The sequence below is a fragment of the Micromonospora sp. NPDC050784 genome (assembly GCF_044456765.1).
In the GTDB taxonomy this organism is placed as follows: Bacteria; Actinomycetota; Actinomycetes; order Mycobacteriales; family Micromonosporaceae; genus Micromonospora; species Micromonospora foliorum.
In genome coordinates, this window is the sequence record NZ_JBITGG010000021.1 from 1 (window position 1) to 115,343 (window position 115,343).

Below are 115,343 nucleotides of genomic sequence, written 5' to 3' on the forward strand. Positions count from 1 at the left end.
CCCCGGTTCTCTCTTTGTTTGGCTCCACCCCCCCCCGGCATGCTCCCCCACCCCCCCCCCCACCCCCCCCCGCGCGGGGGGGGGGGGGGCGCCCCCGGCCCCCCCCCCCCGGCCGTTGGGGCTCTAGCTGGCTGAGCAGGTGGGGCTGAGGCTGCCGGCGGTGCCGTTGGCCTGGAAGCCGTACTCGGTGGATTGTCCGGCGCCGACCTGGCCGTTGTACGCGACGTTCGTCCAGTTCGTCGTGCCGGTGCTACCGCTGCGGTTGACGTTCCACGCGTTGGTGACCGTCGCGCCGGACGGCAGACCGATGGTGACCGTCCAGCCGTTGATGGCCGACGAACCGGCCGTCACCTTCACCGTGGCCACGAAGCCACCCGTCCACTGGTTCACCGACACCGTCGCCGTGCAGCCACCCTGCCCCGGGGGCGGAGTCGTGGGTGGGTCGGTCGGCGGGTCCGTCGGCGGGTCGGTGGGCGGGTCGGTGGGGGTGGTGCCGTTGTTCAACGCGGTGAGCACCGCGTCGTACGCGGGCTTCTTCTGACCACTGCTGTTGAACAGCAACGGGGTCTGCGACGCCCGCCACGAGTCACTGTCGCGGATGCCCCACACCGTGATGCCGTTGCAGCGGGCCACGGCCAGGCAGTCCTCCACCACACTGCGGTACGTGTTGGCCGGTGCGCCCTGGATGTCCAACTCGGTGATCTGCACATCCACACCCAGTGCCGCGAAGCTCGACAGCGTGGTGCGGTAGTTGCTCACGTACGGGGAGTCGTTGTTGAAGTGCGACTGGAACCCGACGCAGTCGATCGGCACGCCACGGGCCTTGAAGTCGCGCACCATGGTGTACACGGCCTGGGTCTTCGCGTGCGTCCAGTTGTCGGTGTTGTAGTCGTTGTAACACAGCTTCGCGTTCGGATCCGCCGCGTCCGCCGCCCGGAACGCCGCCTCGATCCAGTCATTGCCCGTGCGCTGCAAGTTCGAATCCCGACGCGCACCCGAACTACCGTCGGCGAACGCCTCGTTCACCACGTCCCACGCCACGACCTGACCACGGAAGTGCGTGGCCACCTGCGTCACGTGGTTGAGCATCGCCTGCCGCAGCGCACTACCACTCAAGCTCTGCATCCAGCCCGGCTGCTGCGAATGCCACGCCAGGGTGTGACCCCGCACGTTCATCCCACGGCTACGCGCGTGATTGACGATCTGCTCGGCCGCTCCGTAACTGAACCGACCCTGCTGCGGCTCCGTCGCGTCGATCTTCATCTCGTTCTCAGGCGTCACCGAGTTGAACTCACGATTCAGAATCGTGGTGTACGCACTATCGGACAACCTGCCCGCCGCCACCGCCGTACCGAAATAGCGACCCTTCTCGGCGGCGGACGCGCCGAGGGTCGTCCCGGCGGCGGCCGGCGCTGTCAGGAACAGCGCCATACCGGCGGCGAGGGCGCCCGCGCCGGTCAGCGCGATGGCGGCTCTCGATGCCGCCTTCCATCTCGTACTTCTCATCGTGTGACTCCTCTGGAGGTGGTGGGGTGGGAAGGGGAATCAGGACACCGAACAGGCGGCGCCGTTGAGGGCGAACGACGTGGGCTTGCCCGTGCCGCCCTCGTGCGTGGCCTGGAAGCCGATCTCGACCGACGCGTTCGGGGCGATGGTGCTGTTGTAGGAGACGTTGCGGGCGGTCACCGCACCGCTCGCCGGGGCGTACTGGGCGTTCCAGCCGCTGGTGATGCGCTGCCCGGTGGGCAGCGTGAAGGTCAGGGCCCAGCCGTTCACGGCGGTGGTACCGGTGTTGGTGATGGCCACGCTCGCGGTGAGACCGCTGTTCCAGGCGTTGACCGTGTAGCCGACCCGGCAGGGACCCCCGGTCGGCGGCGGAGTCGTCGGGGGCGGCGTGGTCGGGGGTGGAGTCGTCGGCGGCGGCGTGGTCGGGGGTGGGGTCGTCGGCGGCGCGGTGCCGTCCAACCCGAAGAAGCGGATCACCTGCGCGGCGTCGACCGGCAGGTTGTGCGTGACACCCTGCATGCTGATCGCCTCGACCGGCGCCATCGGGCCGCTGCTGCCGTACCGGGTGCGGGTGTAGCCGGACTGCGGGGAGTCGGTGTACGTCGGGGTCTGACTCAGCCCGTGCACGTTGGTCCACTGCTTGACCTGCTCACCGAAGTTCGGGTAGCGCAGCGTCTCATCGTTGGTGCCGTGCCAGATCTGCATCCGGGGCCGCTGGCCGGTGTAGCCCGGGTACGCCTCCCGGACCAGGTCACCCCACTGCTGCGCGGTCCGGATGAGTTGCCCGTTGGCGCACTCGCTGTTCCACTCCGAGGTGCCGCCGGTGGCGAAACAGGCGAACGGCACCCCGGCGAACGAGGCGCCCGCCGCGAACACGTCCGGGTAGACGCCCAGCATGACGTTGGTCATCATCGCGCCGGAGGAGGTGCCGGTGGCGAAGATCCGCGCGGGGTCGGCCGAGTAGCGCTGCCGCACGTAGTCGACCATCGACATGAGCCCGACCGGGTCGCTGCCGCCGCCACGGCGTAACGCCTGCGGCGAGTAGACGTCCCAGCACTTGCTACTACGGGTGGCCGACGGGTAGATCACGATGAACCCGTACCGGTCCGCGAGGGAGGCGTACTGGGTGCCCGAGTGGAACGCGGGACCCGTCCCGGTGCAGTAGTGCATGGCCAGGAGGATCGCCGGTCGGGTCGCTACCCGGTCCGGGACGTACAGGTGCATTTGCAGGTTGGTGGGGTTGGTGCCGAAGTTGGTCACCTGCGTGAGCGTCGCCGCCGACGCGGGGGTGGCGAACGTCAACGCGGCGGCGGCCAGTGTCACGGCCGCCATGACGGCGCCAAGCATTCTCGTCTTCAGTGTCATCGTCGCGATCCCTTGCGAAAAAGGCGCGTGGAAGGGGACTTAAGTCGAGGACTGCCCTTCGCCCGACCTTGACCGCGGCTCGCGTGACCATGTCAGCTTCAATCGAGCACACTCGATTGTCAAGACTTCCGGAAACCTTTCGCCGCAACGGTTCCGGCGGCCACCTGCGCAGCAATGGGCATCGACGGGCATGGTCAGCGACGATGGGTCGCGATAAATTACCGGGACGTTTTCGGAACCTGCCAGGCCGCTGGGGCACGGCACGACTGCGGCCCGACCGGATGGCCGGACCGCGCCGCACCGCCACTCAGTAGATGTCCCGCCCTCGCTCGTCCGGCACCCCGGACTTGCGGAAGAAGTACGTGTTGATCTGGTCGCGCCACTCGGTGGCACAGCGCACCTGCTCCTCGAGGCGTTCGGCGACCCGCTCGTACACGCTCGGGTCGATCATGCCGGTCAACGCCTGCCACCTCCGCCGCATCGCCGTCACCTCCTCGACCCCCGCGAAGTGGGTGTCGTAGATGTGCTGGATGACTGTCGAGCCGCTGCGCAGCACATGCCCGTACGGCACGTGGTGGAAGAAGAGCAGCAACTCGTCGGGGCAGCTCCCGGGTGACTCGTACACCTCGGCCCAGTACGGCGGGTACTGGCCGGTGAAGCCGGTGCCCGACGCGCGGCTGCGGTCCACGCCGACGCCGTCACGGTCGGCGAAGTGGTAGGTGCCCCACCGCGTGTACTCGTACCCGTCCACGCCGGGGCCGTAGTGGTCGCCGGGGTTGACCATGAAGCCGACGCCCAGCGGGGCGGTGTAACGCTCATAGGTGCGCCAGGAGTCGTCCATGATCTCGTGCAGTGTCCGCCGCACCAACTCGGCGTCGGCGGTCGCCGACGGTGGAAAGGTCAGCGTGATCCACTCGTCGAGGATCGCCGTCGGGTCCCGCCGAGGGTCCCAGGCCAACCGGCCGAACGTGTACAGGTTGGCCTGCGCCAACGGGTGCCCGGTCCAGAACGGGTCGTCACCGACGTTGGCGACCGCGATCATCCCACCGCCCGCCGCCGACTCTCCGGTGACCACGTCGGCGATCGTCCGTCCGCCCGGCCCCCAGGGGGCGAAGCGCAGCACCTCACTCCACCACGGGCCGAGGTGGCAGACGTGCCGCTGTTGGCCCGTGTACTCCTGCGTGACCTGCAACTCCACCGCCAGTCGGGTCGCCGGCATCGCGGCGAGCACCGGTGAGACCGGCTCGCGCGTCTGGAAGTCCACCGGGCCGAACTTCACCTGGACGACCACGTTGGTGCGGAACCGCCCGTCGAGCGGGGCGAAGTGGTCGTACGCGGCCCGAGCCCGGTCGGTGGACCGGTCCCGCCAGTCCTGGTGGTGGTTGTAGACGAACGCCCGCCAGTGCACCACTCCCCCGTGCGGGGCGAGCGCCTCGGCCAGCAGGTTCGCCCCGTCGGCGTGGTCCCGGCCGTACGTGAACGGGCCGGGTTGCCCCTCCGAGTCGGCCTTCACCAGATAGCCGCCGAAGTCCGGGATGCGGTCGTACACCCGCCGGGTGGTCGCGGCCCACCAGGCCCGCACGGTCTCGTCCAGGGGGTCGGCGGTCGGCAGCCCACCGAGGACCACCGGTGCGGCGAAGCTGACCGACAGGTGCACCCGGATGCCGTACGGGCGCAGCACGTCCGCGATCTCGGCCACGTCACCGAGCCGTTCGGTGAGCAGCAGCGCTTCCGTGCGGGCCACGTTGACGTTGTTCACCGAGATCGCGTTGACCCCACAGGACGCCAGCAGCCGCCCGTACTCCCGCACCCGGGCCAGGTCGCCGCGCGGACGGCCGTCCCGCCAGAAGATCGAGCCGCCCGCGTACCCCCGTTCGACCTGGCCCATCACCGGGTGCACGGCCACGTTGTCCCAGTGGTTCAGCATTCGTCGGCGCAGCGCCGGCCGGTGCCGCTCCGGTGGCCGGGCCAGGTCGAAGGCCGCCGCGCAGAGCCGGACCACGTGGAAGAGCCCGTACAGCAGGCCGGCCGGCGCGTCGGCCAGCACCGCGGTCACATCACCGGCCCGCGCCAACACGAAACCCTCGTCGCCGAGCGTCCCGCCGTCGCCCAGTTCGATCAGCGCCGCCTCGCCGGCGGCGCGCGCCGCCTCCACCGCCGGGTTGGGCAGCTCACCGGCGTCGCGCAGGGCGAACACCAGGTCGACGTCGACGTCCCAGGACGGGGAGTGCCACACCCGCCCGCCATAACGCGCGCAGGCGCGCGAGACCTCGTTGAGGACGGTGTCGACGAGCAACCCCTCGCCGTGCAGGAGGACGCGGCGCGCGCCGAGGGACCGGAACGCCTCCGGGGGCAACCAGGCCGGATGGACGCGTGGCTCGTCACCATCCATCGGCTCCTCGACGAACATCAGCTGCTCCAACTCCACCGACTCCTCGGCGTTCACCGGTCCTCCTCCAACACGACAACCCCGTACGCCGGCAGCCGCAGGGCGGCGCCGGCCGCCGTACGGTCGCCGGTGAGCAGGTCGACGCCGCCGGTCCGGGCGGTCACCTCGACCGGCTCGGCGCGGTGGTTGAGCAGAAACAGCAGCCGCGACCCGTCCGCCGCGACTCGGACGGCGGACTCCAGGTTCGGTATGTCCGGGTAGGGCCCGAGCAGGTCGTGCCGGTCGAGCACCTGCCGCACCACCCAGGACACCCCGGCCTGGTCCAGACCGGCGGCCACGTACCAGCCGTCGCCGGCGCCGAAGGAGTTGCGGGTCACCGCCGGGGTGCTCGCGTAGAAGTCGGCCTGGTAGGTGCCGATGACCTGGGCGCCCTGCGGGATCACCAGCTCGAACAGCAGCCGCGCGTCGACGTCGACCTGATCCGCGCCGTCGCCGAGGCGGACCGGGTTGACCACCTCCGGGCCGCGGGCGTCCCACTCGTCGACCCGGACACCCATGAGCTGCCCGAGCGGGCCCGGCACGTCCATCAGGAACGCCTGGTCGTTCTCGTCCACCCGGCCGGACAGGTAGGTGGTCAGCACCGACCCGCCGCGCGTCGCCACCGCCTCCAGCCGCTGCGGCAGGTCACCCTTGAGCAGGTGCAGGGCCGGGGCCACGACCACGTCGTAACGGGACAGGTCGGCGGTCACCGCGACGACGTCCAGGTCCACACCGGCGTCCCAGAGTGCCCGGTGGTAGGCGAGCACGACCTGCTGGTAGCGGACCAGCCGGGACGGGCCGTCGGACAGCTCCAACGCCCACCAGCTGTCCCAGTCGAACAGCAGCGCCACCCGGGCCGGGGTCCGCGCGCCCAGTGACACCGGGCCGAGCCGTTCCAGTTCGGCGCCCAGCTCGGCGACCTCCCGGAACACCCGGGTGTCGGAGCGACCGGCGTGCCCGATGACCGCTCCGTGGTACTTCTCGCTGGCCCCGCGGGAGGCGCGCAGCTGAAAGAAGAGCACCGCGTCGGCACCGTGTGCCACGGCCTGCCAACTCCACAGCCGCATCAGACCGGGGCGCTTCAACGGGTTGACGTCGCGGCACGCGGTGCAGCTCGGGGTCTGTTCCATCAGCCAGAACGGCTGGCCGTCCTTGAGCCCGCGCATCAGGTCGTGGGTCAGTGCCATCCGGGCCGCCGACTCATCGTCGGGCGGGTAGTTGTCCCAGGAGACGAAGTCCAGATGAGGGGCCCAGCGGTGGTAGTCGATCGGCCGGTACATGCCCATGAAGTTCGTGGTCACCGGCAGCGTCGGGCTGGACTCCCGGATGGCGGCCTTCTCGTCGCGGAAGTTGGTCAGCATCGCGTCGGAGGTGAACCGCAGGTAGTCCAGGGTGATTCCCGGGAACGCGGTGTGGTCCGGGCCGCGCCAGTGCTCGGTCAGCGCCGACGGCGGCTCGATCTCGTCCCAGTCGCTGAAGGTGTGCGACCAGACGGTGGTGTACCAGGCCTCGTTCAGCTCGTCGAGGGTGCCGTAGCGGTGGCGCAGCCAGTTCCTGAACCCGGCCGCGCACAGCGCGCAGTAGCAGGCGCCGCCGTACTCGTTGCCGACGTGCCAGGCGAGCACCGCCGGCGTGTCGGCGTAGCGGCGGGCGACCCGGCGGGCCAACTCGGTCGACAGCCGGCGGAAGACCGGCGAACTGGGGCAGGAGTTGTGCCGCTGACCGAGCCGGTGCTTGCGGCCCTCGAAGTCGGTCCGGGTCACCTCGGGGTACGCCTTCGCCAACCACGGCGGGTGGGCTCCGGTGCCGGTGGCCAGGCAGATCCCGCGTCCCTCGGCACTGGCCCGCTCGACGATCCTGTCCAGCAGCGCGAAGTCGTAGGTGTCCTCGGCGGGTTGGGTGAGCGCCCAGTCGAACACCCCGAGGGTGACCAGGTCGATCCGTGCACTGTCGAAGAGACGGTAGTCCTGCTTCCACACGTCCTCGGGCCACTGTTCCGGGTTGTAGTCGCCCCCGAAGGGCACCTTGGCGCTGAGGGGCAGGCTCATGCGACGAACTCCTTCCGGATCAGGTGGATCATCGGGTCGCTGACGCGCAGGTACGCCAGCACCGCGATCGACGCGAGCAGCATCAGCACCGCCTCGGAGAAGACCGCGGTGATCCCGGCCGCCGCGGCCAGCAGCAGCGCGTTGCCGACGGAAACGCCGGGGGTACGCAACAGGAAGTGCACGGCAAGCCGGAGCACGTCCCTCGTGCGGAAGTCGAACAGCGAGGTGATCACCAGGGCGTTGGCCATGCAGAGTGTCACCGCCACTGCGATCAGCACCAGCGGCACCGCCCACCAGCCCGGAAGGCCAACCGCGCCGCGGTAGGCGAGGTTCACGGCGAGCACTGTCAACCACAGCAGCGTCGGCACCCAGATCCGCAGTACCCCGAACGCGTTGGCCCGGTAGCCACGCCAGAACAGCGCTGCCGGGTGCAGGTCGGTCAGGTCGGTTCGCTGGTGGCGCAGGGCGTACAGGGCGGCGGAGATCGCCGGGCCGACCGGTACCAGGAGGAGCGCGGCCAGCGGCAGGTTGCTGGGGTGGCGGTCCAGCACCAGCAGCGGGAGCAGGGCGGGCAGGGTGGTGAGCAGCAGGAGCAGCTCGACCACGAGCAGGATGTAGACGCGCGAGGTGATCCGCGACAGTGGCCCGTCGCCGAACTGTCGCCAGGTCTGGGCGGCGCCACTCACGATCGCTCCCTTTGCTCGGGGACGGTGTTGCGCACTGCGGTCCCGCTGGTCGTCCGGTCGGGTGGCGGGGCGGACCGCACGCACCGGGACCGGCCGGGGGTCCGGTCGGGCCGCGACAGGCCGCCCGACCGGACCCCGCTGATCAGCCGTTGTTCTTCTGGAACCGCTCGTACGCCTTGTTGACCAGGTCGATGTACTGGTCGGAGTTCTTGGCCTTCAGCTCGGCCACGTACGCGTCCCACTCGCTGAGCGGACGCTGACCCAGCGCGAACTTCAGGGTGTTCTGGGTGACGAAGTCCTTCAGCGGGGTCTCCCAGAGCGACACCTGCTCGCGTTCCTCGTCGGTCAACGGGGCGGGCGGGGGAACCTCCCGCGGCTTGCGGGCGTCCATCACCTTCTGGAACTCCAGCTCCTCCGGTGAGAAGAACCCGCGGACCAGATCGGGGCTGCCGCCGTAGGCGAAGACGCCGTTCTGGAAGCCGAAGTCCTTCTGCAGGTGCTTGGGGGCCTTCGGGTTGAGGCCGAGGAAGTCGACGCCGGGGTTGAGCGAGCGCTTGCCGGACGCGTCCTTGGTGAAGGTGGTGCCCTCGACGCCCCAGCGGGCGAACTCCAAGCCGGCGTCGGAATACCAGAGCCAGTCGATGAACTGCATCATGGCCACGAAGTTCTTGCTCTCCCGAGCCTTCGAGGAGATCATGATGCCGTTCTCCAGCCGGGGAAAGGGATTGATCTCGCCGGCCGGGCCGATGGGCAGCGGGATCTTGGCCATCTTCGCGTTCGGCAGGGTCTTGGCCAGGTCGGGCCGGTGGTTGTTGACCAGGGTCTGCGCGTTGCCGGTGACCACGAAGGACTTGCCGTTGGCGAGCTTCTGGCGGGCCTGGTCGTCGGTCTGGGTGAAGCTCTCCGGGTCGAGCAGGCCCTCGGCGACGAGCTTGTGCAGGTAGGTGACCATCTGCTTGTACTGCTCGGAGGCGCCGGTGTAGTTGAACTTCTTCGCCGCCGGGTCCCAGGTGGCGTGCTGGTAGTCCCAGCCCGCCTGGGTGCCGTGGGCCGAGCCGAGGATGTTCAGCAGGGCGCCGGTCGGGTTGGGCTTGCTGAACAGGTCGGAGTACGGGTAGACGTTCGGGTACTTCGCCTTCATCGCCTTGAGCACCGTGTACAGCTCGTCCCAGGTCTTCGGGACCGCCAGGTTGAGCTCCTGCATGATGTCGGTGCGCACCAGCACCGTGTAGTCCTGCGTGGGCTTCTCGTGGACGCCGGGCAGCAGGTAGAACTTACCGTCGGACTGCCGCAGGTTGTCGATCTCCGGCTTGAGGTTCCACTTGGTGATCTTGTCCTTGAGGTTGGGCATCAGGTCCAGGTAGTCGCTCACCGGGAGGATCGCCCCGGAGGACACGAAGGCGTTCTCCTGCGGGTGGTACGTCTTCGGGATGATCAGCGGAGCGTCTCCCGCGCCGATCAGCAGGCTGCGCTTCTGCTCGTAGTCGCTCAGCGGCACGGCCACTGGTTCGATCTTGACGTTGGTCCGCTTGGTGAGTTCCGACCAGAACAGCCAGTCTTCCTTGAGCGGGTAGAACGTGTGGTTGTTGTAGAGAGTGGAGAACGAGAGCGCCTCGGTGGCCTTGAACTGGTCACCGACGCCGTAGTTGGCCATCGCGCCGACCCTGTTCTCGGAGAGATCGGTCGACTCACCGGGGTCCTCGGAACAGGCGGTGGCAAGGGAGAGCGCAAGCAGACCCGCGGTGGCAAATGCCACGCGGCGCCACGTCTTGTGGAGCATGGCTCGTCCTTTCGGTGGTGGTGGGGATTCGAAGGGAAAGCGGTGCGGCGGCGGCGTCACCCCTTGACCGCGCCGAGCATCACGCCGCGGACGAAGTACCGCTGAACGAAGGGGTAGACCGCCAGGATCGGCAGGGTGGTGAGCACGATCGTCACGGCCTGGAGGGTGGCCGCGGCCTGGACCTTGTCGGCGTCGGCCGCGGCCGACTCGGCGCTGGTGGCGCCCACGATGAGGTTTCGGAGGTACACGGTGACCGGCAGCAGATCCTGCTGGTCGATGTAGAGGAACGCGGTGAACCACGAGTTCCAGAAGGAGACCGCGTAGAAGAGCACCATCGTCGCGATGATCGCCTTCGACAGCGGCAGCACGATCCGCAGCAGCGTGCCGTACGTGTTCAGCCCGTCGACCGCCGCGGCCTCCTCCAACTCGCTCGGCAGACTCTCGAAGAACGCCTTCATGACCAGCAGGTTGAACACGCTGATCGCATTGGGGATCACCACGGCCCAGATGGTGTTCTTCATGCCCAGGCTGGTGACCAGCACGTAGTTGGGGATCAGGCCACCGGAGAAGAACATGGTGAACAGCGCGACACCGATGAGAAAGGGGCGCCCCTTGAGCTGCGGCTTCGACAGCACGTACGCGTAACACGTGGTCAGCACGATCGAGATGAGCGTGGCGACCACCGTGTATACCACCGTGTTGCGGTAGTTCGTCCAGAACATCGCGTCCGACATCAGCAGCTTGTAGGCGGTCAGGTCGAACCCACGCGGGACGATCGTCACCTTGCCCGCGATGATGTACGCCTCTTCGCTGAGCGAGCGGGCCACGATGTTGAGGAACGGGTACAGCGTGACGACCACGACGCCGAGCAGGACGACGGTGTTGACCACCCGGAAGATCCGGTAACCCCGGCTGTCCACCGGCCCGCGCGTCTTCGGGGCATCGATCTTCGTACCGAGGGTCACCACAGGCTCGTCCCCACCGTGCGACGGGAGATGACGTTCGCCGACAGGACGAGGATCAGCCCGATCACCGCCTCGAAGAGGCCGATGGCGGCCGCGTAGCTGAAGTTGCTCGACTGGAAGCCCATCCGGAACAGATAGGTGGAGACCACGTCGGCGGTCGGGTACGTCAACGGGTTGTACAGCAGCAGGATCTTCTCGAACCCGACCGCCAGGAAGCTGCCGATGTTGAGGATCAGCAAGGTCACCATCGTCGGACGGATACCGGGCAACGTGACGTGCCAGGTCTGCCGCAGCCGGCCGGCGCCGTCGATCCGGGCGGCCTCGTACAGGTCCTCGTCGACGGTGGTGAGGGCGGCGAGGTAGAGGATCGTGCCCCACCCGACCGTCTGCCAGACCTCGGACGAGACGTAGATGGTGCGGAACCACTCCGGTTTCTGCAGGAACGCCACCGGGTCGCCACCGAACAGGTTGACGAGTTGGTTGGCGGTGCCGTCGATCGAGGTCAACTGCATGACCATCGCCGCCACGATCACGATCGACAGGAAGTGCGGCAGGTAGGACACGGACTGGACGAACCGCTTGAAGCGGCGGGCCCGGACCTCGTTGAGCAGCAGCGCCAACACGATCGGCAGCGGGAAACAGAACAGCAGGGTCAGCGTCCCGAGCACCAGGGTGTTGGTGAACACCTCCCAGAACGTCGGGTCGGTGAGGAACATCCGGAAGTAGCGCAGCCCGACCCAGTACTCACCGAAGATGCTGCCGCCCGGCTTGAACCGGCGGAACGCGATGATGTTGCCGATCATCGGCAGGTACCGGAAGACCAGGAAGAACAGCAGCGGCAGGATGGCGAGGGAGTAGAGCTGCCAGTCCCGGCGCAACGCCTGCCGCCAACTGCGACGGCGTCGTGGCGAGCGGGGGGCGGGGCTCTGCGCCTGCTGCGCAGAATTCGGCGGCGCCGGCGGCGGTGGCCGCAGGGTGGATGTCATCCGTGGCCTCCTATGCCGACTGTGGAACAGCCACGAGGGGCTCGATCCGCACCGAGGTGAGCAGTTCCCGCTCGTAACCGACCTGGCGTTCGGTGCCGACCAGTCGCAGCGGCAGGGCCGCCGCCACGTCACCGCTTGATCGGCCGAACCGCAGCTCGACGTCGCCGGGCTCGACGATCCGCTGGCCGGTCAGCCCGGTGAACGACGCCACGTCGGCCGGTACGCCGAACGTCACGTGCGCCACCTCGCCGGGTGCCAACGGCAGTCGGGTGTAGCCGATCAGCCGAACCACCGGGCGGGTGGTCTGCGCGACCGGGTCGTGCAGGTAGAGCTGCACGACCTCGGTGCCGGCCCGCTCACCGGTGTTGGCGACGGTGATCCGCACCCGTGCCTCGCCGTCGACCGGCCAGGCAGCCGGATCGTCGCGCGGCTCGACCACCGTCGCGTCGGACCATTCGAAGGTGGTGTAGCTCAGCCCGTGGCCGAACGGGTACGCCGGGGTCGGGTCGACCGAGGAGACCTTGTTGCGCCGGCCCAGCGGTGGGGCCAGGTAGGTACTCGGCAGTCCGCCGGCGTCCCGGGGAACGCTGACCGGCAACCGCCCGGAGGGGTTGACCGCGCCGGTGAGCACCTCGGCGAGCGCCTGCCCACCGCGCTGACCGAGGAAGAACGCCTGCACCACGGCCGCCGCGGCGTCGAACTCCGGGCCGAGCGCGTAGGGGCGGCCGGTCATCAACACCAGGACCACCGGGGTTCCGGTGGCCAGGACGGCGCGGACGAGGTCGGCCTGCACGCCGGGTAGTCGCAGGTCGACGGCGTCGCAGCCCTCACCGGAGGTGCCCCGGCCGAACATTCCCGCCCGGTCGCCGACGGCGAGCACGCACACGTCGGCGGCGGCGACCGCGGCGACCGCGGCCGGGATGCCCGAGGTGTCCTCGCCGGTGATGGCGCAGCCCGGCTCATGGGTGAGCACCGGGACGCGTCGGGCCAACTCGTCGCGCAGTGTGGGGATGTCCACGCCGAGCCCGAAGTCGCTGTGGTTGATGCCCACGTGGTTGGGGAACGAATAGCAGCCGAGCATGGCCATCGGGTCGTCGGCGACCGGACCGACCAGGGCGACCCGGGTCGCCACGGGCAGCGGGAGGACGCCGGTGTTGCGCAGCAGGACGACGGACTCCCGGGCCAGGCGTACGGCGATGTCCTGGCTGGCCTCGTCGTCGAAGCGCAGGGACGCCACGTCGGCGGGTAGCTCCTGCCAGCCCTCGTCGAGCAGACCGAGTTCGATCTTCTGGATCAACACCCGGCGCAGCGCGCAATCGATGAGCGCCTCGTCGACCTCGCCGCGGCGCACCGCCTCCACGAGCGGTTCGCCGAAGGCGTCCACGGTGGGCAGCTCGACGTCGATCCCGGCCCGCAGGGCGAGCCGGGCCGCGTCGGCGGCGTCCCCGGCGACTCGGTGCAGGGTCTGCAGGAACCGTACGGCGAAGTAGTCGGCCACCACGGTGCCCGTGAAGCCCCACTCGTCGCGCAACAGCCCGGTCAGCAGCCCACGGTCGGCCGCGACGGGCAGGCCGTCGATCTCGGCGTAGGAGTTCATCACCGAGCGGGCGCCGCCGAGGCGCAGCGCCATCTCGAACGGCGGCAGGATGACGTCGGCCAGTTCGCGGCGGCCCATCGGCACCGGCGCGAGATTACGTCCACCACGGGAGGCGGAGTAGCCGGCGAAGTGCTTCAGTGTGGCCACCACGCCGGCCCGCTCCAGGCCCCGCACGTACGCGGCGCCGGTCGTCCCGACCAGGTAGGGGTCCTCGCCGATCGTCTCCTCGGTACGGCCCCAGCGGTAGTCCCGGGTGACATCCAGGACCGGGGCGAGACCCTGGTGCACGCCGGCGGCGCGCATCGACCGTCCGATCCGGTCGGCCATCGCCTCGACCAGTTCCGGGTCGAAGGACGCACCCCAGCTGAGCGGAGTCGGGTAGACGGTGGCCCGCCAGGCCGCGAACCCGGTGAGGCACTCCTCGTGCACCTGTGCGGGAATGCCGAACCGACTGGCGGCCACGATCTGCGCCTGCGAGGCCGCCAGCGACCGGGCGCCGAGCACCGGGTCGACCGGGGCGGTGCCGAACGGGCGGGTGAGCTGGCCCAACCCGTGCCGGATGACCGTGCTCCACGGCGGCAAGTCGCTGATCATGTCCGATTGGTGCGGTGCGACGCCCTCGCCGCTGGCCTCGGCGCCGACCCAGACCCCGACGAGCTGGGCGATCTTCTCTTCGAGGGACATCTTCGGCAGGAGCGCCTCGGCCCGCTCGGTCGGCGACAGCCGCTGATCACGCCACGGCGCGGCGCCGCCGTCCCCGAGCGACTGACTTCTCATGCCATGACCCCTTAGCTCCGGCCGCATCCCCGTGCCCTCGTGAAACCGGCTCCGTGGCGGACGTTTCTCACGATCCGAAACTTTCCGGAAACCTGCGTAACCTTTTCGGCAACCTAAGTGCCCCATCGATGCCTGTCAAGAGTCCCAATCGGACTACCAGGAGGTGTTTCCTGCACACGGTGATCCCGCAATCGGCGCTCAGTCGCCGATGAGCCGCGCGATGACCCACGAATGGGAAGCCCGACCACGACACCGACTGGCGTGAATGTCTGATCGTGTTAAGGTCGCCCGAAACTTTCGGATGTTGTATGAGGCCGCGATGACAGAGCACCGCCCGCTCGACCCACCCGCCTCCACCACCATCGCGACGATCGCCAACGATGTCGGCGTCTCGGTCGCGACCGTGTCCAAGGTCCTCAACGGACGCGGCGATGTCGCCCCCGGCACCAGGGCCCGGGTGGAGGCGAGTCTCGACCGCCACCAGTACCAACGCCGTGCCCGGCGACACGCGACAAGCGGCGGCCGGGTGGACCTCGTGTTCCACGAGTTCGACACGGGTTGGGCGATGGAGATCCTGCGGGGTGTCGAGGCGGTGACCTCCGCGGCCGGCATCGGGTTGTCGGTCGCCCAGCTCGACGGCGCGCACCGCCCGCCGGCGCGATGGCTGGAGGCGTTACTCGCCGACCGCCCGCTGGGCGTGGTGTTCGTCCTCTCCCACCTGGCCGAGGCGCAACAGCAGCACCTGCGCCGGCAGGGCATACCGTTCGTCGTCGTCGACACCGACAGCGCGACCTCGGCCTCCGTTCCCACAGTCGGGTCGAACAACTGGAACGGTGGCCTGCTCGCCGCCCGGCACCTGTTGGAGCTGGGGCACCGACGGATCGCCGTCATCTCCGGGCCACCCGACGTGCTGTGCAGCCGCGCCCGCGCCGCCGGCTTCCAGTCGGCCCACGACGAAGCCGGAATCGTGGTCGACCGCGAGCTGATCCGCTACGGCAGCTTCTCCGCCGGAGCCGGGCACGCCCACGGGCTGCAACTGCTCCAGCGGCCGGACCGGCCCACGGCCATCTTCGCCGGGTCGGACATCCAGGCCATGGGGGTGCTCCGGGCCGCCCGTCAGTGCGGCCTGCGAGTGCCCGAGGACCTCTCGGTGATCGGGTACGACAATCTGCCGGTCTCCGCCTGGACCGACCCGGCCCTCACCACGATCAACCAGCCGTTGCGCGACATGGCCGGTATCGCCACCCAGATGTTGCTCGACCTGACCAGGGGCAACGAGCCGGCGACCAGCCGGATCGACCTTGTGACCGAGTTGGTCGTCCGGGAGAGCACCGCGCCCCCCGCCGACCCGCACTGACCCCGGCCCTGCGAGGACCCGTGCCCCACTCCGCCTTCACCTTCGACGAACTCCAGCGGTACGCGCCCGAGGTCGCCGAGCCCGACGACTTCGACGAGTTCTGGCGGGACACGCTCGCCGAGGCGGCCGCCGTGCCGGTGCTCGTCGACGTCCGTCCCGAGCCCACCGACCTGCGGCTGCTCGACTCCTGGGACGTCACGTTCGCCGGCTTCGGCGGTGACCCGGTCCGCGCCTGGTACACCCGCCCGGCCGGCGTTCGAGAGCCGCTGCCGGCCGTGGTCGAGTACGCCGGCTACGGTCGCGGCCGGGGCCTGCCCCACGAACGGCTGACCTGGCCGGTGGCCGGGTACGCGCACCTTCTGATGGACAACCGGGGCCAGGCGGGGCAGTACGGCGCCGGGGACACCCCCGATCCGCACGGCGCGCCCGGCGGTCCCTGGCCGGTCACCTGGGGGATCCTCGATCCGCGGGACTACCACTACCGCCGCCTGATCACGGACGCGGTCCGGGCGATCGAGGCGGTCCGTGCGCTGCCGGGCGTCGAGGGTGACCGGGTCAGCGTGGTCGGCAACAGCCAGGGCGGCGGCATCGCCCTGGCGGTGGCCGGTCTCGTCGACGATCTCAGCGCGGTGTTGACCACCGCCCCGTTCCTCTGCGACATGCGCAGGGCGGTCGCGCTCACCGACCTCGCGCCGTACGGCGAGATCGCGCGGTACCTGGCCGTGCACCGGGAGGCCGAGGAAGCGGTGTGGCGGACTTTGTCCTACGTGGATGCCGTGAGCTTCGCGCGACGGGCCACGGCGCCTGCTCATTTCGGAGTCGGCCGGCGCGACGCCGTCTGCCCACCGCGAACCACCTTCGCCGCCTACAACCACTACGGTGCCGCGAACGGTCGCCCGGTCCCACCCGAGCGGGAGATGCACGTCTACCCGTTCAACGGCCACGAGGGTGGCGAGGCCGTGCACGTCAAGCGTCAGTTGCGCTGGCTCGGCTCGGTGCTCCAGCCGGCGCGGGCCTGAACGGCCCACACCCTCCCCGGTCACGGCTCCAGGAGGCTCTGCACCGGAGCGCACGCGCGGCAGGGCCAGACGCGTACGGTGCCGTCGTCATGTGTCGAGACGAGCCGCTCGCCGTCCGGGCTGAAGTCGACGGTCTCCACGGAGGCACCGAATCCGCCGAAGGTCACGGACTGCGCGACCTCCGAAGCGCGCCACAGCCGAGCCGTGCCGTCCTTTCCAGAACTGAGCACCCATTGTCCGTCCGGGCTGAACGACACGTGCCAGACGGGACCCTCGTGTCCTCGCAATACCATCGGCGCGATGCCGCCCGTGACGGAATGGATCTGCACGGTGCCGTCGAAGCCGGCACTGGCGACCCGTTGTCCGTCCGGGCTGAAGGCCACGGCCCAGACCAATCCCTCGTGACCGGGAAGGAGCAGTGGCTCGGCCGTGCCGAGGGCGTCCCAGATTCGTAGGGTGCCCTCCGCGCCAGCCGTGGCGACCTTCTTGCCATCCGGACTGAAGGCGGCGTACCGGATCTCTTCGGCGGCTCGATGGACCACCGGGGCGCTCCGGCCGGTGAGGTCCCAGATGCGCAGGCTCCCGTCGTTGCTGACGCTGGCCAGGCGACGGCCGTCAGGGCTGAAGTCGGCGATCCACGCCTGCTTCTCGTGCCCGCGAAGGACCACCGGATCGTGTCTGCCGGCGAGGTCCCAGACTCGCACGCTGCCGTCGCGGCCGCCGGTGGCCACACTCGTCCCGTCCGCACTCACGGTGAGCCCGTAGACGTCGCCGTCGTGGCGGCCCAGCACCCGAGGCTCGGCCGGTGTGGCCAGGTTCCAGACCTGTACCGTGCCGTCCTCGCCGCCGCTGACCACCCGCTGCCCATCAGGAGTGAACGCGGCGGACCAGGTGGCTTTCGCGTGGCCCCGCAGAATCAGATGATCGCTGCCGGGGTCCCAGATCCGTAGCGTGCCATCATCGGCCGCGCTCACCAGCCGGGATCCATCCGGACTGAACGCCAACGCCCAGACCCGGTTGGTGTGGCCGCGCAGCACCAACGGGTCACCAGTGCCGTTGGCGTTCCAGATCCGTACGGTCAGATCGTCACTGGTGGTCGCGATCCAATGCTCGTCCGGGCTCAGCGCAAGCCCTTCCACCGTGCCCTCATGCCCACGCAGCACCACCGGGGCCGCCGGACCGGTCAGCGGCCACACCCACGCCGTACCGTCGGCGCTGGAGCAGGCCAGGCGGTTGCCGTCCTGACTGAACACCAAGGTCCTGGTGCCCTCGCGCGGCCCGGTGAGAATCGTTCGGGTGGATCGCGCGGCCAGATCCCAGAGTCGCACCGTCGCGTCGTGGCCGCTACTGGCCAACTGGCGCCCGTCGGGACTGAAGGCCACACCGACCGCGACCTTCCTGTGCCCACGCAGCACCACCGGTCGGTCGCCGCCGCGGGCATCCCAGACCCGAACGGTGGTGTCCTCGCCAGCACTGGCGACCAACCGTCCGTCGGGGCTGAAGGCCACTCCCCAGACCGGGCCCTCGTGCCCGCGTAGGACGACGGGCCCAGCGGTGCCATCGACCTGCCAGATCCGGACGGTGCCGTCTGAGCCGGCGGTGACCAGTCGCTTCCCGTCCGGGCTGAACATCGGGCTCCAGACCTGTCCCTCGGACGCACCGGTGAGAGCCAGACCCGGCCCGGAAACACCGTGCCCGGCCCAGGTCCAGACCCGCACCTCCCCATCCGTCCCGGTGGCCGCCACCCGCTGTCCGTCCGGACTGAACGCCACGCCCAGGGCCTTCTTGCTGCTCATCGGCACAACCGCCTGCAGCCGGTCATCGACGACGGCCTGGCGGAGCACCATCTCCGCACCGACAGTCGGGCGCGTGGTCAGAGCGCGTCTGGCGAGGCGCTGCGCCTGCTGCGGATCGATCTGCAGTTGGTTGTTGGCCTCGACCGTCAGCTGCCGGGAAACAGCGAGGTCTCGTTCGGCGGCCGCCCGGTTCGCTTGCACCAGCGCCACTGCCGCGAGGACGCTCACCACGACAACGGTTGCCGCGAGTCCGGTCAACGCCACGCTGGTCCGCCGCCGTCGGGCTGCCCGGCGCCGGCTCTCTCGTGCACGGCTGGTCTCCAGAAAGTCCCGTTCCAGGTCACTGAGGTCCATCACCTGGTGCGTTCCCCAGAGCGCCAACTGGACCCCCCGATACAGGAATCCGTCCACGCGGTCGTGCCGATCCCACTCGGCGGCAGCCTCCGTCAGCCTGCGGTGGGAGCGCAACAGCTCCCGATCTTCGGTCAGCCAGCGACGCAGGCGGGGCCACTCCTGGATCAGAGCCTCGTGGGCCACCATGACGCCCTTCTCGTCCGCCGTGACCAGCCGCGCGGCCGTCAACCTGCCCAACACCCCAGCCGCGGCCAATGGGTCTACCCCGCCCACCAACTCGGCGAGGGGTGCCCGGCGTCGGGTGTCCTCGGTGCCGTCACCGAGGGCGGTCAGGCGCAGGAAGATGTCCCGTGCCAGCCTCCGCTGCCCCTCATCGAACTGCGCGTACACCCCTTCGGCGGTACGCGTGATGGCGCCATTCACGCCGCCCGACTCGCGGTAGTGGGCCAGTGTCATCCGCCTGCCCTGCCGCAGACGCGACGTCTCCAACAGTGCGTGGGACAGCAGCGGCAGCGCACTCGTCTGACCGCCAACGTCCGCCACGGCCATCTCCACCAACGCCGGATCCACCAGCAACCCGGCGCGCTCGGCGGGGCCGGTGATCGTTCGACGCAGATCCTCTTCATCCATCGGGCCGATCAGCAGCTGGTGCTCATGGAGAGCGGCCACCAAGGCCGGATAGGCGGCACACCGACCATAGAAGTCGGCTCGCACTCCCAGCACCACGCGGACCCTGGGGACCTCCGTCGCGGCGAGCAGCGCGGCAATGAACCCCGACCGCTCCTCCTCGTCGCGGCAGAGCGTGAAGAGCTCCTCGAACTGGTCCACCACGATGAGCAGGTTCGCCACCGATGGACGGGCATCAAGAATGTGCTCGATCGTCCCGCGGATGGTCGTCGGGTCATCGGCCAGTTGGCGCTGGACCGCGTCACGAGCCAGGTCCAGTTCACTGACGAGCTGGAACGCGAGTTCTTCGACTGGATGTTCACCGGGCGTCATCAGCACCGTGGCCCAGGCCGGCTGTCCCTTGACCGGATTCTCGGCCACGGCCGCTATCAGGCCCGCTCGTAGCAGGGATGACTTGCCCGCACCGGACGGGGCGAAAACCGCGACGAACCGGAGGCGGGTGAGCATTTCACAGAGCTGGGCCACCATGCGCTCGCGTCCGAAGAACCATTCCGAGTCCGCCGGCTGGAACGCCGCCATTCCCCAGTACGGCCCGCGGCTGGCCTCCGTCGTCTCGGCGGAGGTCATGCCTGCGACCAGGCTGTGCCACCGTTCGGTCCATTCGGCCAGATCGCCGTCACAGGCGGCGACGTACGCCAGTGTCACCTGAAGGCTTGGCACGGTCTCGCCGCTGGCCGCCTTCGCCAGGGTGGTCACCGAGAAGTGCGCGCGCCGGGCCAGCTGACGGTACGTCGGCGCCCCCGCCTTTGTCCGCAGCTGACGCAGGTCGAGCGCGAACCTCTCCAGCTCCCCTGCCTCCGGGTCGAGCGGCCGCTCAGGTCTTCCCACGTTGTCCCCCGTCGCAGAGTTGTTTGTCAGCCTCACGACATGATTGGCAAACAATCCATAGGCGACTATATCTAGTTCCGTGAACGCCGATCGGCGAGTGTCGGATAGCAGCCACAGCGCAACCAGGCGTGCGGCCACGTTCGATGACCCAACGCGATCGACGACACAAAGGAAGGACGGAAGGGACGTGTGACGCGCGCCAGAAACGGTATCGGCGTTGCTACCCGCAGCACTGATGACCGTTCTGGAATCGGGGGGCGTCACGCGATCCTGAATCGACGAGGGGGTATTCGATTACGAGCATGTTATCGAGGCAACGCCCATCGCTGAAGCGTCAATAGCCCAGGAAAGGTAGACATGAAAATCACCCCTAGCGCGGTTGAATACCGCCCGTCGGGACCCCGGCTCTCGATGCGGCATCGATTCGCGGCCGTCGCGATCGCCGTCGGTCTACTCGTGCCGCTGGTGGGCTCTCCGGCGTCCGCCGCACCCGCCGACGCCCGGTCGCACACCGCGACGAGCAGCGGTCTGACCGAGGTCGGATTCGGAACCCAGGCCTGGAGTGACTGCCCGGCCGGCTACGCCTGCCTGTGGACCGGCCTCAATGCGACGGGAACCATGTACGTCCCGGCCTCCTGTGGGACCTTCCTGAATCTGCCGTCTGGTGTGAACAACAACATCGAGTCGGCGAAGAACCGGGGCGGCGGGACCGTCAGGCTCTTCGACAACGGCAGTGGAACGGGGACACCGCTGCAATCGATTTGGAACAACAGCGCGAACGTCAATCTGGCGACCAGCGCACGTAACAAGGCCAGCTCACTGCGCATCGACTGCTAGGACCGCGTAGACGATGGGGCGGCGACGAAATCCGTCGCCGCCCCGTCGGCGTGCGGTGGTGCTCAGGTGGCGGGGTCTGCGACGCCCGCCACGAGTCACTGTCATTTGCAGCGGGCCACGGCCAGACAGTCGTCGCGGCACCTCGGCCAGCTCCCGACGAACCGGGTGGGTCACTGCTCCACGGCGTGGTAGAGCCGGCTCACGGTCTCGGCCACGCAGACGGGCTTGCCGCCGCTGTCGCTCTCCACGGTGACCGTCACGACCAGCTGCACACCGCCGCTGACCGGCGACACATCGGCGATGGTGGCGGTGGCGCGTACGGCGGCGCCGACCCGGAGCGGCGCGGGGAAGCGCACCCGGTTCAGCCCGTAGTTGACCCCCATCGCCACCCCCTCGACCCGGTAGAGCCCGCTCGCCAACGCCGGCAACAGCGACAGGGTGAGGTACCCGTGCGCGATCGTGCCCCCGAATGGCCCCGCCGCGGCTCGGACCGGGTCGAGATGGATCCACTGGTGATCGTCCGTGGCGTCGGCGAAGAGGTCGACGCGGCTCTGCTCGATGCGCTGCCACGGACCGGGCCCGAGGCTCTCACCGGTCGCGGCGGCCAACTCCTCGAACGAGGTGAACACTCTCATGGCAGGTCTCCCCTACAGCTGCTAGAAGGCGTTGACGCCGGTGAGCGCGCGTCCGATGAGAAGTTGCTGGATCTGACTGGTGCCCTCGTAGAGCGTGGCCACCCGGGCGTCGCGCAGGTACTTGCCGACCGGATACTCGTCGATGTAGCCGTACCCACCGAACACCTGGACCGCGTTGTTGGCCGCGCGGACGGCGGCCTCGCTGGCGAAGAGCTTGGCCGTCGACGCCTCGGTGGCGAACGGCTGGTCGCGGTCGATCAGGTCGGCCACCTGCCACACCAGCAGCCGGGCGGCGGCGGTGTCCACCGCGATGGCGGCGAGCAGTTGTTGGACGAGCTGGTGCCCGGCGATCGGCTTGCCGAACTGGGTCCGCTGTCCGGCGTAACCGACCGCCGCGTCGAGGCAGCCCTGGGCGATGCCGACACACCCGGCGGCCACCGACATCCGACCCTTGGCGAGGGTGGCCAGGGCCAACCGGAACCCGGTGCCCTCGGCGCCGAGGCGGGCCGTGTCGGGCACGCGTACCTCGTCGAAGCCCAGCTCGCCGGTGGCCTGACCACGTAGGCCGAGCTTGCCGTGGATCTCCCGCCGGGTCAGCCCCGGGCTGTCGGTGGGCACCAGGAACGCGGTGATTCCTCGGTGCCCGGGGCCGCCGGTGCGGGCGAAGACCAGCGCGACGTCGGCGGTGGTGCCGTTGGTGATGAACGTCTTCGTGCCGGTGAGCAGCCAGTCGGTGCCGTCGCGGACCGCACGGGTGCGCAGGGCGGCCGCGTCCGAGCCGCTGTCCGGCTCGGTGAGCGCGAAGCAGCCGAGTGCGCTGCCGGCGCAGAGCCTCGGCAGCCACTCGGCCCGCTGTTCGGCACTGCCGTGCGCGGCGATCGACTTCGCGACCAGGCCGAGGGAGACCGAGACGATGCCCCGCACCGCCGAGTCTCCCCGGCCCAGCTCCTCCAGGACCAGGCAGTACGCGAGGTGGTCGCCACCGGAACCGCCGTCGGCCTCGGCGATGGTCAGCCCCAGGAAGCCCAGGTCACCGAGCATGCCGACGATGGCGGGGTCGACCGATTCGCGGCGATCCCAGGCGGCCGCGTGCGGCAGTAGCTCGCGGTCGGCGAACTCGGCGGCCAGCTGGCGGACCGCCGCCTGCTCGGCGGAGAGGGTGAGGTCCATGACGCTCAAACTAGCGGTGATAGTTAAACGCGTCCAGACCGGACGGTCACCGGTCGGAGGCCAGACCGACGTGCCGTTCGGCGGTGAACGCGCGGGCCAGCTCGGTCCGCGAACGGATGCCCAGCCGGTGGAACACGTTGCGCAGGTGATGGTCGACCGTACGGGTGGAGAGGAACATCCGGGCGGCGATCTCCCGGTTGGTGGCGCCCTCGGCGACCAACTCGGCGATCCGCAGTTGCTGGCCGGTCAGCAACCGCGCCGCGGGCAGGTCCGGCGGACCGATCGACTCCCCGGCCGCCCGCAGCTCCGTGGTGGCCTGCTCGGCCCAGCACTCCACCCCGAGCAGGCTGAACATCTCGCGGGCCTGGTGCAGGTGCGTCCGCGCGTCGCGAGGGCGTCGACTGCGGCGCAACTCCTGGCCGAAGAGCAGTTCGGTCCGGGCCCGCTCGAACGTGCCGGCCTCCGTCGGGTGCAGGCGCAGCGCCGCCTGGAAGTCCCGTTCCGCCTCTGCCCCGCCCCGGGGGGCGAGCAGCGCGTGGCACCGCGCGGAGAGTGCCCGGCGCAGCGGGCTCGCGGTGCTGCTGGCCCACCTGTCGAACGCGGCGAGCGCGGCCGTCGCCGCCGGTCGGTGCGCCAGGTGCGCCGCCGCCTCCACCAGGTACGGGGTGGCCATCACCTGCACGAGGACCTGACCTCTACCCGTGCCGATCCGGGCCAGCGACGCCAGCCGGTCGGCGGCCTCGGCGTGCCGGCCGTCGACCAGATCGAGCACCGCCAGGGCCCACGCGGCGAACGCGTGCGGACGGCTGCCCGGCGTCGGCGACTCGCCGATCTCGCGGATCCGCCGCAGGCTGGTGTCGCGGTCGCCCCGGATCGCGGCGAGAACGGCGAGCATGCCCAGATGGACGTTGGCGCAGTTGACCTGGCCGGTGGCACGGGCGACGCGCAGCCCGTCGCGGGAGGTCTCCGCCGCCGCCTCGTGTCGACCCAGCCAGTACTCGGCGACCGCCCGGAGCTCCAACGCCCGCGACAGCATGGACAGCTCGCCGCGTTCCCGGGCCAGCTCGACGGCACGCTCGGCGAGCCGGTGGGCCGCGCCGTCCACGGCCACCAGCAGTCCGGCCGCCGCGGCACAGCTGAGCGCGGTCGGGGTCAACGCCCAACCGGTCAGCCGGCCGCCCAGCACCACGGCGCGGCGCAGCGCGGGCCCGGCTCGTTCGTGGTCACCCCGCAGGGTCGCCGCCACCCCGGCGATCAGACAGCCCATGACCTCCAGGGCAGGTGGGTCGTCCGGGCGCCGTAAGGCCGACGCCCGGCGGCCGACCTCGGCGTAGCGGTGCTGGTCGCCGGTGAAGCAGACCACCTCGCCGGCCCGCACTAGCCCGGCCAACGCCAGGGCGCGGTCGGTGCTGGCCACCGCCGCAGCGGAGGCCAGCAGCATGACCGACGCACTCGACGCGGTACCGCAGCGCAGCTCCAGCTCACCGCGGAGCAGGTCGGCGCGTCCTCGGACGACCGGGTCGGCAGTGACGGCGCGGAGGCGGTCGAGCAGCAGCCGGGCCTCGTCGGGTTGTCCGCCGGCCCAGGCGTACCGGGCGGCGGTCAGCAGGCGAGCGGCGGCCAGCGTCGGATGGTCGCTCAGCTCGGCGGACCACCGTAGGGCCACCGAGGCGGCGGCCCAGCCGTCGGGTCCACCGACCGCCGCCTGCTCCAGCTCGGCGGCGAGGACCGGATCGGCTCCCGCCGTGGCGGCGGCGAGGTGCATCGCCCGGCGCAGCCGCTGCCCGTCCGCGACCAGCACCTCGGCGAGCAGTCGGTGCGCCGCGCGGCGCACCGCGAGCGGCGCGCTGGCCGCGATCATCGCGCGTACCAGCGGCTGCGGGAAGGTGACGCCGCGTTGCTCGACGCGGACCAGGCCGGCGACCTCCGCCGGGGCGAGGGCCTCGACCTCGGCGCCGGCGGCCGCCGCGGCGCGGATCAGGGTGCCCGGCTCGCCGTCCTCGTCGAGCGCGGCGAGCAGCAGCACCCGTCGGGTCTCCGGTGGCAGCCGGTCCAGCCGGGCGCGGTACGCGCGACCCAGCGCGCCGTCCGCCGGCGGCGCCACGGGCAACGACTCCTCCCCCCGCCACTGCCCCGCGGTGAGCATGTCGGCGAGGTCCACCAGGGCCTGCGGGTTGCCGCCGCCGATCGTGGCCAACGCGGTCAGGGCCGACGCGGCGGGTCGGTCGGGGAGCCGCTCGACGCCCTCGCGTTCGATCAGTCGGTCGAGCCGGTCGGTGAGGACGGCGGTGCTCTCGGGCTCGGTCAGCGGACGCAGTCGGTGTGCCGGTATCCCGTCGAGGTTGGCGGTGACGTCCGCGGTGAGCAGGACGGCGAGCGGCAGGTGCCGCAGTCGGCGGGCCACGAACGCCAGCACCTGCGCGGTCTGCGGGTCACCTCGGTCGATGTCGTCCATGGTGGCGAGCAACGGCCGGTCCCGGGCGGCGGCGGCGAGCAGCCCGAGCACCGCCATCGACAGGGTCAGTTGCCGGTCGGCCGGGCAGCCCTCCCCGGCCAGCGCGCGGCGCAGCAACTGGCGCTGATCGGTGGGCAGGGCGGCGGCCCGGTCGAGCACCGGGTCGACCAGTCGTTGCAGGCCGGCGTACGGCAGGGCGGCCTCCTCGGCGAGCCCGCTGCCGACGAGCACGGCGCAGCCCTCGGCGTGCCGGTGGGCGTAGCCGACCAGCGCCGTCCGGCCCGATCCGGGCTCTCCGCGCACCAGCAGGGCACCGCCGGCGTTGGTCATGCCGTCGAGCAGGCTCCGGACAGCCCGGCACTCGTCGTCCCGGCCACGCAGCACGGTTAGTTGCACTCTTGATGCAGTAACCATGCCTGCCAGTGTTACCCATCGGAAACCGAATGGAAAGAGTCGGCGATATCGGGCCGGGCCGGAATCAGTCGGGCGCGACCTCGGCCAGCAGGGCGCCCACGGTGCGGGACATCACCGCGCGGGCCTGGTCCACGCCCAACCCGAGCCCGTAGCGCAGCATCGACCAGGCCTGCCACATGCTCGCCGCCACCAGGGCGTTGAGCAACTGCTCCCGTCCCGACCCGGCTGCGGCCAGCTCGACGGCGAAGAGCTCCTCGACCTCGTCGCGGACCCGTTCGATGTGCTTGAGACGGTTGCGGTGCAGCTGCTCGGAGACCGGCTCCCGCATCTGGGCGGCCCGCGCGGAGGGCGCGATGAGCTGCAGCAGCCGAGCCCGCTGCCGGCAGTACGCGTCGACCCGCTTCGCCAACGGCAGCCCGGCTGAGATCGGCCGGTAGGCGGCGTCCTGCTGGCGGAGTACCTCCGCGCCGCTGGCCTCGAAGAGCGTCTCCATGTCCTTGAAGTTGGTCCAGAGGGTGCGCAGCGAAATGCCGGCCCGTTCGGCGATGCGTTCCCCGGTCGGGCGCAGGTCGCCCTCGGAGATGAGCGCGAGGTGCGCCTCGACGATGGCCGCGCGGGTCCGCTCGGCGCGGGCGGTGCGCCCGTCGACCCGGCCCGCCACATCGACCCCGTCCATCCGCCCCCGCCCCCTCACCGCCATGGCGTCCGCCGACGCACCGCCGAGTCTAGACAGGCGTTGATCAGCGGCATCGGACGCTCCGCCGACGTCGTCATCCGGCTCGGCCGGTCAGCGAGACGCCGCCGTCACAGACGATGGTCTGCCCGGTGATCCAGCCGGCGTCGTCGGAGGCCAGGAAGGCGACCGCGCCCGCCACGTCCGACGGCAGGCCGAGGCGCCCGAGCGGGTACCGCGCGGCGACCTCGGCCTCCCGCCCCTCGTAGAGGGCGGCGGCGAAGCGGGTCTTCACCACGCCGGGGGCGACCGCGTTGACCCGCACCGTGGGCCCCAGCTCCACGGCGAGGCTGGCGGTGAGGTGGTTGAGCGCGGCCTTGCTGACCCCGTAGCAGGCGATGCCGGGTGACGGGCCAAGCCCGGCGATCGACGACACGTTGACGACGCTGCCGCCGCGCTCGGTCATGCCGGCGGCGCAGACCTCCTGCACCCAGCCGAGCGCGGCGACCACGTTCACGTCGAGGACCTTGCGGGCGGCGGTCAGGTCCAGCTCGACCAGAGGGCCGTGCACCGGGTTGATGCCGGTGTTGTTGACCAGCAGGTCCACCGGCCCGAACGTCGCGCCCACCTGGCGCACCGCGGCGGCCCGGTGCGCGGGATCGTCGGCCCGGCCCGCCACCGCCAGGGCGTGTGCCGGCCCGCCGAGGGTGGCGACCGCCTCGGCCAGCCCCTCGGGGCGGCGGGCGGTCAGACCCACTCGCGCGCCCTCGGCGACGAGGCGTTGGGCGATGGCGAGACCGATGCCCCGACTGGCGCCGGTGACGATGGCGACCCGGTCCGCGAGTCGGCCCGAATATGCATTCACGGTGCAGATAGTAGGAGCGTCGATCGGTATCGGTCAACGCCTCCGACGATCGGCCGGCAGGCCGCGCCAGCAGCCCGCGCGCACTCGTCCGACCGGGCGTGGTCACGCGGAACCACGCCCGGTCGGACGTCGGGGCTACGGGGCCTCAGGAGACGGTCGGCACCCCGTTCGCCGGCGGCGCGGCCGGGGTGGCTGTGTACTCGTTGACCGGCCCGTCCGCCTCGTCCGTCTCGTACGCCGGCCCGAAGTAGCTCTGCACTCCCCCGCTCACCCGGCTCAGCCGCTGGCCGCCGTACCCGGAGTGGTCCTTGGCGGAGAAGCGCAGCGGCACCAGTCCCGGGCCCTGGAAGCCGCCCTTCTGTACGGCGTCCAGCACCTTCTCCCGGGTGAGGTCCTTGCCGGCCGCGAGCAGCGTCTGCACGAAGAGGTAGCCGACCGACATGCCGTAGACGGTGTTGCCGTCGAAGGGCGCGTCGCCGTTGTGCTCCTTGTTGACCTTCGTGAAGAGCTGGACCCACGGGTTCGCGGTATCGTTCTGCATCGGCAGGTAATTGGTACCGACCATGCCCTCCAGCAGCGGTGCGGCGGCGCCGAGCTGCTTGGCCAGGGTCGGGTGGTCGGCACCGACGTTGGAGACCAGCCACTGCGGCTTGAAGCCCAACCGTGCCGCGGTGCCGATGGAGAGCGCGGTGAAGCCGGGCACGGTGGCCAGCACGACGACCTGGCAACCGGCCGCCTTGAACGCCCCGATCTGCGGCGCCACATTGGTGTTGCTGGTGACGTACGTCTGCTTGACGGCCACGGCACCGGCCCCGAGCACCTTCTCCACGCCGGCCAGGCTGTCCCGGCCGAAGTCGTCGTCCTGACCGAGGAAGCAGACCTTCTGCCCGGCCAGGTCCCGCTTCGCGTAGTTGGCGAGGATCTTGCCCTCGACCGTGTAGTCCGGGTTGAACCCGAACGTGCCCGGATACTTGTCCGGCTGGTCCCAGCTGCGGCTGCCGGAGGCGACGAAGAGGTCGGGCACCCGGTTGCTCTTGAGGAAGTCGAGCACACCGGTGTGCGTCGGCGTGCCCAGACCATTGAGGATGGCGAAGACCTTGTCCTGCAGGACGAGCTGACGGACCACCTGCTGGGTGTTCGCCGGGTTGTAGCCGTCGTCCATGATCTTGTAGGTGATCTTGCGGCCGTGCACTCCGCCGTTGGCGTTGACGTAGTCGAAGTACGCCTTCGTCGCCGGGGCGATTTTCGAGTAGCCGGCCGAGGCCGGCCCGGTCAGCGGCATGTGGGTGCCGACGACGATCTCGGTGTCGGTGACGCCCGGCACCGACGCCCCGCCGGAGCCGGGGCCGTCGTCGCCGCTACAGCCGGCTGCGGTGATGAGCAGGGCAAGGGTGCTGGCGATCGCGAGGCCGCGATGCGCTTTACGGTGCATGGGAAACACCGACCTTTCTCGGTCCGGTTGTCTGTGGGAACGGTGTGGTGGTGGGGCGCCCGGCCGAGGCCGGACCGAGGACAGCTCAGGAACGCCGGGTCGGCCGCCTGGCCAGCAACGCCCGGCCGAGACGCGACAGCAGACCCTGGACACCGCCGGGGGCGGCGATCATGACGACGATCAGGGTGAGTCCGAAGATCGCCAGGGGGAGGTTGCCCTCCAGCCGCTGCGCCAGCGCGGGCGAGAGCGTGAGCATCTCGGTCACCGAGTGGGTCAGATCGGGCAGGGCGACCAGCAGGACGGCCCCCCACAGCGCGCCGGTCAGTCGACCCAGGCCACCGATCACCACGGCCATCAGCAGGAACAGCGACAGGGTCAGCGAGAACGCCCCCGGTGAGACGCTCTGCGCGAGCACCGCCAGCAGCGCGCCGCCGAGCCCGGCGGTGGCGGCGCTGACCACGAACGCGAGGACCTGGGTGCGGGCCACGTGGATGCCGGCGAGGCGGGCGGCCACCTCGTCGTCGCGGACCGCCCGGAAGGTACGCCCGTACCGGCTGCGGATCAGGTTCGCCAGCAGCAGCAGGGCGAGCAGGGTGGCCGCGCCGGTGACCCAGAGCTGCCACCGCTCGTAGGGAAAGTACGGGCCGAGCGACAGCGGCGGCGGCTCCACCGGCACCGACAGCCCCTGCTCGCCGTTGAAGACGCCGTCGAAGGTGACGGCCAACGCCGGCACCACCACGGCCACCGCGAGGGTGACCCCGGCCAGGTAGGGGCCGCGCAGCCGGGCCGCGGCCACACCGACCACCGCGCCGACCGCGACGGTGCTGAGGATCGCCGCACCGAGCGAGAGCGGCAGCAACCAGCCACCGGTCATGCCCCGGTCGGCGAACGCGGTCTGGCACAACGCCACGGTGTACGCCCCGGTGGCCATCAGCGCGCCGTGCCCGAGCGACAGTTGCCCGTTGAGCCCGGTGAGGACGGTCAGGCCGGCGGTCGCGCAGAGGTAGGCGGCCACGGTGGCGAGCTGGAAGTTGCGGAACGGCTCGACGGCGTAGCTGAGCATCACCAGCAGCAATCCGGCGGCCAGCACAACCGCGAGGTGACGCAGCAGGGTGGAGCCGCGTCGCCGGTCGACCGGTCGGCCGCCCGGGTCGTCGAGCTGGTGTGTCGGCGGCAGGGCCGCCCTCGTGGCGCTCACACCCGCCTCGCCGCGACCGGGGCGAACAGCCCACCGGGCCGGACCAGCAGCACCGCCAGCAACAGGACCAGCACCGCGAGCGGGGTGAGGTCACTGCCGGCGTAGCCGCTCACGTAGGAGAGCAGCAAACCCACCACCAGACCACCGACCACCGCCCCCGGTGGACTGTCCAGCCCGCCGACCACCGCCGCGGTGAACGCCGAGACGAACACCAGGTCCATCGCGTGCGGGTGCAGGCCCAACTCGGTCGGCAGGACCAGCATGGCGGCCAGCGCGCCCACCCCGGAGGCGAGCGCCCAGCCGAGGGTCAGCATGCCACCGACGTTGACCCCGAGCAGCCGGGAGACCTCCGGAGCGAAGGCCGCCGCGCGCATCCGCAACCCCACCGGGGTACGCGCGAACAGCCAGGCCAGGCCACTCACCACCACGCCGATCGTGGCGAAGACGAACAGGTCGTACGGGGACAGCACGGCGACCCCGCCCACGGTGAGGGCGGACCGGCTGAAGGGGGCCTCGGCGGGGCGGAACTCGCTGCCGTACACCATGCCCAGCACAGCCTGGATCAGCAGCACCAGCCCGAGCGCGACGATCACCGGGTTGAGCGGTGAGGCGTGATCGACGTGCCGCATCACCACGCGGTCCACCAGCGCACCGAGCAGCAGGCCGGCGACGATCGCGACCACGAAGCCCAGCCAGTAGGAGCCCGTCGCGGCGCTGACGGTGTAGGCGACGTACGCGGCGGCGACGGCCATCGCCCCCTGGGCGAAGTTGACGACCCGCGCCGCCCGCCAGATGAGCACCAGGGCCAGTGCGAACGCGGCGTACACCGCGCCCCGGGACAGGCCGTCGACGGTGAGGAAGACGAAGCGGTCCAACAGTTCTCCCTCCGGGGGACGAGGTGGTGGTCAGAAACCGAGGTATGCGTGGCGCAGGTCGACGTCGTCGCGAAGCTGCACCGCCGGGGCGGCGATCACCACCCGACCCAGGGACATCACGACGCCCTGGTCGGCGACGGCGAGCGCGCTGCGCACGTTCTGCTCGACCAGCAGGACGGTCAGGCCGGTGCGGTCGCGCAGTTGCCGCAGCAGGGCCATGGTCCGGGCGACCACCCGTGGCGCCAGGCCGAGCGACGGCTCGTCCAGCAGCAGCAGACGGGGTCGGCCGACCAGGGCCCGACCGAGCGCGAGCATCTGCCGCTCACCACCGGAGAGCTGGTGACCGAGGTGCCGGCGGCGTCGGGCCAGCGGCTCGAAGAGCTGGTAGACCTCGTCGAGGGCCCGCCCCGCGTCGGCCCGGTCGCGCCGCCACAACCCGCCCAGCCGCAGGTTCTCGTCGACGGTCAGCTCGCTGATCACGCCCCGGCCCTCCGGGACGTGCGCCATGCCGCGTTGGACGAGCTGCTCCACCGGCGTACCGCGAAGGTCCTCCCCGGCCAGCAGGACCTGTCCGGCGGCCGGGCGGATCATGCCGGAGAGCGCGCGCAGGAGGGTGGTCTTGCCGGCGCCGTTGGCGCCGACCACCGCGGCGATCGTGCCAGCAGGGACGGTGAGGTCGATGGCCCGCAGCACGGGCGCGGCACCGTAACCGGCGACCAACCCCCGCACCACGAGCAGGTCGGTGCTGGTCATGGGGAGACCTCTTCCTCGACGGTGGCACCGAGGTACGCGTCGGTGACCGCGGGGTCGTCGCGGATCTCGTCCGGGGTGCCGGCGGCGATGACCCGGCCGAAGTCGAGCACCACGAGCTCGTCGCAGACGGCCATCACCAGGTCCATGTGGTGCTCGACCAGGAGCACGGCACAGGGGTCGGTGTCCCGCCGGGGCAGTTGCCGGACCAGCTCCGCCAGCTCGGCGATGTCGTCGGCGCCGAGGCCACCGGCGGGCTCGTCGAGCAGGAGGAGTCGGGGCCGGGCGGCGAGCGCACGGGCCAGGGCGACCCGCTGACGTACGGCGAAGGGCAGGGTGGTCGGCGCGGCCTCGGCGTGCCCGGCGATGCCCAGCTCGTCGAGGACGGCCAGGGCGTCCCCGCGGAGCCGGCGCTCGTCGCGGTCGCTGGCCGGCAGCCCGAGCAACGCAGGGACGAAGCCGGCACGGGCGGTGTGCGACGCCCCGGTCATCACGTTCTCCAGCACGCTCAGCCCGGCGAAGAGCCCGGTGCCCTGCAGGGTCCGGGCGATGCCGAGCCGGGTCAGCCGGTGCGGCCGTGGTCGCAGCGGCCGGCCGTCGAGGGTGAGTGAACCCGTCTCCGGTGCGACGAAGCCGCAGATCACGTTGAAGAGCGTGGTCTTGCCGGCGCCGTTGGGCCCGATGACGCCCACCACCTGGTTGGGTGGCACCCGCAGGGAGACGTCGTCGAGGGCGGTGAGGCCGCCGAAACGGACGCCGATGTGGTGCAGTTCGAGGCCGCGCTCCATCACCCATCCCTCTGTCGTGGCGGGTGTTTATTTACACTCGCAGTGTACGTTTCTCGGGTTTGGCGTCAAGACCTTCAATGCCGCAGCGCGCACGTGGACGGGGCGGCCGCCAGCGGCGACCGCCCCGTAACCGCCGTCAGGCGCTGGGACAGGTGTTGCGGTACTCCTCGATCTGCGATCCGCTCGGGCCGGGGCAGAGGAACTGCTCGTAGCGGGTGTCGTCGTCGACGAACCGCTTCAGCCAGGCCACCATCTGCCGCGCGGTCGGCGTGTTGGTGGTCTGCGGGAAGAAGTGGCTCGCCCCGTTCAGCTCCAGGTACGCCTTCTCGGCGGAGGCCGGGATGCTGTTGTAGAAGGGCACGGAGTGCGTTGCGACCGGCGCGACGGTGTCGCTCTCGCCGCCGATGATCAGCGTGGGCACCCGCAGTTCGGACCAGCTCTTGTCGGTGTTCCACGGCGCCAGCGGCACCGCGGCCTGCAACGAGGGTCGCGACGAGGCCGCCTCCAGGGTGCCACCGCCACCCATCGAGTGGCCGGCCACCGCGAGCCGGCTGCTGTCGATCCGGGTACGCACCGAACTGCGCTGGGTGAGGTAGTCCAGCGCGGCGAGAAGCTGCCGGCCCCGGCTGTCCGGCTGGTCCAGCCGGGTGTTGGTCTCGATGCCGATCACCACGAAGCCGTGCGAGGCGATGCGCGGTCCGAGCCAGCTGATGCTGGACCAGGCGGCGGTGTAACCGGGCGAGATGGCGATGGCGCCGAAGGTGCCCTCGCTGGTGCTGGTCGGGTAGTAGATGACGCCGCCGCCGAAGCCGGTGACGCTCAGCGAGGACACGCTCTGCGAGGACGTGGCGAACGGGCCGCGGCTGGCCTCCAGGATCGCGGTGGTCGGGTCGGGACCCCGCTCGTACGGGCTCGCGGCCTGGGCGGCGCCGGACGATCCGGCCAGGACGCCGCCGGCGGCCAGGACGGCGGCCAGCGCGAACCGGGTGGCACGGGCTGCGACGGAACGGGGACGGGTGGTGGTTGGTGAGGACACGTCGGGCACTCCCTAAAGTCGAGGGATATCGACGTGTGTCAGTTTTGGCTGCTCCGCCGATCCCGGCATCGGCGAAATCACCAGTCCCGAGGCAGGATGCCGAGACGAGTTGTGTTTCGACCCTCTGACCAGGGGTAGCAGGGCAGGCGCCGGCCCGCACACGCGCCATGGAGAGGTTCATTCAGTGGATTCCAGCAAGCCCGCCGAGGCAGTCAAGAACGCCGTGAAGACCGCCTCAGGAAAGATCGCCGACGCCCTGAGCCCGGATGTCCCCGGTGCGCCGGGGAGCGCGCCACCGCCCCTCGAGGAGCCGACGACGCCGCATGACCCGCTGCCGCCGAAGCCGGAACAGGGTGCGCCGCAGACGCGCACGCCGACCGGCGCGGAGACCGGCGCGCCGACGATCGCGAACGGTCAGCAGGGTGCCTACCTCACGACCGCGAACGGGGCGCGGCTGCGCGACACCGACCACTCGCTCAAGGCCGGCCCGCGTGGCCCGGTGCTCCTGCAGGACCACCACCTACGCGAGAAGATCACGCACTTCGACCACGAACGCATTCCGGAGCGCGTGGTGCACGCCCGGGGCGCCGGCGCGCACGGTGTGTTCACCGCGTACGGCACCGCCGAGGCGGTCACCCGGGCCGGCTTCCTCAAGAAGGGGCGTGAGACCGACGTCTTCGTGCGGTTCTCCACCGTGCTCGGTTCGCGGGGTTCGGCCGACACGGTCCGCGACACCCGTGGCTTCGCCACCAAGTTCTACACCGACGAGGGCACCTTCGACCTGGTCGGCAACAACATCCCGGTCTTCTTCATCCAGGACGCGATCAAGTTCCCGGACATCATCCACGCCGGCAAGCCGCACCCCGACCGGGAGATCCCGCAGGCGCAGAGCGCCCACGACACGTTCTGGGACTTCGTGTCGCTGCACACCGAGGCGCAGCACCACACCATCTGGAACATGTCCGACCGAGGCATTCCGCGTTCGTACCGGACGATGGAGGGCTTCGGCGTGCACACCTTCCGCCTCGTCAACGAGGCCGGGGAGACGGTGCTGGCCAAGTTCCACTGGAAGCCGAAGCTGGGCGTCCACTCGCTGACCTGGGAGGAGGCGCAGCTGATCGGCGGCATCGACCCGGACTTCCACCGTCGCGACCTCTACGACGCCATCGAGGCCGGCGCGTACCCCGAGTGGGAGCTGGGCATCCAGGTCTTTCCGGACACTCCCGAGGAGACCTTCGCCGGCATCGACCTGCTGGACCCGACAAAGATCGTGCCGGAGGAGCTGGCCGAGGTGCAGCCGGTCGGGCGGCTCGTGCTCAACCGGACGCCGACGAACTTCTTCGCCGAGACCGAACAGGTCGCCTTCCACCTCGGTCACCTGCCCCCGGGCATCGACGTCACGAACGACCCGCTGTTGCAGGGCCGACTCTTCTCGTACGTCGACACGCAGCTCACCCGGCTGGGCGGGCCGAACTTCACGCAGATCCCGATCAACCGCCCGCACGCCGCCGTGAACGACATGCTGCGCGACGGCTTCCACCAGCACGCCGTGCACGCGGGTGTCGCGCCGTACCGACCGAACTCGCTCGACGGCGGCAACCCGTTCCCGGCCGGTGACGCCGAGCACGCCTTCGTCGACGTGCCGGTCACTGTCGCGCAGGCACCGAAGGTACGCGCGAACCCGGCCTCGTTCGACGACCACTACAGCCAGGTCCGCCTGTTCTGGCTGAGCATGTCGCCGGTCGAGAAGGAACACATCATCCGGGCGTACACCTTCGAGCTGGGCAAGTGCTACCACCAGGCGATCAAGGAGCGTCAGCTGCAGAGCCTCGCCAACATCGACCCGGTGCTCTGCGAGCAGGTCGCCACCGGCCTGGGCCTGCCCGCGCCGCAGCCGACCGTGCCGCTCCCCGACGTCACGCCCAGCCCGGCGCTGTCGCAGGTCGGTCGGGAGTGGCCGAGCGACGGCCGCACCGTCGGGATCGTCGTCGACCCCGACGGCGACCTGGACGGCGTCGACGAGGTCCGCCAGGCCGTGTTCGACGCCGGCATGGTGCCGCTGCTGATCGCCCCGCACGGCGGCATGGTGGGCGACCTGCCGGTGCAACGCACCTTCGCCACCGGCCGGTCGGTCGAGTTCGACGCGGTCCTGCTGGCCGGAGCGCCGGCACCCGCGCCGGATGCCCTGCCCGCCCGCGACGCCAAGGCAGGCAGTCCGGCCCCGGCCACCGTGGATCCCCGCGTGCTGCTGCTCGTCGAGGAGTGCTGGCGGCACGCCAAGGCGATCGGCGCCTGGGGCGCCGGCGCCACCGTGCTGGAGCAGGCCGGCGTCGCCGGCACCCCGGGCGTCGTGGCGGCGGGCTCGGGCGCCGAGGCGCTGACCTCGGTGCAGCAGTTGATGGCCGCGCACCGGGTGTGGGAACGGTTCCCCGCCTCGGTCGCCTGACCGTAGTCGATCAGTGACGAGGGCTGCCCTCCGCTTCGCCGGGAGGGCAGCCCTCGTCGTCGCCAGCACCGGCCGACCCGGGAGGCGGCATTGCCTTAGGCTGAAGCCTGTGTTGTCCCCTTTGAACAGTCGCGACCCGCAGGAGATCGGCGGGTATCGCCTGCGCGCCCGGCTCGGTGCCGGGGGCATGGGCGAGGTCTACCTCAGCTTCGCGCCGGGAGGACGCCCGCTGGCCATCAAGGTGATACGCCCGGAGTACGCCGATGATCCGGCCTTCCGAGCCAGGTTCGCGCAAGAGGTACGGGCGGCCCAGGAAGTGTCGGGCCGGTACACGGCGCCGCTGCTGGAAGCTGGCCCGGACGCACCCGTGCCCTGGCTGGCGACGGCATACGTGATCGGGCCGACGCTGCTGGACGCCGTTCGCGCGCATGGCCCCCTGCCGCTGCCAACCACGCAGACGCTGATCGCCACGGTCGCCTCCGCGCTGCAGAACATCCACTCCTGCGATGTCATTCACCGGGACCTCTCGCCGGGCAATGTCATCCTCGCCGCCAACGGCCCGACGGTCATCGACTTCGGCGTCGCCCGGGCGACAGACATCGCCAAGAGCCTCATGACGCGCACACCCGTCGGTACGCCCGGCTTCATGGCTCCGGAGGTCGCGCTCGGTCGGGAGGCCGTACCAGCCTCCGACGTCTTCGCCCTCGGCGCGATCGCGTACTTCGCCTCGACCGGCCGGTCGGCCTACGGTGACGGGACACTTACCAGCCAACTCCTGCGGATCACCAACGGCGAGGCGGACTTGACCGGCTGCCCGCAGGAGCTGCGAGGCCTGATCGAGCGGTGCCTGTCGGTCGACCCCACCGCTCGGCCGACCACCGCAGAGGTGATCGCCGAATGCGCCGGCACGCCCAGGCCGGCCGAGGGCTGGTTGCCTCCGGCGTTGACGGCCGACATCGCCGCACGTACGGCGGAGCTGGCTCGCCTCGCGGCCCAACCCGCACCGCTGGCCGAAGTCCAGCCCCGCCGGGCCAGCGTCCGGCGGTGGCTGATCGCCGCCGGAACCACAGCCGTGGTGTTGACGGCGGCGATCCTGGTCACGGTCAAACTGCTCCCCGACCCAACCGACCCTGGAAGGGACCCCGGAGGGCTGGCCGGCTCGTCATCGACGCCGGCTGCTCAGGTCAGCAGCACAGCGGCGGCGTCCAGCCCGCCATCTCCGTCCCCGTCTACGTCTACGTCTGCGTCCCCGTCTGCGACAGCGGACGAGGTCCGGTGGACGGGCGTCATTCGGATCAACGGCGATGGCATCGACATGGACCGGCTTCCTCCCACCGTGGGGGGCACGAACACCGGCGTGATCGATCTGAAACTCGGCCTCACCAACGACGAGGAGTCCACGATCCTCGGGAGCCGCGGCGGATACGAGACCAGCGTCGCGAACCTGCTCAAGGGCACCCAGCCGTCGCCCCGGACCTGCCATGACCAAATCGCGACGGTCGGGACCACCCGTGTCGTGGTCCAGAAGAACTCGATTTTCTGTTTCCAGACCGAAAAGGGCCTGGTGGGCTACGCCACCGTCAAGAACATTAGTGGCGGCTTCACCGCGGGCGACACCGCGACGGCGACGCTGTGGGCCACTACGGAGTTCGCCTGAGTTCGGCATACGCCCTGATCCGACGCACCAGCGAATGGTCGGGCCCCAGCTCCGCCGCAGCCCGGGCCAGCAGCCGGACCAGCGCGAAGGCCGCGAGAGCCTCGCGTCCCTGACCGAACTTGACCTGGATCTCCGTGAACTGGCCGGCCAGCCGGGAGGCGACGGCCTCCGCCGCGACCCGCGCCCCGCCGACACCGGCCAGGGCGTCGCGGACCTCCGCCGCGCCGGGTCGCAGGGCCGGGTCAGCGGCGAGCATGCGATCGACGAGGTCCGCCAGGCCGGGCGGCAGCGCCGGCCGCAGCTGCGCGAGCGATCGGGCGCCCCGTCCGGAGGTCGGGTCCGCCGCGACCGGCATCGACCCGCTGAGCAGCACGTGCAGGATGACGCCGAGCGCGTAGACATCGGAGGGCGGACCGCTGGGGAGTCCGTTGCGCCGCTCCGGCGCCATGTAACCGGGCGTGCCGACCACCGCACCGATCTGGGTCACCCGGGTCATGTTCGGGGCCGCGGCGAGCCCGAAGTCAACGAGCTTGACCTGCTGACGGCCGCGCTCACCGTCCAGCATGATGTTTTCCAGCTTGAGGTCGCGATGCACGATCGGGTCCGCCCGGTCGTGCAGAACCGTCAAAGCGCCGGCCAGCGCGACCCCGTAGCTGGCCGCCTCGTCCACCGGAAGCGGCAGCCGCGGCCTCACGAACGTCAGCAGATCCGGACCGGTGAGCCGTTCCATGACGATGTAATCGTCACCGACGTCGAGAATGTAGACGATGTTGGGGTGCCGGATTCCGGCGAGCACCTTCGCCTCGCGCAGCAACCGGGCAAGGTGAGCAGGCTCTCCCTCATCCCTGACCACCTTGATCGCGACATCCCGATCCATTTTCGTGTCCCGGGCCAGGAACACCTGCCCGAAGCCGCCGGCGCCGATGCGCTCACCAAGGGTGTAGCGATCATCCAGCCGCCGACCGGTCACCGGCGGTCCCGGTGCTGGCGAGTCTGCGCGTCGAACGCCACAGCGGGCGGCTCCGCAGGCGATGGCGGCTCGACGTCAAAGACGTAGTGTCGGCCGCTGACCACCAGCTTGACCCGGTCATGCAGGGCGACCGCATCGCGGAAGTTCCACCGCTCCGGCCGGCCGGGCGTGAGCCTGCGGCCCTTGACGCGCACACCGTGGCTGCTGCGCAGATCGGCGATCGTCAGCGCCTGGCCGTCCCAGCGGATCTCGGCGTGCCGTCGGCTGATCCACTCCAGGAGCGCCGCCGGCACGCGCTGGAGCAACTCCCGGCCGACGATCACCGGCTCTCCCGGCGGCACCTGAAAACGATCGACCACTTTACGGTCCACCGATACCTTGATCTGCAACGGGCGTACGAGCGGGCCGAGGTCGGCCATCGCCTGCCGGTGCGTTGGGCAGCACACCCGACCGTTGCGGTACGCCGGAAGCGGTTGACCATCGGCACGCTCGGCGCCGAAAAGCGGGCACTCCGGCTCGGGGCACAACCAGGCACGCGACAGCGGCGCGCGCCGCAGTTGGCGCTCCCGGTCGTACAGCCCTGCCTCCATCAACAGCTCGTGCTCCTCGGCGCTGGACAGCACACGCTCAGGGTAGATCGGGATCTCCCGCGCGACGACCCGGATGCCGTCGCCATCGGGCTCCATCCCGAGGAAACGGTCGGAGCTGCCCGGGATCCAGGGAAAAGCTCGATGCCTGCCCTTGAAGGTGTCGTGGCTGACGATCCTGGCGCCGGTGACATCAGCGATCTCAACGACGCGATCGTCCGCGTGCTCGCGGGCCTCGACCCAGCCGAGATCAATCCAGCGCTTCAGGGTGCGCCTGTCGGCCGGCGGCAGCAGGTGCTTCGAGCGCCAGAGCGACCAGTCGGTCACGGCGTACACCCGAACGGTCTCGTCCTGCAGGTAGACCTTGAGACCCTTGATCAACGCCGGCAGGCGGCGCAGGTCGGCCTCCCGTTCACTGCAGAGCCCACGCTCGCGCACAACATTGGATAGATCAAGTACGACATCAGTCACGTCCGGGACCGTGGTTAGATGCTCTTCAATCCACACCGCCCACACTGTACGTCTCGCGGCCGCCCGAAACCGGCCCACCGATAGTCCTGCTCAGAGCTGGCGCCGGCAGCGTCGTAGCGGAATCAGCCGATGTCGGCCAACCGGGGCAGCACCTCGTCGCCGAGCCGCTGGGCGAACTCGACCGGGTGCCGATCCGGCGTCACCTGCACCTCGCTCACCCCGAGCGCGGCGTACTCGGACACCTCGGCGAGGAACGCGTCGGTGTCGTCCAGCGGCGCCTGGGAGGCGACCACCGTCTTCTCGATGGTGTCGTAGTCGCGGCCCTCCGCGGCGCAGTGCCCCCGCAGCACATCCAGCTTGCGCGCGACGTCGTCGATGCCGCCGCGGCCGAACAGGTTGCAGGCGTCGGCGTACCGGGCCACCAGCAGCAGGGTCTTCTTCTCACCCCCACCGCCGATCATGATGGGCGGGTGCGGGCGGCTCAACGGCTGCGGCGAGTTGATGGTCTCGGCGAGCTGGTAGTGCTTGCCGTTGAACGGGCCGTCGTCGGCACTCCACATCTGACGGCAGATGCGCAGCGTCTCCTCCAACCGCTCGAACCGCTCGGCCACCGAGACGACCGGCACACCCAGCCCGAGCTGCTCCCGCTCGTACCAGGAGGCGCCGATGCCGAGGCGGGCCCGGCCTCCGGAGAGCACGTCGAGGGTCGTCACGGTCTTGGCGAGCAACCCCGGATAGCGGTACATCACGCCGGTGACCAGCACGCCCAGCGTCATCCGCTGGGTCTTCGCCGCGACGTAGCCCAGCGTGGTGTACGCCTCCAGCATCGGCTCCTCGGCCGCGAACACCGCGTCCATCTGGAAGAAGTGGTCCATCACCGTGAACGACGCGACGCCGGCCTGCTCGGCGGTTGTCGCCGCCTGCGCCAGGGTCGGTGCGATCGCGGCCGGATCGGCCGGGGTCGAGTAGTTCCAGTAGTGCAGCCCGAGCTTCATGTTCGGCACCTCCGCGACGAGCCTAGTGCCGCCGGGGCGGCTCGGCACCGCCTACGAATCAAGCTGAATGTGGCGGACTGGGGTCGTAACCCGGAGGCGCCGAAGTTCGGCCGGTACGGGATGCTGCACGTGCGCCATGGCAGGCGTCGGAACAGCTCCTGATTCGGAGAATCGATGCCCTACCAACGCACTGGCCCTGATCGACAGGATCATGCCGACGCCCCGGCCGGGATTCGGCTGGTCGCCTTCGACCTTGACGGCACCCTCATCCGGGGGCAGACCTGCATGGAGGCCATCGCTGACGCATTCGGGTTCGCCGCTCAGATGTCCGTCTGGGAACAGTCGCGCACTGAACAGGACCTCATCGCGGCGCGCCTCGGCATGTGGGAGTACCTCCAGCACCTGAGCATCGACGACATGGACGCGGTACTCGCCGACATCCCGCTGGCGCCCGGCGCGATCGAGGGCATCACCGCGCTGCACACGGCCGGCATCGCCACGATCATCGCGTCCCTCACCCACGCCCCCAACGTCGCCTATTTCGCCGGCCGCCTCGGCGTCAACGCACACTTCGGCACCGCACCCGACGGAAACGGCGGATACCGCCACGTCTTCCCGGCAACCAAGCCCATCCTGCTCGCCGAATACGCCAACGCCCTCGGCGTTCCCCCCGAGCAAATCGCGGCCGTGGGTGACACCCCAAATGACGTGCCGATGCTTCGCGCAGCCCGAATCTCGATCTACGTCGGCACCACGCTGCCCGACGACTTCACACCAACCTGGCATCTCCCCGCAGCTCCCATCGACGAGATCGCCCGCATCATCCTCAAACACGACGAGGGAGACGCGCCGCCCTCGACCCGATAGGCAGGGGTATTCGCTGCCTCCCCCACGGCCAAGCCGGGGGCTTCTCGGTACCGGATCATGACAATTCGTGGATAGCGTGCGGATATCCGGCTGGCAGCTTCTGGTGAGTGATCCAACTGCTGTCTCGCACCGAGTCCCGGCCCGTCGACGTGGAGTCCGACGCGACGCGCGTCCGATTCCGTCACCGGGCCGGAACCACCCCCGCCGTGGGACGACCCCAGCGGGCCGAGTGGGCCGACGCCGCGAAAGGCGTCTGCATCATCCTCGTCGTCCTGTGGCACGTCGTCGTGAAGGACTACCTCCAGATCGACTGGCACGTCGGCGTACCGGTGCCGGGCTTCTGGGGAACGCTGGGTGAGCAGTTCCTTCCGCTGCGGATGCCGTTGTTCTTCACCATCTCGGGCGTCTTCGCGGCGAACGCCGCCCAGCGGCCATGGCGAGTGGTCGCCCGCAGCCGGATCGCCGGGTTCCTCTACCTGTACGCCGTCTGGCTGCTGATCCACACCGCGGTTCTCGCCGCCGCGCCGGAACTGCCGACCGACCGTGCCACCTCGCCTCTCGGCCTGCTGGAGCAGCTCACCATCACGCCGTCCAACCTCTGGTACCTGTACGCCCTGGCGCTGTACTTCACGATCGCCAAGGCGACCCGTCGGGTGCCCCGGGCGCTGGTCCTGGTCCCCGCCGCCGCGTTGTCCGCCGTCGCCGCCGCCGGCCTGCTCGACACCCCGGGCAACCGCGCCGGTCTTTACCAGAATCTGCTCTTCTTCCTCGCCGGCCTGTACCTGCGTCCGCAGATCCAACAGTGGGCTGGCACCGCCAGCCGCCGCCGGCTGGTGCTGACCTCGGGCACCTATGTCCTGGCGCTCGCCGCGATGGCGGTGACCGGCGCCCAGCAGTGGTTCGGGGTATGGACGGCGGTCTCCGTGGTGGCAGTGATCTTCGGCATAACCGCCGCTGCCCGGGTGGCCCGGTGGTCGGCGCTCAGCAAACCGCTGGCTAGGCTCGGCCGCATCACCCTGCCGATCTACGTCATCCACATGCCGGTCCTGGCCCTGCTGCACCGGCTGTTACTCGTACCGGTTTCCGGCCTGGGTCGGTCCGCTCAGGACCTGATTGTGCTCGGTTATCCGATTCTGCTGACCGGCCTCGTGATCGGCCTGAGCCTGGCCATCCACCGCGGGCTGCTGGCGGTTCGCGCCGGCTGGCTGTTCGCGCTCCCCGGCACGCGTCGGACGGCGGCGGCCGGATGAGCGCCCTCGCCGAGGCCCTGGTCGACCTGGACGCGATCGCCGCGAACGTGCGGACGATCGCGTCGGTCACCGGCACCGGACTGATGGCCGTGGTGAAGGCCGACGGGTTCGGCCACGGCGCAGTCCAGGTGGCCCGGGCCGCGCTCCGCGCCGGCGCCGCCTGGTTGGGGGTGACCTCGACAACCGAGGCGCTGACCCTCCGCGAAGCGGGTGTGACCGCGCCCACGTTGAGCTGGCTGCACGGCCCGGATGACGACTTCGGTATGTTGATCAAGGGTGGCGTCGACGTCGGCGTGTCCACGACGACGCACCTGCACGCCGTCGCCGACGCGGCCCGTCTGCTCGGCGTACCGGCGATGGTGCAGCTCAAGGCGGACACCGGGCTGTCCCGCAACGGGGCCGCCGGGGACGACTGGCCCGAGTTGGTCGGTTGGGCCCGCAAGTACGAACGGGAGGGCGGGATCCGGGTGCGTGGGGTGTGGTCCCACCTCACCGACGCCGACCTGCCGGGCGCCCCGGCGCTCAGCCGGCAGGTGGCGATCTTCGAGGAGGCGTTGCGGACCGCGCGGTCGGCTGGTCTGGATCCCGACCTCGTCCACCTGGCCAACTCGGCGGCCGCGCTCTCCGCACCACGGACCCGCTTCGACCTCTGCCGGATCGGGATCGCCCTCTACGGCGTGGACCCGTTCGGCGCGAGCGGTCCGGGCGAGTTCGGGCTGCACGCCGCGATGACCCTGCGAACGAGAGTGGTCAACGTCAAGCGGGTGCCGGCCGGCACAGGCGTCTCCTACGGCCCGGAGCATGTGACCGGCGCACCGACCACGCTGGCGCTACTGCCGCTGGGCTACGCCGACGGGCTGCCCCGGGCCGCGGGTGGTCGCGCCTCGGTGTGGGTCGCCGGTCGGCGGTGCCCGATCGTCGGGCGCATCGCCATGGACCAGTGCGTGGTCGACGTCGGGGATCTTCCCGTGGCGATCGGCGACCCGGTCGTGGTGTTCGGCCCCGGCGAGGGTGACCAGCGCCCTCCGACGGTCGTCGAGTGGGCCCGTTGGGCCGACACCAACCCACACGAGATCTTGACCGGCATCGGGGCCCGGGTGGCCCGCGAGCACCTCCACGGAAGGGCACGGAATTCATGACAACCCGACTGGCAGTGCTGTACGGCGGGCAGAGCGGCGAACACGAGGTGTCCTGCCGCTCGGCGGCGAGCATCCTCGCCCACCTGGACCGTGAGCGGTACCAGGTCACCGAGGTACTCATCGACCGCGACGGCGGGTGGCACGTCGACGGCCGACCCACACCCCTCCCCGCGGCGTTGCGCGTCCTGCGCGCCCAGGACGTGGTGTTTCCGGCCCTGCACGGCCCGTACGGCGAGGACGGCACCGTGTCGTCGCTGCTGGAATGGCTCGGCGTGCCGTACGTCGGCAACGGCGTCTTCGCCAGCGCCGCCGGCATGGACAAGGGGGTCACCAAGCGGCTCCTGGCGGCGGAGGGCCTGCGGGTCAGCCCGGGCGTGACCCTGCGTCCCGGGGAGGACCTGTCGCCCGAGGACCAGCGTCGACTGGAGCTGCCGGTCTTCGTCAAGCCGGCCCGGGCCGGGTCGAGCCTGGGCGTCGTCAAGGTGAACGAGTGGGCCGGGGTTCCCGCCGCCCTGGAGCAGGCCCGCCAGGTCGACCCGAAGGTGCTCGTCGAGCAGGGGGCGCGGGGGCGCGAGATCGACGTGGCCGTCCTGCAACACCCGGACGGCCGGGTGCAGGCCGGCCCGCCGCTGGAGATCCGGGTGACCGGTGCCGGCTTCTTCGACTACGACGCGAAGTACGACGGCGGGGCGATCTTCCAGATACCCGCCCCGCTCGACGCGGAGACCACGGAGGTGCTGCAGGACCGGGCGATCCGCGCCTTCGAGGCCCTCGACTGCCGCGGGCTGCTGCGGGTCGACTTCTTCCTGCCCACCGAGGGGTCGACAGAGCCCATCGTGAACGAGGTCAACACGTTCCCCGGTTTCACCGCCGCGTCACAGTTCCCGCAGATCTGGCAGCAGGCCGGCATCGAGTTCGCCGCACTGATCGACATCCTGATCGCCGGCGCGTTGGCGGACCAGGACCGGGTTCGCCACAGCGGGTTGCCCCGGGCGGATCGAGCGGTCGACCAGCTGGTGTGAGTCGGCGCCCGGTCACCTGATCGGGCAGGGCCGAGGCCCACGGGAGCCATCCGGCCCGACGATGGTGACGGTGGTGGCGGTGTTCGCCGCGTTGACCTGTGCCGCGGCGGCGACCGTCGTGCAGATGATCTGGTCGGCCCCGTGCGCTGACAACGTCTGCGCGGCGGCGTTCGTCCGCACCGTGAGGTCACCGGACTGACTTCCCTCGGTCACCGTCACCGGGCCGAGCCCGGCCGGAACGTCGCTGGTGAAACCCTGGCCGCGTTCGTTCTCCTGCGGACCGGCCGCGAGCAGCGCGAGCGCGTCGGCGGGCGACGGGTCCATCGCGGCCGGGCGCAGGACCAGCACCAGTTCGCCCTGCGCGAGTAGGTAGAGCCAGGTGCCCTGGGCGGGGCCGCTGATCGGCGGGCGACCGATGATGACGGCGCTGGGTCGTACCCCACAGCCCGCCGCGAGCAGCGTCAGAAGCAGCACGCCGGCGAGCAACGCGCGGCCGGTCCGCCGGCCGATCACTGGGCACCGCCGGTGTCCGCCGTGTCGCGGGGCAGGCGGAGGGTGAACACCGCGCCGCCGTGGGTGCCGTTGCCCGCGACGAGACTTCCCCGTCGCTCGCCGTGGCGGTGCAGGCGCGCGTTCTCCCAGGAGATGGCGAGGCCGAGGCCGCTGCCCTCGGAGCGGGTCCGCGCGGTGTCGGCCTTGTAGAGGCGGTCGAAGACGTGTGGCAACACCTCCGGGTCCAACCCCGGCCCCCGGTCGGCCACCTCGATGGTGACCCAGTCCGGTTCCGCGCTCAGGCGCACCGACACCGGCTCGGCACCGTGCCGGAAGGCGTTGCCGACCAGGTTGGCAACGATGACGTCCAGCCGGCGGGGGTCGAGTCGGGCCACGACGCCGGGTGGCAACTCCGTTCGTACCCGGTCCAGCCACCCGCGGATCCGCAGGGTCGCGGTCACCGCCGCGGCCACGTCCACGTCGTCCAGGGCGAGCCGGGCGGTGCCGGAGTCGAACCTGCTGATCTCGATGAGGTCGTTGACCAGTTGGGTCAGGTTCTGCGTCTCCTGGCTGACCAGCCGGGCGGCCCGGCCCGCATCCCCCGGCAGGTTTTCCGCCTCCTCGTCGAGTACGTCGGTGACCGCCGTCATCGCGGCCAACGGCGTACGGAGTTCGTGCGAGACGTCGGCCACGAAGCGGCGGGCGTCGGATTCCAACCGGCGCAGCTCGCCGACCTGTCGCTCCAGCGTGCCCGCGGTGTCGTTGAAGGTCCGCGCGACATCGGCCAGCTCGTCGGCGCCCCGGACCGTCAGCCGGGTCGTCAGGTCCCCCTCGCCGAGGCGACGTGCCGCCCGGCCCAGGTCGCGAACGGGTCGTAGGACTCCGCGGGCGGACAGCAGGGCCAGCAGGACGGCGAGGACCAGGGACAGGCCGCCGGTCAGCCACGCCCTGGTGGCGAGCCGGTCGATGCTCTGCTGCTCGGGCACGAGATTGCGCACCGAGTAGACCTCCACCCCGGACGGGCGGGACGTGCCGTCCGGGCGGTCGAGCGCCAACTGGGTGCCGATGAGCAGCGCGGGCTCTCCGGCGAGTGACACACGTTGCCAGGCGATGCGACCGTCCCGGACCTTCTGCCGCAGCTCGGGGGTGAGCGGGTCGGCGACTTCGGAGCCGCCCTGTGCCCGCAGGTCCCGGTAGACGACCACCGCGAAGCTCTCCCGGTCGCTGAGGCGCTGAGCCAACAGTTCAAGGTCGTCCTGCGTCGGCGGAAGCTGGGCGATCGGGTAGACCTTCGTGAGCTGCTCGGTCAGCGACATCACCGCCGCGTCCTGCGCCTGCTGCAGGATGACTGTCCGAGCCTGGAAGTAGCTGCCACTGGCCACGGCAACCGTCGTGGTCACGCCCAGCAGCGCGAACGCCAGCACGAGCCGGACCCGCAGACCCGAGACCCGCGCGCCGATCCGGCGCCACAGTGTCACAGCGGCCCGAACCGGTATCCGAAACCACGCACGGTCTGGATGAAGACAGGTGCCGACGAGTCGGCCTCGATCTTGGCGCGTACCCGCTGGACGCACGCGTCCACGAGTCGCGAGTCGCCGAGGTACCCGTGCTCCCACACAGCCTCCAGCAGCTGCTGGCGGCTGAGCACCTGGCCGGGCGTGTGCGAGAGTTCGAGCAACAGCCGCAGCTCCGTCGGGGCGAGGCTGACCGGCGTCCCGTCCTTGCTGACCACCAGTGCGGCCCGGTCGATGGTCAACGCGCCGTGCTGTTCCGGCCCGGCCCGGTCGCCGCCGCGCCGGGTTTCGGCACCGGTCCGTCGCAGCACCGCGCGGATGCGCGCCTCGAGGACCCGGGCCTGCACGGGCTTGACCACGTAGTCGTCGGCGCCGGCCTCCAGGCCCGCCACCACGTCCATGTCGTCGTTGCGCGCCGTGAGCATGATGATCGGCAGGTCCCCGAGCTGCCGGATCCGGCGGCAGACCTCGAACCCGTCCATCCCGGGCAGCATGAGATCGAGGACCACGACGTCGGACGGGGTGCTGCGCAGCCGCTCCAACCCCTGCTCACCGGTCCCCACGGCGTGCACCGTGTGGCCCTGTCGGGTGAGCGCCAACTGCAGTCCGTCGCGCACCGTCTGGTGGTCTTCGATCAACAGCACCTGGGACATGTCGTTAAGTATCCCATCATGAGATGTTTCGGATTTCGGTCGACGGCTGCGGCCGCTCGGGGCTCCGCGCGGAGGACGGCACCGCGAAATCCGTCGAACGCACCAGGAACACCACCGCGCCCACCAGGAACATCGTCGCCGCGGCCGCGGTCACGATGGCGACCAGCAAGCCGCGCTGCACCGACGCGGCCAGGCCGGGCACGACCACCACCAGTGCCCAGACCAGCACGACCAGCCCGACTCCCGTCTCGGCCAGCCTGCGCCAGAAGCCGCCGCCGTCCGACCCGCCGGCCGCGTCGCGGTCGCCGGGCCAGACCGCCAACGCGGCCGCGGCCAGGCAGAACAGGGTCACCCCCAGCAGTACGCCACCGAGCACGTCACTGAACCGGTGCCAGCCCGCGATCATCGTGGCGGAGGCGATCACCGAGACAGCCGCCGCGCCCGGCACCGCCAGCCACCGTCGGGCCCACCCGGGCAGGACCAGCATGAACGCCAGCAGCAGCGCGGTCGCCGCCGCGACATGGCCGCTGGGAAAGCTGTTGTGGGTGGTGGAACTCTCGATCTGCAGCTCCGGGCGGGGCAGCGCCGACTTCACCGCGCCGGCCACCAGCACCGCGCAGACGACCATGCCCACGCCGACGACCCCGGCCACCAGCCGTCGGCGGAGCACACCCACCAGCAGCACCACCCCGAGCAGGGCCGCGATGACGGTCGGGCTGCCGAAGGTGGCCAGCACGCTCCGGGCCGGGCCCACCAGCACGGTCTGCTGCTCGTACCCCCCGCCCCGCTCGGCGCGCGGCAGGAGCACCCCGTCCAGCCACTGCCCGAAGTCCGTCCGCACGAAGACGGCGGCGGTGAGCACCAGGGCGAACAGACCGCACAGCGCCGCCGCGAGCAGCCGAAGCCCCAACGGCACCGCCGCGCGGGCGTGGGGCAGCGGTCGCGCCGGACCGGGCGTCGACCGCCCGACGGAGTACGACGATCCGATGGACATGGCGACATGCTCGCCCCGGCAGGTCCGTACGCCGTCCTCGAATTGTCTTGGTTCTGTCACAACCACCCCCACCGCTCCCGGAAAAGCGGATCGTCGGCGGTGGGACCGGGTGGTCTGGACGGCACAGCGGGATTCACATGCTTACATGCAACGATGTTTAACCCAGCCGAGATGAGCCACCACTAGGGTCAGGACGCCGATCGATGTTTCGGTCGGCGGTGCGAAAAATCCATCCGGAGTGAGTTGGGGAACCGGAAGGTGTTGGTAAATGCAGGGAGTTCCAGTCGCCAGCCTGGTCATCGGCATCGCATCCTCGCCGGCCGAGCGGCGACATCTGGCCCGGCTGCTCGGCGGCAGTGACGCCTTCCTGATCGTCTCGACCGTCGACCAGGCACGAGAGTTCCTCGGGGTGGTCGAGGCCCCGCCCGCCCCGACTCCCCCGACCAGGGCGGCGCTCGCCGAGGTGGCGCCGAGCCCACAGCCGCCGCCACCGGATCTGGCCGTCGACTCCGACCGTCGGGTGCTGCGGTGGCGCGACCAGGAGATCGACCTGACCCGGTTGGAGCACGATGTCCTGCTCTGCCTGGTGCACGCGCCCGGGCAGGTCTGGACCTACGAGCGGCTGCACCTCGAGGTCTGGGGCAACCGGCACCTCGGCCGGGGCTCCGACATGCACTCGGTGATCCGCCGGGTGCGCGCCAAGCTCGCCCGGCTCGACGCCACGGCGACCATCCACTCGGTGCGCGGCGTCGGCTTCCGGCTCGCTCCCGTCTGACCACCCGGACGCGGTCCGGCCCGCCTGGTCGCAGACCAGGCGGGCCGGACTTCTTCGGCTAGCGTTCGGGCGTCAGCACCGGATGGGCGCCAACCCGAAGTTCTCCACCGTCGGAGTGGCGGTATCGATCCTCGTCTGACGGGTCTGCGGCTTCCAGCCGTCCTTCGCCACGATCATCGTGAGCGGGTTGTTGCGGCGGTCCACCCAGTAGGCGTACTTGCCCTCGGCATCGGTGGCGAAGGTGTACGACGCCGCCCACGAGTCAACCTGCACGACCGCGCCGGTGAGCGGCGAGGTCGCACCCTGGCAGCTGGTGCCGGTGACCGTACCCATGAGCTTGCCCCAGGTCTTCGGGGGGTTCGCGGTCATGGTCACCGCGACCGGCGCCACCGAGTACGGGGTGTTCTCGGAGATCGCGACCGCGCCGGAGTAGGTGCCCGGCTGGTCCACGTTCGCCGTCAGCCCGACGGTGACCGTGACCTTCGCACCCGGTGCGAGGGTGACCGCCGACTTGTCGATGGTCATCCAGCTGACGTCGGCCGCCGACTCGGAGCATCCCTCGAAGCCCGGGAGCACCTCACTCTCCGCGGCCGCGTTGAAGCTGCCGGACGAGCCACCGATCTTGTAGAAGCCGCACGCCGCGCCGCCGCGGTAGCGCGCGGTGTTGGCGTTGGGCAGGTTGGACCACGAACCGGCGGCCGGGTCGAAGGCGAAGCCGGCGTTGCTGATGGCCCCACCCTGCGAACCACCGACGACGAGGAGCTTGCCGCTGGCGACGGCGTACGAGCTGGCCCAGTTGTCGGCCGGCGCGTCGGCGATGGCGGTCCACGTGTTGGCACCCGGGTCGAAGGCGTAGCTGGACTTCTGGGCGGCGGATCCGTCGTTGCCGCCGGTGCAGTAGAGGACGCCGTCGATCCCGCCGCAGGAGGCGAAGGCCACCGACTTCGGGTAGTTGGCCATCGTCTCCCAGGTGTCACTGGTCGGGTCGTACCGGACGACGCTGTTCGACATCGGCAGGCAGGCCGCCGTCGTGCAGCCACCGACCGCGTACAGCTTGCCGTCGACGACGGCCTGACCGGCCGCGGCCCGCGGCGCCGGGTTGTCGGCCAGTTCCGTCCAGGTGTTGGCCCCCGGGTCGTACGACCAGGTGGCGGAGTCCGGGCCGGCGTCGGCCCAGCCACCGGTGACAATGATCTTGCCGTTCAGCACGCCCGCGGTCAGGGCGTTGCGCGCGCCGGGAAGGTCGGCGATCGCCGTCCAGGTCTGCGCGGCCGGGTCGTAGGCGTAGTTCTTGGTGGTGGAGGCCTCACCGTTGCCGCCACCGAGCGAATACACCTTGCCGTCCAGGTTCACCACCCGGTTGTCCATGATCGTGGCCGGGTAGTTGGCGATGTCGGTCCACGGCGCCGCCTGCGGGCCGGCCGCCGCGGCAGCGGCCTTGGCCTCCTTGCCGGACGCCTTGGCGGCGAACGACGTCGGTACGGTGAGCCGCTGCTCCGGCGCGCCGCTGGAGCCGAGCACCTGCTGCCGGGTGACCGTGGAGCCGTCCGCCCGCAGGAGTTCGAAACCGTTGTCCCGCTCACCGAACTTGACCTCGACCGGCGCGCCGCCGGTGTTGGTCACCGTGAACGTCTTGCTGGTCTTGCCGTTGGGCATCTGGAGCGTCGCGCTCAGCTGCGTCGGGGTCACCGACAGTCGACCGGCCGCGAGCTGGAAGTTCGCGGTGGTCGCCCAGTCGGCCTCGACGTCGACAGACTTGGTCTGGCTGACGTAGTTGCCGGCGGTCGCCGTGAACGGGTGCTCGCCGGTCAGCGACGAGTAGATCCAGTAGAAGCCGTCGGCCAGCCCCGGGTCGTCCGGGGTCGCCACGGTGACGGCCTTCTCGGCGGGCCGGTCCTTGCTGGTGACGGTCGCGCCGTTGACGTAGCTGTCGTCGTTCTTGTCGCGGACGTTGCCGACGACCAGACCGCCGTCGACCGGCACGCAGGTGACCTGGCTGCCGATCAGGACGTTGTCGACCTCCCACCACCACTCGTACGAGGCGTCGTAGTAGTGGAACCGAACCTGCACCTGCGCCTTACCGGCCGCCTGCGGGATCGGGATCTCGGTCAGCTTCGGTCCCCGGACGTCGGTCTCCTGCCGGAGCACGTTGGTCCAGGTGGCACCGCCGTCGATGCTGAGGTCGACGTCGGCGGTGTCGTCGTTGAGCTGGTTGAAGTCCTGGTTGAAGCGGATGACCGGGGCCGTGACGCTGGTCAGGTCGACCACCGGGCTGACCAGGGAGGTGTCCTGGCTGGTGCCCGCTCCGTAGTTGTCGCTGTCGATCATCGCGAAGTTGCCGGTGCCGCCGGTCAGGTTGCCCCGGTCGCCGTCGTCGGTGAACTTCCAGACCTGACCGCTGCCCGCGTTGTCCACGACGGTCCAGCCGGCCGGCGTGGTCGTGGCGTCGAAGGTCTCGTACTCACCGTCGGAGCCGGTCGTGTATCCGGGCGCGGTGGTGCAGACGCTGGTGTCCACCGGCACGGCGACGTTGGCGGTGGCGTTGCCCGAGCCGACCACGACCTCCTTGGTGACGGTCTGGTAGCCCGGGTACTGCGGCTCGTACTTCAGGGTGTACGTCTGCCCGGCCGGCAGCTTGATGCTGTAGCGGCCGTTCGACGGGGTGGTGTAGTCGTAGACGCCGGACACACCCGTCACGGTCACCTTCGCGTACAACGGCCAGCCGTGGCCGGAGCCGTCGGTGACCGCTCCGGTGACGTTGACACTCGGCACCGCCGTGAGGGCGACGGCGAGCGTCGTGGTCGCGCCCTTGGTGACCGTTGCCGTCCTGGTGGTGCTGGCGTACCCGAACGCCGCGACGGCGACCTGGTAGTCGCCGGTGGGGAGTTGGGTCGAGAACTTGCCGTCGGCACCGGTGGTCAGCTCACGCTCGGACGGGCCGGTGAGCGTCAGGGTCGCGCCGGCGATCGGGGCGCCGGAGGTGGCGTCGGTGACCGTGCCGGTCAGCGTGCCGATGTCGCCGGTCGGGGCGGCGTTGAGCAACGCGAGGGCGTCCAGTCGGCCTTCGCCGTAGACGTTGTTGTCGGCCGCGGTGCCACCACACTGGTCGTCGGCCTTGTCGATCGCGGCGCCGTTGAGCAGCGCACGGGTCGCGTTGATGTCACCGACCAGCGACGGTGCCGCCGAGTACAGCAGCGCGATCGCGCCCGCGAGGTGCGGTGCCGCCATCGAGGTGCCGCTGATGCTGCCGTAGGCGTTGCCAGGGATGCTCGACCGGACGTTCACGCCCGGTGCCGAGATGTTGGGCTTGATCTCGCCGTTCTGACCGGCGCCGCGGGAGGAGAAGCCGGCGATGTTGTTGTTGACGTCGTACGCGCCGGTCGAGTAGTTGCTGACGAGGCTGCCCGGCGAGCCACTGGTCTGGCAGGCCGGCCCGCTGTTGCCGTTGGACCAGGTGCCGAAGATCCCGGACGCGGCCCAGGCGTTCGTCACGTCCTCCATGAACGGCTCGTTGGACGGGTCGCGGGTGCCCCACGAGTTGTTGATGATGTTCGGTCGCTTGCTCGCGTCCGCGTTCTGACCGTTGAGGTCCAGCGGCTCGAGCATCCACTGACCGGATTCGACCAGAGCGGCGTCACTGGGGCAGCAACCGTTCGCCGCGATCCACTTGACTCCGGGGGCGACACCGATCTGGTTCGCGCCGTCGGAGCCGGCCATGGTGCCCATCGTGTGCGTACCGTGGCCGTCGCCGTCGCACGGGGCGGTCGCGCAGGCGCCGGTGGCGGCGGCGGCGTTGAACCAGTTGTAGTTGTGGTCGAACGTCCCGTCGCCGTTGTTGCCCCGGTAGGAGTTCACCAGCGCCGGGTGGTTGAACTGCACCCCGGTGTCGATGTTCGCGATGGTGATGCCCTCGCCCTTGACGCCGTACTGCGACCAGACGTCGTCGGCGTTGATGTTGGCGATGCCCCACTCCAGGGCGTTCACGGTCTTCTCGTCGGTGCCCTTGGTCGTCTCCGGCACCTTGTACGCGACCGGCGCGTAGAGGCCCTCGACCTCCGAGTGCCCGGCGAACTTCTGCGCCATCGCCAGCGAACCGCTGTTCACCTTGATGGCGTTGGTGGCCCAGAAGGTCTGGTACTTGGTGCCCGAGCTGTCGAGGTCGGCCCGGATCTTGCCCTGGCTCGCGGCGGCGGTCTTGCGCAGCGCGTCCGCCACCGCCGTGCCACGCTTCGACCAGTCCTTGATGGCGCTGGCCTTGCTCAGGTCCGCCCGGTCCTTGAACCGGATCCAGAAGTCCCCTTCACTCTTGGCCTGGAGCTGCTTGGTGAGCTCCGGTCGGATCTTGTCCCCGGTCGGGGCGCCCGCCCCCATCGCACCACCCGGCGCGGCCTGCGCGCCCGAGCTGATGGTTGCCAAGCATGTCGCGGCGAGGATCGTCGCCGCGCCGGCGCTCACCAGTGATCTGGCTGCGCGCCGCCATTGTGGACGTCTGAACATCGGTGCTGCCTCCCTCAGAACGACCCAGGGTGTAATGGGCCATGGTGGACCTCCCCATGCACCGCGCGGGTCACGCCGGTTGCCCGAGTGGACACTATGATCGAGAAGAACGGACGATCAAGAACTTGCCGTGAGCAACTTGTCGCTAAGAGTTGCCCTGGCTGGCGGCGCGCTTGCCAATCATTGTCAGGACCGTGACGAGAGCTGGGCAGGGATGCCCATCGATCCCGGGTGGTGCGGTGGCCGAGGACGAGGCAACGGTGAACAGGGGTGATCCGGCCGACGAGCCGTTCCCACTGCTGATCGCGGTGACCCCGTCGCCCGCCGAGCGCATCCGGCTCGCGGAACTTCTCGACGGCATCGCGCCGCTGCTGCTGGTCTCCGACCTCGACGAGTTGCGCCGGCTGATCTCCGCTCCGCAGCAGGTCGCCGCCCCGTCCGAACCGGCGCCGGTCGCCGCCCTGGTGATCGACTCGGCCCGCTCCAGTGCCCGCTGCGGGAAACGTGAAGTCGACCTCACCCGCCTCGAACACGACCTGCTGACCTGCCTGATCACCGAGCCGGCCCGGGTCTGGAGCTACGCCGAGTTGCATCGGTCGGTCTGGGGTGACGAGGGGCGCGAACGCAAGGCGGACGTGCAGTCGCTGGTGAAGCGGCTGCGCCGCAAGCTACACGACCTGGGCACCGGGGCGACCATCGATGTCGTCCGCGGGGTGGGGCTGCGGCTGACCGATCACCAGCAGGCGCGGGTCGAACGGGCCTGACCACGATGGCCCGCCCCATGCCGCTCCGCTGAGGGACGACGGGTCAGATCAGCCCGGCCCGGGCCCACAGCAGACGTCCCGGCCCGGCCACCAGGCCAACGCCCGCCAGGTTGGCGTGCACCCGCGCCGCCGACCAGCGAAGGGTGGCACGCCAGTGCGGGTTGGCGCGGGCAGCCGCGCGGCCGACCGCCGGCGGAATGCCCACCGACGCGTACGCGTCGGGATGGACCAGGCGGTTGGCGATCGTGTAGGCGGCGCGACCGACCAGCAGTCGGGCGTACGCCATGCCCGCCGGGCCGGTGGCCGCGACGGCGGCGGCCAGTTCCTCGCGGGCGAACCGGACGTGTCGCGCCTCCTCCACCACGTGGATGCGGGAGACCATCCGGATGAGCGGCTGGAGCGACTCGTCCGCCATGATCTCGCGCTGGAACGCGTCGAGGATCTCCTCCGCGATGAGGATCGCGGCGTACATCCGGGGACCGCTGGCGGTGGCCTTGAGGAAGCGCCCGAGGTGGTGGTCGACGGTGTTCGCGCGGTAGACCGGACAACCCATGGCCTCGATCAGCCGGCCGAACATGATGGAGTGCCGGCACTCGTCGGCGACCTCGGTCAACGCGTACTGGGCCTCCCGGCTGGTCGGGTCGGCGCGGTAGTACCCCCGGATCAACATCTGCATGAGGATCGTCTCGAACCACAGCCCGGCGCTGGCCGCGCTGGCCACCTCGTGCTTGGTGAGCTCGACGCGCTGCTCCTCGCTGAGCTGCTCCCACAGCGGCGTGCCGTAGAGGCTGCTGCGCTGTGGCGGGAGCCAGTAGGCGCCGGGGGTGTGTGGTGCCTCCCAGTCGATCTCGACGGTGGGGTCGTAGCTCGTCCGCAGCGAGGACGTGAGTAGTCGCTCGGCGACCGCCGCACGCCCGGTTTCCGTCGCCTCCATGGCTCCTCCATATTGACGTGACGGCCAGTAACTGTTACGAGTAGTAGCATGCAATTGCCGCTCACCGATGTCAATGCGTCCGACCCGTCGGCCACGCCCCCCGACGGCAGTCCGAAAGCGAAGGGCAACGGCCGCCGAGACCGCTGGGCAGACCATCGTGAGCAACGACGGCAGGAGTTGGTCGGGGCCGCCGTGCAGGCGCTGCTGCGGCACGGGCCGGAGGTCGACATGGAACAGGTGGCTGCCGCCGCCGGCGTCAGCAAGCCCGTTCTGTACCGCTACTTCGCCGACAAGTCGCAGCTCTGGGTCGCGGTCAGCGAGGTGGTGGCGGCCCGGATGGTCGACACCATCGCGCCCGCCATCGAACAGGTCCGCGAGGAACGTGGCCTGGTCGAGGCGACGATCGACGCCTACCTGGGCGTGATCGAGTCGGAGCCGAAGCTCTACCGGTTCCTCATGCACCAGTCCGGCGACCCCGGCATCCACCAGGTGATCGCCGGTACCAGCCGGCAGGTGGCCGCCGGGCTCGCCCGGGTGATCGGCGACCGGCTCCGCACACTGGGCCTGGACGCCGGTCCCGCCGAGCCCTGGGCGTACGGCCTGGTGGGTTTCGTGCAGGCGGTCGGCGACTGGTGGACCACGCACGGCCAGCCAATCAGCCGGGCCGCCCTCACCGACTACCTGACCGCTCTGCTGTGGAGCGGCATCGAGGGGGTGCGGGCCAGCGCCGACCTGCCGCACGAGCTGACCCGCGCCCACGAACGGATCGTGCCGTGAGCTACCACGGCCCGGCGGGTGTCGAGGGCACCTCGGTCCGGGTGCACCTCAGCGGCCGGTGGGAGCCGGTCGACGGCCGCTTCCACTGGGGCGGACGGATCGAGCCCGAGCCACGGGTGGCCCACCTGCTGCGCTCCGGCCGGCGCGACGTCGAGTTGCGCATCGCCGACCGCGTCCGGGCGGCCCGACTGGCCGAGGTCGATCCGTGGGGCGGCGTACGGGTCACCGGCGTGGGCGATCCGCCCTGGCCGCCCGTGGCCGACCCGACTTGCGCGCCCGAGCCCACGGAGGAGTGAATGGAGACAGACGTTGCCATCATCGGCGCCGGCTTCGGTGGCCTGGGCGCCGCCATCCGCCTACAGCGGGCCGGCTTCACCGACTTTCTCGTCTTCGACCGGGGTGCGGACGTCGGCGGCACCTGGCGTGACAACAGCTACCCGGGCTGCGCCTGCGATGTCCCGTCGCACCTCTACTCGTTCTCCTTCGCCCCCAACCCCCGCTGGTCGAACACGTTCTCCAGTCAGCCGGAGATCTGGGACTACCTGCGCGGCTGCGTCGACCGCTTCGGGATCCGGCCGAAGTTGCGGTTGCGCCACGAGGTGCGGGAGGCGCGGTGGGACGAGCAGCGCCAACGCTGGCTGTTGCGCACCTCCGGCGGTGACCACAGCGCCCGGGTCCTGATCTGTGCCGCCGGCCCGCTCAGCGACCCGGCCATCCCCGACCTGCCCGGGATCGACGAGTTCGCGGGCACGGTGTTCCACTCGGCCCGTTGGCGGCACGACCACGACCTGACCGGCCGGCGAGTCGCGGTGATCGGCACCGGCGCCTCGGCCGTCCAGTTCGTGCCACAGATCCAGCCGGCGGTCGAGAAGCTGACGCTCTTCCAGCGCACCCCCGCCTGGATCATGCCGAGGTTGTCACGCCCGATCAGCGGGGTCGAGCAGGCCGCGTTCCGCACCGTGCCCGGCGCGCAGCGGGCCGCCCGGGCAGGGCTCTATTTGGTACGCGAGAGCATGGGCCTGGGCTTCCTGCACCCGGCGGTCAACCGCCTCGCCTCGCGCCTGTCCCTGCGGACGCTGCGGCGGCAGGTTCCCGACCCGCACCTGCGGGACAAGCTCACCCCCCGGTACGCGATGGGCTGCAAGCGGGTGCTGATCTCCAACGACTACTGGCCGTCGCTGACCCGACCGAACGTCGACGTGGTCACCGCCGGCATCGCCCGGATCGTGCCGGACGGCCTCGTCACCGACGACGACGTCCACCGGCGGGCGGACACGATCATCCTCGGGACCGGCTTCCACGTCACCGACTCCCCCGTCGTACGGCGTATCCACGGTCGGGACGGGCGCAGCCTGGGCGACGCGTGGACCCCCAGCATGCACGCGTACCAGGGCACGACCATCGCCGGCTTCCCCAACCTGTTCTTCCTACTCGGCCCGAACACCGGGCTCGGACACACCTCCGTGGTGCTGATGATCGAGGCGCAGCTGCAGCTGGTGCTCGCGGCCCTGCGGCACATGCGGGCCAAGGGCATCCAAGCCATCGAACCCACCGCCGAGGCGCAACGACGCTGGACCGAGCGGATCGACCAGAAGATGGCCGGCACCGTCTGGCAGACCGGCTGTTCGAGCTGGTACCTCGACGCCACCGGCCGGAACACCACCATCTGGCCGGGCTTCGCCACCAGCTTCCGAATGCGGCTGCGTCGGTTCCGCCCGACCGACTACCAGATCGCCCCGACCGACAGCACCCCCAACGAAGCGGAGTGGGAGCACGCCGATGCGGTATGACCTGGCGGGCAAGACCCTGCTCATCACCGGCGCGGCGCGCGGCATCGGGGCGCGGCTGGCCCGTGAGGCCGTCGTCCGCGGGGCCCGGGTCGCCCTGGTCGGTCTGGAAGGCGAGCTGCTCAGGCAGCTCAGCGCCGACCTCGACGCGCACTGGTACGAGTGTGACGTCACCGACCAGGCGGCGTTGGACGCCGCGGTGGCCTCCACGGTGGACCGCTTCGGTGGCATCGACGTCGTCGTGGCCAACGCGGGCATCGCGAACCTCGGCACCGTCGCCGTGGGACCGGTCGACGCGCTGGTCCGTACCGTCGAGGTGAACCTCTGCGGCGCGATCCGCACGGTCAGCGCGGCGCTGCCCCACGTCACCGCCGCCCGTGGCCACGTCCTGGTCGTCTCGTCCGCTGCCGCCTTCACGGCGATGCCCGGCATGGCCGCCTACTGCGCGTCCAAGGCGGGTGTGGAGCAGTTCGCCAACGTGCTGCGCCTGGAGACCCGCCCACGCGGCGTCACCGTCGGCACGGCGCATCCGATCTGGATCGACACCGACCTGGTCCGCGACATCCGTGACGACCTGGCATCGTTCCGCACCGCGCTGCGCCGGTTGCCGTGGCCGCTGTCCACCGTCGTACCCGTCGAGCAGTGCGTCGAAGCCCTGCTCCGCGGCATCGAGCGCCGCAAGCGCAAGGTGTACGTGCCCCGGTCGCTTGCCATAGTGCAGGCGCTACGGCCGGTGGTGCTGAGCGGCCTCTCCGACGCGTTGATCACCCGGTTCGGTGGCCAGCGCATGGTCGGCCAGATGGAAGACGAGGTACGCCAGCTCGGGCGTTCCTTCGGCAGGACGTCGGTGGGAGGGCAGTCATGAGCATTCACTACCGGCGTGCGGGCAGCGGCGAGCCGCTCGTGCTCATCCACGGCATCGGTCACCGTCATCAGGCGTGGGAGCCGGTGTTCGACCGCCTCACCGCCCACCACGAGGTGATCGCGCTCGACCTGCCGGGCTTCGGGAACTCTCCGGTGCCCGGCACCGGCATGCCCGCCGACATGGCCGCCACCGTGGCCGGGGTCCTGCCGGCCCTGACCGAGTGGGGGCTGGAGCGTCCGCACGTCGCCGGCTACAGCCTCGGCGGGGCGATCGCGCTGGAGCTTGCCGCCACCGGGGCGGTCGCCTCGGCCACCGCCTTCTCCCCCGCCGGGTTCTTCACCCCGGCGGAGCGCCGACGGGCGTTGGCCATCCTCCGGACGCTGCGGGCCAACTCGTACCTGCCCACCACGATCATGCGGGTCGCGCTGCGCTCGGCGTACCTTCGGGCGTTGTGCTTCGCGCCGCTGATGGCCCGCCCGACGCTGCTGGACGTCGAGCGCGCGCTGGGCGACGCGCTCGCCCTGCGACGCGGGCTCGGCTTCAACGCCGTGGCCCGAGCCGCCCGCGACTACCGCTTCGACTGCCTTCGGCTGTCCGACGCGACGGTGCCGGTGACCATCGGCTGGGGAGACTGTGACCGGATCTTCGGCGTCCACCAGGCCGAGCGCGCCCGGGCGGGCCTGCCGGCGGCACGGGTGGTGACGCTGCCCCGCTGCGGGCACGTGCCGATGAGCGACGACCCGGATCTTGTCGCCGCGCTCATCCTGGAGACCACCGGCGCCGTGCCCCGCGCCGGACGACCGGATCCGTCGGTCTCCGTCTAGGGTCGCGGGTCAGGTCGCCCACGTGACGTCTCCGTGCCCGCGTTTTTTGGTAACAGCATGGTGTGAACCGGCCGCCACGTAACGTGAGGTGAAGCCGGTAATCGGCTGACGCCAGACGTGCGCCGAGCCGCCACCGCGGCGGCGCCGCTCGGCCACCTGCCGGGTCGGACAGCTCGGCAACGTCGCGGCTACTCAGCCGCAGGAGGTGTGGACGATGCCCATGCTGTCGGTCTTCGATCCCCGGCACACGGTCGCTCCCCCGGGATACAGCCGCTGGCTCATCCCGACGGCGGCACTGGCCGTGCACGTCTGCATCGGCCAGGTCTACGCGACGAGCGTCTACAAGAACTCCCTCATCGCGCACTTCGACGTCAGCCAGACGGCGATCGGGGCGATCTTCAGTATCGCCATCGTCATGCTGGGTTCGTCCGCGGCGGTGGGTGGCCGTTGGGTGGAGCGCAACGGACCGCGCCGGGCGATGTTCGTCTCCGCCTGCTTCTGGGCCGTCGGGTTCCTGGTCGGCGCGCTCGGCATCGCGACCCAACAACTCTGGCTCCTCTATCTCGGATACGGCGTCATCGGCGGCATCGGGCTCGGCATCGGCTACATCTCACCCGTCTCCACACTGATCAAGTGGTTCCCGGACCGCCCCGGCCTCGCCACCGGGTTGGCCATCATGGGGTTCGGCGGCGGCGCACTGGTCGCCGGCCCGCTCGCGCGCCAACTGCTCTCCCTCTACGACTCCGGCTACAACCCCAACAACCCGGCCGCCGTCGCGTCGGGACACGCCCTCGTGGCGCTCTTCGTCACGTTCGGCATCGGCTATTTCGTGATCATGATGTTCGGCCCGTTCAACGTCCGGGTCCCGGCGCCGGACTGGCGGCCCGCCGGGTTCGACCCCGCGAGCGTCGCCGCCCGACCTCTGGTGACAACGGCGAGCGTTTCCGCGTCGAACGCGGTGCGTACCCGCTCGTTCTGGTTGCTGTGGATCGTGCTGTTCTGCAACGTCACCGCAGGCATCGGCATCCTGGAGCAGGCAAGCCCGATGATCCAGGACTTCTTCCGGGACAACGGGACCGCCACCACGGTCTCGGTGACGGCGGCGGCCGGTTTCGTGGGCGTGCTGTCGCTGTTCAACATGGCTGGGCGGTTCGTCTGGTCCACGACGTCCGACCTGATCGGTCGCAAGCCCATCTACATGGTCTACCTCGGCGTCGGCATGGTGCTGTACCTGCTGCTCGCCGTGGCCGGCCACTCCGCGACCGCGGTCTTCGTGCTGATCGCCGCCGCGATCATCTCCTTCTACGGCGGTGGCTTCGCCACCATGCCCGCCTACCTGCGTGACCTGTTCGGCACCTTCCAGGTCGGGGCCATCCACGGCCGGATCCTGACCGCCTGGTCGGCTGCGGGCGTTGCCGGCCCGCTGATCGTCAACGGGATCCTCGACACACAGGGCAAGCCCGGCACCCTCACCGCTGCGGCGTACCGGCCCGCGCTGTTCACCATGGTCGGCATCCTCGCCATCGGGTTCATCGCGAACCTGCTGGTCCGTTCCGTGCCCGATCGGTTCCACGAACCGAACCGGGGGCCGACCTCGCCCGTGGCGAAGGCCACCGTCACCGAACCGGTCGCTCTCGGGCGGGACAGCCAGCCGCCCGCGCCGCCGCGCGTCGGCAGCCAGACCGGGCGGCTCTGGTTGTCGTGGCTGCTGGTCGCGGTGCTCCTCGGGTACGGCATCGTCCAGACGGCCATCACCGCCGCGAAGCTGTTCACCGGCTGACGCGCGGCGGCCCGTCGCGGCCAGACCTCTCGCACCGCAACGGAAGGCGCCCCTCGCAAGGGGCGCCTTCCGTTGCGCCGACCCGCTCAGAGCTGGGTCGTCGACCGGCTCTCGGCCAGCCGTTCCCGTTGGGGCACGACCGTGTACTTCGGATCGCGTGCCGACACCCTTCCCGCCTCGAAGACACCGAATCGGGTGGCGACCGACGATGCCACGAGGGCGGCGCCGGAGATCGCCGACAGGACCCGGCTGCGTCGGCTGACCAGCGCGGTGGCGGCGCCCACGACGAGCAGGGCGCGTCCCGCCTTGATCAGCCGGCCGCTGCGTCCGTGCGTGTAGGGCTCGCTGGTGAGGCCCTGCCGCTCCAGCCGGTGCCCCCCGCCCAGCTCGATGGCCGCCGCGGCCACGGCGAGTCGTCGCAGGGGGGCGGTCTCCGCGGCCGGTGCCGCGATCAGGCCGACCCCGGACGCGGCGGCGAGCGCGCTGCCGGCGAAGACGAACGGCAGCGACGGATAGGCGTCGTGCCAGGACGGCACGGCCGTGTCCGCGAGCAGCACCCCGGTGTACGTCGCCAGCGCCGGCGCGGTGGCTGCGGCAGCCAGGCCGGCGACGTTGCCGATGGGCGGTGCGATCCGACGGGCGAGGCCGAGCACACCGTGCTGCGGGAGCAGCGGCGCGAGTTCGGCGACCGCGGCCACGCCGGCCAGCGGGCCGAACGCGGCGAGGATCCAGGTGCCGACCGACATCGGCGAGGTCACCTTGGCCACCCGGAGCATGTGATGGAACCGGGCCGGCCGGCCGAGGTCGTGCACCAGCAGGTACGTGCTGGCGGCGACGCCGCCGAGGGCCGTCCAACGGCCCACCTTGCGCAGCCCGGGTCGTCCGGTCAGTTGGGCCCCCGCCCCGATCAGCGCACTTCCGGCGGCGAGGCCTCCGGCGAACAGGTAGCCGGCGATGTCGTACTTCCATACCGGCGCCTTCAGAACCGGCCGACCGTAGTAGGAGGCGAAGTCGGCCGGCGGCACCGTGAGCTGCTCACCGCCGCGGGTCACGACCGCCTCCCCAGGAACGCGACCGCCGTGGCGACGGCCATCGTCATCGCCGCCAGACCGGCGCGTTTCCACATGGCCGGCAGGTCACGGGTGGTCACGATCGGGTCCGGGGGCAGCCCGTACACCTCCGGCTCGTCCAGCAGCAGGAAGAACGCACCATCACCACCGACGCCGTCGTTGGGGTCGTGCCCGTACAACCGCGCCTCGGGCATACCATGTTCATGCAGCTTTTCCACCCGCGCAGCTGCCCGCTCCCGCAACTCATCCAAGGCGCCGTACTGGATCGACTCCGTCGGACACGCCTGCGCACACGCCGGCGTCATCCCCACCCCGAGACGGTCGTAGCACAGCGTGCACTTCCACGCCCGACCGTCATCCTTGCGTTGGTCGATGACGCCGTACGGGCAGGCAGAGATGCAGTAACCGCAGCCGTTGCAGATGTCCTCCTGCACCACCACGGTGCCGAACTCCGTGCGGAACAGGGAACCGGTCGGGCAGACATCCAGGCAGGCCGCGTGGGTGCAGTGCTTGCACACGTCCGACATCATCAACCAGCGGAAGTCCGTCCGTCCCTCCGCGCCCGAACCCCTCCCCGGCGGCTGCGCACCCGGCATCCCCAGAAACTCCGGGCCGCCCGACATGCGGGCCGCCGCGTCAGGCGAGCCGGGCGAAAGGCCCGGATCCGTCCCGGTGTCGGTGGCGGTACGCGCGCCGGCTGCCGCCGTGAGCGGGCTGATCGCCGGCCCGTCCGGGTCCCCCGCGAACGCCGGAGTCGCCCAGCCGGCCGAGCGGGGCTGCTCCACGAACGCGACGTGCCGCCACGAGTTCGCGGTCAGCGCGCCGGTGTTGTCGTACGACATGCCCAGCAGGTCGAGCCCACTCTCGGGGACGCCGTTCCACTCCTTGCAGGCCACCTCGCACGCCTTGCAGCCGATGCAGACGCTGGTATCGGTGAAGAACCCCATCCGTGGCGGCGGGTTCTCGTAGCCGGCGTCCGGTGCGGGGTCCAGCGGCCCGTACAGGGCACTGGTGTGGGGCATGGGTCAGACCTCCTGGTCCGGGCCGCTGTCGGCGGAGTCGGTCGTGACCTGCGGTGGATAGTGCGGGCTGAGGTCCCCGGATCGTCGCCGGTAGTCGACGACGAGAGCCAGCAGCTCGACGCCTCTCGGGCGTCGCCCGGGACGGACGTCGCAGGTGCCGACCTTGCTCTCCTGGATCAGCACGTTCGGGTCCAGGCTGATGCCGAACAGGTCGTTGGCCGAGTCGCCGGTCACCAGACCCTCGAAACCGAAGTGGTACGGCAACCAGACCTGGTGGATGACACGGTCGTCCACCCGCAACGGGGTGAGCCGGTCCGTCACCAGCACCCGTGCCTCGATGGCCGCACGGGCGGTGACCAGGTGCGCCCAACCCAGGTGGGTGAGACCACGTTCGGCGGCCAACTCCGGGGACACCTCCACGAACATCTCCGGTTGCAGCTCGGCCAGCGGCGACACCGTCCGGCTCATCCCGCCGGCGGTGTGGTGTTCGGTGAGCCGGCTGACCGTGAACACGTACGGGAACACCTGGCTGTACGGTTCCGGCGGGCTCGGGTTGAGCGTGTTGATCGGGTGGGTGTAGACCTTGCGGGTCGGGTTGGCCTGCTGTCGGTAGAGCGGGTTGCGCACCGGCGACTCGACCGGCTCGTAGTGGGTGGGCATCGGCCCGTCGAGCACGCCGGTGGGCGCGTACAGCCAGCCTTTGCCGTCGCCCTGGAGGATGAACGGATCGTCGCCGGCGATGCCCGCCACACCCGACGCGTCGCGCTCCGGCCGGTAGGACGGCGGTTTGGTCTTTTCGAAGTCCGGCACGTCGTAGCCGGTCCACTCACCCTTGTCCGCGTCCCACCAGACGTAGCGTTTGCGCTCACTCCACGGGTTGCCGTCCGGGTCGGCGGACGCGCGGTTGTAGAGGATGCGCCGGTTCGCCGGCCACGCCCAACCCCACTCGGGCGCCACCAATGACTGCTCCGAGCCGGGTTTGCGCCGGGCCGCCTGGTTGACGCCGTCGGCGTACACCCCGGTGTAGATCCAGCAACCGCCGAGGGTGGAGCCGTCGTCCTTCATCTCGGTGAACGACGCCAGCGGCCGGCCGGTGGCCACGTCGTACCCGTTGATCTCGCGCAGCACCGCCTCGGCGCTCGGCTCGACGTTCGGGCCGTGCGTGGGGTAGTCCCAGGCGAGGTCGAGCAGCGCACGGTCGCGCGGCTTCGTCGACGTCGCCAGCCGTTCCCGGATGATGCGACCGAGGTGGTAGAAGAACCAGAGTTCGGAGCGGGCGTCGCCTGGCGGCTCGACGGCCTTCTCCCGCCACTGCAACAGCCGTTGGGTCTGGGTGAAGGTGCCCTCCTTCTCCACGTGGGAGGCGGCCGGTAGGAAGAACACCTCGGTGCGGCACCGCTCGGGCGTGATCTCGCCGGTCTCGATCTCCGGCGCTTTCTGCCAGAACGTGGCGCTCTCGATCATGAACAGGTCGCGGACCACGAGCCAGTCGAGGTTGGCCATGCCGAGCCGCTGCGCCCGGCCGTGCGCCGAACCGACCGCCGGGTTCTGCCCGAGCAGGAAGTACCCCTTGATCTTGCCGTCGATCATGTCGAGCACCTGCTGGTACGTGCCGTGGTCGCCGGTCATCCGCGGCATGTACCCGTAGCAGTAGTCGTTGTCGACGGTGGCCGCCTCGCCCCAGTACGCCTTGAGCAGGTTGACGCCGTAGGTGCGGGCATTGCCCCAGAAGCCCTTCTGCCCGGGGTGCGCGATGCTGTCCACCCACTTGTCCAGGGTCGGGTGATTGGCGTGATGGGGCATCGGCAGGTAGCCCGGAAGCAGGTTGAACAGCGTCGGGATGTCGGTGGACCCCTGGATGCTGGCGTGCCCGCGCAGGGCCATCACCCCGCCACCCGGGCGGCCCACGTTGCCCAGCAGGAGTTGGATGATCGCGCCGGTGCGGATGTACTGCACGCCGACGCTGTGCTGCGTCCAGCCCACCGAGTAGACGAGCATGCCGGTCCGGTCCCGGCCGGAGTTCTCCGTCCACGCCTGGGCCAGTTCGAGGAACTTCTCCTGCGGGATGCCGCAGACCCGTTCCACCATCTCCGGGGTGTAGCGGGCGAAGTGCCGCTTGAGGATCTGGTAGACGCAGCGCGGGTGCTGCAACGTCTCGTCCCGTTCGGTCTCGCCACCGACGGGCGCGCCGTGCGACTCGTTCTCCAGCCCGGCCGCCGTCTCCCGCTGCGTCTCACTGTCGCGGGTCGTCTGGTTCTGCGAGTGGCCCTCGTACCGCCAGCTGGCCTGGTCGTAGGTGGCGTTGTCGTCGTTGAAGCCGGAGAACAAGCCGTGCATGTCCTCGGTGTCGGCGTACTCCTCCGTCACGATGGTCGCGGCGTTGGTGTAGGCGACGACGTACTCGCGGAAGTCCAGCTCGTTGTCGAGGATGTAGCGCACCACCCCACCGAGCAACGCGATGTCCGTGCCCGCCCGGATCGGCAGGTACGAGTCAGCCAGCGCGCTGGTGCGGGTGAAACGCGGGTCGACGTGGAAGACCTTCGCACCCCGACGCTTGGCCTCCATCACCCACTGGAAGCCCACCGGGTGTGCTTCGGCCATGTTCGAACCCTGGATGACGATGACGTCGGAATTCGACAGGTCCTGCTGGTACTGGGTGGCGCCGCCACGACCGAAGCTGGTCCCCAGACCGGGGACGGTGGAGGAGTGTCAAATACGGGCCTGGTTCTCGATCTGGAGCGCCCCCATCGCGGTGAACAACTTCTTGATGAGGTAGTTCTCCTCGTTGTCCAGCGTCGCCCCACCGAGGCTGGAGATGCCGAGCGTCCGGTTGAGCGGTCGACCCTCGGCGTCGACGTCCTCCCAGGTCTCGTCCCGGGCGGCAAGGACCCGATCGGCGATCATGTTCATCGCCGTGTCGAGGTCGAGGTCCTCCCACTCGGTGCCGTACGGCCGGCGGTAGCGGACTTTCGTCTGCCGCAGCGGGCTGGTGACCAGGCTCTTGCTCGCGGCGCCCTTCGGGCAGAGCCGACCCCGGGAGATCGGGCTGTCCGGATCACCCTCGATCTGACTGACCTGCCCGTCCTTCACGAACACCCGCTGGCCACAACCCACAGCGCAGTACGGGCATACAGACCGGGCGACTGAATCGGCGGTGTCGGTGCGGGCGGTGAGCGCTCGGGACCCGTCGGACTTAGCCGCGGCGCCCCGGCCCAGCGGGTCCGTGCCGGTGAGCTGACGGTAGACCGGCCAGCCCTCGAACCAGCTGCGCACCCCCATCGCCGCACCTTCCCGACCAAGCACGCCAAATATGAACACTCTGACGTTAGATGAGGTGCCGACCCGGTCGCAGCGGGATCACCAACAGTCATGCCTTCCCCGGCCCTTTTTCGGCAGGCCGGGAGAGGCATGGAGTACGGCGATGGTCAGTGCGCTTGCAGCTGGCCGAGCTGCTGGTCGCCGAAGGTCCGGTAGCGGCGCAGCTGCCAGAACAGCCAGCCGATGCTGATGATCGCCAACACGACGAAGACCAGTGAGCCGGAGAACGTGTCCCAGAGGGTGTGCAGGACGACGACACCCACGAACGTGCCGACGAACCCGAAGAGCCGCCCGACGCTTGGGCTCGCCAACAACGCCCAGAGCGCGCCAGCGGTCAGCCCGGTCCAGGCGGTGTGACCGGCGGGCGCCGTCAGACCCCGGATGAAGAGCGTCTGCTCCACCGCGCCGATGTTGCCCTGCGAACTCAGCAGCGCGGTGAAGGCGTAGCCCATCGTCTCCAGCGCGGCGAAACCCATGCCGGCCGCGACACCGATGATCAGCCCGTCCGACGGCACCCGACGCCGATGCTGGGCCACCACCGTGAACAGCAGCACCACCGGGACGATCAGCTTCGCCGACTCCTCGATCAGTGCCACGAACAGCATCGGCAGGGTGCCGAGGCCGCGCAGGGTGTCGTACTCCAGGGTGCCGGCGACCACGGTGCCGATCACACCGCCGAAGAACGCCGACGTCACCAACACCGACGCCGGCACCTGCCACCGCCCGGTCCGGGCCTGTGCGAACGTCAGGAACGTCAAGGGCACCAGCGTCGCCCCGAGCAGGATCAACGCCGGTACGAAGTTCGGATTCTTGGTGCTCACGAGGGTCCGCAGCACCGCCAGATAAAGGACCAGCCCGATGACGAGCACCCCGACCCACGCCCACCGGCGCCAACGATCACGCATACCGCGCAGTCTGGCGGACCACGGTTACGAAGACCAGCCATGGCCCTGAGAGCCTGGCTACTTTCAGCGGCGGCGAAGTCCGCTGTTCCGGGGCGGCGATGCGCGCGAGCGATGGCTACGATCTTCGCCCATGCGCCGCGTAGCACCGTTACTGTCACTCGTCGTCCTGCTGGCCCTTCCCGCCTGCACCTCACAACCCGAGGAGCCCGGGGACGTGGCGTTGACCGTCTTCCTCGACAACGACGTGACGGCGGCGCAGAAGGGCAGCGTGGAGCAGCAGCTCCGGTCGATGCCAAGTGTCAGAGAGGTTTCTCTCGAAACTCGCGAGCAGGCGTACGAGCGCCAGAAGGCGGACCTGAAGGACCAGCCCGACCTGCTGGCGGCCCTCAAGCCCGAATACATGCCGGAGCTTCTTCACGCCACCGTCACCGACGCGTCGATCGCCGAAGCGGTCGAACTGGTGATGGCCGAGGCCGACGGTGTGGAGGACGTGGCGCTCAGGATCGCGGACGTCGACCCTCGGCCATCGCGGATCGGCGTCATCGTCCGGCTGAAGTCGTCGGCGACCGACGAACAACGAGCTGCCGTGGAGAAGGCCGTCCGGGCACTCCCAACGGCGAAGTCGGTCGAATTCGAGGACCGCGACGCCGCGTACGAGCGCCTGCGCAAGCTGTGCCAGGGCAAGGGCGACCTGCCAACGCAGCTCCAACCGCAGATGACGCACGAGTCATGGCGGTTCGAGATGCCCCTGAACGGAGAAGGGTCTGGAGTGGGCGAGCTGATGGGGCTCGACGGCGTCGACGGCGTGCCCCTGGCCCCACTGGCGATGCTGTAACGCCTATGGATGGAGGCGGCTCTTCCGCCGGCATGGTCAGCCGCATTGCACGAGAACGCAATCGCTCTGCGCAGCAACGCTCTTCTCCCCTTTGCTTGCCGGCATCCATCAAAGCTCTTGGATGCCCACAGTCAGCGCTTCTGGAACATTAGGGCCGCAACTTCCGCAGTCAGCTTGATCGCCCAATCGAGCTGCGGACAGCTGTCGCGACCTCGGCACTCCAGGCACCCACCCACCCGCCATGGGCGGTCGAGCGTCCGCGTCCAATGCGTGTCCAGAACTCTCTTGGCGGTGAACAGCTCCGTCGCCTTGGAGATCGGCTCGTCGATCGGCATAGTCGGCACTCTCCCCGCGATCATGATTAGCCCCACCTGGGGGCAGAGTCCGTGCGTCCTACTCCCCAGGTGGGTATTCGGCCGGGAACCTAGGAGTTTGCCGAAACCAGGGAACCCGACTACGCGACCAACCTATTCCTACCTGTAGGAGTAGGTCAAGCTAGAGCATGGAACTTGTTGGAACAGGTTCGCGCGTGATCGAATTGAGGTGCCGAAACCAGGGGACCTACGGAGATCGACTCATGCCGACCGAGAAAGTGGACTACCGGCGCATCGCAACCGAGATCGCCGAAAAGATCAAGTCCGGAGCGCTAGCGCCGGGAGAGAAGCTACCGTCCACGCGCGAGCTTGCCGAGCAACACAGCGTGCACATTTCCACGATCAACCGGGTGATGACGATCCTCAAGGACCGTGAGCTGGTCGAGGGGCATCCGGGCAAAGGTGTCTATGTCGCCGAGCCCAAGCAATCGAGTTAGCGATGCCCCGAGCAACATCTCCTACTGCTCGTCCCTTGATCGTTGGCAGCTGAGTTGTTCGACACGCCGAGCGCTGCTCCCTGAGCTGCCACCGATCGCCGCCAGCGCTCAGACGACGTGCACCAGCCGGAAGCGCTCGGTCACCACGAGGGTGTCGTCGTCCACGGTGAAGTTGGGGTCGCCGAGTTCGGCGCGCACTTCGGCGCTATGCCAGAACGACTCGTGCCCCGCACGCCACTGCGCCACCGACTCGTCGCCCTCTCCCTCGGCCAGGGCGTGTGCCAGGTCGACCTCGGCGAGCCGGATCACCCGTACGTCGGTCAGCTCGATGGCCGCGACCCGCCGGCCCGCGGAGTCCACCACGGCGGACAGTTGGCCCACCTCGGGCAGGGGCTCGTTCGCGCACTCGTAGCCGACCAGCAGGCCAGTCGTCGAGGTCTTCGCCCCGGACAGGATCGCGCCCACCAGTTGGTCCCGCAGCGGCCCCGGAAACGCGAACTCGGCGAGCGGAAGATCATCGAGGTCCATCCGCGGAGGGTACGCGATCCGGTGCTCCGAAGGGACTGTCGTCGACGTGCGCGCGGCCACGTGGCACGGTCTCGTCATGGCCACCTATGACGTCGCCCTCTTGTTGCTTGTCAATCCGTCGGGCGCGGTGCTGCTGCAACACCGCGATGAGGACGCGGTCGTCTCGCCGGGCCAATGGAGCCTGCCGGGTGGCCATATCGAGCCCGGCGAGTCGCCGGAGGAGGCGGCCCGCCGCGAGCTGCTGGAGGAGACTGGTCTGACCGCAGGTGAGCTGCACCCGTTCTGGAGCGGTCCGCGTCCGTACGAAACGGGCTTCCCCCACACCGTGACCGTCCACGTATTTCGTGGCACCACCACGGCTCGGCAGGAGGACGTGGTCCTCGGTGAGGGTCAGGCCATGGTGTTCGTCCCCCGGGACCAAGTGCTCGATCGTGAGCTGGCGGTCTCCACCGCACTGGTCCTGCGCATGATTTAGCGTCGCGTACGGCTACGGCGTGGCGACGACCTCCCGGTTGTGGGACACGCAGTACACGTCGCCGGAGTTCGCGGCGTGCGGCAGTTCGTGCAGGTGCGTCGCCAGGTCGGTGGCGGGTATCCAGCGTTGGAAGGTCATCGACTTGTCATCGCCCAACGCGACGTCGAAGCCGTCGAAGCCGAGCGCGGTCAGGCGATCGAGGCACCGGTAGGCAACCGCACGCGCGATGGTGGTGAACTCGAACGAGAGCGCCGGCAGTGGGCGGCTCAGGCCGGCCAGCACCTCGTCCTCGAAACCCTCAACGTCGATCTTGGCGAAGGTCGGTACGCCGTACGTGTCGATCAGCGCGTCGACGGTGACCACCGGGACCTCGATGTCGGCATCCCACACCTCGCCCTCCCACCCGCCCGCGCCCTGCGCCGCTCGGACGAAGTCGGGTGAGGCGGTCGACACGGTGGGATTGGCGGAGTTGACGTGCAACCGGGTGCGGCCGGGCAGGGCGCCACACGCGGCGTCGACCAGGGTGACCTGGTCGTCGTCGGCGTAGATCGCCCGCAGGGCGCGCAGACACAGCGGCTGCGGTTCCACGGCTACGACCCGGGCGCCGAGGCGACGGAAGCTGCCGATGTGGTCGCCCACGTGGGAGCCGATGTCGAAGACGAGGTCGCCGCGGCTGACGAAGCGGGAGTAGAAGTCGTCCATCCTCGCGTCCCGCTCGGGATCGCCGTAGTAGACGTCCAGCGACCGGTGCAGCAGGGACAGGGCCGGATCGGTCCGGAGCGCGGCGATCCTGGTGTCGGTGCTTGCCGTCATCTGTCTGGGTCCAGTCCGTGAGAGAGGTGGCCGGGGTTACGGCCCGAAGGCGGTCAGGAACCGGTCCCGGAAGGCGTCCATCCGCCAGACCGGCGCCTGCGGCCCGGGCTTCAGCCCGTCCTGCCAGCCCCACCCGGAGATCCGGTCCAACACCGCCCGATCCCGGGTGATGATCGAGATGGGGACGTCGCGGCTGGCGTTCTCACCGGTGACGACGGCGGCGGGCTGGTGGTCACCGAGGAAGATGAACACGAGGTCGTCGTCTCCGTAGGTCCGCACGTAGGAGACGAGCGTGCCGAGGGTGTACTCGATGGACTTCCGGTAGTCCGCCCGGATCTGGCCGGTGTTGCGGCGCTTGTCGTCCGACCTGCCAGCGCCGGCCGCGCGGTAGACCGCGCCGTCGCCGACGTCGGCCCAGTCGAGCAACGGCGGGACGGGCGTCCACGGCGCGTGACTCGACACCAACGCCAGCTCGGTCATCACGTTGCCGTCGCGCTTCGCCTGCTCCAGGCGCTGCCAGCTGGCCAGGGTGTACTGGTCGGGCGGGGTGCCGAAGCTGAACTTCGGGCCACCGTACGCGAGCGTCTTGGCGTTGTAGAACCGGTCGTAGCCGAAGAAAGAGCCCTCCGGCCAGGCCTTGGTGACGGCGGGCATCACGCCCACGGTCTGCCAGTCCGCTCGCCGGAAGGCGCCGTTGAGGGTCATCCGGTCGCTGGCCAGCAGGGTGCGGTGGCGCTGGTCGTTGTCGATCCAAAGGCCGGAGAGCAGCGTGTCGTGCGCGAGCCAACTGCCGCCACCGAAGGTGGGCGAGGTGAGGAAGCCGCTCTGCGCGGCGAAACCCGCCGCGCCCAGCTCGCTGGTGCCGCGGTCGAGGACCGCACCGACCTGCGGCGCGAACTCCGGGTCCTCGACGGCGTCCCGGCCGTAGCTCTCCACGAACGCGACGACCACGTTCTTGCCGCGCAACGCGGTCAGGAGCTGGTCGCCGGGGGTGTCACCGAACTTGTCGGCCTCGATCAGGGCGCCGAACGTCTCGCGGTCGTCGAGGCGTAGGCGCACCTGGAAGCCGTGCCCGTTGGCCAGCGTGGTCGCGGAGGTGTCGGCGACCGGTACGCCCTCGACCACCCGCACGTTGAACGCGGCGCAGGCGACCCAGACGACCACCAGCGCGGCCACGACACGGGTGGTCCCGGCGCGGTGCCGGACCACCAGCCGCCGCAGTCGCCGCATCGACAGCGTGACCAGTGTGGGCAGGCCCACGACCACCACCGCCAGGGTGATCGCGGCACCGACGGCGGCGGGCCGACCGTACGACTCGCTGAGGAAGGCGAACCCCTCGTCGACGAGCGCCCAGTCGAGCACCGGGTCGAACGCCCGGCTCAGCGAGGCGGAGAACCCCAGGTCGAGCAGCTTCAGCAGGCCGAGCAGGCCGAGCGCCACGCCGGCGAGCGTCGCGACCAGTCGGCTGCCACGAGACGGCAGGGCGAGCAGGAGGGCCACGACCAGCAGCGCCTCCAGGGGGATCCGTACGAACCCCGCCGGGTTGAGCCGACCGAAGTCGTACGGCACGGTGAGGACGAGTAGCACGAGCAGCGCGGCCAGCACGGTGGTCAGCCGAGCCGCGATGGAACGCTTCGGCTGGTCCTCGGCTTCGGTGCCGTCGGTGGCGGTGACGTCCGAGACTTCGCCCCTCATCGGCCTCCGTCCCTGGCTCGGCTGCTGACGTACGCGCGTCATGAGCGACAACCCGGGCATCCTTCCATGATCTTTGTTGGTGCGCGGAATCCGGGCGGCTCAGACGCGGGCGATCCCGCGTCGGGCCACAGCGACCGTGGGACGGTCCGACCAGGGCAGCCCATCCGGCCGGCCCGAGCCCAGCCCGGCCAACCCCACGCCGGCGCTCGGGGTGCTGTGGCTCGGCGGGCTGCTCGCGTGGGCCATCGCGCCCGAGGCGTCGTGGATGCCCGGGGCGTGTTGGCTGCCCGGGGTGTCGAGGACGAGGCTATGGCGGAGGTGACGGGTCGTCCAGAGCCACGCGACGTCCCGCCCGAACGACTCGACCAGCAGCGCCAGCGACGCCACCAGCACGACGGTCGTCAGCGGCCCGGGCAGCGCGTCGCCCATCGCCACCGTCAGCACCACGCCCTGGACGGCGGCGACGACCTTGCGCCAGTAGCGCGGCGGCAGGGACCCGCGCATCCACCCCAGCACCCAGCTCGCGGCGACGAAGACGTAGCGCATCGCGCCGATCGCGAGCACCCAGCCACCCACCGAGGGGGCCACGTGCAGGCAGAGCACCAGGACCAGGAAGGAGTCGATCTCCATGTCGAAGCGCGCGCCGAGCTCGCTGGTGGTCCCGGTGCGGCGGGCCGTGTACCCGTCCACGGCGTCGAGGGCCAACGCCACGCTGGTGAGGACGACCATCAGGGTGACCGGCGCCGACCGGCCGAACGAGTCGGCGGCCAGGGCCGTCACGCCGCCGACGAGGATCGCCCGACTCAGGGTCACCCGGTCGGCCGGGCTCAGAGCACCCGCGCCCGAGCGGGACATCCCCCGGCTGAGCAGGGCGCACAGGACCGCCCCATACGCCAGCCCCGCCACCCAGCCCGCCGCGCCCAGACCGACTGTCTCCGCGAGCACCGCCAGCAGGACGATCTGTACGAGCAGTCCGATGACCGGACCAGTTCGAACCGTTGACATCGTGCCTCCGCGACTCTGGTGGGTGACCCTGACCGTCATCACGGAAAATATGACCGATCGGTTCATTCTGAACGCGACCCGGCAGGGCGCCACGGAGAGACCTGCCCCTTCGGTGGCCGGTTAATCGTCCACCGTGGGCGACCCGTCGGCGGCTGACCGACGAGCGCCCGTACGGGTCAGGGCGTCGGCAGGGTGAGCACGTCCGCACCGTCGTCGGTGATGGCGATGGTGTGCTCGCTGTGCGCCGTCCGGCAACCCGTCGCGCTGCGGAGCGTCCAGCCATCGGCGTCGGTGACGAGCGTGGCGGTGTCCGCCATGACCCAGGGCTCCAGCGCCAGCAGCAGCCCCGGGCGCAGCCGGTAGCCGCGGCCGGGACGCCCGGTGTTGGAGACGTGCGGGTCCTGGTGCATCGTCGATCCGACGCCGTGGCCGCCGAACTCGGTGTTGACCGAGTATCCCGCCGCGCTGAGGACCGAGCCGATGGCGTGCGAGAGGTCACCGATGGGAACGCCGGGGCCGGCGGCGGCGATCCCCGCCTGCAACGCGCGCTGGGTCGCGTCGATCAGCGCGACGCTCTCCGGGGGCCGTACGTCGCCCACGACGAAGCTGATGGCCGAGTCCGCGACGACTCCACCCAGGGAGACGGCGAGGTCGAGCGAGAGTAGGTCGCCGTCGGCGAGCGGGTAGTCGTGCGGCAGCCCGTGCAGCACGGCGTCGTTGACCGACGTGCAGATGTAGTGGCCGAACGGCCCGCGCCCGAAGGACGGCTCGTAGTCGACGTAGCAGGACTGTGCACCGGCCTCGATGATCATGGCCTGTGCCCACTGGTCGATGTCCAGGAGGTTGGTGCCGACCACACAGCGGCTCTTCAACGTCTGGAGGATGTCGGCGACCAGCGCGCCGGTGTCCTTCGCTCGCAGCACGTCGGTGGGGCTCAGGATCTCGATCATGCAGCGCCTTCCTCGGACGACCAATAAGTATCCCGGCCATATTATCCCGGTACTAGAATCGGAGCATGGTCAGGTTGCCGCTCACTCCCGCGGAGCTCGAACGCGGACAGCGCCTCGGCGCCCTCCTGCGTCGCGCCCGCGGAGAGCGTTCGATGCTCCTCACCGCGCTGGACGCGGGCGTCTCGCCGGAGACCCTTCGAAAGATCGAGTCCGGCCGGATAGCCACCCCCGCCTTTCCGACCATCGCGGCGATCGCCGACGTCCTCGGTCTCTCCCTCGATGCCGTCTGGTCGGAGATCAACAGGGCGGACGGCAGTGCCGAACTCCCCCGACCAGCTCGCACCCCACGCGAACGATTGGCCTCGTAGTCTCGACCCCGCTGGCGCAACACGGCGCGTCGGCCGGCGACCAACCAGACGACGCTGGTCCCGGTCGATGGACGACCGGGACCAGCGGGTGGTGCGCTCAGGAGGCGGCGATGCCCTCCATGCCGATGCCGTCGGTGAACTTCGGCAGACCCTCCACGGTGGTGACGAGCTTCAGGGACCCGTCCTCGCCCACCTCGTAGCCCTGCACGTTGCCGGCGGTGGCGTTCTGCACGTACAGGAAGCCGTCGCTGGTGGTCATGTCGATCGACCCGCCGCCGGTGTCGACGGCGACGCCCTTGACGAGTTGGAGCTTGCCGTCGTCGTCGACCCGGTAGGAGCTGATGGTGGAGCTACCGGCGTTGGCCACGAAGAAGTAGTCGCCGACGCGCTGGATCCAGCACGGCGCCTGCTGCCCGTTGGGCACCGACGGCCCGACCTGGTCGAGCGCGCCGTCGTCCTCCAGCTCGAACCGGCTGACCGCGTTCGCACCCGACTCGGTGACCAGCAGCGAGTCCTCGGTGTCGAAGGTGAAGCCGAAGGGCGTGTTCCCCGCGTCGCTGATGACGGGGTTGCGGGACAGCTTGCCGTCCCGGCCGATCTCGTAGCTGAACATGACGTTGGCGCCCTTGGTCGACACCAGGACGAACTCGCTGTCCGGGTCGATCTTGACCTGGGCCGGGGCGGTCCCGAACGCGGGCGGGTTGCCGTTGTGCAGCCCGAGCGACCGGTTGGCGTCCTCGATCCGGGACAGGCGCCCCTTGTGCAGCTCGAAGCCCTGCACCGAGCCCTCGCCACCGGCGTTGAGGACGTAGACGAGGTCACCACGGGCCGCGACGCTGACCGGCAGCAGACCGCCGGACCAGATGACCTGGAGCTTGTGCAGCTTGGTGCCCTCGACGCGGAAGACCGTCACGGTGTTGCTGCCGGCGTTCACGGCGAACAGCAGCCCCTTGTGGTAGGTCAGGGACCCCTGTGAGGCCAGCGCGTCGAGCGGCGCGCCGATGGTGAAGCCGCCCAGCCCGCCGGTCTCGTACTCGCCCGCCTTGGTGAGACGGCCGTCCTCGTCGCGGTCGTACACCTTGATGGTGTTGCCCTCGGCCTTGTTGGTCTGGACGAAGACCGCGCCCTCGTCGCCGTGGTGGTAGTCACCCCCCTTGCGGTCGTCGTGGTACCCGGGGCCACCGCCATCGGCGGAGGCTGTTCCGGGGATCGATCCGATGCTGGTCAGACCTGCCAGGAGGGCTGCCGCGAACGCGACACTGCGCTTCATCACTGACTCCTTATGCACCCGAAGGGAGGAATACGAGTTTTCCTCTCCTTCGAAAGCTATCGGAGCAGCTAGGCACATTGGCCACACTTACCCTAAAGGGGTAATTTCGTGCCGGTCTGTCGAATCGGCAGACGTACGTCCCGAGGTGGCATAGGGCGAAGCGGACCTTCGACCCATCAGGGCAGGAATTCGGCGGTCAGGCTGATCAACGCACGTGCGGCAGCCCCGACCGGGCGGTCCACCGGGGTGACGAGGGACGCTGTCCAGTTCAGGTCGACACCGGTGACGCTCAGCAGGCGCACCCCGTGGTCGTCGGCGACGGCGAAGCGGGGTAGCAGCGCGATGCCGAGCCCGTGCCGGACGTGGTCGGCGCCGGTGGCGATGTCGGGGATCTCGATCGTGACGCGCCGGGACAGGCCGGCGGCCGCGAACGCCCGGTCGGTCACGGCCCGGTTGCCGTATCCCACCGGGGAGTCGATGAAGTCCAGCCCGGCGATGTCGGCGAGGGTGACCGCCTCGCGGGTGGCCAGCGGGTGGTCGTCCGGAACGACGAGGTCGAGGACCGAGCAGGCCAGCTCGGTGAGGTGGATCTCCGCCGGGGGCGCGCCGGGCAGTGAGACGAAAGCGAGGTCGAGTCGGCGTTCCGCGAGGGCGTCGATGAGCCCCTGAGAGCCGTGCGGCGCGACGCTGGTGTGCAGCAGCACTCCGGGGTGCCGGCGGTGGAACTCACCCAGCAGGGCCGGCAGCTGCAGGAGCCTGGTCGAGGTCATCGTGCCGATGCGCAGGGTGCCGCGCAGGCCGCCGTGCACCTCGGCGACGGCGTCGCGGGCGTCGCGGGCCGCGTCGAGGGCGATCCGGGCGCGCGGGAGCAGCGCGGCACCGGCGTCGGTGAGGCGTACGCGTTTGGAATTGCGGTCCAGCAGTGGCGCGCCCAGTTCGCGTTCGAGGGTCTTGACCGCCGCCGACACGGCGGACTGGACGACGTGCAGGCGGACGGCGGCGCGGGTGAAGTTCTGTTCCTCGGCCACCGCGACGAAGTACTCAAGTTGGCGGAGTTCCACGCCGCCAAGTATCACCGATCGCGATCGTCACTAGCATCAACTTTCGTTGGACCTGATGCTTGGGTGAGGCAACAGTGGGGTTATGTCCTTGTCGACCCTGACACCTGCTCCCGCCGCGTCCGATCGCAGCGACGGCTCGTCCCGCCGCCACGGCCGTGGCTTCTGGGCGATCGCCCTGGCGTTCCTGACCGCGATGGCGTTCTGCACCGTGCCGGCCCCGCTCTACCCGCTGTACATGGCGCGGGACGGTTTCTCCACGTTCATGGGCACGATCGTGTTCGCTGTCTACGCCGTGGGCGTGGTGATCAGCCTGCTGCTCGCCGGCCACGTCTCGGACTGGGTCGGCCGCAAGAAGATCCTCATTCCGGCGTTGGCGTTGGAGCTGGTGGCCGCCGCCCTGTTCCTGGGTGACCCGTCCCTGCCGGTGCTGCTGGTCGCCCGGCTGGTGAGCGGGCTGGGCATCGGCATGATCACCGCGACCGCTACCGCGTACCTGCAGGAGTTGCACGCCGCGCATCGGCCCGGCTCGTCCCGCCAACGCTTCGAGATGGTCTCCACCGCCGCCAACATCGGCGGCTTGGGCGTCGGCGCGTTGGTCGCGGGCGTCCTCGCCCAGTACGTCGACGCCCCGCTGCGTACGCCGTACCTGGTGTTCACCGTCCTGCTGGCGGTGAGCATCGTGGCGGTCGCCCTGACCCCGGAGACCGTCGAGGAACGGTTGGTGAAGCCCACCTACCGGCCCCAGCGGATCAGCGCCGACCACGGGGACCGGGCCGGCTACCTGGCCGCGGCAGCCGCCGGGTTCGCCTCCTTCGCCGTGTTCGGCCTGTTCACCTCGGTCGCCCCGGGCTTCGTCGCGGGTGCCCTGCACCTCCCGTCGCGGGCCCTGGCCGGCATGATCGTGTTCGCCGTGTTCGGGGGTGCGGCCGTGGCGCAGACCCTCACCAGCCGGCTCCCCGCCCCGGCGAAGGTGCGCCTGGGGCTGCTCGCCCAGGCCGTCGGCGTGCCCGTCCTGCTGGCGGGGACGCAGACCGCCAACCTCGCGGCGTTCCTGGTCGGCGGGGTGGTCGCCGGCATCGGCGCCGGCGTGCTCTTCAAGGCCGCCGTCGGCGCCGTCGCGGCGATGGCGGCACCCGCCCGGCGCGGCGAGGCCCTGGCCGGGTTGTTCCTCATCGGCTACCTGGGGATGATCCTGCCGTCCGTCGGCATCGGCGTCGCCACCCAGGCCGTCACCACCGGCACCGCGATGAACTGGTTCACCGGGTTGCTACTGGTCATGCTCGCCTTCGTGGCCCTGCTGTTCCGTCGCAGCGCAGCGGCCCACGCGCGCTGAGGCGGACGCTCAGGTCGCGTCGGGCCGCCACCAGGGTTCGAGGATGGTCGGGTCGGCGACGTACTGCTCCACCTGCGTGCGCTGCTCCGGGGTCAGGGACAGCGCGCGGAGGCGGGCGCCCCACTCGGGCACCCGGTCGGCCTTGTCCAACCCGGTCGCCAGCTCGATCAAACCGGCCAGTGCCATCGCCTGCTCGACCACCGGCGCGTCCTCGGCGCGGCGGCGCATCCCCGAGTCGAGCGCCCGGTAGGCCGCGCGGTCGTCCATCTTGAACTCGCGCAGGATCCGCGCGTTGTCGAGCACCCGGGCCAGGCCCTCAAGCTCCTTCGACCCGCCGTACTCCAGGTCCTTCGGCTCGTCGCGCTGGATAAAGACGATGGTGTTGCCGGACGGGTCGACGATGCTGAACCGCGACGCCCCGTCGCGGTAGCGGGTTATCCGGGGCAGGCCGCTGACCAGCACCTTGCCGTAGCTGCGGCGCATCGCCTCGGTGAACACCGCGTGGTACGCCGCGACCGCGTCCACCATCACCAGGCAGCCGCCGGACTGCTCCTTCGCCGGGTCGAGGTCCTTCGGCGCGGGGCCGTAGTGCAGTTGGAACCCGCTCCACGTGAAGGCCAGGTACACGTAGGGCTTGAGCTGCTCGTAGGCCACCTCGAACCCGAGCGCCCGCCAGAACGCCACGGTCTCCTCCGGCGCCGCGCAGTGCAGCAGCGGCACAGCGGTCTCGTTCGGCCGAATCTGGTTCTCATTGGGCGTCACTTGTCGCTCTCCGTCCCGTCGGCAGGCCGGCCATTGTGCCAGCACCACCGAGCGGCCTCCACGGTTTCGTCTCCTACCCAGGGAGGAGACGCGCTCCGACCACCGGCCGCAACCGGGGCTCGGGGTCGGACGCGATCGACGGGCGCGGCCACGAACATCTGCAGACATGACTACCGTTGTGCGCCGGGCGACGCGTTGGAACCGCCCGCTGATGTTCCTGGTATCCGTGATGGCGGTGCTGGCCGTCGTCGCCGTGGTCGGCATCCTCGTCGACTCACGCGTCCTCACCGGGGCGCCGATCTGGCTCAAGCCGTTCAAGTTCGCGGTGTCGTTCGTGCTCTACGGCACGACGCTCGCCTGGATGCTCTCCCTGCTGCCGCGGCGCAGCCGGGCCGTCGAGCGGGCGGCCGTCGTCATCGTCGCGGTGGCGGTCGTCGAGAACGCATGGATCGTCGGTCAGGTGCTTCGCGGGCAGACCAGCCACTTCAACTCCAGTACCCCCCTGAACACCGTGTTGGTCGCGTCGATGGGCGCGGCGATCCTGGTGCTGTTCTTCGCGCACCTCGTCATCGGGATCGTGGTCCTGATCCAGCGGATCCCCGATCGGGTCGCCGCGACCGCCGTCGGGTGGGGGCTCGGCCTGTCCCTGCTGGGCATGCTCGCGGCGGTGCCGATGGTGCTGCCGATGCAGGACCCGGGGATCGAGGGGATCGGTGGGGCGCACAGCGTCGGCGTGCCCGACGGTGGGCCGGGGTTGCCTATCGTCGGCTGGAGCACCACCGGCGGTGACCTGCGGATCGGGCACTTCGTGGGGCTGCACGCCCTCCAGGCGTTGCCGATCCTGGCGATCCTGCTGAGCCGGTTCGCCACGCGGTGGGACGAGCGCACCCGCGCCCGGCTGCTTGTCGTCGCGGGCGGCGCGTACGGCGTACTCACCGTGCTGTTGACCTGGCAGGCCCTGCGCGAGCAGCCGCTGCTGCGGCCGGACGCCACCACGCTCGCGGCGGTCGCGGCCCTGGCGGTCGCGACGGCGACCGCGACCGGCCTGGTGCTGGTCCGCCAGCGTCGCCCGGAACTGGCGCTGGCCGCGTGACCGGGGCGCTGTTCTCGCTGACGTTCGCGGTGGCCACGCCGTTCTGGGCGCTGATGATCCTGCTGCCCCGCTGGTCGTGGACCGCCCGGATCGTCGCCTCGCCGCTGATCGTGCTGCCGGTCGTGGTGATCTACGCGCTGCTGGTGCTCCCGGCCTTCGGCGACGTGCTGCCGGCCGTGACGTCGCCGACCCTGGCCGGGGTGCGCGACCTGCTCGGCACCTCCGACGGAGCGGCGGCGGGTTGGGCGCACATGATCGCGTTCGATCTGTTCGTCGGACGGTGGGCGTGGTTGGACAGCCGGGAACGGGGGGTGCCGGCGCTGGTCATGGCTCCGGTGCTGGTGCTGACCATCCTGCTCGGACCGCTCGGCCTGGCCGCGTACCTCGCGGTCCGGACCCGGTGGCGGCGGCCGACGGCCGTCGCCACCGGGCCGCAGCACCTAGGCTGACCACCGTGAGCTGGCCGGGGCGACTGTTCGACATGCGGGACACCCTCGTGCGGATGGCGCTGCTCGACCTCGCCGGCCTGGGCTACCTGTTCTTCGTTCCGCACTCCGCCAGCACGCCCACGACGACACAGTGGATCCTCGCGGTCCTCGCGTTCACCGTGGGGCTGGCGGTGCACCGTTGGCCGGTGGTCAACCTGCTGGCGCAGGCCGCCCTGCTGGCGGTCGCGATCCGCCTGGTCGACGACTTCACCATCAACCAGGTTGGCGCGAGTTGGGCCCTGCTCGAGATCACCATGCGGGCGCGCCGGCCCCGGACCATCTGGCTGTCCGCCGCGCTGCTGATCGTGGTCGACCTGACCGACTCGGTCGGCGACCCGGTCGGCCAGGTCGCCTCGGGCGTCGTCGGCCTAGCCCTGGAGGTCGGCGTGCCGGTGCTGCTCGGCCTGGTCATCCGCACCAACCGGGAGCTGAGTCGGCAGGCCGTGGAGCGGGCGGTGGCCGAGCAACGCCAGCACGAGTCGGAGAGTCGTGCGGCGCGCGCCGACGAGCGCAGCGCCATCGCCCGCGAGCTGCACGACGTCGTCGCGCACCACGTGGCGTCGATGGTCCTGCGGGTCGGCGTGGCCCGGCACGTGCTCACCGACCTGGACCCCCAAGTGGGCAAGGTCTTCGACGACGTGCACGGCACCGGCACCGCGGCCCTCGCGGAGCTGCGCCGGCTGGTCGCGGTGCTGCGCAACCCCGACGGGGTACGCGGCGACGCGGCGCTGACCGCGATCGAACCCTCCGCGCTGCCGGCGGCGATCGGCGCGTCCATCGACCGGGCCCGGCAGGCGGGTGTCACCGTGGAGGCCGATCTCGATCCGGCGATCGGTTCACTCGACGCGGTGCGCGGCATGGCGGTGCTGCGACTGACCCAGGAGGCGCTGACCAACGTGGCCAAACACGCGGGGACATCCGCGCTCGCGCACCTCGTGGTCGCCGTCCAGGACGGCTCCGTGCACTGGGAGGTCGCCGACAACGGGCGCGGTGGGGTGCCGGCGGGCGTGCCGGCCGGTGGTGGGCACGGCATCACCGGGATGCGCGAGCGCGTCGAGGTCCTCGGCGGCCGGCTGGAGGCGGGCCCGACCGGCACCGGCTGGCGGGTGCGTACCGTCCTTCCGGCCGGGGCCTCCGCGTCCGCCGACGCGCCGGTCGGAGCGGTGCCCCGCGAGCGGGAAGCCACCGCCGAATCACCCGCACCGGAGCCGGCGTGATCCGGGTGCTGCTGGTCGACGACCAGCACCTCATCCGAGCCGGGCTGCGCATGCTCTGCGAGGCCCAACCCGACATCGAGGTCGTCGGGGAGGCCGACAACGGCCGGGAGGCGATTCCGCTGGCCGGGCGGCTCCTCCCCGACGTCGTCGTGATGGACCTGCGGATGCCCGGTGTCGACGGGATCACCGCGACCAGCAGGATCCTCGCCGAACGCCCCACCACCCGCGTCCTGGTGCTGACCACGTTCGGCGACGACGACCACCTCTACCCCGCGCTGACCGCCGGCGCGTGCGGGTTCCTGCTCAAGGACGCGCCGCCGACCGAGCTGCTGGACGGTATCCGCCGGGCCGCCGTCGGTGACAGCCCGTTCAGCCCGGAGGTGCTGCGCCGCGTCGTGCAGCGCGCGGTGCACGCCCGCCCCGGGTCACCACCGGCCCTGCCGGGCCTGACCGCTCGGGAACGGGACGTGCTCAACCTGGTCGCCGAGGGTCTGTCCAACACCGAGATCGCCGACCAGCTCCACATCGGCGTCACCACGGTCAAGACCCACATCACCAGCCTGATGACCAAGACCGACAGCCCCAACCGGGTACGTCTGGCCCTGTTCGCCCGCGGCGTCTGACGCTCAGGCCCGCATCCGCGCGGAAACGGCGATGACGAGCGCCAGCGGCACGATCAACAGGGCCGGGGCGACGACCGGCAGGTGCAGGGCGACCAGGGCGCCGACCGCCGCGCCGACCATGAGGGCCAGCAGCACCTGGGCCTTGGGGCGCATGCTGGCCCACGGGCTGCGCGCGGCCACACCGGCGATCAGGCTGGTGAGCGTGCCGGTCAGGTACGTGGAGGACAGCCCGGACACGCCGAAGCGTTGGATCGCACTGCTCTGCACGCCCAGTGCGACCGCGGACAGCATCAGCAGCGCCAGGTGGACGCGCGCGTCGGCGGTGTGCAGCGTGACCTCCCAGACGACGGCGAACACCACGAACACCGACAACTCCAGGACCAGCGCCCAGGTGACCCGCCGGGGCCAGACCGGATCGTCGGGCTGTGCCGAGCCGACGACGCGGGCGCCCGCGAGGACACCGACGATGAAGCTGACGATGGCGCAGCCCGACGTCAACGCCAGGTCGGCTTCACCACGGCCGGCCGAGAGCCCGAGCAGGACCATGTTGCCGGTCATCACGCTGGCGAAGGCGCCGCCGAGGGAGAGGAAGCCGAGGGCGTCGGCGCTCCCGGTGAGGAAGGTGAGGACGACGACGAGCGCCTGCCGCCGCCGCAGCAGGCGCTGGCTCCGGTACGGGGCGACGCGGGGGCGGGTGACGCGGGGCGCTGTGCTCGACACTGTCTGCCACCTTCCGATAATTGTTCTTCGTATACACTTTGTCCGGACACGTTCACGGAGAGGCAACCAGGTGGCTGAAGACCTACGGGACAAGCTCGGCGCGCAACACCTGCCGCTACGCGATCAGGTCCTCGCCGCGCTGCGGACCGCCATCATCGACGGCGACTACCTTCCCGGGGAACGGCTGACCGAGGACCGGCTCGCCGAGGACTTCGGCGTCTCCCGCAACCCCGTCCGGGAGGCGCTGCGCGTCGCCGAGGCGGAGGGGTTCGTCGTGATCCTCCCCCGCCGGGGAGCGGTCGTCGCCTCACCGAGCAGCGGGACCATCACCGACATGTTCGTGGTACGCGAGCGTCTGGAGGCGCTGGCCGCCCGGCTGGCCGCCGAGCGGGCCACCGCGGCCGACGTGGCGTCCCTGCGCGCGTTGCTCGACCAGGGCCGCGAGGCCACACAGCGGCAGGATCTGGCCCGGGTCGCCGAACTGAACAGCACGCTGCACCTGCGCATCCTCCAGATCAGCGGAAACCCCTGGCTGTCGTCGATCGCCAAGTCGCTCTACCTCCATGTCCAGTGGGTCTTCCGGCTCGGTGCGGCCGAACGCGCCCCCCACTCGTGGGCCGAGCACATCCAACTCGTCGACGCCATCGAGTCAGGCGACGGTGACCGCGCCGAGCGGGCCGCGCTCGACCACCTCGACGCGGCCTCCGCCGCGGCGTACGAGAACGCCGAAGGCGGCTACGGCGCCCGCTAACGGCCGCACGCGTAGCCCTGCATCCCCCGGGGGTTCGCACCGGCGGCCAGTACGCCCGTCGTCGGGTCACGGGTCACCGCGCAGAGCCGACCCAGGCTCCACCCGTCGGTGACCCGCACCTCGTGCCCGTACGCCCGCAGCGCCGCCAACACGCCCTCGTCGAACCGGTCCTCCACCACCAGGACACCGGGTTCCATGTCCCGTGGATAGAACGACCCCGGCAGGCTGACCGTGTGCCACGCCGGCGCGTCGATGGCCTCCTGGAGGCTCTGCCCACCGACCAGGTGCCGCAGCAGGAACGGCAACTGCCACTGGTCCTGCTGGTCGCCACCGGGGGTGCCGCACGCCAGCACCGGCTCGCCGTCGCGGTGCACCATCGTCGGGCTCAACGTCGTACGCGGGCGGCGGCCCGGTGCCAGCGACGAGGCGAGCCCCTCCTCCAGCCAGAACATCTGCAACCGGCTGCCCAGCGGGAAGCCGAGCTCCGGAATGGTCGGGGAACTCTGCAACCAGCCGCCGCTGGGCGTAGCGGAGATCATGTTGCCCCAGCGGTCGACCACGTCCACGTGACAGGTGTCGCCGCGGGTCACCCCGTCCGACTGCACGGTCGGCTCCCCCGTGGTGGCGTCCGTCGGCCCGGTACGCCGCTCGGCACCGGGTCGGACGTGGGCGGGCAGGCGCGGCTGCGCCCCGTCCGGACGTCCCGGCCGCAACTCCGCCGACGCGCGGTCGCCGACCAGGGCGGCCCGCTCCCGCGCGTACTGCGGGGAGAGCAGCGCCTTGGCGGGCACGTCGACGCCGTCGCCGTACCAGGCCTCCCGGTCGGCGAAGGCGAGCTTGAGCGCCTCGACCTGGGCGTGCACGCCCGCCGCGGTCCCCGGGTCGTACGCGCCCGTGTCGTCGAGGGCTTCCAGGGTGGCCAGTGACTCCAGCAGCACCGGGCCCTGACCCCAGAATCCGGTCTTCGCCACCGAGTAGCCGTGCCAGTCGAGGGTGGCGGGCGTCTCCCAGCTCGCCGAGTACGCAACCAGGTCGTCGCCGGTGACCAGCCCGGCGTGCGGGCGCCCGCTGGAGTCCTGGAACGGTCGCCGGCTGAACGCGTCGATCGCCTCGGCGACGAAACCCGTGCTCCAGGCCCGACGTGCGGCTTCGATCTGGGCCTCCCGGTCGACGCCGGCCGCCTGTCCCGCCTCGACGAGTCGGCGCAGCGTGTCCGCGTACGCCGGGTTGCTGACCATCTCCCCCGCGGCCGGTGGCCGGCCGTTGCGCAGCCAGAGCGCGGCGGACGTGGGCCAGTGTTCCTCGAACAACGACCGGACGGCCGCCACGGTGTCACCGACCCGGCCCACCAACGGGTGTCCGGCGCCGGCGTAGCCGATCGCCGGCTCCAGCACCTCGGCGAGGGTGAGCGTGCCGTGCTCGCGCAGCAGCAGGAGCCAGGCGTCCACGGCACCGGGTACGGCCGCGGCGAGCGGCCCGGCACCCGGGATGAGGTCCATTCCGAGGGACCGGAAGTGCGCGATGGTCGCACCGGCCGGGGCCGGCCCCTGCCCACACAGCACCTTCGGTCGAGGGTCCTGTGCGGTGGCCACGATGGCCGGCACCTCGCCGCCCGGCCCGTTCAGGTGCGGCTCGACGACGTGCAGGACGAACCCGGCGGTAACCGCGGCGTCGAAGGCGTTGCCGCCGCGTTCCAGGATGCCCATCGCCGCCTGGCTGGCGAGCCAGTGCGTCGAGGACACCATGCCGAAGGTGCCCTGCAACGTGGGTCGGGTGGTGAACGTCATGACAACACCTCACTGGGATCTGCGGTGCGAACGTCGGGACCGGTGCCGTCCGGCCGGACCAGGTGGCAGGCGGCCATGCCGTCGCCGATGGCGGTCTGCGCCGGCACGTCCGTCGCGCACCTGTCGAAAGCGAGCGGGCACCGGGTCCGGAACCGGCAGCCGGACGGCGGGTCGAGCGCGGACGGCAGGTCGTCGCCGAGCAGCACCGGCTGACGGTGGCGTTGGCGCACCGGGTCGGCCACCGGCGCGGCGGACAGCAGAGCCTGGGTGTACGGGTGGGCGGGCCGGGCGAAGATCCGCTCGCGGCTGCCCGTCTCGACGAGTTGACCGAGGTACATGACCGCGATGTCGTCGGCCAGGTACTCGACCGCGGAGAGGTCGTGGGTGATGAAGAGGCAGGCGAACCCGATGTCGCGTTGCAGGTCGGCGAGGAGGTTGAGCACCGACGCCTGCACGGACACGTCGAGCGCGCTGGTTGGTTCGTCCGCGATGAGCAGCATGGGCTCGGAGATCAGGGCCCGAGCGATGCTGACCCGCTGGCGTTGCCCGCCGGACAACTCGTGGGGATAGCGACGGGCCACCTCGGCGCGTAGGCCCACCCGTTCGAGTTGGGGAGCGACGCGGGCGTCCCGGTCACGCCGGGAGATCCGTTTGCCGGCCAGCCGCAGCGGCTCGGCCACGATCTCGCCCACCAGCATCCGCGGGTCCAGTGACGCGGCCGGGTCCTGGAAGACGATCGACACCGCGCCGCGATGCGGACGCAGCCGCCGTCGGGACAGGTGGGTGACGTCCGTGCCCGCGATCCGGACCGTCCCGGCGGTCGGTTCGACGAGCCGCACCACGCACCGGCCCACCGTCGACTTCCCGGAACCGCTCTCCCCCACCAGGGCCGTGACCCGGCCTCGCGGGATGGTCAGGGACACCCCGTCCACGGCGCGCACCGGGCCGAAGTGCATCACCAGGTCCGCGATCTCCAGGGCGTTCGGCTGCGGCGTCATCGGTTCGCCTCCTGAGCTGCCGTCGGTGCCGTGGTGCAGGGGTGCCAACAGGCCGCCACATGGTCGGGGCCGCCGATGCCCTCCAGGGGCGGGGCGACCGCCCGGCACTGCTCGTCGGCGGCCGGGCACCGGTCCGCGAAGGTGCAGGCGTCGGGTTGGCTGGCCAGGACGGGCACCAGCCCGGGGATCTCGGTCAACCGGTCCGTGCCGGCGTGCCGGCCCGGCTGCGGTGACGCCGACAGCAGCCCGGCGGTGTACCGGTGCCGTGGGTGGGCGAACAGGTCGTCCACAGGCGCCCGTTCCACCACCCGGCCCGCGTACATGACGACGACGCGGTCGGCGATGTCGGCGATCACGCCGAGGTCGTGGGTGATGATGAGGACGCTCGTGCCGAGCCGGTCGCGCAGGTCCCGCAGCACCTGGAGGATGCCGGCCTGGACGGTGACGTCCAGCGCGGTGGTCGGCTCGTCGGCCACCAGCACCTTCGGGCCGCAGGCCACCGCCATCGCGATCATCACGCGCTGGCGCATGCCGCCGGAGAGCTGGTGCGGGTAGCCGTCGACCCGCTGGGCGGCGGACGGGATCCCGACGAGCGTCAACAGCTCGACGGCGCGCGCCCGCGCCGCCCGTCGGGACATCCGTTCGTGGACCTGGAGCACCTCCCCGATCTGCCGTCCGACGGTGAGCACCGGGTTCAACGACGTCATCGGTTCCTGGAAGATGTAGGCGATCTCCCGGCCACGGACCCGACGCAGGGCCGACTCGCGGGCGCCGACCAGCTGCGTGCCGTCCAGGCGCACCGAGCCGGTGACCCGGGCGCTGCCCGGCAGCAGCCCGGCGATGCTCATCGCGGTGACGCTCTTCCCGCACCCCGACTCGCCCACCATCCCGACGATCTCTCCGGCCGCGAGGTCCAGGCTGACACCGTCGACCGCCGAGACGGTGCCGGTCTCGGTCGGGAACGACACCGACAGGTCGCGGATCTCCAGCACGGGCGCGGAGGCCGTGGTCATCGCCGGTCTCCCTTCGGGTCGAGGGCGTCGCGCAGGGCGTCCCCGAAGACGTTGAACGCCAGCGCCAGACCCATGATCACGACGCCGGGAAAGACGGCCGCCCAGGGTGCGCGGGCGGCGAACTGCTGGGCGGTGGCCAGCATGGTGCCGAGACTGGGCGCCGGGGGCTGGATGCCGAGGCCGAGGAAGGACAGCACCGCCTCGCCGAGGATCGCGGCCGGGATGGCGACAGTGGCCTGCACCAGGATCACCGAGGTCGCGTTCGGCAGGATGTGCCGGGCCAGCACCCAGAGGTCGCTCGCGCCGTCCACGACGGCCGCCGCGACGAAGTCCAACGACTTGAGGCGCAGCGTGTCCGAGCGGACGACCCGGATCACCCCGGGGATCTGGGCGATGCCGATGGCCACCGCGGCGTTACCGAGGCTGGCGCCCCGGATGGCCGCCAACCCCACCGCCATGATCAGGAACGGAAACGCCAGCAGCAGGTCGGTGAAACGCGAGATCACCGCGTCCCAGGCCCGGAAGTAGCCGGCCGCGAGCCCGAGCGGCACCCCGATGACCAGGGACGTGGCCACCGCCAGGAGCCCCACCTGCAACGACGCCCGCGCGCCGAGCATGATGCGGGAGAGGACGTCGCGGCCGAGGTCGTCGGTGCCCAGCACGTGCCCGGCGGTGCCGGGAGGCGCGAACGTACGGGCGAAGTCGGTCTGGTCGACCGAGTACGGCGCGAGCCAGGGCGAGAGCAGCGCGATGACGCCCGCCAGCGCGAGCACCACGAAGCTCACCACGGCGAGCGGGTTGCGCCGCAGCCGCCGAAGCACCCGGGTACGCCGGGTGATACTGGCGGTGCCGGTCTCCGCCATCGGTACGGTGAGGACGGTCATGCCGGATCTCCCGTCACCCGGATGCGTGGGTCGATGACCGAGTAGAGCAGGTCCACGAAGAAGTTGATCACGATGTAGGCCGCGGCGGTGAGCAGGACGACGGCCTGGATCACCGGGTAGTCCCGTTGGAACACCGCGTCGATGGTCATCTTGCCGAAGCCCGGCAGCCCGAAGATCTGTTCGGTGACGACCGCGCCCGAGATCAGCCCGCCGAGTTGGAGACCCACGACGGTCACCACCACGATGAGGCTGTTCCGCAGGGCGTGCCGGGTGATGACGGCGCGCGGTCGCAGGCCCTTCGCCTTCGCCGTCCGCACGTAGTCGGAGGAGAGCGAGTCCAGCATCGCCGACCGGGTCTGCCGCATGATGATGGCGGCGAGGCCGGTGCCGAGGATCACGGCCGGCAGGACGATGTGGTGCAGGTTGTCCACGGGGTCCTCCAGGATCGGCACGAAGCCGGAGGCGGGGAACAGCCCGGTCGCCACGGACAGGTAGAGGATCGCCAGCAGCCCCAGCCAGAAGTGCGGCACCGACAGGCCGATCAGGGCCAGGCCGTTGGCGAGCCACTCCGCCGGGCGTCCACGACGGACCGCCGCGAGCACCCCGGCGCCGACCCCGAGCGCCGCCGCGATGAGGATCGCCAGGACGGACAGCTCGACGGTCACCGGCAGGGCGGTCGTGAGCATCGACGAGACCGGCGTGCCGGTGCGGATCGACACTCCGAAGTCGCCCTGCGCCATTCGCTCCACGTACTGGGCGAACTGCACCGGCAGCGGCTGGTCCAGCCCGTAGTGGCGACGGATGGCCTCCAGGGCCTCCGGCGACCGGTCCTCGCCGGCCAGCGCGAGGGCAGGGTCGCCGGGGAGCGCCCGCACGCCGACGAAGACCACGATCGTCGACAACAGCAGGGTCAGCGCCGACTGCCAGGCGCGGGTGAGCAGGTAGCGGGCCACGACGGCCTACTTCGTGAAGCCTGCGAAGGCAGCCCGGATCACGCCGTCCGGGTAGACCTGCAGGCCCTGGATCTGCTTGCTGACGGCGGTCAGGTTGCGCTGCCGGTAGAGGTAGATCAGGGCGTCGTCCTGCTGCAGCAGGGTGACCGCCTGCCCGTACAGCTTCCTGCGCTCCTCGACGTCGCCGGACTGCCGGGCCTGGGTCAACAGGGTGTCGAGCTGCGGGTTGCTGTAGCCGGCGACGTTCTGGCTGGCGCCGGTGCCGACGAAGTTGGTGATGTTGGCGTCCGGGTCGATCCGTCCGCTCCAGCCCAGTTGCAGCAGCTCGAAGTTGCCCCGGTCCTGCTCGTCGAGGAGCGACGAGTACTCCACCGGGTTGATCTTCAGGTCGAATCCGCCGTCCTTGACCATGGACTGCAACGCCTGCGCGAGACGCAGCGTGTCAGGGGTGTTCGAGGCGAGCATCGTCACCGCGTACGGCGTCTGCACGCCGGCCTCGGCCAACAGCTGCTTGGCCTTGGCGGGGTCGTGCGCCGGGCAGGTCTGCGCCTCGGGGGACGAGAACGTGCTCGCGGGCGAGATCGGGGAGCAGGCGGCGGCGTGCAGACCGTTGAAGACCGCGTCGACCAGGGCCTTGCGGTCGATGGCGTGCTCGAAGGCCTGCCGCACCTTGGCGTTCTGGGCGAGGGGGCGGTTGATCGGCTTGGCGGCGGTGCCGACGCCGTCGACGTTGCCGACGTTGATGGTCAGGCCCTGGTAGCCGAGGGACTGCGACTGGAGGACGGAGACCGCCGCGTCCTGCCGGAGCGAGGCGACGTCCTGGGTGGAGACCGAGTCGGCGACCTGCGCGTCGCCGGAGCGCAGGTTGGCCGCGCGGATGCTGGCGTCGGTGAGGATCCGCCACGAGATGGCGTCCAGGTGCACCTTGCTGGCGTCGTAGTAGTTCGGGTCGCGCACCACCTCGATCGAGTTCTGTGGCACCCGCTTCGCGAACTTGAAGGGGCCGACGCAGACCGGCGCGGAGGCGAAGTCGTCACCCCGGGTCCGCAGCGCCTGCGCGCTCATGATCATGCCGGCCCGGTCGGCGAGGGCGCCGAGCAGCGGCGCGAAGGGCTGCTTCAGCCGTAGGACGACGGTCTGCGCGTCCGGGGTGTCGACACCGTCGATGGGGCCGAGTTCGCTCTTGCGCGCCGAGCGGGCGTTGGTGAGGTGGCGTTGCAGGGTGGCCTTCACCGCGGCCGAGTCGAACGCCGTGCCGTCCGCGAAGCGCACGCCGGGCCGCAGCGGAATGGTCACCGTCCGGCCGTCGCCGCTCGTGGTGGGCAGGGCCGTCGCGAGCTGCGGTACGACCTGCGCCTGCTCGTTGACGTCGTAGAGCTTCTGGCACATCGCCTGGAAGACGTAGCGGGAGTAGAGGCTTCTCGACAGCGTCGGATCCAGCGCGTCGGGCTCGGCGGAGAGGGCGATGACCAGCTTGCCGCCCTGCTTCACGGCGGCCGGGTCCGCGGGCGTACCGAAGGAATCCTGGCCTGCCGACTGGTCGCCGCCGGACTGCTCGCCGCCGTCGTTGTTCGACACCGGTGAGCAGGCGACGAGCGTGCAGACGACGGCGGCCGCCGCCACGGCGGCCCGGAGCACCCCCCGGCGGGGCAGGTTCGTGTCGCGGACGGAGAGGTTCGTCATGGAGAGCTCCTCAAGTGGGCGATTCGGGGAGCGTATGTTGTATACGATGACCGCCGCAAGACCTCCGTTAATGGCTTACCGGGGCACCCCCGAGGGCCGTGGACCGACCCGGCCGGCGGTCAACTCGCGGGCCGCGTCCGGCCGCCCCGCACCAGGCTGAGCAGGACGACCAGCGCGAGCGCCGCCACCACCGCGCTGAAGACCTCGCCGGCGGGACGCAGGCCGATGGTCTGGATCAGCAGACCGACCCCGACCGCGGGCACACCGAGCATGGCGAACAGGATGGCGAAGAAGGTCGACACCGCCTCGGCCCGGTGCTGCGGTTCGGTCTTCGTGGTGATCGTCGCGATGCCGTAGCCGACCGCCACCCCGGACGCGACCCCGGTTATCGCCGCGCTGATCATCAGCGTCGCCAGCAACGCCATCCACATGCTGACCGCGAGCAGGCCCGCGCCCACGACCAGGCCGGCGCAGGCGTTGGCCAGCGCGGCGCGCGAGGACAGCACGCGGGTCAGCAGCTGACCGAACGCCGCACCGGTGAACGCCACGAAGACCACCAGCGCGGCCAGGGTGTGGGAGGTCTCGTGCAGGACCATGCCGAGGAACAGCCCGCTCACCGACGTGAGCACCCCGAGGGCGGCGAAGCCCGCGCCAGCGGTGATCGCCGAGCGGACGAAGGCGCCGCGGATGGTCGCCGGCACGTGCAAGCGCTGCACCCGCAGGGTCACCGGCGAGCGCTCCCGGACCGTCTCCGGCACCCCGCGCAGCGCGATGATCGCGATCACCGCCAGGATCAGCACGATGGCCCAGGGCAGCCGGAGCGGGTCGGGGGCCACGTCCGACACGATCCCGGACAGCAGGGTGCCGGTGGCCAGGCCGCCCAGGTTCGCGAAGATCGACACGGTGGCGGCACGCTTCGGGTGCCGAGGGTCGATCAGCTCCGCCAACGCCGCGGTCGCCGTGCCGATGATCAGCGCGGCGGACAGCCCGGCGAGGATCCGACCCACGATGATCATCGCCAGGTCCACGGCGGCCAGGAACACGGCGTCGGCGGCGACCGAGAGCAGCAGCGCGATGAGGATGACCGGGCGTCGGCCGATCTGGTCGGAGAGCCGACCGAAGACCAGCAGCCCGACGACGACTCCCAGCGCGTAGAGCGCGTAGACCACCGTCACGGTCAACGACGAGAACCCGAACTCCAGCTCGTAGAGCGGGTAGAGCGGGGTCGGCACGGTGGTGCCCACGAGCGTGATCCAGAAGGCGAACGCAACCCGTACCGCGCCGGACGTGGACCGGGTCGTGCCCCCGGCGCGGCTGGCGTCGGACATGATTAGTCCCCCCGGGATCGGACCCTGTTACGGGCCGTCGCCACCGCACCCTTCTCCTCGCGGCACCTGGCCCGCGTACAAGCATGGGCTGGGGCCTCGGGGCGATGTGCGGTAACCGCCCTAAAGGCCCTCGCCTGAGGCGACAGGGCGTTCGGGCCGGACGGCCGTTTCCAGGCCGGGATGAACTCCCGGCGGGTTCCCGGTATCGCCGGCGATTCGTTGCAGGGCGGCGATGAGCGCGACGCGCTCGTCCGCGTCAAGCGCGGCGAGGATCTCGTCCTCGTGCTGGTCGGCGACCTCTCGTGCGAGAGGGAGCAGCTGTCGCGCGGCGCCGGTCAGGTGAATGGCGTGGGCTCGGCGGTCGCCTGGATGCCGTCGGCGTTCCACCAGGTTGCGCTGCTCGAGGTCGTCAAGCAGGCCGACCATGACTTTGCGGTGGATGCCCAGCGCGTCGGCGAGCTGCTGCTGGGAACGCCCCTCGCCACGCTCCACGTGCATCAGCAGTCCGAAGTGATTCGGTGCGATGCCCAGCGGTGCAAGCCGCGCGGCGAACGTCTGGGCAACGTGGAACCCGAGCTGGGACAGCAGGAAGTTGGCCCGGTCGGCAAGCGGCCGGTCCGGAGGTGGTGCGGAGTCGTCAGACACCTCGGTATTGTACGTCCACGACATTGTCCGTTACGGTAACAGTTACCGCGACGCCGTATCGCTGCGTCCGTCGACACCGGAGGATGCGTGATGTCCGATCCGCTGCCCCGCTTCGCCGAACCGGAACCGCACGGATTTCTCTATCTGGGTTTCCAGGCTGCGCCCGCGCAACGGCTGCCCGTTTACACCCGCACCCGGCGGCGGCGCAGCGCGGCGGCGCGGCTCGTGCAGGCCGTTCCCGCACTCGTACGCCGCCCTGACGTTGTGTCCGTCAAGGTCTTCCGGGCGGTGTTCATTCCGCCGCTGCCGGGCGCACCCCGGTACGATCTCGCGATGCTCATCAGGACTGTGAGCGTGGACCACCTGGAGACCGTACGTACCTGCGACGAGGTCTCCGCCTTCGACGGCGAGCAGATCCTCGCCGGTGTCAACGTGGCCCGGATCGGCGAAACCGACGCTCGAACCGACGGCACTTTTCTGTTCAACCACTTCACCGCCGCGCCAGGCACTGACGCCGAAGCCGTTTGGCGCTCCCTCACCGGCTGGTACACCACCAGGACCGGAGTCGACAACTCCACCGCTCTGCGCCCCACCGGACCATCGTCGTTCGCGCTGATCAACTACGCGCGGATACCCGCCGGGGCGATCCGATTCCTGTTCGGGCAACTCATGCGGCCGAGCTTCCACCGCTTCGTGCGAGCCACGCTCGACGACCACGGCATGCACGCCCTACCTGCCTTTCACCGTTCGATCCACACGTCGACGTGAGCCTCGATCGAAGGGGAACATCCATGCGCTTCCACGGCCTTGCCGGCATCGCCGGCATCGGCTTCGTCATCATCCTGATCGCGGCCAACCTGCTTCTGACCGCGGCGGGCTTCCCGACCCCCTCCGAAACCACATCCGCCGACGAGATCACCGCGGTCTTCGCTGCCGAATCCGGGGCACTGCGCCTAGCCTCGGCACTCTTGCCGACGGCCTGGTTGCTGGCCACGATCTTCGCCGTCGGGGTGTGCGTCTGTCTTCAACGTGACCAACGGTCCCGGACGGACCCGTGGTCCCTTGTCGGTCTGGCTGGCGTGCTCATGCAGTCGTTGGTGTTCACCGCCGTCGAGGCAACCCGGCTCGCGCTGATGTCCGCCGCCCGGCACGGCGACGGCAGCGTTAGCGGCCTCTGGGGCTTGTACAACGCCCTGTTCGGCTTCAACCAGGTCTTCCTGGCGACCGCGCTCGTCGGGTTGTCGATGTTCGGCATCCGTACCGGTGCCATAGCCCGATGGCATGCCGGCATCGGTTTCCTCGCCGCCACACTGTTGTTCATCACCGCGACCACGAGTCCGTACGGCATCGACGGCGTCAACCCGCTGGCCGTGCTCGGCCTCGTCGGCTGGCTGCTCTGGCTGGTGTGGATCGTGTCGTACAGCATCATCCTGATCCGACAGGGGTCCGATCAGTCTGGTCACGGTGGGAAGCGGCTCGGGATGCCGCCTCCCACCGCGTACTCCTAGGAGTTGTACGCCTGCGCGGTCACCGTGACCTGGCGGGCGAGGCCCGGCCGCGCCGGCCAGGAGATCCGCACCTCGCGGCTCTCCCCCGGCAGGAGCCAGAAGTAGTTGTCGTCGTAGCGGGCCGGCAGCACCCGCTTACCGTGCTGGTCGCGCACGGCGAGCCGCACCAACGCGGCGACCGTACGGCCCTGGTTGCGGACCGTCGTGGTGACGGTGTTGCGCCCGTCCACGACGCGTACGGTGCTCGACGACGTCGACAGTCGGGTGCTCGGCACGTCGTTGAGCGCCCGCAGCTGCTCGGCCTTGTCGTACCGCCAGTAGGTGTTCTCCGCGAGCAGCCGGTCCCGGCTGTCCCGCAGCTCCAGTCGCACCAGGTGCAGTCCGCCGCCGTCCGGCGCGGCGAGTGGGAAGACCGCCGTGGTGGCCGAACGGGCCACGTCCACCCGCTGACGCTGAGGCGAACCCAGCGACCGGCCGCTCAGGTCGTACCGTCGGGCGCTCACGGTGACCCCGCTGAGCGGCGCGGCGGTGTGGTTGACCACCCGGACCTGCCAGGTGCCCGGGTCGGCCTGGACGTGCACCGGCTCGCACCCCTTGCGGGCGCCGTAGTAGGCGCCGTTCACGTCGAGGTCGTAGTCGTAGGTCTGCCAGACCGTGCTGTGCCACGCCGGGTGCGACATCCACAGCAGCAGACCGGTGGCGTCCTGCCACAGGTTGGCGTTCCAGGCCTCGAACATGGCGCGGTGGCTCTCGTAGTTGACGAACTGCGCCCGGGTGGCGAACTCGTCGAGCGAGTCGGACTCACCGAGCCGCGCGTCGATCGCTGCCTGGTACGTGCCGACACGCTGGTTACCGATGGTCGACCAGTCGTGGTAGTTCCACACCTCACCGATCGGCCACTCCGGCGCGTCACCGACGAGGTTGCGCATGCTCTCGACCACCGACACCACCGGCATGCCGATCTCGGTGTGGAAACCGAACGCGCCCGTGTCGTAGGTGTTCTTGTTGTTGTACGTCGCCGGCTCCACCCAGTGGTACGGGCCGTGGCCGCTGACGATGCCGCCGGCCGAGTTGGGGATGTAGAGGATCTCCGGGTGCTCGGTGGCCGCCGCCTGCTTGAGCCCGGCGTCCACGATCGGCGGTGGGTCACCCTCGTTCGCGCCACACCACACCACGATGCTCGGGTGGTGGCGGAACCGCCGGATCGTGTCGGCGGCGATGTCGACGTAGCCGGGCGGGTTGGGCAGGAACGCGCCTGCCTGCCAGAAGTCGTTCCACACCAGAATGCCCTGCTCGTCGCAGGCCTGGTACAGCTCCTCACGGTTGCTGCTGCCGAGCCAGTTGCGGATCATCGTGAAGTTCATGTCGCGGTGCATCTCGACCGTGTCCGCCAGCCGGTCGGGCAGCACCCGACGCAGCAGCTCGTCCCAGCCCCAGTTGCCGCCCCGGGCGAACACCGGCACACCGTTCACGCTGATCTTGAGTTGGGTGACGGCGGTGCTGACCGACTTCACGTCGGTCCACCGCTGCCCGTCGTCCGAGACCTGGATGACGAAGTCGCGGGCGTACGCCTGCTCCCAGACGATGGTGACCTGGTCGAAGCTGACCGGGGCGCCGAGGTCGACCTGGATCCACTGGTTGTCCTCGAACTTCGACGACCACCTGGTCCGGGGGTTGCCGTCGACGGCCCGGTCCGGGCCGTTCGAGTCGCTGTCGGACGACGACGCGGTGGCGGTCCGGCGCAGGGCCAGGTCGACGTCCGGCTCGGCCTGCCGCTGCACCGACAGCGCCCACATGGACACGCCCCACGAGGTCACCCGCGCGCCGGTCTGGATGCGCAGGTGCTGGGCGGTCTGACTGGCGAATGTCTCGACCTGGGTGGCGCGGCTGCCCAGCGGGGTGTCGTTGCTGACCGACGTCACGTCACTCCAGGCGTCCCCGTCAGCGGAGACCTGCACGCGATAGTCCAGCGCGTACGCCTGCTCCCACACGATGGTGACCCGGTCGAAGTCGACCGGGGCGCCCAGGTCGACCTGGATCCACTGGTTGTCCTCGGCCTGCGAGGCCCAGCGGGTCGCCGCGTCGCCGTCGACGGCCTTGCCGGGCCCGTTGCCGTCGTTCTCCGACGACGACGCGGTGGCGTCGCGGCGCAGGGCGAGATCCGGGCCGGTGCCGTCGGCCACCGACAGCGAGAACATCGAGATACCCCAACCGGTGGCACGCTGCCCGGCCTGGATGCGCACGTGCCGGGCCCGCTGCCGGTCGAACGTGACCGTCTGGGTCGCCGCCCCGTCGACGAACTCCAGTGCCGGCTTGCCGGGCGGCGAGATGACGATCGGCTGGTGCCAGTCGTAGGCGAACTCGCGAATACCGAAGCGGAGCGCGCGCCGGTCGCTGACCGCGCGCTTGACGGTGGCGGTGAGCGTGAGGTCGTACAGGTGGGGGTCGCCGTAGCCGTTGGGCCACCAGAGCCGGGGGTTGCGCAGCCGCAGCGCGTGGAAGCGCTCCGGCGTGAAGGTGACGGTGGTGCTCCCGCCGGCGGGGACGGTCACGGTCGACTCGACGCGTACCTTGTCGAACTCCGCGCGGACGGTGACCGTGGTGGCGCTGGCCGCCGCGTTGCGGACCGGCACCCGGATGGTGACCTCGGCGGTGTCGGTGCCGGGCAGGTCGGGCAGCGTGGTCTGTACGTGCGGGTCGCCGATGACCACGGCGCCGGTGCTGCGCAGCCGGACGTGGTCCCAGAGACCGGTGACCCGGTCGCGGACGGCGGGCATCCAGTCCCACCCGGAAACCGCCAGGTAGGTCGGCGCGTCCAGGTAGTGGTGGGCCGACTGGAGGAACGTACGACCGTCGGGGCCCTTGTCGCCGGGGGTGCCCGGGTGCGGCATCGGGGTGACCCGGACGGCGAGGACGTGCTCGCCACGGTGACCGGCCAGCGCGTCGGTGATGTCGAAGGCCGCCCGCGCGAACGGGTGCTTGACGCTGCCGACCTGCACGCCGTTGACCCAGGCGGTCGCCTCGTGGTTGATCCCGTCGAACTCCAGCCAGATCCGGCGGCCGGCCGAGGTGTCCAGGTCGCGCGGCAGCCGCAGCGAGCGCCGGTACCACCACGTGTGCCGCGACAGCGCCTCCGGGATGCGCATGTTGTTGAAGCCGGCCACCGGGTCGGGCAGGTGGCCCTGCTCGACCAGGGTGCCCAGCACGGTGCCGGGCACCGTCGCCGGCAGCCAGGACCGGACGTCGACACCGGCGCGGGAGAGTTCGGCGCCGTCGGCGGTGCCGGCGAAGTCGTCCATCGTCAACGACCAGCCCGACTCCAGCGGCACCGTACCGTCGGCGGCGACCCTCAGCTCGGGGGCCGGGCCGGTGTTGCCGCCCTCCCAGCTCGTCCAGCCCTCGGCCTTCGGCCGGCCGGCCAGCGGTACGCCGTAGACCTGGAAGCCGTTGAGACCGACCGGATTGCTGTTCGAGCGCTTCGTGGCGGTCATCCGGATCCACCGGGCGGTGACCGGCTCGGGCAGCTTGATGGCCTGCACGCCGCCCTGGCCCTCGCTGGTCTCGTACACCGAGCGCCAGGCACGGCCGTCGGTGGAGACCTCGATCCGGTACGCCGTCGCGGCGCTGGAGAGGATCTCGTCGCCGTCGGTGTCGGTGTAGTTGCCGTCGAACGGCCCGTCGGTGAGCGTGGCCTCGAAGACCAGGGAGACGGCCTCGATCCGGCAGAGCGCCTGGAGGTCCACGGAGATCCACTGTGGATCGCCGTTGGCGGCGCGCCATCCACTCCCCCGGACGCCGACCTGCGGCAGCCCGTCCACGGCGAAGGTGGCGGGCGTCGGCGCGTAGTCGGTCGAGGAGACCGTCACCGGGCGGTACCGGGCCAGGTCGGTGGCGGTCGGGGTGGCGGCCGGCGCCGGCACGGCGGCGGACGCGAGGGCGTCCGGCAGGGCCGCGGTCACCCCGACCGACGCCAGCAGCGTCGCACCGGCGGAGAGGAAGGTACGCCGGGAAATCGGCGATGGCTCGGACATCTTGCCTCCAGATATGACAACGTTGTCAGATAACGGGGGTCTGTGACAACGTTGTCAGATGGTGGCCCGATGTTTCCCGAGAGTCAAGGGCCCGAGTCCACCGTGATTCCCCGAACACGCTCCGCAGCTGTTCCACTTCGGACATCGACGCGCGGGCGGACGGCCGAGGTCACTCCGGCTGCGTGCTCAGCCCGTCCAGGGCGACCGTGAGCACGTGATCGCGCTGGTCGGCGCGGGGGAAGTGCCCGGAGGCGATGGCGCTGGTCAGGCGCATGATGTCGTCGATCGTCACGTCGGCGCGCACCTCGCGCGCCTGCTGGGCCCGCTCCAGTAGCGGCCCACCGGCGGCGTAGAGCGCCCGCCGACACTCCAGGTAGGCGGTGGACTCCCGGTTCAGGCCGGCGGCCAGCGGCTGCTTCGCCCCGATGTACTCCACGAAGCGCCGCAGCCAGGTGTAGAGGCCCTCGCGGGGGGCGAGCCTCTCCGCCTCCCCGGCCGTCTCGCACACCGCCTCGACCTCGGTGACGTAGACGTTCTCGATCAGCACCTCCCGGGTCGGGAAGTTGCGGTAGAGCGTCGCGATGCCCACTCCGGCCCGGCGGGCGATCTCCTCCAGCGGAGCCTCCGCGCCCTGCTCAGCGAAGGCGACCCGGGCCGCCGCCAGGATCGCGTCGTAGTTGCGGGCGGCGTCGGCCCGGTGCGGGCGGGCCACGCGCAGGTGGGTGAGGGCCGTCACGATGCCGATGTCTCCCAGCGCTAGCAACCGGAGGCCGGCTATCACTAGAGTGATAGTGCGCCTCCACTTATTCGGAGGTCTCCTATCAGTCTAGCCCGAAAGAAGGCGTAACCATGTCCCCGACTCCCGCTTCCCGTCGCGGGATCGCCCTGGCGCTCATCCTCGGCTCGCAGCTGATGATGACGCTGGACACCTCGATCATCACGACCGCGCTGCCGCACGTGCAGCGGCAGTTCGGCTTTTCCCAGTCCGGGCTCTCCTGGGTGCAGAACGCCTACGTCCTGGCGTTCGGCGGCCTGCTCCTGCTCGGCGCGCGAGCCGGTGACCTGCTCGGCCGGCGCCGCGTCTTCCTCGCCGGGATCACCCTGTTCACCGCGGCGTCCCTCGCCGCCGGCCTCGCCCAGAACGGCAGCTGGCTGATCACCGCCCGCGTCGTGCAGGGTCTCGCCGCCGCGCTCGCCGTGCCCTCCACGCTCGCGCTGCTGGTCGCCGACCACCCCCAGCCGGGGGCCCGGGCCAGGGTGATCGCCCTCTACAGCGCGGTCATCGGCGCCGGCGGAAGCGTCGGCATCGTGATCGGCGGCGTCTTCACCGACCTGCTCTCCTGGCGCTGGGGAATGCTCGTCAACGTGCCGATCGGCATCGCCATCGCGCTGCTCGCACCACGGTTCCTGGTCGAGACCGAACGCCGCGCCGGGACGTTCGACCTCGGCGGCGCGCTGACCTCCACCGCCGGCATGACCGCCCTGGTGTACGGCTTCATCCAGGCCGCCGGGGCCGGCTGGAACGCACCGAGCACCGTGCTGTCGCTGGGCCTCGGCGCCGTCCTCCTGACCGCCTTCGTGCTGATCGAACACCGGGCACCACAGCCCATCACCCCACTGCGCCTCTTCAGCAGCCTGGAGCGCGCCGGGGCGTACGCCGGGCGGATCCTCATCGTCGGCGCGACCTTCTCCACCTTCTACTTCCTCAGCCAGTACCTACAGGAGGTGCTGCACCTCAGCGCCCTCCAGACCGGCTTCGCGTATGTGCCCATCACCGGCATGTTCTTCGCCATGGTGTACGCCATCCGGCCCCTACAGAACCGGCTCGGCCGTCCCGTCCTGCTGGTGGCGTCCCTCGTTGTCGCGCTGGTCGGCATGGCGTGGCTGTCACGCATCTCGGCCGACTCCAGCTACTTCCCGGACGTGCTGCTGCCGCTGCTGGTGATCGGAATCGGCCAGGGCATCGCGATCATCCTGATGACCCAGGGCGGCGTCGCCGGGGTCGAACCGCAGGACGCCGGGGCCGCCTCCGGTCTCGTCAACGTCGCCCACCAACTCGGCGGCTCACTCGGCATCGCGATCCTCACCATCGCGTACACCCGTGCCAGCTCCGCCACCGACCCGACGGCCGGCTTCCACGCCGCCTTCACCGGCGCGGACGTCTTCTTCCTGATCGCCCTGGCCCTGGCCGTCGTCGTGGCCGTCGCGGGCCGCCGCGCCAACCGGCTCGCGGCTCTCCCCACCACTTGAACGCCCTCGCGTCGCCGGGGGCGGGCGGGCCGCGGGGGGGCTGCGGATCGACCACGCGCCCCCGCGGTCAGCTCGCCGGTCCTGCCTCGCGGCGTCCGCGATGGCGAGGGTGGTACTCGGGGCGGAGCTTCGCGCTCGCGAAGGCCGCCTTCACCGCGGCCGAGAGCGCGGCGATGTCGTACGCGCCGTGGTGTCGCCGGCCGTTGATGAAGAAGGTCGGCGTGCCGGTGACGCCGCTGAGGTCGGCGGAGTCGACGTCCTCGGCGATCCGGTCCACGCCCATCCGCTTGACCATGTGCTGCCGGAACCCGTCCAGGTCCAGGCCGAGCTGTTCGGCGTAGCCGAGCACGTCGGCGGGGTTGAGAGCATCCTGGTGGGCGAGCAGCAGGTCGTGCATCTCCCAGAACGCGCCCTGCTCCCCCGCCGCCTCGGCGGCCTCGGCGGCGAGTTGGGCATGCGGGTGGACGTCGGTGAGCGGCAGGTGCCGCCAGACGTACCGGATGTTGGCGAAGTCGGCCAACAACTCTCGGACCACCGGCTCGGCCTGCCCGCAGTAGGGGCACTCGAAGTCGCCGTACTCCACCACCGTCACCGGCGCCTCAAGCGACCCGCGCATGTGGTCGCGATCCGGATCGACCGGCAGCATCAGGTCGACGATCCCCTCGGTGACGCCCAGCAGCGCGCGGGTCCGCCGCGCTGGCGAGAGCCGTCCGACGGAGCGGAACACCAGCCAGGTGACGAGGGACGCGCCGAGCGTCGCCACGATGATGCCGAACTTCGCCTCGTCCAGGGCCGGGCCGCTCAGGGCATGGGTGGCGATCAGGAGCGCGACGGTGAACCCGATGCCGGAGATCGTGCCGACCCCGGCGACGGCAACCCAACCCACGGGTGGCCGGAACCGGTTGCCGCTCAGCCGGGTCACCAACCACGCGGTGGCCACGATCCCGGCCGGCTTACCGACGACGTACGCGACCACGACGCCGACCGTGACCGGGGAGGTCACGGCCCTGGCCAGCAGATCGCCGTCGATCACGATGCCGACGTTTGCCAGGGCGAAGAGCGGCACCACCACGTAGCTCGCCCACGGGTGGTAGAGCGTCTGCAAACGCTCGTTCGGGGACAGCGCCGAGGTGAGCCCGGCCCGGGCCATCCGGGCGAGTTGCGGGGTGGGCTGTTCCCGGAAGAGGCGGAACTGGTCGCTGGCCCGCTGCAGGTCGCCGCGGCCCGGTGCGTAGGCGTAGGTCAGCAACCCCATCACCAGGCCCACCGCGACCGGGTCGACACCGGACATCGACACGGCGAGCCAGGCCGCCACCCCGAGCAGCGCGTAGACCGGCCCGAACCGCACCCCGCAGCCCCGGACGAGCAGCACGACGCCGAAGATCCCCGCCGCGACGATGAGCGCCGTCAGCGAGGGGTGGTGCGGGTACGCGATGGCCAGCACGGCGATCGCCACCACATCGTCGACGACGGAGACGGTCAGCAGGAACCCCCGCAGCCGTTCCGAGAAGCGCGGCCCGAAGACGGCCAGCGCGCCGAGCGCGAGCGCGGTGTCGGTGGCCATCACCGCGCCCCAGCCCGCCGCGGTGGTGTGCCCGGCGTTGATGGCGAGGTAGATCGCGATCGGCACGAGCATGCCGCCGACCCCGGCGAGCATCGGCAACGCCAGCCGACGCCGCTCCCGCAGCTCGCCGATATCGAATTCGCGGCGCAACTCCAGCCCCGCCACCAGGAAGAAGAACGTCATCAGGCCGCTGTTGACCCAGGTACGCAGGTCGTGCGACACCTGCCAGTCGCCCAGTCGGATCGAGAAGGAGGTGCTCCAGACCGACTCGTACGACGACGCGCTGAGGTTCGCCCACACCAGAGCCACCACCGCGGCGATCAGCACCACCCGCGCGCCGCCGGTCTCGGTACGCAGGAACGAGCGCAGCGGGGCGTTGAACCGCCTGTCCCAGACGGTCCGGCTGGTCCAGCCCCGGGGCGTGTTGTCGCTCGTCACGGGAACAATCTTCGTCGACCTGACCGTCACGTGGTCCGGATTGCTACTCCTCTCCCGCGAACACGACGCCTCCCCGCACGCCCCCCATCCCGTCGATCTTGCAGTTTCAGTCGCCGAACTGTGGGATTCTGCGTCATTTGTCGCGACAGAAGGGGCAAGATCGCGCTCTAGCTTCGTCGATCATGGAGTTGTGGTGCCTGTTTGGCACTACGGCGGGTGCTTTGTCGCCCACCACAACTCCATGATCGGCGAGGCGGTGCAACGACGGCGGCGGCGGGCATGCACGCAGCGCCACCGATTGGTAGCGTGCCGGTGATGTCGCCGGCCGCAGCCGGCCGTGGTCCCCTGGGGAGGGTCGAGATGTGGGCCGACGTCACAATCGACTCGTGCCGCAGACGGCTCATCCACGACCAGGGACCAGACGATGCCCGTTGGTGACGGCATTCAGGTCGACCCGGACGACCTGAGCGCCCACGCCGCGCGCCTCGATCGCTGCGCCGGCAGTCTCGACACCGCCCAGCAGGCAGGCCAGCACATCCGGTTGGGCACCGACGCCTACGGACAACTCTGCGCGATGATGCCGGTGCTGCTCGACGGCCTCCAGCGCACCCTGGTCGACGGCATCGGCGCCGCCGCCGCGTCGGTACGGGACACCGCCGGCAAGCTACGGGTCGGGGCGGACCGCTACCGAAGCTCCGACGCCCACGCCAAACACCTGCTCGACGGCGTGCGGCAGCACCGGCTCGATGAGGTGCGGCAGCACCGGTGACGTCGAACCCGCTCGTCGCCGCCGCTGCGGACACCCCGCCCAGCGCCTGGGCGGGCGTGTGGATCTGCGAGGACATCGAGCTCATCGCCCAGGGCATCCGCACCGGCAGTTGGATCGACGGCAGCCTCGGCGTCGTGAGCGCGGGCCTGGACGCCCTCGCCCTCGTCTCCGACCCGGTCGGCGCCCTGCTTCAGTACGGGATCGCCTGGCTCATCGAACACGTCAAGCCGCTCAGCGAAGCGCTGGACTGGCTCGCCGGCGACCCGGCGCAGATCACCGCACACGCCCAGACCTGGCGCAACGTCGCCGGCTCGCTCCGCGACGACGCCGCCGAGTTGGCTCGCGCCGTTCGCGCCGACGTCGCGGGTTGGGGCGGCAGTGCCGGCCCCGCCTACCGAGCCTGGGCCAACGAACAACAACAGGCCATCACCGGCCTCGCCCAGGGCGCCGACACCATGGCCGCGATCACCGAAGGCGCCGCCGGCCTGGTGGCCGCCGTCCGGCTCCTGGTCCGCGACGCCATCGCCACCTGCGTGTCCCGCATCATCGTGTACGCGGGCGAACTCCTCATCACCGGCGGACTGGCCGCGCCGCTGGTCGTGGAGCAGGTGACGACCCTGGTCGCGTCGTGGGGTGCGCGGATCGCGCGGTTGTTGCGTGGGTTGCTGGCCAGCCTGCGACGGCTGATGCCGGAGATGCGCCGACTCGGCGACCTCATCGAGAAGCTCAAGCAATCCCTGGGCCGACTCCGGAAGCAGCCACCCGCCCCACAGAAGCCCGACGGCCCCGAGCCGACGAAGATTCCGGGCGATCCCAGCCGACCGGACTTCACCGAGGCCGAGATCGACTCACGGAAGATCACCGCCTACGCCATGAACCCGGACCACCCTGTCGGCAAGAACAAATACCGCGTCATCCACTCCACCACGGGCCTCGGGCCGGACGACGCCGAGGTGATCATGCAGCAGATCCGCGAAGGCGTAGTCGCTGGCACGCCTTTGCTGGGCAAGGCCGACGAGTTCGGCCAGCGATGGAACGTGGACCTACCCCTGACCGGGCCGGGTGGCACGGTCATCGTCCGTACAGCCTGGATACTGGAGAACGGGTCATCTTCACCTCGGATGGTGACCATCTCGTTCCCGCCCAAGGAAGGGTGACATGTTGGAGCTGTACGACGTGGTTGAACTCCGAGAAGCCATTCCGGGAGAACAACTTCCTGCCGGGGCAGTGGGAACCGTCGTTCACGTCTTCGACAGCCCCTCGACTGCCTACGAGGTCGAGTTCGCCGACGCCGATGGCCGCACCATCGCCATGGTCACGCTCCGGGCCGACCAGGTAATCCGCCGAGTCGGGTAGTTGATCGGTGCGTCGAGCTCCGTCGCAGATCACTAACTCGATCATGCACGGCGGCTTGGAGACGCCTGGTCAGCGGCGTAGGCGGCGGGAGCAGGCGCCGTCGTGGCCGTCGCGGAGCAGGCAACGCCGGCCTCCTGCCATCCGCAGGTCGCAGAAGACGCGATGCCGGAGCAACTGATGGTCCTCTTCGGAGACGGTGGTCTCCCCCGGGTCGGTCATCGGCAGCACCAGCATCCAACGGCCGATGATTCGGGCCAGGCGTTGCGCGGCAGCCAGGTCGTTGGCAACGACAGGCAGGTGGACGACGTACCGCTGGCTCATCGGGCCTGGTCCCGCTCGTTGCGGGCGGGGGCCTGATCGGCCTGCCAGCGACGCAACCCGGCCTTGATCCGGGCGGTCTCGCGACGGCTCTCGGCGAGAGCGGCGTAGACGGCGGCCATGTCGATGGCGACCCGGTCGAGGAAGGCGTACACGTCGTCGGGGTTCAGGCCGCGACGTCCGAACCCGACTGGCGCGAAGCGGCGCTCACGCACCTGCCACGGCAACAGATTGGTGTACGCGGCGGAGCGGTAGGTCGCGCCACCGCCAGCCGACGATGGTCGCTGGTTACGAGCGGTCATATCCGTCCGCCTTCCTGGTCGTTTGCCCTGCCTGGCCGGCCGCGAGCTGTGACCAGCCTGCGACAGTCCGCAGCGTAAACGCAACGTTCGATACCGCGATTTCCCCGTTGTGCATTGACATTCTTTGCTGAAACCCGTACCAGTTGCAGGAGCAGGTCACGCAGTGTTGCGTGTTGGAACCAGGAGTGTGCGGGTGCCCGAAGACATCGGATCGACCGTGCCGCGGCGGCAGCTCGGCCGGCTGCTGCGGCAGTTCCGCAACGAGGCCGGCGTGACGCTCGACGCCGCCGCCGAAGCCCTCGAATACAGCCGGCAGAAGATCTGGCGCCTCGAATGCGGCCAGGGCTCGGTACGGGTTCTCGACGTCAAGGCGATGTGCGAGCTGTACGGTGTGTCGCCCGAGATGACCGAGGCAATGCGCGGGCTGGCCGTGGAGACGAAGTCGAAGGGCTGGTGGCACGCGTACGGCGATGCGGTGCCGAACTGGTTCGAGCTGTACGTGGGCCTAGAGTCCGCCGCCTCCCGGCTCAGAGGCTTCGACGAAACCTTGATACCCGGCATCTTGCAGACCAAGGGCTACGCGGACGCCCTCTTTCGCCTCGGCAAGATGCTCAGCGATGAGGAACGAGAACGTGCCATTCAGGTGAGGCTTCAACGGCAGGCACTCCTCAGCCGGCGGCTCCCTCCCGCACCACGGCTGGAGTCGGTGTTGTCGGAAGCGGCACTTCGACGCACGGTCGACGGGCCGAGCGTCATGGCCGCACAACTCGACCACCTGCTCAAGCTCTCGGAGCTACCGAACGTGTCCGTTCGGGTGCTGCCGCTGGCTGCGGGGCCACAGCCCGGCGCTGTCGCCGGCACCTTCATGATCCTCGACTTCCCCGCCACCAAGGGCGGCAGAACGGCCCCTGAACCGTCCGTTGTCTACAGCGAGTCGCTGACCGGGGCCCTCTATCTCGACAAGCCCGACGAGCTGGCCGCCTACGAGCGCGTCTGGCGAGGACTGGATGCGCTGGCCCTCGGCGAGGCAGAATCGAAGGACATGATCAAGAGGATCACCGGGGAGATGCGGCATGACTGACCTGACCGGCGCCGTCTGGCGTAAGAGCACCCGCAGCGGCGACAACGGCGGCGCGTGCGTCGAGGTCGCCACGAACCTCGCCGAAGTCGTCGCCGTCCGCGACTCGAAGGATTCGACGGGACCGCTCCTCACCTTCACCGCCCGGGCATGGACCGACTTCCTCGCGACTGCCAAACGTGAGGCACGCGCCACCTGAAGTCGGCTTCGCCGATGACGTGCACGCACTACACGGCTGCCGCCTGGTGGAAGACATCCAGCGGTCGGTGCGGCGTCATCCACATCGACCGCGCGCCAATTGCGCATCCGGGAATTGCACATCGACGACTTGTATGAATCAAGCCACGCTCATTCGCGGCCGCCTATAATTGTCCGACCAACGACAGAGTTCATTCGAGCCGGATAGCTGACAGGACCGTTCTCCGACCACCGCGCTAATCTGCCTTCGGCGGTACTTCTGAAGCACGCGGCTACCCCGAAGGAGAATGTCATGTTCATCGTGGCGACGCAGGATCCACATACCCGAGGCCGATCTGCAGAGCCCGATTCGGGAGCGGCGGCGTGGGGCGCCCTCCTGCCCATCGACGCCGGCCTCACCCAGGCCGAGGCGGATCGGCAGTTGGCCACCTACCTGGCCGGGGTGCAGGCTGGCGAGCCGCTGTGCATCCGTGCGCACGGCAACGACGAGGAGATCGGCGACGCCGAAGCCGGCGCCAAAGACTGGGGCTGGACCTACAAGAAGCTGGCCAGAATGCTGGCCACCCACCTGACCGCCACCCCGAGCGTCGTCCTGATCCGGTCATGTGCCGAAGAGGTGACCAACTTCCCCACCCAGATGGCGGTCCGGCTGGAGTCCAACTGGCCGGGCGCAAATCACCTCGACGGGGTCGTCATCTACGGCTACAACACATCTGTCAAGGTCAGCACGCCCGTCCCCTCGCCACAGCAGCTGACCAAGAACGTCCAGATCCAGCCGGTCGTCGTTACGCTGTGACCAGCGGCCGCATCTAGCATTCCTTCGGTACGGTGGTTTCTTCCAGCATTCTGGGCTACCTCGCGTCGAGCTGACGCATTCGTGCGAAATTGACGCTCTACTTCGTCTAGTAGTGCGAGTGCCGATCTCGTGCGGTGTGTCAACACCGGGGGGCGTGGAGGCCCCTTGGTACCCCTTCGCCGGTGGTGCCCGCAACAACACACCGGCCCGCTGAAGGCGTTTGCTCGTGGCCACACGGACGCCGGGGGCCACACTTGCAGTCCGATGCACGGGGCCAAACGGCGGGTGACTCGCCGACTGTTCTCACGCGAGACTCGTGCAGTGACTAATCCCGACCCCTATCAACAGTGGCAACTGGCGCCGACCGAACACCTACCGGTGCCGGTTGCTCAGCAACATCCCGCTCCGATCCCGATGCAGTCGGTGTACGTCGGACCCCAGGCGGTGCTCGTACCCCAGAAGTCTGCCGGGGCTGCCGTCGCCCTTGAGCTGATCCTGGGCCTCTTCGGCATCTTTGGTGTGGGCAACCTGTATGCAGGCCGAACTGCCTACGGCGTGATTCTGATGCTGTCCTTCTGGGGGCTTTTCTGGATCAACTTCTTCCTCCTCTTCGTTTTCGTCGGCATCGTGACAATGCCCCTGACCTGGATCGCATACCTGGTCCTAGGACCCCTGCTCGCAGCCCGTGGCGTCGAACGACACAACACCAGCGTTGTCGCCGCCACCCACGCCGCAATCACACACTCGTACTGAACTCGAATGCGAATCCGCTGCCGTCGGCGTGGAAGCGTCCGGTACGCGGGTCTGCGATGCTCCTCGGCATGGACGACCTGACCGGCCGCGTACGGGCATTCGCGGAGGAACGGGACTGGCAACAGTTCCACACCCAAAAACCCCGGCCATGGCGCTCGCTGGCGAAGTCGGTGAGCTGATTGCCGAGTTCCAGTGGCTCACGCCGGAGCAGTCCGCGGCGGTGATGTCCGATCCGGACGTGGGTAGCCGGGTGAGGGCCGAGATCGGTGACGTGATGATTTATCTGACTCGGCTCGCCGACGTGCTCGGCATCGACCTGACAGCGGCGGCTCTGACGAAGCTCGAGAATGTGCCCGCCGCTACCCCGCCGAGCAGGCTCGCGGGTCGGCGGCGAAGCGGTGGCGGCAGGCAGCGCCAACATGGCGCTCAGTTGATCTCTTCGCTACCGTCCATCACGTAGAAGCGCGTCACGACGGGCTTTCGGCGGCTGTCGGACACGCCCCCTTCGCACGATCACTTCGTGCTGCCCGGGGGCAACTGTTGTCAGCATTCCGCATGTCTGTCGATGGTCCGCTGCGCCTGAGCGGCACGGATCCCGAGACGCGGGAGTACCTTGCCTCGATGGTCAAGGTGATTCGGCCGGTCGAGACGGTCTACGAGACGGCCCTCGGAGACGACCTCTCCTGACGACGGGTTTGGTTCGGCAGCACGACATGTGCGAAAGCGCTCGCCACCTGGTGCCAGTTCGTCAAGGGACATCTGGGCGAGCAGGCCAGCGCGACAGGTCCGGTGGCTTATGGTGAGAAACCGGGCGGTCCCGATGCCCGTTGGGCGGGTGTCCGGTCCGGGCCGTGGGGATTCACGCTGTTCAGCCGGAGGGTGGACCGATGATTGAGAACGCCCGCGGCGTCGACGACTGCTGAGATGGACTGGGCCGGATGGGCGTTGTTCGGGTTGGTCGCCACCGCGGCGCTCACCGCATCGATGATCACCGCTCAACTGGCCGGCCTCACTCGGCTCGACTTTGCCCTGGTGCTCGGGACCCTCGTCACCGAGGATCCCGACCGGGCGCGGATCGTCGGGTTCTTCCTCCACCTCTGCGCCGGTCAGGGGTTCGCTCTCGGTTACGCGGCCACGTTCGCGCTGTTGCACCGTGCCACCTGGTGGATCGGGGCGCTGTTCGGGATTCTGCACGTCGGGATCGCGCTGACGGTCATTCTTCCACTGCTTCCTGGCGTCCACCCGCGCATGGCCTCGCAACGGGCGGGACCGGCCAGCACGGCGGTGTTGGAGCCGCCCGGACTGTTCGCCCTCAACTACGGCATCCAGACCCCAGTGGTCACGGCTGTCGTCCACGTCATCTACGGGGCCTGTCTCGGTCTGCTCCTCCAAGCCAGGTGACCGCGCCCGCCTGTTGTCCCCGTCTGACGCACGCTGTTCGCCAGCGCGGCTCGTCAGGGAGCGATCTCCATGACTGATGGGCCACCAATCAGCGACTACGGTCTGCTGGGTGACACTCGCACCGCCGCCCTGGTCGCGAGTGACGGCGCGATGGACTGGCTCTGCGTACCACGTTTCGACGGCGATCCCCTGTTCGGCCGACTGGTCGGGGGCACGGAAGCCGGAACGTTCCGGGTCGGCCCGGCCCGGCCGGCCACGGTCGTCGAACGACGGTACCGGCGGCACACCGCCACCCTGGAGACCACCTGGTCGGTCGGCAGCGGCCGGCTCCGCCTCACGGAGGCGATGGTGGCCGAGGTCAGCGGTCGCCTGCTGCCCACGACCCTGATCGTGCGACGGCTGTCGGCCGAGCAAACAGCGGTCGACGCGGTGGTGGAGTTCGATCCCCGCCTTGGCGCACGGCACCGCCGGCCGCGAACCCACCACCGGCGCGAGGCCCTCGTGTGTGAGTGGGGGGCACTTGCGGTCGCGCTGCACAGCACACCCACGTTCAGGACCGAACCGGGTCGGCCCACCACGATCACGGTCAGGCCAGGCCGTCCGGTCACCTTCGTACTGGCCGTGGCCCACCGCGAACCGGTGATCCACGTCGAGCCGACGGCCGCCTGGGAGCTGCTCATCGAGGACGAGGCTCGATGGCGGGCCTGGACCGCGGAGATCGACGAGCGGCTGCCTTTCCGCGAACACGTCGTACGAAGCCTGCTCACCGTGCGGCTGCTGACCTACTCGCCCTCGGGGGCGCCGGTGGCCGCACCCACCACGTCACTGCCCGAGGATCCCGGTGGGAGACGAAACTGGGACTACCGCTACGTCTGGCCCCGGGACGCCAGCATCGGCGTCAGCGCCTTCCTCAGCGTCGGCAAGACCGACGAGGCCCGCGGTTTCCTCGCGTGGCTGTTGCACGCCAGCCGGTTGCAACGGCCACGTCTGCCGGCGGTGCTCACCCTTCACGGCAGGCACGTACCAGCGGAACGAGAACTATCCGGTTGGCCCGGCTACCTCGACAGCCGTCCGGTACGGGTGGGCAACAACGCCTCCGGTCAACACCAGCTCGACGGCTACGGCTGGGTGATTGACGCCGCCTGGACGTTCGCTCAGGCCGGGCACCGCCTCTACTCCGAGACGTGGCGGGCAGTGCGCGGTTTCGCCGACGTGGTCGCCGATTGTTGGCAGGAACCCGATGCCGGCATATGGGAGGTACGGGAGCCCCACCAACACGTCCATTCCAAGCTCATGGGCTGGCTCGCCCTGGACCGCGCCCTGGCCATCGCCGACACGCACCCCCTGCGGGACCGTCAACGTCGGCGCTGGCAGAAATGCCGAGATGCCATCGCCGCCGAGGTCCGGACGCGCGGCTTCGACCCGACGGCGGCCAGCTACGTCCGCAGCTACGGCTCCCAGGATCTCGACGCGGCCCTGCTCGTCCTGCCGTTGCTCGACATGGACCGGGCCGAGTCACCCCGGGTGCGGGGCACTATCGACGCCATCCGGGACAGACTGTCCGCCGGCGGTCCACTGCTCTACCGCTACCCGCCCGGACGTGACGGCCTCCCCGGCACCGAGGGCGCGTTCCTGCCGTGCTCATTCTGGCTCGTTCAGGCCCTTGCCCGCACCGGGCGTCGCCGCGAGGCCGTCGAGCTGTTCCGGGCCATGGTGGACCACGCCAGCCCACTCGGCCTCTACGCCGAAGAGTTGAACCCGGCGACGGGTGCCCACCTCGGCAACTACCCCCAGACGCTGACCCATGCCGCGCTCGTCCAAGCCGCACTCGCCATCCGAGACGCCCCCACGTGCGGGTAGGGTCCCAATCATGACGATTCCGCACCTGACGGCCGCCGACGGCACGACCCTGCCGGCGATCGGGCTCGGCACGTACCGGCTGAACGGCTCGCCGGGTGTCGACGCGATCGGTCAGGCGATCCGGGCGGGCTACCGGTTGATCGACTCGGCGGTGAACTACGAGAACGAGGGCGCGGTCGGTCGGGCCGCCCGTTCGGCCGGTGACGTGCGGGACGAGCTGGTCGTCACTTCGAAGCTGCCGGGGCGGCACCACCGCTACGACGAGGCGCTGACCACCATCGAGGAGAGTGTGTTCCGCACCGGCCTCGACCGGGTCGACCTGTACCTGATCCACTGGCCGAACCCGAAGGTCGACCTGTACGTGCAGGCGTGGCGGGCGCTGATCGAGGCGCGTGAGCGCGGGCTCGTTCGGCACATCGGGCTCTCCAACTTCCTGCCCGAGCACATCGAGCGGCTGGTGGCGGAGACCGGGGTCGCCCCGGTGGTCAACCAGATCGAGGTGCACCCGTACTTTCCGCAGCAGGAGGCGATCGACTACCACCGGGAGCACGGCATCCTGGTGCAGGGGTGGAGCCCGCTCGGTCGTGGCAACGACCTGCAGGAGCACCCCGTCGTCGGGGAGATCGCGACCGCGCACGGCGTCAGCCCGGCCCAGACGATCCTCGCCTGGCACGTGGCCCGTCAGGTGATTCCGCTGCCCAAGGCCGCCTCCCCGCAGCGGCAGGCCGAGAACCTGGACGTCTTCGGCATCAAGCTCACCGACGCGCAGGTCGAGGCCATCACCGCGCTGGGCCGCCCGGACGGGCGGCTCGCGGACCAGGACCCGGCGGTGTACGAGGAGTTCTGACGACCACCACCCGCTGACTGTCGGTGGGGTGGGAGAGCATGGGGCGTGCTCGACGGACTTGACGACATCGACTGGGCGCGGCTGGGCCACGCCTACGGGGCGGCCGACGACGTGCCCGACCAGCTGCGGGCCCTGCTCTCCCCCGACCCGGCCATTCGGGACGAAGCCCTGGGCGACCTCTACACCAACGTCTTTCACCAGGGCAGCCGGTTCGAGGCGAGCGCGTACGCGGTGCCGTTCCTGCTGGAACTGCTCGCCGATCCGGCCACCCCGGATCCGGCGGCGATGCTCGCGCTGCTGAGCGCCCTGGCCGTCGGGTACGACGAGGGTTTCCTGCCGGAGGGTTTTCCGGTGGCCGAGTACCGCCGGGCCGCCGAGGGTGGGCGTGAGCTGCTGGCCGCGAAGCCGCCACCGTGGACCGGCACGGACGAGTCGAAGAAGGAGTACGTCGAGTACACGTACGTCGAGTCGCTGTCCGCTGCGGAACAGGGTCGGCTGTGGGCGTACGTCGAGTTGGCTACCTACGACGCGGTGCGCGCCGGGGTTCCGGTGTTTCGCACCCTGCTGACGCACGCCGATCCGGGTGTGCGGACGGTCGCGGCGTACGCCCTCGCCTGGTTTCCGGAGGAGGCCGACGGCAGTGTCTCCGCACTGGCCGGCGCGATCGACGCCGCTCAGGAGCCGGGCGTCGAGTCGACCCCCGGCGAGCTGGCCACCATGTTGGTGGCCTCGGGGCTGCTGGGTGCCGCGCCGGACGTTCGGTGGTTGGCCGACCCGCGCCCGGTGCTCCGCTGGGCCGCCGCGATCGGTCGGGTCCGGGTCCTCGGCGCGGCGGTCAACCCGGCGACCGTCGAGGAGCTGTTGAGCTGGGCGTCGGCGCCGCCCGACGACGCCAGCACCGGGCCGGCCGAGGGCGAGTGGGTGCCGTTCCTCGACGGTGACCGCGGCGGCTACGCGGGCCTGGCTCTGCGGCAGCTCGGCCCGCAGCACGAGGACCGCGCCTTCGACGCGCTGCTCGACCGGCTGCCCACGGTCAGCGGCGAGCGGTCGTTGACGGTGCTGGGGGTGGCGCTGCGCCTCGCGTTCCCGGACGGTCCGGCAGCGGCCGGGACGCCGGCCGCAGTGTTGCGGCCCCGGCAGCGACGGCTCGCCGAGGTGCTGGGCCGGTCGACCGAGCCGTGGCTGATTGACGGGCAGGAGTTCGGCAACGTGGCCATGCTCGTCGGTGAGTACGGCCTGCCGAGAAGCCGCGAGGCGATGCTGGCGTACCTCGGACGCCTTCCGTAGCCCGCAGATCTCGCGCTGCCGGAGGTCGGGCTGCGCAGCGTGGCGACGGGCCGACAGCGGGGCGAAGGTGCGTCACCCGGGCCGGCAGCGGCCCGGGTGACGCGACACCGCTTTAGACCAGGCCGCCGAGGGCCGGGTCGCTGATGCTGTCCTTGCCGTTCTCGACATGACCCGCGCAGCGGTACGCGAAGTCGGCGTCACCGGCGACGGAAACTGTCAGGTCGTACCAGCCGTGGGTGCGGGCGAGCACCCACGTGGCGCGCTCGGTCTCGCCGGGGCGCAGCGACAGCGTGACCGGACGGGCGTTGTACCCGTCCCGGACGATCACCTCGACCCGCTTCGACCCGCGGTTCTTGAGGGTGAGGGCGAGCTTGTAGTCGCGCTCGTCGTACGAGGGGGTGACGTCGAGGTGGGACCGGCCGTCGGTGAACCGGCGGAAGAACCCGTTCGGTCCGTGCACCGACAGGTCGTACCCGGAGGTGACCGGCCAGGTGTCGGTCAGCTGCTTGCCCGGCTCGACGGTGTAGCTGCGCGGGGCGTCCGCGCTGCCCGCCTGGCGGACCTGGAAGACCGCGGCGACCCCGCCGGAGTTGCGGAAGTCGATCCGGAACGAGTCGTCGCCGAGGCGCCCGTCGGCGTGCAGGGTGTACGGGATGGGCCGCGCCGGGCGTACCCCGTGCTCCTGCTTCGGCAGCCGCTGGTCCGCCGGCGGGACCGGCACCTCGTCGGGGTGCCGGACCAGCTCCTCGGGCTTGAAGTCGTCGGTGTCGGGCAACCTGACTTCACGCGAGCGGTTCGGGTGCCGGAAGTCGAACG

General features: G+C 70.4%; 101 protein-coding genes (1 of these 101 running past the window's edge). 43 read left to right on the forward strand and 58 right to left on the reverse strand.

Translation table 11 applies throughout. The features are described from left to right. Nucleotides 1-123: 123 nt before the first annotated feature. The 9 genes from ACIBD9_RS25260 to ACIBD9_RS25300 all read right to left on the reverse strand — a co-directional run bounded on the left by ACIBD9_RS25260 (nt 124) and on the right by ACIBD9_RS25300 (nt 14,138). A complete protein-coding gene (locus ACIBD9_RS25260; protein ID WP_396721379.1) occupies nt 124-1,506 on the reverse strand; it encodes an endo-1,4-beta-xylanase in 1,383 nt (460 codons plus the stop codon). Nucleotides 1,507-1,545: 39 nt separating this feature from the next. Continuing rightward, the gene (locus ACIBD9_RS25265) at nt 1,546-2,871 is read right to left on the reverse strand and encodes a PHB depolymerase family esterase (protein ID WP_396721381.1); all 1,326 of its coding nucleotides are present in this window, start codon (nt 2,869-2,871) and stop codon (nt 1,546-1,548) included. A 307-nt stretch (nt 2,872-3,178) separates the two neighbouring features. Then, nucleotides 3,179-5,317, reverse strand: coding sequence for an alpha-glucuronidase (locus tag ACIBD9_RS25270; protein WP_396721383.1), 2,139 nt, complete (start codon nt 5,315-5,317; stop codon nt 3,179-3,181). Beyond that, entirely contained in the window at nt 5,314-7,347 is a 2,034-nt protein-coding gene (locus ACIBD9_RS25275) for a beta-galactosidase (protein WP_396721385.1), read from the reverse strand. Before ACIBD9_RS25275 ends, ACIBD9_RS25270 begins: the two co-directional genes overlap by 4 nt. Then, nucleotides 7,344-8,033: a DUF624 domain-containing protein gene (locus ACIBD9_RS25280; RefSeq protein WP_396721387.1), complete on the reverse strand. Its 690-nt coding sequence runs from the start codon at nt 8,031-8,033 to the stop codon at nt 7,344-7,346. Before ACIBD9_RS25280 ends, ACIBD9_RS25275 begins: the two co-directional genes overlap by 4 nt. A 142-nt stretch (nt 8,034-8,175) precedes the next feature. Beyond that, nucleotides 8,176-9,789 (reverse strand): extracellular solute-binding protein, encoded by a 1,614-nt coding sequence (locus ACIBD9_RS25285; RefSeq protein ID WP_396721389.1) that lies wholly within the window; start codon nt 9,787-9,789, stop codon nt 8,176-8,178. A gap of 80 nt (nt 9,790-9,869) precedes the next feature. After that, on the reverse strand, nt 9,870-10,778 hold the full coding sequence (locus tag ACIBD9_RS25290) for a carbohydrate ABC transporter permease (protein ID WP_396721390.1): 909 nt from the start codon (nt 10,776-10,778) through the stop codon (nt 9,870-9,872). Further along, nucleotides 10,775-11,764 (reverse strand): ABC transporter permease, encoded by a 990-nt coding sequence (locus ACIBD9_RS25295; RefSeq protein ID WP_396721392.1) that lies wholly within the window; start codon nt 11,762-11,764, stop codon nt 10,775-10,777. Before ACIBD9_RS25295 ends, ACIBD9_RS25290 begins: the two co-directional genes overlap by 4 nt. Before the next feature lie 10 nt (nt 11,765-11,774). Next, nucleotides 11,775-14,138: a glycoside hydrolase family 3 N-terminal domain-containing protein gene (locus ACIBD9_RS25300; protein WP_396721394.1), complete on the reverse strand. Its 2,364-nt coding sequence runs from the start codon at nt 14,136-14,138 to the stop codon at nt 11,775-11,777. Nucleotides 14,139-14,457: 319 nt separating this feature from the next. Between ACIBD9_RS25300 and ACIBD9_RS25305 the strand changes: the two genes are divergently transcribed. Together ACIBD9_RS25305 and ACIBD9_RS25310 are read left to right on the forward strand one after the other, a co-directional pair. Next, nucleotides 14,458-15,495: a LacI family DNA-binding transcriptional regulator gene (locus ACIBD9_RS25305; protein WP_396721396.1), complete on the forward strand. Its 1,038-nt coding sequence runs from the start codon at nt 14,458-14,460 to the stop codon at nt 15,493-15,495. 20 nt (nt 15,496-15,515) lie between these two features. Beyond that, nucleotides 15,516-16,514, forward strand: coding sequence for an acetylxylan esterase (locus ACIBD9_RS25310; protein ID WP_396721398.1), 999 nt, complete (start codon nt 15,516-15,518; stop codon nt 16,512-16,514). 20 nt (nt 16,515-16,534) lie between these two features. Here the strand turns inward: ACIBD9_RS25310 and ACIBD9_RS25315 are convergent, their stop codons facing one another. After that, nucleotides 16,535-20,317: a hypothetical protein gene (locus ACIBD9_RS25315; RefSeq protein ID WP_396721400.1), complete on the reverse strand. Its 3,783-nt coding sequence runs from the start codon at nt 20,315-20,317 to the stop codon at nt 16,535-16,537. A gap of 273 nt (nt 20,318-20,590) precedes the next feature. Here ACIBD9_RS25315 and ACIBD9_RS25320 point away from each other — a divergent pair, with 273 nt between their 5' ends. Beyond that, on the forward strand, nt 20,591-21,016 hold the full coding sequence (locus ACIBD9_RS25320) for a peptidase inhibitor family I36 protein (protein WP_396721401.1): 426 nt from the start codon (nt 20,591-20,593) through the stop codon (nt 21,014-21,016). 170 nt (nt 21,017-21,186) lie between these two features. Here the strand turns inward: ACIBD9_RS25320 and ACIBD9_RS25325 are convergent, their stop codons facing one another. From ACIBD9_RS25325 to ACIBD9_RS25375, 11 genes are all read right to left on the reverse strand, one after another. Next, the gene (locus tag ACIBD9_RS25325; protein ID WP_396721403.1) at nt 21,187-21,651 is read right to left on the reverse strand and encodes a MaoC family dehydratase; all 465 of its coding nucleotides are present in this window, start codon (nt 21,649-21,651) and stop codon (nt 21,187-21,189) included. A 21-nt stretch (nt 21,652-21,672) separates the two neighbouring features. Further along, nucleotides 21,673-22,821 (reverse strand): acyl-CoA dehydrogenase family protein, encoded by a 1,149-nt coding sequence (locus ACIBD9_RS25330; protein ID WP_387165872.1) that lies wholly within the window; start codon nt 22,819-22,821, stop codon nt 21,673-21,675. Between the two features lie 46 nt (nt 22,822-22,867). Next, complete coding sequence (locus ACIBD9_RS25335; RefSeq protein WP_396721404.1) at nt 22,868-25,690, reverse strand: AAA family ATPase; 2,823 nt, start codon at nt 25,688-25,690, stop codon at nt 22,868-22,870. Nucleotides 25,691-25,754: 64 nt separating this feature from the next. Beyond that, the gene (locus ACIBD9_RS25340; protein ID WP_396721406.1) at nt 25,755-26,366 is read right to left on the reverse strand and encodes a TetR/AcrR family transcriptional regulator; all 612 of its coding nucleotides are present in this window, start codon (nt 26,364-26,366) and stop codon (nt 25,755-25,757) included. Nucleotides 26,367-26,460: 94 nt separating this feature from the next. Continuing rightward, on the reverse strand, nt 26,461-27,228 hold the full coding sequence (locus ACIBD9_RS25345) for an SDR family oxidoreductase (protein ID WP_396721407.1): 768 nt from the start codon (nt 27,226-27,228) through the stop codon (nt 26,461-26,463). Between the two features lie 145 nt (nt 27,229-27,373). Then, nucleotides 27,374-28,660, reverse strand: coding sequence for an ABC transporter substrate-binding protein (locus ACIBD9_RS25350; RefSeq protein WP_396721409.1), 1,287 nt, complete (start codon nt 28,658-28,660; stop codon nt 27,374-27,376). Between the two features lie 85 nt (nt 28,661-28,745). Beyond that, nucleotides 28,746-29,858 carry a branched-chain amino acid ABC transporter permease gene (locus ACIBD9_RS25355; protein ID WP_396721411.1) on the reverse strand — a complete coding sequence of 371 codons (1,113 nt, stop codon included), beginning with the start codon at nt 29,856-29,858 and terminating at the stop codon, nt 28,746-28,748. After that, complete coding sequence (locus tag ACIBD9_RS25360) at nt 29,855-30,733, reverse strand: branched-chain amino acid ABC transporter permease (RefSeq protein WP_396721413.1); 879 nt, start codon at nt 30,731-30,733, stop codon at nt 29,855-29,857. The genes ACIBD9_RS25355 and ACIBD9_RS25360 overlap by 4 nt, the downstream gene beginning before the upstream one ends. Before the next feature lie 30 nt (nt 30,734-30,763). Next, nucleotides 30,764-31,486 carry an ABC transporter ATP-binding protein gene (locus tag ACIBD9_RS25365; RefSeq protein WP_396721414.1) on the reverse strand — a complete coding sequence of 241 codons (723 nt, stop codon included), beginning with the start codon at nt 31,484-31,486 and terminating at the stop codon, nt 30,764-30,766. After that, entirely contained in the window at nt 31,483-32,271 is a 789-nt protein-coding gene (locus ACIBD9_RS25370; protein WP_396721416.1) for an ABC transporter ATP-binding protein, read from the reverse strand. Before ACIBD9_RS25370 ends, ACIBD9_RS25365 begins: the two co-directional genes overlap by 4 nt. A gap of 136 nt (nt 32,272-32,407) precedes the next feature. Next, nucleotides 32,408-33,307, reverse strand: a complete 900-nt coding sequence (locus tag ACIBD9_RS25375; RefSeq protein ID WP_396721417.1) for an alpha/beta hydrolase family protein — start codon at nt 33,305-33,307, stop codon at nt 32,408-32,410. A 184-nt stretch (nt 33,308-33,491) separates the two neighbouring features. On the opposite strand from ACIBD9_RS25375, the gene ACIBD9_RS25380 reads away from it, so the two are divergent. Both ACIBD9_RS25380 and ACIBD9_RS25385 read left to right on the forward strand, forming a co-directional pair. Continuing rightward, nucleotides 33,492-35,753, forward strand: coding sequence for a catalase (locus ACIBD9_RS25380; RefSeq protein ID WP_396721418.1), 2,262 nt, complete (start codon nt 33,492-33,494; stop codon nt 35,751-35,753). A 13-nt stretch (nt 35,754-35,766) separates the two neighbouring features. After that, nucleotides 35,767-37,410, forward strand: coding sequence for a serine/threonine-protein kinase (locus tag ACIBD9_RS25385; protein WP_396721420.1), 1,644 nt, complete (start codon nt 35,767-35,769; stop codon nt 37,408-37,410). Here ACIBD9_RS25385 and ACIBD9_RS25390 read toward each other — a convergent pair. The 3 genes from ACIBD9_RS25390 to ACIBD9_RS25400 form a co-directional block, all read right to left on the reverse strand. Further along, entirely contained in the window at nt 37,394-38,380 is a 987-nt protein-coding gene (locus ACIBD9_RS25390; RefSeq protein WP_396721421.1) for a serine/threonine-protein kinase, read from the reverse strand. The two genes, ACIBD9_RS25385 and ACIBD9_RS25390, sit on opposite strands and share 17 nt — an antisense overlap. Then, entirely contained in the window at nt 38,377-39,474 is a 1,098-nt protein-coding gene (locus ACIBD9_RS25395; protein ID WP_396721422.1) for an FHA domain-containing protein, read from the reverse strand. Before ACIBD9_RS25395 ends, ACIBD9_RS25390 begins: the two co-directional genes overlap by 4 nt. Nucleotides 39,475-39,560: 86 nt before the next feature. Beyond that, nucleotides 39,561-40,433 carry an LLM class F420-dependent oxidoreductase gene (locus ACIBD9_RS25400; protein WP_396721424.1) on the reverse strand — a complete coding sequence of 291 codons (873 nt, stop codon included), beginning with the start codon at nt 40,431-40,433 and terminating at the stop codon, nt 39,561-39,563. Between the two features lie 174 nt (nt 40,434-40,607). Between ACIBD9_RS25400 and ACIBD9_RS25405 the strand changes: the two genes are divergently transcribed. From ACIBD9_RS25405 to ACIBD9_RS25420, 4 genes are all read left to right on the forward strand, one after another. Then, entirely contained in the window at nt 40,608-41,300 is a 693-nt protein-coding gene (locus tag ACIBD9_RS25405; protein WP_396721426.1) for an HAD family hydrolase, read from the forward strand. A 206-nt stretch (nt 41,301-41,506) separates the two neighbouring features. Then, entirely contained in the window at nt 41,507-42,550 is a 1,044-nt protein-coding gene (locus tag ACIBD9_RS25410; RefSeq protein ID WP_396721428.1) for an acyltransferase family protein, read from the forward strand. After that, a complete protein-coding gene (alr, locus tag ACIBD9_RS25415; protein WP_396721430.1) occupies nt 42,547-43,689 on the forward strand; it encodes an alanine racemase in 1,143 nt (380 codons plus the stop codon). The genes ACIBD9_RS25410 and alr overlap by 4 nt, the downstream gene beginning before the upstream one ends. Continuing rightward, nucleotides 43,686-44,711: a D-alanine--D-alanine ligase family protein gene (locus tag ACIBD9_RS25420; RefSeq protein WP_396721432.1), complete on the forward strand. Its 1,026-nt coding sequence runs from the start codon at nt 43,686-43,688 to the stop codon at nt 44,709-44,711. The genes alr and ACIBD9_RS25420 overlap by 4 nt, the downstream gene beginning before the upstream one ends. A gap of 12 nt (nt 44,712-44,723) precedes the next feature. Here the strand turns inward: ACIBD9_RS25420 and ACIBD9_RS25425 are convergent, their stop codons facing one another. The 4 genes from ACIBD9_RS25425 to ACIBD9_RS25440 are packed head-to-tail and all read right to left on the reverse strand — an operon-like array spanning nt 44,724 to nt 48,364. Continuing rightward, complete coding sequence (locus ACIBD9_RS25425; RefSeq protein WP_396721434.1) at nt 44,724-45,224, reverse strand: hypothetical protein; 501 nt, start codon at nt 45,222-45,224, stop codon at nt 44,724-44,726. After that, complete coding sequence (locus ACIBD9_RS25430; RefSeq protein WP_396721435.1) at nt 45,221-46,681, reverse strand: ATP-binding protein; 1,461 nt, start codon at nt 46,679-46,681, stop codon at nt 45,221-45,223. The genes ACIBD9_RS25425 and ACIBD9_RS25430 overlap by 4 nt, the downstream gene beginning before the upstream one ends. Next, entirely contained in the window at nt 46,678-47,370 is a 693-nt protein-coding gene (locus ACIBD9_RS25435) for a response regulator transcription factor (RefSeq protein WP_238659822.1), read from the reverse strand. Before ACIBD9_RS25435 ends, ACIBD9_RS25430 begins: the two co-directional genes overlap by 4 nt. A gap of 16 nt (nt 47,371-47,386) precedes the next feature. Continuing rightward, a complete protein-coding gene (locus tag ACIBD9_RS25440; protein WP_396721436.1) occupies nt 47,387-48,364 on the reverse strand; it encodes a phosphatase PAP2 family protein in 978 nt (325 codons plus the stop codon). Nucleotides 48,365-48,632: 268 nt separating this feature from the next. Here ACIBD9_RS25440 and ACIBD9_RS25445 point away from each other — a divergent pair, with 268 nt between their 5' ends. Beyond that, nucleotides 48,633-49,139: a winged helix-turn-helix domain-containing protein gene (locus tag ACIBD9_RS25445; protein ID WP_396721438.1), complete on the forward strand. Its 507-nt coding sequence runs from the start codon at nt 48,633-48,635 to the stop codon at nt 49,137-49,139. Between the two features lie 72 nt (nt 49,140-49,211). Here the strand turns inward: ACIBD9_RS25445 and ACIBD9_RS25450 are convergent, their stop codons facing one another. Continuing rightward, nucleotides 49,212-53,555, reverse strand: a complete 4,344-nt coding sequence (locus ACIBD9_RS25450; protein ID WP_396721439.1) for a S8 family serine peptidase — start codon at nt 53,553-53,555, stop codon at nt 49,212-49,214. A gap of 320 nt (nt 53,556-53,875) precedes the next feature. Between ACIBD9_RS25450 and ACIBD9_RS25455 the strand changes: the two genes are divergently transcribed. Further along, nucleotides 53,876-54,400 (forward strand): winged helix-turn-helix domain-containing protein, encoded by a 525-nt coding sequence (locus tag ACIBD9_RS25455; RefSeq protein ID WP_387165832.1) that lies wholly within the window; start codon nt 53,876-53,878, stop codon nt 54,398-54,400. A gap of 43 nt (nt 54,401-54,443) precedes the next feature. Here the strand turns inward: ACIBD9_RS25455 and ACIBD9_RS25460 are convergent, their stop codons facing one another. Then, complete coding sequence (locus tag ACIBD9_RS25460; protein ID WP_396721441.1) at nt 54,444-55,334, reverse strand: diiron oxygenase; 891 nt, start codon at nt 55,332-55,334, stop codon at nt 54,444-54,446. 48 nt (nt 55,335-55,382) lie between these two features. Here ACIBD9_RS25460 and ACIBD9_RS25465 point away from each other — a divergent pair, with 48 nt between their 5' ends. The 6 genes from ACIBD9_RS25465 (at nt 55,383) to ACIBD9_RS25490 (ending at nt 61,367) form a co-directional block, all read left to right on the forward strand. Further along, entirely contained in the window at nt 55,383-56,111 is a 729-nt protein-coding gene (locus ACIBD9_RS25465) for a TetR family transcriptional regulator (protein ID WP_396721443.1), read from the forward strand. Further along, the gene (locus ACIBD9_RS25470; protein WP_396721445.1) at nt 56,108-56,407 is read left to right on the forward strand and encodes a DUF4873 domain-containing protein; all 300 of its coding nucleotides are present in this window, start codon (nt 56,108-56,110) and stop codon (nt 56,405-56,407) included. Before ACIBD9_RS25465 ends, ACIBD9_RS25470 begins: the two co-directional genes overlap by 4 nt. Continuing rightward, a complete protein-coding gene (locus tag ACIBD9_RS25475; protein ID WP_396721447.1) occupies nt 56,408-57,901 on the forward strand; it encodes a flavin-containing monooxygenase in 1,494 nt (497 codons plus the stop codon). It begins immediately after the preceding gene. Further along, complete coding sequence (locus ACIBD9_RS25480) at nt 57,891-58,763, forward strand: SDR family oxidoreductase (RefSeq protein ID WP_396721449.1); 873 nt, start codon at nt 57,891-57,893, stop codon at nt 58,761-58,763. Before ACIBD9_RS25475 ends, ACIBD9_RS25480 begins: the two co-directional genes overlap by 11 nt. After that, nucleotides 58,760-59,587 carry an alpha/beta fold hydrolase gene (locus ACIBD9_RS25485; protein ID WP_396721450.1) on the forward strand — a complete coding sequence of 276 codons (828 nt, stop codon included), beginning with the start codon at nt 58,760-58,762 and terminating at the stop codon, nt 59,585-59,587. Before ACIBD9_RS25480 ends, ACIBD9_RS25485 begins: the two co-directional genes overlap by 4 nt. A gap of 220 nt (nt 59,588-59,807) precedes the next feature. Then, on the forward strand, nt 59,808-61,367 hold the full coding sequence (locus ACIBD9_RS25490) for an OFA family MFS transporter (RefSeq protein WP_396721553.1): 1,560 nt from the start codon (nt 59,808-59,810) through the stop codon (nt 61,365-61,367). Nucleotides 61,368-61,453: 86 nt separating this feature from the next. Here the strand turns inward: ACIBD9_RS25490 and nrfD are convergent, their stop codons facing one another. The 4 genes from nrfD to ACIBD9_RS25510 form a co-directional block, all read right to left on the reverse strand. Then, on the reverse strand, nt 61,454-62,419 hold the full coding sequence (gene nrfD / locus ACIBD9_RS25495; protein WP_396721452.1) for an NrfD/PsrC family molybdoenzyme membrane anchor subunit: 966 nt from the start codon (nt 62,417-62,419) through the stop codon (nt 61,454-61,456). After that, a complete protein-coding gene (locus ACIBD9_RS25500) occupies nt 62,416-63,459 on the reverse strand; it encodes a 4Fe-4S dicluster domain-containing protein (protein WP_396721453.1) in 1,044 nt (347 codons plus the stop codon). The genes nrfD and ACIBD9_RS25500 overlap by 4 nt, the downstream gene beginning before the upstream one ends. 3 nt (nt 63,460-63,462) lie before the next feature. Then, nucleotides 63,463-66,738 carry a formate dehydrogenase gene (fdh, locus tag ACIBD9_RS25505; protein ID WP_396721455.1) on the reverse strand — a complete coding sequence of 1,092 codons (3,276 nt, stop codon included), beginning with the start codon at nt 66,736-66,738 and terminating at the stop codon, nt 63,463-63,465. A gap of 146 nt (nt 66,739-66,884) precedes the next feature. Then, nucleotides 66,885-67,682, reverse strand: a complete 798-nt coding sequence (locus ACIBD9_RS25510) for a PrsW family intramembrane metalloprotease (RefSeq protein ID WP_396721457.1) — start codon at nt 67,680-67,682, stop codon at nt 66,885-66,887. A 214-nt stretch (nt 67,683-67,896) separates the two neighbouring features. On the opposite strand from ACIBD9_RS25510, the gene ACIBD9_RS25515 reads away from it, so the two are divergent. Then, nucleotides 67,897-68,517: a permease-like cell division protein FtsX gene (locus ACIBD9_RS25515; protein ID WP_396721458.1), complete on the forward strand. Its 621-nt coding sequence runs from the start codon at nt 67,897-67,899 to the stop codon at nt 68,515-68,517. Between the two features lie 131 nt (nt 68,518-68,648). Here the strand turns inward: ACIBD9_RS25515 and ACIBD9_RS25520 are convergent, their stop codons facing one another. Next, the gene (locus ACIBD9_RS25520) at nt 68,649-68,852 is read right to left on the reverse strand and encodes a hypothetical protein (RefSeq protein WP_396721460.1); all 204 of its coding nucleotides are present in this window, start codon (nt 68,850-68,852) and stop codon (nt 68,649-68,651) included. 242 nt (nt 68,853-69,094) lie between these two features. On the opposite strand from ACIBD9_RS25520, the gene ACIBD9_RS25525 reads away from it, so the two are divergent. Further along, on the forward strand, nt 69,095-69,328 hold the full coding sequence (locus ACIBD9_RS25525) for a GntR family transcriptional regulator (RefSeq protein ID WP_396721462.1): 234 nt from the start codon (nt 69,095-69,097) through the stop codon (nt 69,326-69,328). 108 nt (nt 69,329-69,436) lie between these two features. Here the strand turns inward: ACIBD9_RS25525 and ACIBD9_RS25530 are convergent, their stop codons facing one another. Beyond that, nucleotides 69,437-69,856 carry an ASCH domain-containing protein gene (locus ACIBD9_RS25530; protein WP_396721463.1) on the reverse strand — a complete coding sequence of 140 codons (420 nt, stop codon included), beginning with the start codon at nt 69,854-69,856 and terminating at the stop codon, nt 69,437-69,439. Nucleotides 69,857-69,932: 76 nt separating this feature from the next. Between ACIBD9_RS25530 and ACIBD9_RS25535 the strand changes: the two genes are divergently transcribed. After that, nucleotides 69,933-70,331, forward strand: coding sequence for an NUDIX hydrolase (locus tag ACIBD9_RS25535; protein WP_396721464.1), 399 nt, complete (start codon nt 69,933-69,935; stop codon nt 70,329-70,331). Between the two features lie 12 nt (nt 70,332-70,343). Here ACIBD9_RS25535 and ACIBD9_RS25540 read toward each other — a convergent pair whose 3' ends face one another. The 4 genes from ACIBD9_RS25540 to map all read right to left on the reverse strand — a co-directional run bounded on the left by ACIBD9_RS25540 (nt 70,344) and on the right by map (nt 74,794). After that, nucleotides 70,344-71,144 carry an FkbM family methyltransferase gene (locus tag ACIBD9_RS25540; RefSeq protein WP_396721466.1) on the reverse strand — a complete coding sequence of 267 codons (801 nt, stop codon included), beginning with the start codon at nt 71,142-71,144 and terminating at the stop codon, nt 70,344-70,346. Between the two features lie 36 nt (nt 71,145-71,180). After that, nucleotides 71,181-72,839: a sulfatase-like hydrolase/transferase gene (locus ACIBD9_RS25545; RefSeq protein ID WP_396721468.1), complete on the reverse strand. Its 1,659-nt coding sequence runs from the start codon at nt 72,837-72,839 to the stop codon at nt 71,181-71,183. 99 nt (nt 72,840-72,938) lie between these two features. Continuing rightward, nucleotides 72,939-73,844 (reverse strand): CDP-alcohol phosphatidyltransferase family protein, encoded by a 906-nt coding sequence (locus ACIBD9_RS25550; RefSeq protein ID WP_396721469.1) that lies wholly within the window; start codon nt 73,842-73,844, stop codon nt 72,939-72,941. A gap of 176 nt (nt 73,845-74,020) precedes the next feature. Then, complete coding sequence (map, locus tag ACIBD9_RS25555) at nt 74,021-74,794, reverse strand: type I methionyl aminopeptidase (protein ID WP_396721471.1); 774 nt, start codon at nt 74,792-74,794, stop codon at nt 74,021-74,023. A 65-nt stretch (nt 74,795-74,859) separates the two neighbouring features. Here map and ACIBD9_RS25560 point away from each other — a divergent pair, with 65 nt between their 5' ends. Next, nucleotides 74,860-75,162 (forward strand): helix-turn-helix domain-containing protein, encoded by a 303-nt coding sequence (locus tag ACIBD9_RS25560; RefSeq protein ID WP_238659804.1) that lies wholly within the window; start codon nt 74,860-74,862, stop codon nt 75,160-75,162. Nucleotides 75,163-75,259: 97 nt separating this feature from the next. Here the strand turns inward: ACIBD9_RS25560 and ACIBD9_RS25565 are convergent, their stop codons facing one another. Both ACIBD9_RS25565 and ACIBD9_RS25570 read right to left on the reverse strand, forming a co-directional pair. Next, entirely contained in the window at nt 75,260-76,432 is a 1,173-nt protein-coding gene (locus ACIBD9_RS25565) for a lactonase family protein (protein WP_396721472.1), read from the reverse strand. A 176-nt stretch (nt 76,433-76,608) separates the two neighbouring features. After that, nucleotides 76,609-77,493 carry a LysR family transcriptional regulator gene (locus tag ACIBD9_RS25570; protein ID WP_396721474.1) on the reverse strand — a complete coding sequence of 295 codons (885 nt, stop codon included), beginning with the start codon at nt 77,491-77,493 and terminating at the stop codon, nt 76,609-76,611. A gap of 82 nt (nt 77,494-77,575) precedes the next feature. On the opposite strand from ACIBD9_RS25570, the gene ACIBD9_RS25575 reads away from it, so the two are divergent. Continuing rightward, entirely contained in the window at nt 77,576-78,826 is a 1,251-nt protein-coding gene (locus tag ACIBD9_RS25575) for an MFS transporter (protein WP_396721475.1), read from the forward strand. A gap of 9 nt (nt 78,827-78,835) precedes the next feature. Here the strand turns inward: ACIBD9_RS25575 and ACIBD9_RS25580 are convergent, their stop codons facing one another. Beyond that, complete coding sequence (locus ACIBD9_RS25580) at nt 78,836-79,588, reverse strand: glyoxalase (RefSeq protein ID WP_396721477.1); 753 nt, start codon at nt 79,586-79,588, stop codon at nt 78,836-78,838. A 166-nt stretch (nt 79,589-79,754) separates the two neighbouring features. Between ACIBD9_RS25580 and ACIBD9_RS25585 the strand changes: the two genes are divergently transcribed. The 4 genes from ACIBD9_RS25585 to ACIBD9_RS25600 are packed head-to-tail and all read left to right on the forward strand — an operon-like array spanning nt 79,755 to nt 83,009. Continuing rightward, nucleotides 79,755-80,681, forward strand: a complete 927-nt coding sequence (locus tag ACIBD9_RS25585; protein WP_396721478.1) for a hypothetical protein — start codon at nt 79,755-79,757, stop codon at nt 80,679-80,681. Next, a complete protein-coding gene (locus ACIBD9_RS25590) occupies nt 80,678-81,130 on the forward strand; it encodes an ABA4-like family protein (protein ID WP_396721479.1) in 453 nt (150 codons plus the stop codon). Before ACIBD9_RS25585 ends, ACIBD9_RS25590 begins: the two co-directional genes overlap by 4 nt. Nucleotides 81,131-81,135: 5 nt before the next feature. Next, nucleotides 81,136-82,386, forward strand: coding sequence for a sensor histidine kinase (locus tag ACIBD9_RS25595; protein WP_396721481.1), 1,251 nt, complete (start codon nt 81,136-81,138; stop codon nt 82,384-82,386). Further along, the gene (locus ACIBD9_RS25600; RefSeq protein WP_387165788.1) at nt 82,383-83,009 is read left to right on the forward strand and encodes a response regulator; all 627 of its coding nucleotides are present in this window, start codon (nt 82,383-82,385) and stop codon (nt 83,007-83,009) included. The genes ACIBD9_RS25595 and ACIBD9_RS25600 overlap by 4 nt, the downstream gene beginning before the upstream one ends. A 3-nt stretch (nt 83,010-83,012) precedes the next feature. On the opposite strand, the gene ACIBD9_RS25605 is transcribed toward ACIBD9_RS25600, so the two are convergent. Then, nucleotides 83,013-83,729, reverse strand: a complete 717-nt coding sequence (locus tag ACIBD9_RS25605) for a YoaK family protein (RefSeq protein WP_396721483.1) — start codon at nt 83,727-83,729, stop codon at nt 83,013-83,015. A 70-nt stretch (nt 83,730-83,799) separates the two neighbouring features. Here ACIBD9_RS25605 and ACIBD9_RS25610 point away from each other — a divergent pair, with 70 nt between their 5' ends. Beyond that, entirely contained in the window at nt 83,800-84,480 is a 681-nt protein-coding gene (locus tag ACIBD9_RS25610; protein ID WP_396721484.1) for a GntR family transcriptional regulator, read from the forward strand. On the opposite strand, the gene ACIBD9_RS25615 is transcribed toward ACIBD9_RS25610, so the two are convergent. The 8 genes from ACIBD9_RS25615 to ACIBD9_RS25650 all read right to left on the reverse strand — a co-directional run bounded on the left by ACIBD9_RS25615 (nt 84,477) and on the right by ACIBD9_RS25650 (nt 93,771). Beyond that, nucleotides 84,477-86,267, reverse strand: coding sequence for a gamma-glutamyltransferase family protein (locus tag ACIBD9_RS25615; RefSeq protein WP_396721486.1), 1,791 nt, complete (start codon nt 86,265-86,267; stop codon nt 84,477-84,479). The two genes, ACIBD9_RS25610 and ACIBD9_RS25615, sit on opposite strands and share 4 nt — an antisense overlap. Then, complete coding sequence (locus tag ACIBD9_RS25620) at nt 86,264-87,265, reverse strand: ABC transporter ATP-binding protein (RefSeq protein WP_396721488.1); 1,002 nt, start codon at nt 87,263-87,265, stop codon at nt 86,264-86,266. The genes ACIBD9_RS25615 and ACIBD9_RS25620 overlap by 4 nt, the downstream gene beginning before the upstream one ends. Then, entirely contained in the window at nt 87,262-88,278 is a 1,017-nt protein-coding gene (locus ACIBD9_RS25625) for an ABC transporter ATP-binding protein (protein WP_396721489.1), read from the reverse strand. The genes ACIBD9_RS25620 and ACIBD9_RS25625 overlap by 4 nt, the downstream gene beginning before the upstream one ends. After that, the gene (locus ACIBD9_RS25630) at nt 88,275-89,162 is read right to left on the reverse strand and encodes an ABC transporter permease (RefSeq protein WP_396721491.1); all 888 of its coding nucleotides are present in this window, start codon (nt 89,160-89,162) and stop codon (nt 88,275-88,277) included. Before ACIBD9_RS25630 ends, ACIBD9_RS25625 begins: the two co-directional genes overlap by 4 nt. Continuing rightward, nucleotides 89,159-90,115, reverse strand: a complete 957-nt coding sequence (locus ACIBD9_RS25635) for an ABC transporter permease (protein WP_091399352.1) — start codon at nt 90,113-90,115, stop codon at nt 89,159-89,161. Before ACIBD9_RS25635 ends, ACIBD9_RS25630 begins: the two co-directional genes overlap by 4 nt. Nucleotides 90,116-90,121: 6 nt before the next feature. Next, nucleotides 90,122-91,798 (reverse strand): ABC transporter substrate-binding protein, encoded by a 1,677-nt coding sequence (locus tag ACIBD9_RS25640; protein WP_396721492.1) that lies wholly within the window; start codon nt 91,796-91,798, stop codon nt 90,122-90,124. Nucleotides 91,799-91,917: 119 nt separating this feature from the next. Then, nucleotides 91,918-93,126 carry an MFS transporter gene (locus tag ACIBD9_RS25645; protein WP_396721494.1) on the reverse strand — a complete coding sequence of 403 codons (1,209 nt, stop codon included), beginning with the start codon at nt 93,124-93,126 and terminating at the stop codon, nt 91,918-91,920. Between the two features lie 120 nt (nt 93,127-93,246). Next, nucleotides 93,247-93,771, reverse strand: a complete 525-nt coding sequence (locus ACIBD9_RS25650; protein ID WP_396721496.1) for a MarR family winged helix-turn-helix transcriptional regulator — start codon at nt 93,769-93,771, stop codon at nt 93,247-93,249. Between the two features lie 90 nt (nt 93,772-93,861). Between ACIBD9_RS25650 and ACIBD9_RS25655 the strand changes: the two genes are divergently transcribed. Next, complete coding sequence (locus tag ACIBD9_RS25655; RefSeq protein WP_396721497.1) at nt 93,862-94,539, forward strand: hypothetical protein; 678 nt, start codon at nt 93,862-93,864, stop codon at nt 94,537-94,539. A gap of 23 nt (nt 94,540-94,562) precedes the next feature. After that, entirely contained in the window at nt 94,563-95,279 is a 717-nt protein-coding gene (locus ACIBD9_RS25660; protein WP_396721498.1) for a hypothetical protein, read from the forward strand. Here the strand turns inward: ACIBD9_RS25660 and ACIBD9_RS25665 are convergent. Together ACIBD9_RS25665 and ACIBD9_RS25670 are read right to left on the reverse strand one after the other, a co-directional pair. Next, on the reverse strand, nt 95,276-99,310 hold the full coding sequence (locus ACIBD9_RS25665) for a discoidin domain-containing protein (RefSeq protein WP_396721500.1): 4,035 nt from the start codon (nt 99,308-99,310) through the stop codon (nt 95,276-95,278). The genes ACIBD9_RS25660 and ACIBD9_RS25665 overlap by 4 nt on opposite strands. Nucleotides 99,311-99,479: 169 nt before the next feature. Continuing rightward, nucleotides 99,480-100,046 (reverse strand): TetR/AcrR family transcriptional regulator, encoded by a 567-nt coding sequence (locus ACIBD9_RS25670; protein ID WP_396721501.1) that lies wholly within the window; start codon nt 100,044-100,046, stop codon nt 99,480-99,482. Nucleotides 100,047-100,159: 113 nt separating this feature from the next. On the opposite strand from ACIBD9_RS25670, the gene ACIBD9_RS25675 reads away from it, so the two are divergent. Continuing rightward, entirely contained in the window at nt 100,160-101,560 is a 1,401-nt protein-coding gene (locus ACIBD9_RS25675; protein ID WP_396721503.1) for an MFS transporter, read from the forward strand. Between the two features lie 67 nt (nt 101,561-101,627). On the opposite strand, the gene ACIBD9_RS25680 is transcribed toward ACIBD9_RS25675, so the two are convergent. Further along, complete coding sequence (locus tag ACIBD9_RS25680; RefSeq protein WP_396721505.1) at nt 101,628-103,562, reverse strand: Na+/H+ antiporter NhaA; 1,935 nt, start codon at nt 103,560-103,562, stop codon at nt 101,628-101,630. Between the two features lie 424 nt (nt 103,563-103,986). Between ACIBD9_RS25680 and ACIBD9_RS25685 the strand changes: the two genes are divergently transcribed. Genes ACIBD9_RS25685 through ACIBD9_RS25695 form a run of 3 tightly spaced genes read left to right on the forward strand, consistent with a single transcriptional unit; the run spans nt 103,987 to nt 105,687 of the window. Beyond that, nucleotides 103,987-104,331: a type VII secretion target gene (locus ACIBD9_RS25685; protein WP_396721507.1), complete on the forward strand. Its 345-nt coding sequence runs from the start codon at nt 103,987-103,989 to the stop codon at nt 104,329-104,331. Beyond that, nucleotides 104,328-105,488, forward strand: a complete 1,161-nt coding sequence (locus tag ACIBD9_RS25690; RefSeq protein WP_396721509.1) for a WXG100 family type VII secretion target — start codon at nt 104,328-104,330, stop codon at nt 105,486-105,488. Before ACIBD9_RS25685 ends, ACIBD9_RS25690 begins: the two co-directional genes overlap by 4 nt. A 1-nt stretch (nt 105,489) precedes the next feature. Next, complete coding sequence (locus tag ACIBD9_RS25695) at nt 105,490-105,687, forward strand: DUF4926 domain-containing protein (RefSeq protein WP_396721511.1); 198 nt, start codon at nt 105,490-105,492, stop codon at nt 105,685-105,687. A gap of 69 nt (nt 105,688-105,756) precedes the next feature. Here the strand turns inward: ACIBD9_RS25695 and ACIBD9_RS25700 are convergent, their stop codons facing one another. Both ACIBD9_RS25700 and ACIBD9_RS25705 read right to left on the reverse strand, forming a co-directional pair. Next, on the reverse strand, nt 105,757-106,008 hold the full coding sequence (locus ACIBD9_RS25700; RefSeq protein WP_396721513.1) for a hypothetical protein: 252 nt from the start codon (nt 106,006-106,008) through the stop codon (nt 105,757-105,759). Continuing rightward, nucleotides 106,005-106,307, reverse strand: a complete 303-nt coding sequence (locus tag ACIBD9_RS25705) for a DivIVA domain-containing protein (RefSeq protein WP_396721515.1) — start codon at nt 106,305-106,307, stop codon at nt 106,005-106,007. The genes ACIBD9_RS25700 and ACIBD9_RS25705 overlap by 4 nt, the downstream gene beginning before the upstream one ends. A gap of 193 nt (nt 106,308-106,500) precedes the next feature. Between ACIBD9_RS25705 and ACIBD9_RS25710 the strand changes: the two genes are divergently transcribed. From ACIBD9_RS25710 to ACIBD9_RS25755, 10 genes are all read left to right on the forward strand, one after another. After that, a complete protein-coding gene (locus ACIBD9_RS25710) occupies nt 106,501-107,388 on the forward strand; it encodes a helix-turn-helix domain-containing protein (protein ID WP_396721517.1) in 888 nt (295 codons plus the stop codon). Next, on the forward strand, nt 107,381-107,584 hold the full coding sequence (locus ACIBD9_RS25715; RefSeq protein WP_396721519.1) for a DUF397 domain-containing protein: 204 nt from the start codon (nt 107,381-107,383) through the stop codon (nt 107,582-107,584). Before ACIBD9_RS25710 ends, ACIBD9_RS25715 begins: the two co-directional genes overlap by 8 nt. Nucleotides 107,585-107,875: 291 nt before the next feature. Next, nucleotides 107,876-108,379: a hypothetical protein gene (locus ACIBD9_RS25720; RefSeq protein WP_396721521.1), complete on the forward strand. Its 504-nt coding sequence runs from the start codon at nt 107,876-107,878 to the stop codon at nt 108,377-108,379. Between the two features lie 321 nt (nt 108,380-108,700). Further along, a complete protein-coding gene (locus tag ACIBD9_RS25725; protein WP_396721522.1) occupies nt 108,701-109,132 on the forward strand; it encodes a hypothetical protein in 432 nt (143 codons plus the stop codon). Nucleotides 109,133-109,280: 148 nt separating this feature from the next. Next, complete coding sequence (locus ACIBD9_RS25730) at nt 109,281-109,592, forward strand: nucleotide pyrophosphohydrolase (RefSeq protein ID WP_396721524.1); 312 nt, start codon at nt 109,281-109,283, stop codon at nt 109,590-109,592. Nucleotides 109,593-109,687: 95 nt separating this feature from the next. After that, the gene (locus tag ACIBD9_RS25735) at nt 109,688-109,819 is read left to right on the forward strand and encodes a hypothetical protein (protein ID WP_396721526.1); all 132 of its coding nucleotides are present in this window, start codon (nt 109,688-109,690) and stop codon (nt 109,817-109,819) included. A 237-nt stretch (nt 109,820-110,056) separates the two neighbouring features. Beyond that, nucleotides 110,057-110,533, forward strand: a complete 477-nt coding sequence (locus tag ACIBD9_RS25740; RefSeq protein WP_396721528.1) for a hypothetical protein — start codon at nt 110,057-110,059, stop codon at nt 110,531-110,533. Nucleotides 110,534-110,602: 69 nt separating this feature from the next. Further along, nucleotides 110,603-112,393 (forward strand): glycoside hydrolase family 15 protein, encoded by a 1,791-nt coding sequence (locus ACIBD9_RS25745; RefSeq protein ID WP_396721530.1) that lies wholly within the window; start codon nt 110,603-110,605, stop codon nt 112,391-112,393. A gap of 10 nt (nt 112,394-112,403) precedes the next feature. Next, complete coding sequence (locus ACIBD9_RS25750; RefSeq protein ID WP_396721532.1) at nt 112,404-113,240, forward strand: aldo/keto reductase; 837 nt, start codon at nt 112,404-112,406, stop codon at nt 113,238-113,240. 45 nt (nt 113,241-113,285) lie between these two features. Next, nucleotides 113,286-114,527 (forward strand): hypothetical protein, encoded by a 1,242-nt coding sequence (locus tag ACIBD9_RS25755; protein ID WP_396721533.1) that lies wholly within the window; start codon nt 113,286-113,288, stop codon nt 114,525-114,527. Between the two features lie 112 nt (nt 114,528-114,639). Here the strand turns inward: ACIBD9_RS25755 and ACIBD9_RS25760 are convergent, their stop codons facing one another. Further along, nucleotides 114,640-115,343, reverse strand: partial view of a phosphocholine-specific phospholipase C gene (locus ACIBD9_RS25760; RefSeq protein ID WP_396721535.1) — the final stretch only. 1,366 nt of this gene lie beyond the right edge of the window; the window shows 704 of its 2,070 coding nt (coding positions 1,367-2,070); its start codon lies off the right edge, out of view; the stop codon is at nt 114,640-114,642.

Excerpts from the sequence above, each read along its gene's own strand:
- ACIBD9_RS25655 (WP_396721497.1), top strand. The coding sequence starts at position 93,862 with ATGTCCGATCCGCTGCCCCGCTTCGCCGAACCGGAACCGCACGGATTT.
- ACIBD9_RS25340 (WP_396721406.1), bottom strand. The coding sequence starts at position 26,366 with ATGGACGGGGTCGATGTGGCGGGCCGGGTCGACGGGCGCACCGCCCGC.
- ACIBD9_RS25675 (WP_396721503.1), top strand. The coding sequence starts at position 100,160 with ATGTCCCCGACTCCCGCTTCCCGTCGCGGGATCGCCCTGGCGCTCATC.
- ACIBD9_RS25405 (WP_396721426.1), top strand. The coding sequence starts at position 40,608 with ATGCCCTACCAACGCACTGGCCCTGATCGACAGGATCATGCCGACGCC.
- ACIBD9_RS25560 (WP_238659804.1), top strand. The coding sequence starts at position 74,860 with ATGGTCAGGTTGCCGCTCACTCCCGCGGAGCTCGAACGCGGACAGCGC.
- ACIBD9_RS25620 (WP_396721488.1), bottom strand. The coding sequence starts at position 87,265 with ATGACGCCGCAGCCGAACGCCCTGGAGATCGCGGACCTGGTGATGCAC.
- ACIBD9_RS25480 (WP_396721449.1), top strand. The coding sequence starts at position 57,891 with ATGCGGTATGACCTGGCGGGCAAGACCCTGCTCATCACCGGCGCGGCG.
- ACIBD9_RS25685 (WP_396721507.1), top strand. The coding sequence starts at position 103,987 with ATGCCCGTTGGTGACGGCATTCAGGTCGACCCGGACGACCTGAGCGCC.
- ACIBD9_RS25745 (WP_396721530.1), top strand. The coding sequence starts at position 110,603 with ATGACTGATGGGCCACCAATCAGCGACTACGGTCTGCTGGGTGACACT.
- ACIBD9_RS25625 (WP_396721489.1), bottom strand. The coding sequence starts at position 88,278 with ATGACCACGGCCTCCGCGCCCGTGCTGGAGATCCGCGACCTGTCGGTG.
- ACIBD9_RS25575 (WP_396721475.1), top strand. The coding sequence starts at position 77,576 with ATGTCCTTGTCGACCCTGACACCTGCTCCCGCCGCGTCCGATCGCAGC.
- ACIBD9_RS25585 (WP_396721478.1), top strand. The coding sequence starts at position 79,755 with ATGACTACCGTTGTGCGCCGGGCGACGCGTTGGAACCGCCCGCTGATG.
- ACIBD9_RS25275 (WP_396721385.1), bottom strand. The coding sequence starts at position 7,347 with ATGAGCCTGCCCCTCAGCGCCAAGGTGCCCTTCGGGGGCGACTACAAC.
- ACIBD9_RS25740 (WP_396721528.1), top strand. The coding sequence starts at position 110,057 with ATGGACTGGGCCGGATGGGCGTTGTTCGGGTTGGTCGCCACCGCGGCG.
- ACIBD9_RS25715 (WP_396721519.1), top strand. The coding sequence starts at position 107,381 with ATGACTGACCTGACCGGCGCCGTCTGGCGTAAGAGCACCCGCAGCGGC.
- ACIBD9_RS25695 (WP_396721511.1), top strand. The coding sequence starts at position 105,490 with ATGTTGGAGCTGTACGACGTGGTTGAACTCCGAGAAGCCATTCCGGGA.
- ACIBD9_RS25475 (WP_396721447.1), top strand. The coding sequence starts at position 56,408 with ATGGAGACAGACGTTGCCATCATCGGCGCCGGCTTCGGTGGCCTGGGC.
- ACIBD9_RS25550 (WP_396721469.1), bottom strand. The coding sequence starts at position 73,844 with ATGTCAACGGTTCGAACTGGTCCGGTCATCGGACTGCTCGTACAGATC.
- ACIBD9_RS25325 (WP_396721403.1), bottom strand. The coding sequence starts at position 21,651 with ATGAGAGTGTTCACCTCGTTCGAGGAGTTGGCCGCCGCGACCGGTGAG.
- ACIBD9_RS25460 (WP_396721441.1), bottom strand. The coding sequence starts at position 55,334 with ATGGAGGCGACGGAAACCGGGCGTGCGGCGGTCGCCGAGCGACTACTC.
- ACIBD9_RS25400 (WP_396721424.1), bottom strand. The coding sequence starts at position 40,433 with ATGAAGCTCGGGCTGCACTACTGGAACTACTCGACCCCGGCCGATCCG.
- ACIBD9_RS25350 (WP_396721409.1), bottom strand. The coding sequence starts at position 28,660 with ATGCACCGTAAAGCGCATCGCGGCCTCGCGATCGCCAGCACCCTTGCC.
- ACIBD9_RS25260 (WP_396721379.1), bottom strand. The coding sequence starts at position 1,506 with ATGAGAAGTACGAGATGGAAGGCGGCATCGAGAGCCGCCATCGCGCTG.
- ACIBD9_RS25485 (WP_396721450.1), top strand. The coding sequence starts at position 58,760 with ATGAGCATTCACTACCGGCGTGCGGGCAGCGGCGAGCCGCTCGTGCTC.
- ACIBD9_RS25705 (WP_396721515.1), bottom strand. The coding sequence starts at position 106,307 with ATGACCGCTCGTAACCAGCGACCATCGTCGGCTGGCGGTGGCGCGACC.
- ACIBD9_RS25735 (WP_396721526.1), top strand. The coding sequence starts at position 109,688 with ATGTCTGTCGATGGTCCGCTGCGCCTGAGCGGCACGGATCCCGAGACG.
- ACIBD9_RS25630 (WP_396721491.1), bottom strand. The coding sequence starts at position 89,162 with ATGACCGTCCTCACCGTACCGATGGCGGAGACCGGCACCGCCAGTATC.
- ACIBD9_RS25525 (WP_396721462.1), top strand. The coding sequence starts at position 69,095 with ATGCCGACCGAGAAAGTGGACTACCGGCGCATCGCAACCGAGATCGCC.
- alr (WP_396721430.1), top strand. The coding sequence starts at position 42,547 with ATGAGCGCCCTCGCCGAGGCCCTGGTCGACCTGGACGCGATCGCCGCG.
- ACIBD9_RS25520 (WP_396721460.1), bottom strand. The coding sequence starts at position 68,852 with ATGCCGATCGACGAGCCGATCTCCAAGGCGACGGAGCTGTTCACCGCC.
- ACIBD9_RS25645 (WP_396721494.1), bottom strand. The coding sequence starts at position 93,126 with ATGTCCGACGCCAGCCGCGCCGGGGGCACGACCCGGTCCACGTCCGGC.
- ACIBD9_RS25660 (WP_396721498.1), top strand. The coding sequence starts at position 94,563 with ATGCGCTTCCACGGCCTTGCCGGCATCGCCGGCATCGGCTTCGTCATC.
- ACIBD9_RS25665 (WP_396721500.1), bottom strand. The coding sequence starts at position 99,310 with ATGTCCGAGCCATCGCCGATTTCCCGGCGTACCTTCCTCTCCGCCGGT.
- ACIBD9_RS25750 (WP_396721532.1), top strand. The coding sequence starts at position 112,404 with ATGACGATTCCGCACCTGACGGCCGCCGACGGCACGACCCTGCCGGCG.
- ACIBD9_RS25335 (WP_396721404.1), bottom strand. The coding sequence starts at position 25,690 with ATGGTTACTGCATCAAGAGTGCAACTAACCGTGCTGCGTGGCCGGGAC.
- ACIBD9_RS25305 (WP_396721396.1), top strand. The coding sequence starts at position 14,458 with ATGACAGAGCACCGCCCGCTCGACCCACCCGCCTCCACCACCATCGCG.
- map (WP_396721471.1), bottom strand. The coding sequence starts at position 74,794 with ATGATCGAGATCCTGAGCCCCACCGACGTGCTGCGAGCGAAGGACACC.
- ACIBD9_RS25330 (WP_387165872.1), bottom strand. The coding sequence starts at position 22,821 with ATGGACCTCACCCTCTCCGCCGAGCAGGCGGCGGTCCGCCAGCTGGCC.
- ACIBD9_RS25265 (WP_396721381.1), bottom strand. The coding sequence starts at position 2,871 with ATGACACTGAAGACGAGAATGCTTGGCGCCGTCATGGCGGCCGTGACA.
- ACIBD9_RS25510 (WP_396721457.1), bottom strand. The coding sequence starts at position 67,682 with ATGCGTGATCGTTGGCGCCGGTGGGCGTGGGTCGGGGTGCTCGTCATC.
- ACIBD9_RS25530 (WP_396721463.1), bottom strand. The coding sequence starts at position 69,856 with ATGGACCTCGATGATCTTCCGCTCGCCGAGTTCGCGTTTCCGGGGCCG.
- ACIBD9_RS25435 (WP_238659822.1), bottom strand. The coding sequence starts at position 47,370 with ATGTCCCAGGTGCTGTTGATCGAAGACCACCAGACGGTGCGCGACGGA.
- ACIBD9_RS25490 (WP_396721553.1), top strand. The coding sequence starts at position 59,808 with ATGCTGTCGGTCTTCGATCCCCGGCACACGGTCGCTCCCCCGGGATAC.
- ACIBD9_RS25615 (WP_396721486.1), bottom strand. The coding sequence starts at position 86,267 with ATGACGTTCACCACCCGACCCACGTTGCAGGGCACCTTCGGCATGGTG.
- ACIBD9_RS25730 (WP_396721524.1), top strand. The coding sequence starts at position 109,281 with ATGGCGCTCGCTGGCGAAGTCGGTGAGCTGATTGCCGAGTTCCAGTGG.
- ACIBD9_RS25720 (WP_396721521.1), top strand. The coding sequence starts at position 107,876 with ATGTTCATCGTGGCGACGCAGGATCCACATACCCGAGGCCGATCTGCA.
- ACIBD9_RS25500 (WP_396721453.1), bottom strand. The coding sequence starts at position 63,459 with ATGCCCCACACCAGTGCCCTGTACGGGCCGCTGGACCCCGCACCGGAC.
- ACIBD9_RS25365 (WP_396721414.1), bottom strand. The coding sequence starts at position 31,486 with ATGACCAGCACCGACCTGCTCGTGGTGCGGGGGTTGGTCGCCGGTTAC.
- ACIBD9_RS25535 (WP_396721464.1), top strand. The coding sequence starts at position 69,933 with ATGGCCACCTATGACGTCGCCCTCTTGTTGCTTGTCAATCCGTCGGGC.
- ACIBD9_RS25540 (WP_396721466.1), bottom strand. The coding sequence starts at position 71,144 with ATGACGGCAAGCACCGACACCAGGATCGCCGCGCTCCGGACCGATCCG.
- ACIBD9_RS25320 (WP_396721401.1), top strand. The coding sequence starts at position 20,591 with ATGCGGCATCGATTCGCGGCCGTCGCGATCGCCGTCGGTCTACTCGTG.
- ACIBD9_RS25545 (WP_396721468.1), bottom strand. The coding sequence starts at position 72,839 with ATGAGGGGCGAAGTCTCGGACGTCACCGCCACCGACGGCACCGAAGCC.
- ACIBD9_RS25445 (WP_396721438.1), top strand. The coding sequence starts at position 48,633 with ATGCAGGGAGTTCCAGTCGCCAGCCTGGTCATCGGCATCGCATCCTCG.
- ACIBD9_RS25370 (WP_396721416.1), bottom strand. The coding sequence starts at position 32,271 with ATGGAGCGCGGCCTCGAACTGCACCACATCGGCGTCCGTTTCGGCGGC.
- ACIBD9_RS25565 (WP_396721472.1), bottom strand. The coding sequence starts at position 76,432 with ATGAAGCGCAGTGTCGCGTTCGCGGCAGCCCTCCTGGCAGGTCTGACC.
- ACIBD9_RS25700 (WP_396721513.1), bottom strand. The coding sequence starts at position 106,008 with ATGAGCCAGCGGTACGTCGTCCACCTGCCTGTCGTTGCCAACGACCTG.
- ACIBD9_RS25420 (WP_396721432.1), top strand. The coding sequence starts at position 43,686 with ATGACAACCCGACTGGCAGTGCTGTACGGCGGGCAGAGCGGCGAACAC.
- ACIBD9_RS25300 (WP_396721394.1), bottom strand. The coding sequence starts at position 14,138 with ATGAGAAGTCAGTCGCTCGGGGACGGCGGCGCCGCGCCGTGGCGTGAT.
- ACIBD9_RS25465 (WP_396721443.1), top strand. The coding sequence starts at position 55,383 with ATGCAATTGCCGCTCACCGATGTCAATGCGTCCGACCCGTCGGCCACG.
- ACIBD9_RS25295 (WP_396721392.1), bottom strand. The coding sequence starts at position 11,764 with ATGACATCCACCCTGCGGCCACCGCCGCCGGCGCCGCCGAATTCTGCG.
- ACIBD9_RS25440 (WP_396721436.1), bottom strand. The coding sequence starts at position 48,364 with ATGTCCATCGGATCGTCGTACTCCGTCGGGCGGTCGACGCCCGGTCCG.
- ACIBD9_RS25640 (WP_396721492.1), bottom strand. The coding sequence starts at position 91,798 with ATGACGAACCTCTCCGTCCGCGACACGAACCTGCCCCGCCGGGGGGTG.